General features: G+C 59.7%; 79 protein-coding genes. 51 read left to right on the plus strand and 28 right to left on the minus strand.

Annotation, left to right across the window (positions count from 1 at the left end; translation table 11 throughout):
* Positions 1 to 454 precede the first annotated feature (454 nt).
* Together PH562_RS25445 and PH562_RS25450 are read right to left on the minus strand one after the other, a co-directional pair.
* Positions 455 to 2,050 (minus strand): DHA2 family efflux MFS transporter permease subunit, encoded by a 1,596-nt coding sequence (locus PH562_RS25445; RefSeq protein WP_285176511.1) that lies wholly within the window; start codon positions 2,048 to 2,050, stop codon positions 455 to 457.
* 17 nt (positions 2,051 to 2,067) lie between these two features.
* Positions 2,068 to 3,219 carry an HlyD family secretion protein gene (locus tag PH562_RS25450; RefSeq protein WP_374818966.1) on the minus strand — a complete coding sequence of 384 codons (1,152 nt, stop codon included), beginning with the start codon at positions 3,217 to 3,219 and terminating at the stop codon, positions 2,068 to 2,070.
* 170 nt (positions 3,220 to 3,389) lie between these two features.
* On the opposite strand from PH562_RS25450, the gene PH562_RS25455 reads away from it, so the two are divergent.
* Entirely contained in the window at positions 3,390 to 4,046 is a 657-nt protein-coding gene (locus PH562_RS25455; RefSeq protein ID WP_285176513.1) for a TetR/AcrR family transcriptional regulator C-terminal domain-containing protein, read from the plus strand.
* Between the two features lie 55 nt (positions 4,047 to 4,101).
* Here PH562_RS25455 and copC read toward each other — a convergent pair whose 3' ends face one another.
* The 5 genes from copC to PH562_RS25480 form a co-directional block, all read right to left on the minus strand.
* Positions 4,102 to 4,470, minus strand: coding sequence for a copper homeostasis periplasmic binding protein CopC (copC, locus tag PH562_RS25460; RefSeq protein ID WP_285176514.1), 369 nt, complete (start codon positions 4,468 to 4,470; stop codon positions 4,102 to 4,104).
* A 135-nt stretch (positions 4,471 to 4,605) separates the two neighbouring features.
* The gene (locus PH562_RS25465; protein ID WP_113228505.1) at positions 4,606 to 5,202 is read right to left on the minus strand and encodes an SCO family protein; all 597 of its coding nucleotides are present in this window, start codon (positions 5,200 to 5,202) and stop codon (positions 4,606 to 4,608) included.
* Positions 5,192 to 5,671, minus strand: a complete 480-nt coding sequence (locus PH562_RS25470) for a copper chaperone PCu(A)C (RefSeq protein WP_285176515.1) — start codon at positions 5,669 to 5,671, stop codon at positions 5,192 to 5,194. The genes PH562_RS25465 and PH562_RS25470 overlap by 11 nt, the downstream gene beginning before the upstream one ends.
* Positions 5,672 to 5,735: 64 nt before the next feature.
* The gene (locus PH562_RS25475) at positions 5,736 to 7,109 is read right to left on the minus strand and encodes a PepSY-associated TM helix domain-containing protein (protein ID WP_285176516.1); all 1,374 of its coding nucleotides are present in this window, start codon (positions 7,107 to 7,109) and stop codon (positions 5,736 to 5,738) included.
* Positions 7,110 to 7,330: 221 nt separating this feature from the next.
* Positions 7,331 to 7,735, minus strand: a complete 405-nt coding sequence (locus tag PH562_RS25480) for a hypothetical protein (RefSeq protein ID WP_285176517.1) — start codon at positions 7,733 to 7,735, stop codon at positions 7,331 to 7,333.
* 587 nt (positions 7,736 to 8,322) lie between these two features.
* Between PH562_RS25480 and PH562_RS25485 the strand changes: the two genes are divergently transcribed.
* Positions 8,323 to 9,417: a GGDEF domain-containing protein gene (locus PH562_RS25485; protein ID WP_285176518.1), complete on the plus strand. Its 1,095-nt coding sequence runs from the start codon at positions 8,323 to 8,325 to the stop codon at positions 9,415 to 9,417.
* Between the two features lie 163 nt (positions 9,418 to 9,580).
* Here the strand turns inward: PH562_RS25485 and PH562_RS25490 are convergent, their stop codons facing one another.
* From PH562_RS25490 to PH562_RS25505, 4 genes are read right to left on the minus strand one after another with little or no spacing between them, the layout of a single operon-like run.
* Positions 9,581 to 10,702: an ABC transporter permease gene (locus PH562_RS25490; protein ID WP_285176519.1), complete on the minus strand. Its 1,122-nt coding sequence runs from the start codon at positions 10,700 to 10,702 to the stop codon at positions 9,581 to 9,583.
* Positions 10,703 to 10,704: 2 nt separating this feature from the next.
* Positions 10,705 to 11,856 carry an ABC transporter permease gene (locus tag PH562_RS25495; RefSeq protein ID WP_285176520.1) on the minus strand — a complete coding sequence of 384 codons (1,152 nt, stop codon included), beginning with the start codon at positions 11,854 to 11,856 and terminating at the stop codon, positions 10,705 to 10,707.
* Complete coding sequence (locus tag PH562_RS25500; RefSeq protein ID WP_285176521.1) at positions 11,853 to 13,610, minus strand: ATP-binding cassette domain-containing protein; 1,758 nt, start codon at positions 13,608 to 13,610, stop codon at positions 11,853 to 11,855. The genes PH562_RS25495 and PH562_RS25500 overlap by 4 nt, the downstream gene beginning before the upstream one ends.
* 11 nt (positions 13,611 to 13,621) lie before the next feature.
* On the minus strand, positions 13,622 to 14,629 hold the full coding sequence (locus PH562_RS25505) for an HlyD family secretion protein (RefSeq protein ID WP_285176522.1): 1,008 nt from the start codon (positions 14,627 to 14,629) through the stop codon (positions 13,622 to 13,624).
* 133 nt (positions 14,630 to 14,762) lie between these two features.
* On the opposite strand from PH562_RS25505, the gene PH562_RS25510 reads away from it, so the two are divergent.
* On the plus strand, positions 14,763 to 15,461 hold the full coding sequence (locus tag PH562_RS25510) for a TetR/AcrR family transcriptional regulator (protein WP_285176523.1): 699 nt from the start codon (positions 14,763 to 14,765) through the stop codon (positions 15,459 to 15,461).
* Positions 15,462 to 15,492: 31 nt separating this feature from the next.
* Here the strand turns inward: PH562_RS25510 and PH562_RS25515 are convergent, their stop codons facing one another.
* A complete protein-coding gene (locus PH562_RS25515; protein ID WP_483315379.1) occupies positions 15,493 to 16,791 on the minus strand; it encodes a peptidoglycan L,D-endopeptidase MepK in 1,299 nt (432 codons plus the stop codon).
* A 470-nt stretch (positions 16,792 to 17,261) separates the two neighbouring features.
* Between PH562_RS25515 and PH562_RS25520 the strand changes: the two genes are divergently transcribed.
* The 10 genes from PH562_RS25520 to PH562_RS25565 all read left to right on the plus strand — a co-directional run bounded on the left by PH562_RS25520 (position 17,262) and on the right by PH562_RS25565 (position 30,519).
* Positions 17,262 to 19,829 (plus strand): winged helix-turn-helix domain-containing protein, encoded by a 2,568-nt coding sequence (locus PH562_RS25520; protein WP_285176524.1) that lies wholly within the window; start codon positions 17,262 to 17,264, stop codon positions 19,827 to 19,829.
* Positions 19,830 to 19,927: 98 nt separating this feature from the next.
* On the plus strand, positions 19,928 to 21,622 hold the full coding sequence (locus PH562_RS25525) for a hydantoinase B/oxoprolinase family protein (protein WP_285176525.1): 1,695 nt from the start codon (positions 19,928 to 19,930) through the stop codon (positions 21,620 to 21,622).
* Positions 21,619 to 23,682, plus strand: a complete 2,064-nt coding sequence (locus tag PH562_RS25530; RefSeq protein WP_285176526.1) for a hydantoinase/oxoprolinase family protein — start codon at positions 21,619 to 21,621, stop codon at positions 23,680 to 23,682. Before PH562_RS25525 ends, PH562_RS25530 begins: the two co-directional genes overlap by 4 nt.
* Position 23,683: 1 nt before the next feature.
* Positions 23,684 to 24,781: an ABC transporter ATP-binding protein gene (locus PH562_RS25535; RefSeq protein ID WP_285176527.1), complete on the plus strand. Its 1,098-nt coding sequence runs from the start codon at positions 23,684 to 23,686 to the stop codon at positions 24,779 to 24,781.
* Between the two features lie 48 nt (positions 24,782 to 24,829).
* Positions 24,830 to 26,002 carry an ABC transporter substrate-binding protein gene (locus PH562_RS25540; RefSeq protein WP_285176528.1) on the plus strand — a complete coding sequence of 391 codons (1,173 nt, stop codon included), beginning with the start codon at positions 24,830 to 24,832 and terminating at the stop codon, positions 26,000 to 26,002.
* Positions 26,003 to 26,096: 94 nt separating this feature from the next.
* Entirely contained in the window at positions 26,097 to 26,951 is an 855-nt protein-coding gene (locus PH562_RS25545; RefSeq protein WP_285176529.1) for an ABC transporter permease, read from the plus strand.
* A complete protein-coding gene (locus PH562_RS25550) occupies positions 26,948 to 27,748 on the plus strand; it encodes an ABC transporter permease (protein ID WP_285176530.1) in 801 nt (266 codons plus the stop codon). Before PH562_RS25545 ends, PH562_RS25550 begins: the two co-directional genes overlap by 4 nt.
* Before the next feature lie 94 nt (positions 27,749 to 27,842).
* Positions 27,843 to 28,031 (plus strand): hypothetical protein, encoded by a 189-nt coding sequence (locus PH562_RS25555; RefSeq protein WP_285176531.1) that lies wholly within the window; start codon positions 27,843 to 27,845, stop codon positions 28,029 to 28,031.
* Positions 28,032 to 28,360: 329 nt separating this feature from the next.
* Complete coding sequence (locus PH562_RS25560; RefSeq protein WP_113228523.1) at positions 28,361 to 28,783, plus strand: TadE/TadG family type IV pilus assembly protein; 423 nt, start codon at positions 28,361 to 28,363, stop codon at positions 28,781 to 28,783.
* Positions 28,783 to 30,519: a pilus assembly protein TadG-related protein gene (locus tag PH562_RS25565; protein ID WP_285176532.1), complete on the plus strand. Its 1,737-nt coding sequence runs from the start codon at positions 28,783 to 28,785 to the stop codon at positions 30,517 to 30,519. Before PH562_RS25560 ends, PH562_RS25565 begins: the two co-directional genes overlap by 1 nt.
* Positions 30,520 to 30,603: 84 nt before the next feature.
* On the opposite strand, the gene PH562_RS25570 is transcribed toward PH562_RS25565, so the two are convergent.
* Positions 30,604 to 31,512, minus strand: a complete 909-nt coding sequence (locus PH562_RS25570; RefSeq protein WP_095437261.1) for a LysR family transcriptional regulator — start codon at positions 31,510 to 31,512, stop codon at positions 30,604 to 30,606.
* Positions 31,513 to 31,771: 259 nt separating this feature from the next.
* Between PH562_RS25570 and PH562_RS25575 the strand changes: the two genes are divergently transcribed.
* The 5 genes from PH562_RS25575 to PH562_RS25595 are packed head-to-tail and all read left to right on the plus strand — an operon-like array spanning position 31,772 to position 36,025.
* Positions 31,772 to 32,578 (plus strand): 5-oxoprolinase subunit PxpA, encoded by an 807-nt coding sequence (locus PH562_RS25575; RefSeq protein WP_285176533.1) that lies wholly within the window; start codon positions 31,772 to 31,774, stop codon positions 32,576 to 32,578.
* Positions 32,565 to 32,807 carry an acetyl-CoA carboxylase gene (locus PH562_RS25580; RefSeq protein ID WP_285176534.1) on the plus strand — a complete coding sequence of 81 codons (243 nt, stop codon included), beginning with the start codon at positions 32,565 to 32,567 and terminating at the stop codon, positions 32,805 to 32,807. Before PH562_RS25575 ends, PH562_RS25580 begins: the two co-directional genes overlap by 14 nt.
* A complete protein-coding gene (locus tag PH562_RS25585; RefSeq protein ID WP_285176535.1) occupies positions 32,804 to 34,189 on the plus strand; it encodes an acetyl-CoA carboxylase biotin carboxylase subunit in 1,386 nt (461 codons plus the stop codon). The genes PH562_RS25580 and PH562_RS25585 overlap by 4 nt, the downstream gene beginning before the upstream one ends.
* Positions 34,189 to 35,064 carry a 5-oxoprolinase subunit B family protein gene (locus PH562_RS25590; protein ID WP_285176536.1) on the plus strand — a complete coding sequence of 292 codons (876 nt, stop codon included), beginning with the start codon at positions 34,189 to 34,191 and terminating at the stop codon, positions 35,062 to 35,064. The genes PH562_RS25585 and PH562_RS25590 overlap by 1 nt, the downstream gene beginning before the upstream one ends.
* Positions 35,054 to 36,025, plus strand: coding sequence for a 5-oxoprolinase subunit C family protein (locus tag PH562_RS25595; protein ID WP_285176537.1), 972 nt, complete (start codon positions 35,054 to 35,056; stop codon positions 36,023 to 36,025). The genes PH562_RS25590 and PH562_RS25595 overlap by 11 nt, the downstream gene beginning before the upstream one ends.
* A gap of 75 nt (positions 36,026 to 36,100) precedes the next feature.
* Here the strand turns inward: PH562_RS25595 and PH562_RS25600 are convergent, their stop codons facing one another.
* Positions 36,101 to 37,111, minus strand: coding sequence for a GntR family transcriptional regulator (locus PH562_RS25600; RefSeq protein ID WP_095437685.1), 1,011 nt, complete (start codon positions 37,109 to 37,111; stop codon positions 36,101 to 36,103).
* Between the two features lie 553 nt (positions 37,112 to 37,664).
* Between PH562_RS25600 and PH562_RS25605 the strand changes: the two genes are divergently transcribed.
* From PH562_RS25605 to PH562_RS25660, 12 genes are all read left to right on the plus strand, one after another.
* Entirely contained in the window at positions 37,665 to 38,738 is a 1,074-nt protein-coding gene (locus PH562_RS25605) for an ABC transporter ATP-binding protein (RefSeq protein ID WP_285176538.1), read from the plus strand.
* A gap of 48 nt (positions 38,739 to 38,786) precedes the next feature.
* A complete protein-coding gene (locus tag PH562_RS25610; RefSeq protein WP_285176539.1) occupies positions 38,787 to 39,686 on the plus strand; it encodes an ABC transporter permease in 900 nt (299 codons plus the stop codon).
* A 2-nt stretch (positions 39,687 to 39,688) separates the two neighbouring features.
* Entirely contained in the window at positions 39,689 to 40,534 is an 846-nt protein-coding gene (locus PH562_RS25615; protein WP_113228532.1) for an ABC transporter permease, read from the plus strand.
* Entirely contained in the window at positions 40,534 to 41,286 is a 753-nt protein-coding gene (locus PH562_RS25620) for an SDR family NAD(P)-dependent oxidoreductase (RefSeq protein ID WP_113228533.1), read from the plus strand. Before PH562_RS25615 ends, PH562_RS25620 begins: the two co-directional genes overlap by 1 nt.
* A gap of 13 nt (positions 41,287 to 41,299) precedes the next feature.
* The gene (locus PH562_RS25625) at positions 41,300 to 42,067 is read left to right on the plus strand and encodes an SDR family NAD(P)-dependent oxidoreductase (protein WP_285176540.1); all 768 of its coding nucleotides are present in this window, start codon (positions 41,300 to 41,302) and stop codon (positions 42,065 to 42,067) included.
* A gap of 95 nt (positions 42,068 to 42,162) precedes the next feature.
* A complete protein-coding gene (locus tag PH562_RS25630; RefSeq protein WP_285176541.1) occupies positions 42,163 to 43,395 on the plus strand; it encodes an ABC transporter substrate-binding protein in 1,233 nt (410 codons plus the stop codon).
* Positions 43,396 to 43,473: 78 nt separating this feature from the next.
* Positions 43,474 to 44,577: an ABC transporter ATP-binding protein gene (locus PH562_RS25635; protein ID WP_285176542.1), complete on the plus strand. Its 1,104-nt coding sequence runs from the start codon at positions 43,474 to 43,476 to the stop codon at positions 44,575 to 44,577.
* Between the two features lie 33 nt (positions 44,578 to 44,610).
* Entirely contained in the window at positions 44,611 to 45,492 is an 882-nt protein-coding gene (locus PH562_RS25640; protein ID WP_285176543.1) for a polysaccharide deacetylase family protein, read from the plus strand.
* 45 nt (positions 45,493 to 45,537) lie between these two features.
* Positions 45,538 to 45,870: a glycosyltransferase family protein gene (locus PH562_RS25645; protein WP_285176544.1), complete on the plus strand. Its 333-nt coding sequence runs from the start codon at positions 45,538 to 45,540 to the stop codon at positions 45,868 to 45,870.
* Positions 45,860 to 46,912, plus strand: a complete 1,053-nt coding sequence (locus PH562_RS25650) for a CobW family GTP-binding protein (RefSeq protein ID WP_285176545.1) — start codon at positions 45,860 to 45,862, stop codon at positions 46,910 to 46,912. Before PH562_RS25645 ends, PH562_RS25650 begins: the two co-directional genes overlap by 11 nt.
* Before the next feature lie 16 nt (positions 46,913 to 46,928).
* A complete protein-coding gene (locus PH562_RS25655) occupies positions 46,929 to 48,146 on the plus strand; it encodes an ABC transporter substrate-binding protein (RefSeq protein ID WP_285176546.1) in 1,218 nt (405 codons plus the stop codon).
* A gap of 17 nt (positions 48,147 to 48,163) precedes the next feature.
* Positions 48,164 to 49,528 carry an amidase gene (locus PH562_RS25660; RefSeq protein WP_285176547.1) on the plus strand — a complete coding sequence of 455 codons (1,365 nt, stop codon included), beginning with the start codon at positions 48,164 to 48,166 and terminating at the stop codon, positions 49,526 to 49,528.
* Positions 49,529 to 49,604: 76 nt separating this feature from the next.
* Here the strand turns inward: PH562_RS25660 and PH562_RS25665 are convergent, their stop codons facing one another.
* From PH562_RS25665 to PH562_RS25680, 4 genes are all read right to left on the minus strand, one after another.
* Entirely contained in the window at positions 49,605 to 50,930 is a 1,326-nt protein-coding gene (locus PH562_RS25665; RefSeq protein WP_113228541.1) for an MFS transporter, read from the minus strand.
* Between the two features lie 334 nt (positions 50,931 to 51,264).
* Complete coding sequence (locus PH562_RS25670) at positions 51,265 to 52,455, minus strand: aromatic amino acid transaminase (RefSeq protein WP_285176548.1); 1,191 nt, start codon at positions 52,453 to 52,455, stop codon at positions 51,265 to 51,267.
* Between the two features lie 16 nt (positions 52,456 to 52,471).
* Positions 52,472 to 53,689: a dihydrolipoamide acetyltransferase family protein gene (locus PH562_RS25675; protein ID WP_285176549.1), complete on the minus strand. Its 1,218-nt coding sequence runs from the start codon at positions 53,687 to 53,689 to the stop codon at positions 52,472 to 52,474.
* Between the two features lie 2 nt (positions 53,690 to 53,691).
* The gene (locus PH562_RS25680; protein WP_285176550.1) at positions 53,692 to 55,770 is read right to left on the minus strand and encodes an alpha-ketoacid dehydrogenase subunit alpha/beta; all 2,079 of its coding nucleotides are present in this window, start codon (positions 55,768 to 55,770) and stop codon (positions 53,692 to 53,694) included.
* A gap of 118 nt (positions 55,771 to 55,888) precedes the next feature.
* Between PH562_RS25680 and PH562_RS25685 the strand changes: the two genes are divergently transcribed.
* The 11 genes from PH562_RS25685 to PH562_RS25735 all read left to right on the plus strand — a co-directional run bounded on the left by PH562_RS25685 (position 55,889) and on the right by PH562_RS25735 (position 65,436).
* Positions 55,889 to 56,368: an Lrp/AsnC family transcriptional regulator gene (locus PH562_RS25685; protein ID WP_285176551.1), complete on the plus strand. Its 480-nt coding sequence runs from the start codon at positions 55,889 to 55,891 to the stop codon at positions 56,366 to 56,368.
* A 95-nt stretch (positions 56,369 to 56,463) separates the two neighbouring features.
* On the plus strand, positions 56,464 to 57,354 hold the full coding sequence (paaX, locus tag PH562_RS25690; RefSeq protein WP_285176552.1) for a phenylacetic acid degradation operon negative regulatory protein PaaX: 891 nt from the start codon (positions 56,464 to 56,466) through the stop codon (positions 57,352 to 57,354).
* 298 nt (positions 57,355 to 57,652) lie between these two features.
* On the plus strand, positions 57,653 to 58,657 hold the full coding sequence (paaA, locus tag PH562_RS25695) for a 1,2-phenylacetyl-CoA epoxidase subunit PaaA (protein ID WP_285176553.1): 1,005 nt from the start codon (positions 57,653 to 57,655) through the stop codon (positions 58,655 to 58,657).
* A 29-nt stretch (positions 58,658 to 58,686) separates the two neighbouring features.
* Positions 58,687 to 58,971 (plus strand): 1,2-phenylacetyl-CoA epoxidase subunit PaaB, encoded by a 285-nt coding sequence (gene paaB, locus PH562_RS25700; protein ID WP_069061017.1) that lies wholly within the window; start codon positions 58,687 to 58,689, stop codon positions 58,969 to 58,971.
* Positions 58,971 to 59,753 (plus strand): 1,2-phenylacetyl-CoA epoxidase subunit PaaC, encoded by a 783-nt coding sequence (gene paaC / locus PH562_RS25705; protein ID WP_285176554.1) that lies wholly within the window; start codon positions 58,971 to 58,973, stop codon positions 59,751 to 59,753. The genes paaB and paaC overlap by 1 nt, the downstream gene beginning before the upstream one ends.
* A gap of 9 nt (positions 59,754 to 59,762) precedes the next feature.
* Positions 59,763 to 60,287 carry a 1,2-phenylacetyl-CoA epoxidase subunit PaaD gene (gene paaD, locus PH562_RS25710; RefSeq protein ID WP_285176555.1) on the plus strand — a complete coding sequence of 175 codons (525 nt, stop codon included), beginning with the start codon at positions 59,763 to 59,765 and terminating at the stop codon, positions 60,285 to 60,287.
* A 24-nt stretch (positions 60,288 to 60,311) separates the two neighbouring features.
* A complete protein-coding gene (paaE, locus tag PH562_RS25715) occupies positions 60,312 to 61,388 on the plus strand; it encodes a 1,2-phenylacetyl-CoA epoxidase subunit PaaE (RefSeq protein ID WP_285176556.1) in 1,077 nt (358 codons plus the stop codon).
* Between the two features lie 28 nt (positions 61,389 to 61,416).
* The gene (locus PH562_RS25720; RefSeq protein ID WP_285176557.1) at positions 61,417 to 62,172 is read left to right on the plus strand and encodes a Phenylacetic acid catabolic protein; all 756 of its coding nucleotides are present in this window, start codon (positions 61,417 to 61,419) and stop codon (positions 62,170 to 62,172) included.
* Between the two features lie 68 nt (positions 62,173 to 62,240).
* The gene (gene paaZ / locus PH562_RS25725; RefSeq protein ID WP_285176558.1) at positions 62,241 to 64,298 is read left to right on the plus strand and encodes a phenylacetic acid degradation bifunctional protein PaaZ; all 2,058 of its coding nucleotides are present in this window, start codon (positions 62,241 to 62,243) and stop codon (positions 64,296 to 64,298) included.
* Positions 64,299 to 64,302: 4 nt separating this feature from the next.
* Positions 64,303 to 64,821, plus strand: coding sequence for an acyl-CoA thioesterase (locus tag PH562_RS25730; protein ID WP_015342513.1), 519 nt, complete (start codon positions 64,303 to 64,305; stop codon positions 64,819 to 64,821).
* Positions 64,822 to 65,436, plus strand: coding sequence for a phenylacetic acid degradation protein PaaY (locus tag PH562_RS25735; protein ID WP_285176559.1), 615 nt, complete (start codon positions 64,822 to 64,824; stop codon positions 65,434 to 65,436).
* 9 nt (positions 65,437 to 65,445) lie between these two features.
* Here PH562_RS25735 and PH562_RS25740 read toward each other — a convergent pair whose 3' ends face one another.
* The 4 genes from PH562_RS25740 to paaG form a co-directional block, all read right to left on the minus strand.
* Positions 65,446 to 66,042 (minus strand): TetR/AcrR family transcriptional regulator, encoded by a 597-nt coding sequence (locus PH562_RS25740; protein WP_285176560.1) that lies wholly within the window; start codon positions 66,040 to 66,042, stop codon positions 65,446 to 65,448.
* Positions 66,043 to 66,145: 103 nt separating this feature from the next.
* A complete protein-coding gene (gene paaK, locus PH562_RS25745; protein ID WP_285176561.1) occupies positions 66,146 to 67,456 on the minus strand; it encodes a phenylacetate--CoA ligase PaaK in 1,311 nt (436 codons plus the stop codon).
* A 105-nt stretch (positions 67,457 to 67,561) separates the two neighbouring features.
* A complete protein-coding gene (paaI, locus tag PH562_RS25750) occupies positions 67,562 to 68,005 on the minus strand; it encodes a hydroxyphenylacetyl-CoA thioesterase PaaI (protein WP_285176562.1) in 444 nt (147 codons plus the stop codon).
* A complete protein-coding gene (gene paaG, locus PH562_RS25755) occupies positions 68,002 to 68,790 on the minus strand; it encodes a 2-(1,2-epoxy-1,2-dihydrophenyl)acetyl-CoA isomerase PaaG (protein ID WP_285176563.1) in 789 nt (262 codons plus the stop codon). Before paaG ends, paaI begins: the two co-directional genes overlap by 4 nt.
* Positions 68,791 to 69,233: 443 nt before the next feature.
* Between paaG and PH562_RS25760 the strand changes: the two genes are divergently transcribed.
* Entirely contained in the window at positions 69,234 to 69,893 is a 660-nt protein-coding gene (locus tag PH562_RS25760) for an acyl-homoserine-lactone synthase (protein ID WP_285176564.1), read from the plus strand.
* Here the strand turns inward: PH562_RS25760 and PH562_RS25765 are convergent.
* Entirely contained in the window at positions 69,883 to 70,614 is a 732-nt protein-coding gene (locus PH562_RS25765; protein WP_285176565.1) for a helix-turn-helix transcriptional regulator, read from the minus strand. The genes PH562_RS25760 and PH562_RS25765 overlap by 11 nt on opposite strands.
* A 619-nt stretch (positions 70,615 to 71,233) precedes the next feature.
* Between PH562_RS25765 and PH562_RS25770 the strand changes: the two genes are divergently transcribed.
* The 7 genes from PH562_RS25770 (at position 71,234) to PH562_RS25800 (ending at position 76,203) form a co-directional block, all read left to right on the plus strand.
* Positions 71,234 to 71,677, plus strand: a complete 444-nt coding sequence (locus PH562_RS25770) for a hypothetical protein (RefSeq protein ID WP_285176566.1) — start codon at positions 71,234 to 71,236, stop codon at positions 71,675 to 71,677.
* A gap of 8 nt (positions 71,678 to 71,685) precedes the next feature.
* Positions 71,686 to 72,102 (plus strand): hypothetical protein, encoded by a 417-nt coding sequence (locus PH562_RS25775; protein ID WP_285176567.1) that lies wholly within the window; start codon positions 71,686 to 71,688, stop codon positions 72,100 to 72,102.
* A 16-nt stretch (positions 72,103 to 72,118) separates the two neighbouring features.
* A complete protein-coding gene (locus PH562_RS25780) occupies positions 72,119 to 72,718 on the plus strand; it encodes a TetR/AcrR family transcriptional regulator (protein ID WP_285176568.1) in 600 nt (199 codons plus the stop codon).
* A 998-nt stretch (positions 72,719 to 73,716) separates the two neighbouring features.
* Positions 73,717 to 74,676 (plus strand): acyltransferase family protein, encoded by a 960-nt coding sequence (locus tag PH562_RS25785; protein ID WP_285176569.1) that lies wholly within the window; start codon positions 73,717 to 73,719, stop codon positions 74,674 to 74,676.
* Positions 74,677 to 74,766: 90 nt separating this feature from the next.
* The gene (locus tag PH562_RS25790; RefSeq protein ID WP_285176570.1) at positions 74,767 to 74,940 is read left to right on the plus strand and encodes a hypothetical protein; all 174 of its coding nucleotides are present in this window, start codon (positions 74,767 to 74,769) and stop codon (positions 74,938 to 74,940) included.
* Positions 74,941 to 75,371: 431 nt separating this feature from the next.
* Positions 75,372 to 75,842 (plus strand): MEKHLA domain-containing protein, encoded by a 471-nt coding sequence (locus PH562_RS25795; RefSeq protein ID WP_285176571.1) that lies wholly within the window; start codon positions 75,372 to 75,374, stop codon positions 75,840 to 75,842.
* 214 nt (positions 75,843 to 76,056) lie between these two features.
* The gene (locus PH562_RS25800; protein ID WP_083258017.1) at positions 76,057 to 76,203 is read left to right on the plus strand and encodes a DUF1127 domain-containing protein; all 147 of its coding nucleotides are present in this window, start codon (positions 76,057 to 76,059) and stop codon (positions 76,201 to 76,203) included.
* A gap of 217 nt (positions 76,204 to 76,420) precedes the next feature.
* Here the strand turns inward: PH562_RS25800 and PH562_RS25805 are convergent, their stop codons facing one another.
* Positions 76,421 to 76,813 carry a hypothetical protein gene (locus PH562_RS25805; protein ID WP_285176572.1) on the minus strand — a complete coding sequence of 131 codons (393 nt, stop codon included), beginning with the start codon at positions 76,811 to 76,813 and terminating at the stop codon, positions 76,421 to 76,423.
* Positions 76,814 to 77,159: 346 nt separating this feature from the next.
* On the opposite strand from PH562_RS25805, the gene PH562_RS25810 reads away from it, so the two are divergent.
* On the plus strand, positions 77,160 to 77,696 hold the full coding sequence (locus PH562_RS25810; protein ID WP_285176573.1) for a hypothetical protein: 537 nt from the start codon (positions 77,160 to 77,162) through the stop codon (positions 77,694 to 77,696).
* Here the strand turns inward: PH562_RS25810 and PH562_RS25815 are convergent.
* Positions 77,690 to 78,334 (minus strand): response regulator, encoded by a 645-nt coding sequence (locus tag PH562_RS25815; RefSeq protein WP_113228565.1) that lies wholly within the window; start codon positions 78,332 to 78,334, stop codon positions 77,690 to 77,692. The genes PH562_RS25810 and PH562_RS25815 overlap by 7 nt on opposite strands.
* Positions 78,331 to 79,764, minus strand: a complete 1,434-nt coding sequence (locus tag PH562_RS25820) for a sensor histidine kinase (protein WP_285176574.1) — start codon at positions 79,762 to 79,764, stop codon at positions 78,331 to 78,333. Before PH562_RS25820 ends, PH562_RS25815 begins: the two co-directional genes overlap by 4 nt.
* 281 nt (positions 79,765 to 80,045) lie before the next feature.
* On the opposite strand from PH562_RS25820, the gene PH562_RS25825 reads away from it, so the two are divergent.
* Positions 80,046 to 80,705 (plus strand): hypothetical protein, encoded by a 660-nt coding sequence (locus PH562_RS25825; RefSeq protein WP_285176575.1) that lies wholly within the window; start codon positions 80,046 to 80,048, stop codon positions 80,703 to 80,705.
* Between the two features lie 401 nt (positions 80,706 to 81,106).
* Here the strand turns inward: PH562_RS25825 and PH562_RS25830 are convergent, their stop codons facing one another.
* On the minus strand, positions 81,107 to 81,505 hold the full coding sequence (locus PH562_RS25830) for a DUF1236 domain-containing protein (RefSeq protein WP_113228568.1): 399 nt from the start codon (positions 81,503 to 81,505) through the stop codon (positions 81,107 to 81,109).
* Positions 81,506 to 82,134: 629 nt separating this feature from the next.
* Positions 82,135 to 82,494: hypothetical protein (locus PH562_RS25835; RefSeq protein ID WP_285176576.1), on the minus strand; the 360-nt coding region annotated here is incomplete at its 5' end.

An 82,494-nucleotide genomic window follows, 5' to 3' on the forward strand; every position in this document is an offset into this window, starting at 1 on the left:
GAAATAACAGAGAATAATTAATACATGTCTGGCTATTTTGTCTTGTCTGCATGATGCAGCAGTTAAATTAGAGAGCTATGATATGCTTGATTTGCCTAAATTGATGCAGCTATTACTATTTGCAGCCATTATATTGTTATTTTTCCGCTGGGTCGTCGAGGACATGAACAGGTAGCCGATTTGGCGCCTGAAGATCCAACGCCGCACGATTTGCTTCTTCAGTTCACCATTTCCCTATTGTCTCGCCAAGAGCACGTGTCGCTTCGGCTCGCGCACGGGAGTAAGCTGATCGTAAAGACGGGCTGTTGCCCTTGCGTCTCCGTGCGGCATGCCGACGGGAATTGAACAATGGCATCCGGGAATTTCCGGATGCCATCGAGGCGCGTAATGGTAAAAGCGGATCGCTTTCACAACTCAAGACACACGGCTTCGCGGGCATGAGCCCGCGTGGTGTTTAGTGGGCACCTGCGCCGCCGCCGGCCTGCGGGCGCTTCGTGAGCAGCATGGTGATCGCTGCGATGGCAAGCACCACGCCGATGACGGCGAAGGTGTCGCTGAAGCCCATGATCAGTGCTTGTCTCTTGATGATCTGGCCGAGGGCGACGATCGCTTTCTGCTGGGCTGCCTGATGGTCTGAAACTCCGTGCGACAGGAAGTAGCCGGTCATCTGGTCGATCCGCTCGCGAACTTCCTCACGGGCAAGAGTTACGGATTGACCGATGATGTTGGAGTGGAACTGCTCGCGTTTGGTCAGGATGGTCCCAAGCGAGGCCGTGCCCACGGCGCCGCCGAGATTGCGCAGCATGTTCGTCAGTCCCGAGGCCGCGGCAGCGTCCGCCGGAGCAATTCCTGCTGTCGTGATCGCGGTGACGGGCGTGATGACGAAGGCCTGGCCGATGGCGCGAACGATGTTCGGAATGAAGAACTGGTCTCCAGCATTGTCGGCCGAAAGCGTGACGTTCATGAAGCAGCTGAGCGCAAAGACAGCGATGCCGAAGAAGGCAAGCCAGCGCACATCGACGCGCTTCATCATCAGTGGAACCAGCGGGATCAGCAGCAGCTGTGGCAATCCCGTCCAGGCAAGGACGTTGCCGATCTGCTCGGCATTGTATTTCTGCACCTGGCCCAGATATTGCGGCAGGATATAGACCGTCCCGAACAGCGCGACGCCGACGAGAATGTTCGCAAGCACGCCCAGTCCGAAATTCCTTTGCTTCAGCAGCCGCAGCTTCACCAGCGGCTTCGAAACCTTCAGCTCGATGATGATGAAGAGCGTCAGGAACACGGCCGCGACGATGCTGAGCCGGACGATGAAGGGCGAGGAGAACCAGTCGTCCTTGTTGCCCTCTTCAAGTACGGTTTGCAGGGCGGAGAGGCCGATCGCCATCGTGACGATACCGGCCCAGTCGCCTTCGCGCAGCAGCTTCAGCTGCATGGGCTGTTTGTCCAGGGTCAGGGCAAGTGCCACGACCATGATGGCGCTCGGGACGGCGTTGATGAAGAAGATGGTCTGCCAGCCGTAATTCTCGGTCAGGTAGCCGCCGATGGTCGGGCCGATGGCCGGAGCGAAGGTGACGGACAGTGCGAAGATCGCCAGCCCCAAGGGCTGCTGCGGCTTCGGAAGCTTCGTCAGCACCATGGTGAAGGCCATCGGGATCAGCACGCCGCCGGCAAATCCCTGCAGGCCGCGAAGCACGATCATCGTTCCGAGATCGTGGGCAAAGGCGCAGGAGAGAGACAACAGCGGAAACAGCACCGAGTTCACCAGGATATAACGGCGAAACGAGAAGACGCTGCTGAGATAGGCGGTGAGCGGAATGACGACGATCTCGCCGATCAGATAGGAGGTCGAGATCCAGGCGCCATTATCAACGCCGGTGCCGATGCCCCCCTCGATATCGAGGAGGGAGGCATTGGTGATCTGGATGTTCAGGATCGCCATGAACGCGCCGATCATGCCGGCCAGAACTGCGATCCACTCTCTTGTCGATGCACGCGGCTCTGCCGCTGCGGCCGGCATCGCACGGCCATCTATTGTACTTGTAGACATTGTCGTGGCTCCCGCCGTCAGTTCCGCTGTGCGGCGTCTGCTTTGGTGTCGATGCTCGGCTCGACGGACATTCCCGGGCGTAGTTCACCGCTGTTCATGGTCTGCGGCTCAAGCGCAATCCTCACCGGAATGCGTTGGACGACCTTGGTGAAGTTGCCGGTCGCATTGTCCGGCGGCAGCAGCGCGAATTCCTGTCCGCTCGCCGGCGCAAGGCTGTCTACATGGCCGTGGAAAACCTTGCCGGGGAACATGTCGACTTCGATATCGACAGGCTGGCCGGCATGGACATTCGTCAGCTGCGTTTCCTTGTAGTTGGCGACGACATAGGCTTGGTCGGTCGGCACCAGCGACATCAGCTGCGTGCCGGCCTGGACATATTGGCCGATGCGCAGCGTCCGGTTGCCGATCGTGCCGTCGACGGGGGCCATGATGGTCGTATAGGAGAGGTTCAGCTCGGCCTGATGCTGGACCGCCTCGCTTTTCTGCAGGGCAGCCGTCGCCTGGGCGATCTGGGCCTTCAGAAGCTCGACCTGCTTGATCGCGCCTTCCAAGGTCGCGGTGTCTCTCACGATGGCAGCCTGGGCCGCGGCGATCTGCGATGCGGCCTGCTGTGCCGTCTGCACGGCGGCATAGCCGTTGGAGGCGAGGCTGGCGTAGCGCTTGTTGTTCTGTTCGGCGAAAGTTTCGTTCGCCTTGTCCACATCCAGCGTCGCCCGCGCAGCGGCAATGGTCGATTGCTGGATATCGAGCGAGGCCTGCTCGGCCTGTATGGTTGCCTGTGCGGCAGCGACATCGGCCTTGGCCTGGTCGAGGGCTGCGCGGAAATCACGGTCGTCGATGCGGGCGAGCGGTTGGCCGGCCTTTACCGTCTCGTTGTCTTTGACCAGGACTTCCGCCAGATAGCCCGAGATCTTCGGGGCGATCGAGCTGTTGTCGGCCTGGACGTAGGCGTCGTCGGTCGACACCTCGAAACGGCCGTTTTGCCAGTAGTCGTGCCCATAGTAGCCCGCCGCGGCGATGATGGCGATCAGACCCGCGCCATACATCAAGCGGCGCGGCGTCTTGCTGCGCGTTGGAGCGGCGTTGCCGCCGGCCGGTGCCTGCGGCGCCTCCGGACGGGGTTCGGTCGTCACCACTTCCTTGGCTTTCGCCTCGACGGTTCCCTGCATTTCGCTGGAAGCACCCTCGGACGTGACGATATGCAGATTATTAGCCATTTACTTGCTCCTGACAGGGGTCGCTGCCGGGCAGGGGTAGCGGCCAAGTTCAATTTGGAAACTTGATATTTTCCAAAATAAGCGCTATAAAATCGAAGTCAACAGTATTTTGGAAAATATCTATGGTCCTAAATCCAAAAGCCACGAAACGACCGCGAGGACGACCGCAGGTTCGCTGTGACGACGATACCCGGGCAATCGTTCTGTCGTCGGCCAGAAAGCGCTTCATGGAAGCGGGCTATGCCTCGGCATGCATCAACGACATTGCGCAGGACGCGGGTGTCTCGACCAAGACCGTCTATCGGCTGTTCGAGAGCAAGGGCGAGATCTTCAACGCCGTGATTACCGATCGCATCGCCCGTTTCAACGTCGAAGTGGACCAGGGGCTTCTCAGGCATCCGGACCTGCATCATCAACTTGAGCAAATCCTGATCGCCTATGGCCGTCTGGTGCTGGATCCGGAAACGATCGCGATCAATCGTCTTGCGGTGGCCGAGGCTGATCGCTTTCCCGAAATCGCGGCGTCCTTCTACGAGCGGGCGATCAAGGCCTCGACCGTGGTCTTCGAGGTCTGGCTGCGGAGCCAGCGCGACAAGGAGGCAATCAGGATCGCGGATATTTCGCGCGCCGCCGGCTTCCTGCGGGGAATGATGGCCATGGAGCCGCAGCGAGCCGTCATGCTGGGCCAACGATTGGCGCCGGATGACGAAGAGATCCAGGCCCGTGCGACGGAATGCGCGGCGATCTTTCTGCAGGGCTGCGTTACCAGCAGCGCCTGAGCCGGAAACAGGAAGGCGAAGCTGCCCGCGCAATCGTGGGCAGCTTCCGGACCGGTCAAGGCGCGATGGAGAAACTGTAGCTCCCGTTCGTCTTGTGGCCGTCCGTGGAGAGCGCATACCATTCGACAGTGTACTTGCCGGCTGGCAATTTGTCGGTCACCGGCACCATCAGCGTGGTGCCGCTGTTCATCAGCATGCCTTCTCCGGTCTTGACGCTCGCCTTGTCGGGGCCGGTGACCTTGACGCCGCTGAATTTCAGATTGAGGCCTTCCGAGAAGGTTAGGTCGAGTTCGGACGGTGCGGTCTTGACTATGCCGTCGGCGGCCGGAACGGCCGACTTCAGATGGGCATGCGCCATGGCCTGGCCGGCAAAAGCGACGCCGATTGCGATGGCAACGGGGAGCAATTTCTTGATCGGGGGCATTTGGTTTCCTCATCCTGTTGGCGACCTGCGGAAAGTCTGCGGATCGTGTGATGGCGATCGGTCGATCGCCGATATCCGTTGCCGGCGAAGCCGGACGGAATTCCCGTGTCCCAGTGGCGCTTACGCGCCACGGAATTAATCCTGCTGCAGCAGATTTCGGATCTTCTGCAGCGCGACATCGTTGTTTTCCTGATAGGCGATGGTGCCTCTGAGATTGCCGCCGGCATCGACGAGCAGCACGGAAGCGGTATGATCCATGGTGTATCCACCGTCCGGGCTTGGCACCTTCTTGGCATAGATGCGCCAGCCCTTGATGGCCTTCTGCATTTCGGTGGGATCACCCGTGATCCCGGTGATGCGGTCGGTAAAATTGCCCGTGTAGCTGTGCATGATCTCCGGCGTGTCGCGCTCCGGATCGACGGTGAAGAAATACGCCTTCAACCCGTCGGCCTGCGGCCCGAGTGTCTTGAACCAGCCCGCCATATCGTAAAGCGTTGTCGGGCAAACGTCGGGGCAATGCGTGTAGCCGAAATAGACGAGCGACGGATGGCCCGACAGGGCCTTTTCGGTGATGGGCGCACCGCGATCGTCCGTGAGCGTGAAGGCTGTGCCGAGGCCGCCCGTGGCCTGCACCTCAGGAACCATGAGGAACGTCGCGTAGCCGATCGCGCCCGCACCGGCGACAAGCGTAAGGGCGACGGCGGTTGCAACGAAACGTCGTCTATTTGACATGGGATGTCTCCTTGTTCGCCGCTATCGATCCCACAGGGAAATCGACGTCGATAGAGCCGGCCTTTTCGAATTTGAGCGTTGCCCTCACCGTCTGACCCTGAAGGAAGGGTTCTCCAACCTTCATGAACATGACGTGATAGCCGCCGGGTTTGAGTTCGACAGTCTGGCCCGCCGGTATCGGCAGGCCGCCGGCAAGCTCGCGCATGATCATCACGTCGTTGTCCATCTTCATCTCGTGGATCTGGACCGTTGCAGCGCGCCGTGAGCTCGCAGCCACCAGCCGGTCGTCGGTGTCGCCCGTATTCGTGATGGTCATATAACCGCCACCGACGGGAGCTCCCGGCACCATGGCGCGAACATAGGGTGCGGAAATGGTGAGGTTGCCGATTTTGACATCGTCGGCGAAAGCGAGGGAGGAAGACAGGAATGCCAGCCCGAAGGCGGCAAGGGCAGAAATCTGTTTCAGCATGATCGATATCCTTGATCCGGAAAAGGAGCGGGCAGGCGAAGCCTTTGGGCTCCGCCCGATCTCGTCAGGAAAAGAAACGCCGGAGCGGCGGCACGAAACGAACTACGAACTGATCGAGGAGCAGCATCGCGACGATGGCAGCTCCCGTCAGTGGGAAAGCCACGCCGAAGACGATGGCGATGAGCCAGAGGCCAACATAGACGGACTTCCGCGACGGCATCGGCGGCACACCAAGACGGCCCGATGGCCTTCGCTTCCACCACATGGTCGCAGCCGTCCCGCAGCAAAGAACGATGGCGAGACAAGTGGCCAGCATCAGAAGTTGGTTGAAAAGGCCCCATTCCTGTCCCTGATGGACATTGATACCCCATTCGATCGCTTTGCCGAGCGCCGGATACTGGTCAAAGGAAATGTCGATGAGCGGCTTGCCGGAATATTGGTCGATATGGACAGTGCGTTCCTTGCCGAGATCGCCGAAATAGTGGCTTGCCGTATAAACGCCGGTCTCATCCGAAGGGATCGCGAGATCGGAACCGGCGACCATGCCCAGCCCGTGCATGATGTCGACGGCCTTATCAAGACCGATCGGCTTGGCCGATTGCGCCGCCGCGATATCGGAAAGCGGAACGGGTGCGTTCTCGACCACCCAGCCGGCGCGGCTGACGATATCCTGTGTGACCTTCGCCGATTTCGGCACCTCATCCCAGACCGCTGCCGGTGTTCCGAGATTATTTGCCGTCAGCCAGGCATTGACGTTGGCGCCCCAGTAACCGGACCATGGCATGCCGCTGAAGGCCAGGAAGAAGATGAGGATGCCGGCAAGGGCCCCCGTCACGGCATGCAGGTCGCGCCAGAAGACGCGCCGCGATGGATTGCCGCGAACCGTGAGCACGCCGCCGCTCTGCTGCCGCGGCCACCACAGATAGATGCCGGTCACCACGAGGACGAGGGCAAAGCCCGCGACGATCTCGATGATGCGATTGGTCCATTTTCCGAAATATTCGAGGCTGTGGATGCGCTTGACGACCCAGCCGAATTCCTGCTGCGAGCCGACCGACCCCAGAATGCTGCCGTCATAGGGATTGACGTAGACGATGGTCGATTGGCCGCCCTTTGATACCGTTATCGAGGCCGAGCGGTTCGGCGCCGACGCTTCGTGATAGGAGGTTGCACGGGTGCCGGGGAAAGCTGCAAGTGCCGCATCGGCGATCTGCTGTGGCTGCAGCATCGGGCCGGTCTCGGCAACGAGGTAGCGATGCGAGTAGAAGGTATCGGCAATCTGATCCTTGAACAGATAGAGCGAACCGGTGATCGCCAGATTGAGCATGAAGGGAATGACGAGCAGACCGGCGAAGAAGTGCCAGCGCCAGATCGCGCGATAGAGCGAGACATTTTGGGTTGCTGCTGCTGCAGGCTCTGCAGCGGTAAAGGCAGACATGAAATCCTCCGAAGATCGGCAGGCTGCCACGATCGATCTGGGGAGGGGCGGCGATGGTTCGCCATTCGCGGTGAACTTGCTTCACATGGGCAGCCGGGTCAATCGGCCCCGCCTAGTTCGGCAAAGTACAGTCAGGAACACCAATCCTCAGATTTTACGACCTAAGGGTCGCGATGCGGCAGCGTTGACGGCGGGCGTCACGGCGAGGCCGCAACGCCGGTTCAGCCAACGATGTCGAGGAGGGGAGGCGCTCTCGGCCCTGTGTTCGGCGGATAAAGCTGGCGGTGGAAAGCTTCCGATCTTGCAACGACGATCTGCCGGTGCAGGGAGACAAGACGTTCGCAAATCTCGGTCGGAGGCGTGGGCAGCATCGCGGCGGACGCGATCCGGCATGCCTCGCATCCGGGTGCATAGGCTTTCCCATGCACCTTGCCGTCGGCATCCTTGTAGGTGATACAGAGGATGGGCAGGGAACCGTCCGGGAGCCTGTACTGGGCAAGCTCGATCGGGGATATCTCGTCCGCGGTTGCGATGATCGGCTGATGGGCGAAGCCGACAAACAACAATGCAACGGCGCAAAGAATGCGCGCGCTCCACTGAAATGTTCGCGAAATCGCCTTCCGCATGCTTGTCCCCACCACCGCATTTGCGGATAAGGTTTCAGTCATAGGGCAGGCCTGTCGCAAGCACAATGCGTCAATTCGTGCCGCGCCGAAGTTTGCGGAAGCCGGCATCAATCAAGGGCTCGCCAGCGACGCCTCTCGGGGAGCGCCAAATTGGCGGAGAGCTCTTGATCCTTCCGTGTGGGGCGCCAGATAGCGCTGATCATTCGGATCCGTAGGTGACGCTCTCTGGAAAGGTGGTCATGAGCAGCTTTGATAACTCGCCTTCTGCCGGGTGCCGTCGATGTCTCGATCCGTCGGCTTTCCCCGTTCGCTTCCCTCGCTGCTTCATGATTTCCAAGGGAGGCATGACCGCATCTGGCCTGGATTACAGATCCCAGACGCATCGATATTGAAACGTATTGCTTCAGAAGTTTGATTGCGACGATGACCTTCACTCCCGGTTCCCACCCGAACATTTTTGTCACACCGCCGATCCGCGAGAGGCTTGGTAAACCATTTTGCAGAGATCGTATGGTATCCCAAACAGACTTTGATTATGCCGATGCAAGGTCATTCGTCGCGGGTCGTTGCGAGGACTGGGAATAGCAATGGAAATTGAAACACATTTGGTTTCGCTGATACGCGTCCTCGGCCAGGTTGCGATCATCGTCTATGCCTATTCCTGGGTCATCCGGATCGTCGAACGCGGTGCTTTGAAATCCGTGGCCGTCGGGCTGTTGTTCGGGCTGGTCGGTATCCTGTCCATGGGTGATCCCATCCAATGGATGCCGGGCGTCATTCAGGATGGCCGCTCTATTCTCCTTGTCCTTACGCCGATTTATGGGGGGCTTCTGGGAACCATTGTGGCTGCGGCGATGATGGGCTTCTTTCGGTTTATGGTCGGCGGCATGGGTGCGGTGGGCGGCGTCGCCGGTATCGTGATCGTCGCGATCGCCGGCTATGCGCTGAACCTCCTGCCGCGGCAATGGACCGGCACCGGCTGGAGGCGATCGGCCCTGTTCGGTTTGGCGACCTGCTCATCCCTCGTGGTTCTCTTCTTTCTGCCGTGGGCGGTGGCGCATGCTCTTCTCCTCAAGGCGACACTTCCGGTGACGATCGTCAATATCCTCGGCGTCATGCTGCTGTCGGACCTGCTGCAGCGGGAGCAATATCGCATCGGCATACAGCGTGCGCTGGAGAATGAAGCGAGCCTCGATCCGCTCACAAGGCTTCCCAACCGCCGGGTGCTGCAGCGCGAAGGCGATCGATGCAGCAAGGAAGCGGGCACGCGACGTATCCCTTTCTCGATCATCATGCTCGATATCGATCACTTCAAGAAGATCAACGACAGCTGGGGCCATTCCTTCGGCGACACCGTTCTGGCGCGGTTGGCCGATGTCATCAGGCAAACCGTGCGCAAGACCGACATTGCAGCCCGTTATGGCGGCGAGGAGATCGTCGTGCTGCTGCCCAACACCGATACGCGGGCCGCGGCCGCCGTCGCGGAGAAAATTCGCAAGGATATCGAGGGCACAACCCTGATGTTCGAGCAGGAAGCTGTCCACGTCACCGTCAGCATCGGTATTGCCTGCTCCCTTGAGCCGACGACGGATTTCAAGCATGTGCTCGAGGCTGCCGATAAGGCGCTCTATCGGGCGAAGGCGAGCGGAAGAAATCGCGTGGAACTGGCGGAGGCCGCATAGGCCGGCCGTCATTTCTTCGGCGATGAGAGCACGACGTGCTTTCTCGCATTTCCCGACAACTCGCATGCACGAGGATCTGGGGCAGGAAGCATCCCGACAGACGATGCATGAGTTCGCCGCCCTCGATCCCATCGGAGCAATCGCGGGAAAAACGCGAAGCGCTTTAATTCAGGCGGTGGCGGAACATCCAGGCGGCAACCGGCATCGTCGCGGCGGCGATGGCGACGAGTGCGAGCATATCCGGAAACAGCGTATCGAGGCCCGCACCTTCGAGATAGACGCCGCGCGTGATGCTGATCGCGTATTTCAGCGGATTGATCATCGTCGCATATTGCAGGACTTCCGGCATGTTGTCGATCGGCGACATCAGGCCGGAGAGCAGCATGAATGGCATCAGGAAGACGAAACAGAGGATCATCGCCTGTTGCATGTTGGTGGCAATCGATGACAGGAACAGCCCAAAGCCGATGGCCGCGGCGAGGAAGAGGCTCAGCCCGAGATAGAGCGTCACGAACGAACCGGCAAACGGGATGCGGAACCAGAACAAGGCTACCAGCAGGATCGTCGATGCCTGGGTGATGCCGACGATCATCGAGGGAACCGCCTTGCCGATCATGATCTCGGTCGGCGTGAACGGTGCCACAAGCAATTGGTCGAAAGTGCCTTCCTCGCGTTCGCGCGCGACGGACATCGCGGTCAACATCATCGTCATCAGCATGGTGATTGTGCCGATGAGAGAGGGGACCATGCTCCAGCGCGTTTCGAGCTGCGGGTTATACCATGCCCGCGTCGTGACCTTCACGCTGCTGTTGGAGCCCCCCTTTTGCACCAGCCAGTCGGAGGTGAAGTCGCTGACGATCGTGTTGGCATAGCCTTGCGCGATGCCGCTGGTGTTGGAATTCCTGCCATCCGCGACGACCTGCACAGTGCCCGCGGTGCCGGCTTCCAATTGCCGCTCGAAATCGCGCTCGATGACGATGATGAGCACGGCCTGCTTGGTATCGAGCAAGCGGATGGCCTGGCCCGTCTGCGTCAGTGTCGCCACCCTTTCGAAAATGCCTGATCCCTCTAGCTTTGCGACGAGGTTTCTTGACGTCGTCGTCCTGTCCTGGTCGACGAGCGCATAGGGGACATTATTGAGATCATAGGTGGCGGCGTAGCCGAAGATCAGGCATTGCAGGATCGGCGGCACGACAAGGCTTGCCCTGCTTCTCGGGTCCTTCAGGATAACGAGAAGTTCTTTGCGGATGAGGGTGAGGATGCGCAGAAGCGATGCGATCAACATGGCTATGCGATCCTCTTGCGGGTCATGCGCACGGCAAGCGCCAAAAGGGCCGCGGCCATGCCGGCAAGCACTGCCGCATTGGGTAGGATGACGCTCCAGATATTGCCGGCGAGAAACAGGGTTTGCAGCAGCGTGACGAAATATCGGCCGGGGAAGATGTAGGTGATGATCTGCACGGCCAAGGGCATGCTCCTCGGATCGAACATGAAGCCGGAGAGCATCATGGCTGGCAGGAAGGTCACGAGAACGGTCACCTGGCTGGCGATGAACTGGCTCTTCGTGATCGAAGATATGGCAAGGCCGAGCCCCAGTGCGACCAGAAGATAGAGCATGGAGACGACTGTAAGGATCAGCAGCGATCCTCGCAGCGGCACGCCAAAGAGCAGCCGGCTGCCGACGACGCAGAGCGCGAGCCCGGCAAGCCCGAGAAGAAAATAAGGGACGGTCTTGCCGAGCAGGATCTCGGTCGAGCGGACGGGTGTGACGAACAGTGCCTCGAAAGTGCCCCGTTCCCATTCCCGCGCCATGACAAGGGCAGTCAGCAGTGCGCCGATCAGCGTCATGACCAGAACGACGAGACCTGGGACGAGGAAGTAGCTGCTGTCATTGGCCTCGTTGAACCACAGGCGCGACTCGATGGTGACGCCGCTGCCGCCTAGTGTCCCTTCGCGCGAGGCTTCCTTGGCGGCCCAGACGCCGACGGCCGCTTCGGCATAGCTCAGCGAGATGCGCGCCGTATTGGCATCGCTGCCGTTGACGACGGCCTGAACCTCGCCATTGCCTTGAGCGACCTTCCGCGAGAAGTCCGACGGAATGCGCAGGATCGCCCGAACTTCGGAGGACAGCAGCATCCTTTCTGCCTCCGCCATCGTCTTGACGGGCTTCGGGGAGAAGTAGCTGGAGAGCTCGAAAGTGGAAGCGAGGCCGCGTGCCTCGGCTGAATTTTCCTCCATGACGATCGCGACGGGAACGTTCTTGACGTCGAGATTGATGCCATATCCAAACAGGATCAGCAGGGCCACGGGCATGACGATGCCGATCGCGATGCTGCTCGGATCGCGCAGGAGCTGCCAAGTTTCTTTGCGGATGAGAGCACGGATGCGACGCAAGGCTGCGCGCAATCCTCGGCTGGAGCTGCCGACGGGCTGATTCATGCCGCCTTCTCCATTTTCCTGTGGCGCTCCTTCTCGACGATCGAAATGAAGGCCTCCTCCATCGTCGCAGCCGCCTCGCCATCTGCGCCGGCATGAGCCCGGATTTCGACCGGCGTGCCCTCGGCCAGGTTCCTTCCGGCATCGAGGATGATGATCCGGTCGCAATATTCGGCCTCTTCCATGAAATGCGTCGTCACGATGATGGTTACGTCTTGTTCGGACAGAGCCGTGATCCGCCCCCAGAATTGTCGTCTTGCCAATGGGTCGGCGCCGCTGGTCGCTTCGTCCAGGAAGAGGATGTCCGGCTCATGCAGCAGGGCGGCGGCCAGCGCCAGCCGCTGCTTGAATCCGCCCGGCAATTGTCCGCTCGGCAGCTTTGAGAACTGACCGAGTTCGAACTGGCTCTTCAAGGCGCCGATCCTGTCCTTTCTGCGCCGGCCGCGCAAGCCATAGGCGCTTGCGAAGAATTCCAGATTTTCGTCGACGCTGAGCTGGCCATAGAGCGAGAATTTTTGCGCCACATAACCAAGCTTTTCTCGTGCCTTTGCACCTGCCGTCAGGAGATTGGAGCCGGCGACCATCAAGGTGCCGTCGGTGGCCGGAAGCAGGCCGCAAAGCATCCGGAACGTCGTGCTTTTTCCCGCGCCATTCGGACCGAGCAGGCCATAGACTTCGCCCTTGCGGACGCTGAAGCTGACATGGTCGACTGCCGTGAAATCCCCGAATTTGCGGAGGAGGTCGTGAACCTGCACGACCGTTTCATCGCCGTTGCGATGGCCGGATGGCTGGCCGGTGTGCGTCTGGCGCTCGGCGTCGCCGACGACGGTGGAAAACAGCATCATGAAGGCGTCTTCGAACCGGGGCGCGACGCTTTCGGTATCGAGCTCAATCTCATCCAGCCGCAGCGGCTCGTGTTTCTGCTCCCGCTTGCGCACGATCCGGACGCGGCCGGCTTCCGGCACGGCATCGATAATGCCGGGCAGCGCAAAGAGACGCGCTTGCAGCGATCTTGCTGGCATCTCTTCCGGACCCTGTACCATGAAGCAGCAGCCATCAGCCTTTGCCGTAATCTCCGCCGGCGGCCCCTGATCGAGGATTTTGCCGGCATGCATGAGCACGGCATGTTCGCAGCGTTCGGCCTCATCGAGATAGGAGGTTGCCACGATCACTGAAAGCCCGTCCTCTTTGACGAGCTTGAAGACGATTTCCCAGAGCTCGCGCCGCGACAAGGGATCCACGCCAACTGTGGGTTCGTCGAGAAGCAGCAGTTCCGGCGCCCGCACTAGTGTGCAGGCAAGGCCGAGCTTCTGCTTCATGCCGCCTGACAATTTTCCCGCCGGCCGTTCCTTGAAGCGCCCGAGTTGCGTCATCTCGAAAAGGCGCGGATATGTCTCGTCACGTTGGGATTGCGTGACGCCATGTAGATCGGCGTAAAGATCGAGGTTCTCCTGAACGCTCAGATCCTCGTAGAGACCGAACTTCTGCGGCATATAGCCGATCCGGTCTTGAACGCGCTGCGGTTCCCTAGCAATATCGACGCCGATCACCTGCAGGCTGCCGTCATCCGGCGCGATGAGGCCGCATGCCAGGCGCAGCAATGTCGTCTTGCCGGCACCGTCCGGGCCGACGAGGGCCGTCAGCGCTCCCTTGCGGACGTCGAGCGAGACATTGGCAAGCGCCTCCACCATCTCGCCCGTATCCCGGCGAAACGTCTTGCGGATGTTGCTCGCCACCACAGAGAAATCGCCGCTCATATATCCTCGCTCTATTGCTGCGCGGTTGCGACATTCGCCTGCTCGCCCGAAAGTGGCTTGACGGTTGCCGGCATGCCCAGCCGCAGCGTGTTATCGGGATCGTCCACGAAGACCCTCACTTCATAGACGAGGCTTGTGCGCAATTCTTCCGTCTGCACCGATTTCGGCGTGAACTCGGCAACCGAGGAGATAAAGCCGATCCATCCGGGGATCGTCCGTCCAGGTAGCGAATCCACGCTGACGTTAGCCTTCATACCGGGACGAAGCATTCCAAGCTGGGTTTCCGAGACATAGGCGCGCACCCATTTCGGGCTGATCGTCGCAAGCGAGAAGGCCGCTCGCGTGGGTGACGCCATCTCGCCGGGCTCGATCAGTCTGGACTGCACAATCGCATCGACCGGCGCCTTCAGCTCAGCATCGGCAAGCTGCTGGTGCAGAAGCGCGACATTGGCTTCCGATGCATGCAGCTGCGCTTCTGCCTCTTGAATGTCCTCGACGCGGGAACCGACGACAAGCAGATCGAGCGCCTTCTGATTGGCGACGACCTTGGCGTCGGCAACGGCGGCGGCAGAGCGCGCCTCGTCCAAAGCCTGTTGGCTGACGGCAGCCTTGGGAGCAAGGGCGTTCTGGCGTTCGAACTGGGCACGGGCATTGACCGCTTCCGCCTTGGCGGATTCGAGATTGGCGCGGGATTGTGCAATCTCCTCGGGACGATTGCCGTTCTCGAGACGCTCGAGATTGGCGCGCTGGCTTGCTGCCTGCGCCTCGGCCTGGGCGACCTGAGGCTGAAGACGGCTCGTATCCAGCCTGGCGATGACCTGGCCTTTCTTGACTTGCGCGCCCTCTTCGACAAGGACTTCGGCGACACGTTCGCTGCCGTTGAAGGCGAGGGTAAGTTGCCGGAAGTCTATATTTCCATAGAGAGCAAGCTCGTTCGAGCCGTTATCCCGATGGAAATACCACCAGGCTCCACCCGCGACGGCGATCAACAGGAGCAAGATGACGATGACGCGCTGCATGCTGTATTTGAACTCCAAAGAGATGCCAGCTTTGATGAAACGAACGGTGACACATATCGATCCGCGGAGTGATTATAGCACTTGTCAAATTCAAATTTCAAATTAATATTTGAATTAATGGAAGGCGAAAGCAATGGCCAGAGGCATAAGGCGAACGGCGCGATCTCGAGATCGGCAGGACGGGGCTGCCACGCGGATAAGCCTGCTTGAAGCGGCCGGAGCCGTTTTCGCCGAATTCGGCTTCGACCGCGCGACTGCGAAGGAAATTGCCTTGCGTGCGGGGACGAATGCAGCGGCGGTCAACTATCATTTCGGCGGCATCGAGGCCTTGTACGAAGACGTTCTTGCCGAGGCGCATCATCGCCTGATGAGTTACGATGTGCTTGCCCGCACTGTTAGCGCGGACATCGAGCCGAAGGAGAAGCTGCGCCGATTTATCGGGTTGCTGGTCAAAGTCGTGCGAACCGGCAATGAGCACTCATGGCCCGCCAAGGTGATCGTCCGCGAACTGATCGCGCCGACGCCGCATATCGATAAACTGCGACGCGAGGAGATAGAGCCGAAGAAAGCCCTGCTGTTCGGCGTCATTGCCCAGATCATCGGCGTAGCACCAGACCATCCGCTCGTTGCTCAGGCGGCGCTTTCGACGATGGCGCCTTGTTTCATGCTTCTGGTGGCCGAAAAGCGCGTGTCCGAGATCATTCCGGCGCTTGCCAGGGAATCGACCACCGACGAGGAGCTGGCAGACCGGCTTGTTCGCTTCACGCTTGGCGGGCTTGCCCAACTCTCCCCACCGGTACAGGCCGCGCGATCACCGGACCAGCGGAGCTGACCCCTGGCAAACCATGCCTTGGGAGATTGCTTCAGCCTTCGAAACCGAACCGCTCGACATCGAAGTCGTCGCCATCGTAAGCTCCGGCTTGAGCCTCCGCCATGTCGTCGTGCATCGGAATGGGCGCGCTGACGAGGCTTGGGAGCGTCATGTCGACTGCCATGCCCGGCGGTTGCAGGGCCCAGGCGACGATGGCGCCGGTCGACATCGCCCCGACGCCGCCGGATACGTCCTGCGAGGCGGAACTCGGGAGCTGCGCCATTGGCTGCATCTTTGCCATGGCGCTATCGGTCGTATTCTTCGCATTGTCCGAAACTACGAGCTTTCCGGCGTCGTTGCGTCCCACGACCAGGCTGGCGAACACAGCAGGGGGGACGGGTCTTTCCGGTGCGGCCGTCGGGACGACGACGATGCTGCTGGTCGGCCGCCAAGCCGGCAGCGGAACGGCATAGGCCGCAAGATCGGCAAAGGGCTGACTCTTGCTTTCTTCGGTCACTCGCTTGCCGAGCTGAAGCTCCAGCCCGGTCAGGGCTCGGCTCCTGGGCGTCGGCAGCATGCTGGTGAGGAGGCTGCGGTCGGGCGCGTCACTGCGAGACGCTATCGATGACCTGGCGTCGTCATCGTCATCGGAAACAGCTGCGATCCTGCTACTCATTTGAGATGGCCGCTTTTTGGATTGTGCGACCGCCACATCATAGCCCGGCAGCGGTCTGCCGTCCGCCGGCACGTGGAGTGTCTGCCCATTCGGGAAAAGCCGCGCCAGCTCCTGGCGCGACATTCTCGGCCAGGCCCTGACCCTGCCGACATCCAGATGCACGAAGGGCGAGCCGGAATTGGGATAGAAGCCCACGCCGCCGATCTGCATCTGCATGGCGATCGCCCGCAGGCTCGCAAGCTTCACGCCGGGAATGTAAAAATCCATCGCCTTGCCGAGCGTATGCTGGCTGTGTTTGGCAACGCCGGAGCTGCGCGAGCGGTTGCGCAGCATGCTGTTGGTCGAGGGAGAGCGGTAGGCCGAGACGACGTGAATGGCTTCGTTGGCGCCGCTGCGGCGATAGACCTCCCAGACAAGATCGAGCAATTCCGGATCGATCCTGGTCGGCTCGTTCTTTCGCCAGTCGCGTAAGAAACGATTGATTTGAGCAAGGCCTCGCGGGTCGTATTTACCGCTGCGTTTGAAGACGATGGTCGCCCTTTCTCCCGTATGGGTGAAGAAGAGCTTGAGCGCCCGATCCTCGGCCGCCGCGGTGCCGGCAAAAGCAGCGAGCACCAGCATTGCGATCAACGCCACCCGGCAAGCGACGAATGAGAAAGTCGTGGCGAAAACCATCGCCGGAATGGAAAAGATCACGTGATGCACGGATACGACTTTCGCCTTGCTAAGAGAAACAGAAATCAGAGGCGCCGCGTCTGCGGCATCGCTATACCCTCCAATTATGGTCAACAAATCCCTAACGGACCGTTTATAGGCGGAAACGGCAAAATTTTGTCCGTTCGAGCGCATTCATGGGGCGGCTGTGGAGTCTCCTCCAAGCCCGGGCGAGCCTTATTTTGGAAAGCTTCAACTGCACCGTTGCAATTTTGCGGGGTGTCAACCAGGGCCTGTGAGGCGCCATCTTCCGAAATATGGGGAAAAACCGGCTTTGCAAACGTTTTCGCGTGGGTTGCAAACTGCCGGCCAAGACAGCATCATCCCGCCCCATGAGTGGACAGAATCGATTTGCTCCCCCCTCAAGCGGGCAGCAAACAATCAGACGTAGCGACCTGTTGCGGCAGCTCCGGCGGGCCGGCCTGCGCCGTTTGACGACCATTGTCGCACCTGCCGGGTATGGCAAGACCTCTCTTGCCGTCCAATGGTACGAGCTGTTGAAGGAGGATGGTGTCAAGCTCTGCTGGGTGTCGCTCGATGCCGAACATACCAACCAGGAAGCCTTTCTGCTTGCGCTGATCGATGCCTTGCAGACGCTGCTTCATGAGGATGGCGCGGACGCCGGCAACCTGCCTGCGGCGGCATTGCTTTCCGTGCTGGCGACGCGCCTGCGCAAGATCGAGGGGCCGCTCGTCGTCTTTCTCGACGACTATCATTTCGCCCAGACGGATGCGACCGAGGCGCTGATGGCGAAGATCCTCGCGGACCTCTCGCTCGAACACGTCAAGCTGGTGCTGGTCAGCCGCAGCCCGCCGCGCTTTCCGCTCTCCGCACTACGATTGCGGGGGGAGTTCAAGCAGTTCGGTGTTGCCGAGCTTGGCTTTACCGATGCCGAAGCGGGAGAGCTTTTCGCCGGTAAGGGCACTCATCTGACAGAGGAGCAGGTCGGTTCCTTCAATCGGCGGACCGAAGGCTGGGCGGTTGCGCTGCAGATGGTGAGCCTGCTCGTATCGGAATCGGAGGAGAGCGACAGCATTCTGGCCTCTTTCGACGGCGGCGGCGCTGACATGGGCTCCTACCTGTCGGAGCAGGTGTTCGAGCATCTGCCTGAAGACATACGCGAGTTCCTCATCGGGACGGCCGCGCTTCCGGCCTTCAATCATTCGTTGCTCGAAGCAGTGCTGAAAAGCAAGGAGCAGGCGGATCTCAGCGAGAGGCTGGCTGACTACGCGCTCCCGGTTACGTTGCTGGCAGGCCCCGGCAACTGGATGCGGTTTCATCCGGTTTTCAACGAGTTCCTGAAGAAGACCGCCAGCCGCAGGGGGATCGATGCCAATCTTGCACTCAATCGCGCCGCCCACTGGTTTGAAGCGCAGGGCGATATAGATCGGGCCGTGCATCATGCACTTTCGGCGGGCGACGCCAATCTTGCCGCGCGCATCGTCGAAACCGCCGGCGGCTGGCGGCGCGTCTATGCCACCACTCGCGGCGGCGCGACGCTCTTTCAGGCCTTGAGCGGACGCGCCTCGGAAATCGATCTCGTCCGCTTTCCGCTTGCGACGCTTGGACTCTCGATCTTCAACGCCAAGGCGGCGCAGCTTGCTGCCGCCAATCACTATCTTGTCATCGCCGAGCGGGCCGCTGCTGCAGACCCGAGCTTGGCAAAGGACCTGCGCGTCGTGCGCATCCTTCTGGCGCTTTATACGGATCACTGGGCGACGGCGGCCGATCTTTCCGCGCTCGAAGATGATTTGCGGCAGCCGGATGGAATGGAGCTCATTCATCGGGCGCTGGCGCTCAACATGCTTTCCTACAATTTCCTGATCCGCAGCGAGCTTGACCGGGCACTGCACTACGGGCATCTGGCCATTCGGGCCTTTCGCGACGGTGGCGCCGATTTCGGTGCCATGCACCTCTATACCCATATCGGCCAGGCCTTCTTTCTCTCCGGTGATTGTGTGAGCGCGCTGTCGGCCTATGAAGAGCTGATCTGCGAAGCGCAGACCAATATCGGTCCGGGCAGTGATCTCGATGCCGTCGGCCAGGTGTTGAAGGCTGAGGTTCTGTCGATGCGCGGCGAGGCGGAGCCAGCGGCGGAGATGCTCGGATGGGCGCTGCCTCACCTCGAGCTTCACGATACCTGGTTTGACCTTTTGGCTGCGGGCTTCATGGCCGAGCAACGGGTCCTGCGGATGCGCGAGGATTTGCTTGCAGCCCATGCAGCGATGGATCGCATTCGCGCCGTGGCGCGGCGGCGCGGCTTCGATCGGCTCACGCGACTGATTGACGGCGAGCGCGCCATGCTGCTCATGGCATCGGGCGATCTCGATCAGGCAATCCGCCATGCGGAGGCCAATGGCTTCGGCATGCAGGCAATCGTTTCAGATCGCGCCAATACGCTGGCCATCCATCTGCGCGGAGCCACGCCGGCGATCTTCTGGACACGCGTCTATCTGGCTCTTGGGGAGACGGCCAAGGCCCGCGAGGTCTTTGATCAGTTCAGGATGCGTCAGTCGCAGCGTCCGCATGTCCCGCGCGCGATCGAGCTTGCTCTCATCGAAATAGGGATCCTTCTGGCGGAAGGCCGCGCGGATCTCGCCGCCGCCAGCCTTTCCGATCTCGTGTTGACGACCCCCCTCGACGACTACCGGGCGCTGCTTCATCTCGATCACTCCGCGGGACTCGGCGAGCTTCGCGCACTCGCCAATCATCCAACCGTCGCAAACGTTCCTCGAAAGCGTCTCCAGTCTCTGCTCGCAAGTGGGGAGACGGTGCACGAGCCAGCCGTCGATGATGGCGGTTATGCCTTTACCGGCCGGGAGCGCATGGTGCTTGAACTGCTGAGTTCGGGGCTTTCCAACAAGGAAATCGGCCGGAATCTGGCCTTGTCCGACAATACGATCAAATTTCACCTACGCAATATCTTTGCGAAGCTCAACGTCTCCACGCGGACTGCGGCCGTGACCGCAGCACGCCAAAAGGGCATGCTCGATCGCTGACCTACCCGTTCGGGTGGGTTTTGGGGCGCCCGCCCACCCATCGGGAAGGCTATCGACGGACGAAAAAACACCTAATCTGCACTCGTGCGAATATAATAATGAGGGGTAGATTCGTGATCGTCGTCGATCCGGTGACGCAGGAGATTATCGAGGGCAAGCTGGCAGCCACCGTCGATGAGATGGGCGTGGTCATGGCAAGGACCTCGATGAGCCCGGTGATCTATGAGGTGCTTGATTTCGCCTGCGGTCTCCTCACCCGTGACGGCGAGCTCGTGGCGCAGATGAACGGCATCACCCTGTTCACCGGCACCTTCGGCACCCAGGTCAAGTCGCTGATCGCACTTTATGGCGATGATTTGGAAGATGGTGACATCCTGCTCACCAACGATCCCTATTCCGGGGGCACACATGCCTGCGATTTTGCCATCGTCAAGCCGATTTTCTTCGATGGCCGGATATTGGCCTATGCCATCAATGTTGCGCATTATCTCGATGTCGGCGGCTCTGTTCCGGGCTCGCTTGCGCCAAACGCCACCTCCGTCTTTCAGGAGGGATTGAGGCTGCCGGGCGTGAAAGTCGTGCGCAGCGATCGCTTCTCGGGGGAGATCCTGCGAATTATCCGCGAGAATGTCCGTCTGCCCGAAGTCGCGATCGGCGATCTTACGGCTCAGGTGGCGACCGTCCGTGTTGCGGCTCGTCGCATGGGCGAGCTTGCGCGCAAATATGGCACCGATGTTGTGGAAGCCGCATTCGATCACCTCCTGTCGGTCAGCGAGAAGCAGGCACGCGCCGCCATCGCCGCACTGCCAGACGGCACCTATGAGGCGGAAGATATTATCGACGGGGATGGCGTCACCACGGATCCCATTTCGGTCAAGGTTGCCGTCACGATTTCCGGAGATCGCCTGACGGCGGATTTCACCGGTTGCCCGCCCGCAGTCGCGGGCCCGATCAATTGCGCTGCAGGCGCGCTGCAGTCGGCGGTGCGCACCATCTTCAAGGCGCTGGTCGCGCCGCAGGCGCCGTCCAATGAGGGCTGGTTCCGGCCACTCTCCGTCGTTGCACCGAAAGGCTCGGTTTTCACCGCCGAGAAGCCGTCACCGACAGGCTGGTATTACGAGGGTTCGGTGCATGCTTCAGAACTCGTCTGGAAGGCCGTTGCCAAGCTGATGCCGGAGCGGTTCTCCGCCGGTTCCTATACGAGCCTCTGCGTCGTCTATGTTTCCGGCAAGGACGAGGCGGGGCAGCCATTTATCCATATCGAGCCGCAGCATGGCGGCTGGGGGGCGAGCAGGGATGGCGACGGCGCCAATGCAGTGATCGCGCTCACCGATGGCGATACCTATAATTACTCCGTCGAGGTCATCGAAGCCCGTTTTCCCTTGCTCGTGCGCCGCTATGAGCTGAACGTTGAAGGGGGATCGGGCGCGGGCCGCCGTCGCGGCGGTTTCGGTGTCATTCGCGAATATGAAATCCTCGGAGAAGGCGCTTCCGCCTATTGCAGCTTCGGGCGAACGGACACGCCCCCCTGGGGTATAGACGGCGGCAAGCCCGGCAGCATCAATCTTCTGCAGGTGGAAGAGAACGGCGGGAACGTCCGCAATTTCGGCCGCGAGCCGCATATCGAACTGAATCGCGGCGATCTCGTGCGGATCATCACTGGCGGCGGAGGCGGCTGGGGCAACCCGCGTGCTCGCGAACGGGAACAGGTCGGCCGCGATGTAGAAGACGGCTACCTCACTCGGGAGGTAGCACGCAACCTGTATGGATATGAAGAAGGTATGGCGTCATGATCAGGCTGGCGACGGATGTAGGCGGTACCTTTACCGACCTCGTCGGTTATGATGAGCGCACGGGCGAAATCTTCACCGCCAAGAGCCTGACGACCGTTCATGACCAATCCGAAGGTGTGCTTGCGGCAATCGAGCTCGCCGAGAAGAAGGATGGGCTTTCGGCGCGCGATGTGATCTTTTTCGCCCATGGCGGAACGACCGTCATCAATGCGATTACAGAGCGCAAGGGCGTCAAGACGGCGCTGGTCACCACTGCAGGATTTCGTGACGTGCTGGAAATCGGCCGCGGCAATCGCCCCGATCTCTACAATCTCCAGTTCAAGAGCCCGGAAGCCTTCGTTCCGCGCAGCCTGCGCTTCGAGGTGCGCGAACGCCTGGATGCCAAAGGTCGGGTGCTGACGCCTATCGAGCTTGGCGATATCGAGCCGATCATCCATGAATGCCGCGCTCGCAAAGTGGAGGCGGTCGCTGTCATCTTCCTTCACAGCTACGCCAATCCCGAGCACGAGATCGCCTGCGCCAAGGCGATCGCCGAGGCGCTGCCGGATATCACGGTTTGCGCCAGCCATGAGGTTTCCCGTCAATGGCGCGAATACGAGCGCTCCAACACGGCCGTGCTCAACGCCTATGTCCAGCCGATCATCAAGCGCTACTTTGCGCGGCTTGAAAGCGCCCTGACGGAGCGCGACCTCACCTGCCCCTATTATGCCATGCAGTCGAACGGCGGTATCTCCACCTTCGATCAGGCGCAGATGAGCCCGCTGACGCTGGTCGAATCCGGCCCGGCCGGCGGTGTGGCGGGCGCCGCGCGGATCGGCACCGTGCTTGGCGAATCCGAAGTCCTGTCGCTCGACGTCGGTGGCACGACGGCGAAATGCTCGCTGATCCACGATAGCCGCCCGACACTCGACAGCGAATACAAGCTTGAGCACACCCGCATCGCGCCCGGCTATCCGGTGCAGGTGCCGGTGGTCGATATCGTCGAAATCGGCGCCGGCGGCGGCTCGATTGCCCGTATCGATGAGCGCGGCGCGCTCCGCGTCGGCCCGGAAAGTGCTGGCTCGACACCGGGGCCGGCCTGCTATGGCCGTGGCGGTGAGAAGCCGACGCTATCCGATGCTTTGCTGACGCTCGGCATCTTCGATCCGGCAAGCTTTGCTGGCGGCCAGATGCAGCTCGACAAGTCCAAGGCGGCCGCGGCAATCGAGACGGTTGCCGCGCCGATGGGGTTATCGGTCGAGGATGCGGCGCTCGCAATCGTCGAGATCGCGCATGCGTCGATGATCAATGCGTTAAAGCTGGTAACCGTCCAGCGCGGACACGATCCGCGCGATGCCGCTTTCGTCATTTCCGGGGGCGCGGGACCTGCACTTGCTGCACGTCTCGGGCGCGATCTTGGTGTCAAGATGACTGTGGTGCCGCCGCATCCTGGCATCTTTTCGGCCTGGGGAATGCTGGCAGCCGAGCCGCGGGCCGATTTCCGCAGCACGTGGTTCGCTCCCCTTGGTCCGGAAGCCGTCAGCAATCTCAAGCGCCGGTTCGATGAGCTGAAGCGTGAGGCGGTCAAATATTTCTCCAAAGGCGATGCGGCGGAGATACGCTATGCCTGCCGCGTCGAAGCCCGCTATCGCGGTCAGGAGCACGGCGTCTTCGCTCTTTTCGACATGGAGGATGATGCCGAAAGCTTTGCTGAACGCTTCCATGCCGCCCATGAGCGCGCCTATACCTTCTGCCTGCCCGCTTCGCCCGTGGAGATTACCATGATCCATCTGGAGGCTGTGCTCCACGGCCCGGTCATCGCCATTCCGAAACTCGATCGCAGCGGGCGGTCGCTGGATGCAGCCCTCAAGGGTCGTCGCGAGGTCTATTTCGGCGGGACGACCGGTTGGGTGTCCTGCCCCGTCTACGAGCGCACGCGACTGCCGTCTTCCGAGAGAATTGCCGGCCCTCTCATCATCGAGGAGGCAACCGCGACATCGTTGGTTGTTGCCGGACAGGAACTGGAAGTGAGCGAGGAGGGTTTGCTGCTCATCCGCGAACACGATGGGGGAAGCGTCTAGTATGGCGATAGCGATCGGTCTCGACCATATCGTCAGAAATTACGGGCCGACGCGCGCCGTCGACGACGTGACGCTCGACATCAGGGCAGGGGAGTTCTTTACGCTGCTCGGCTCGTCCGGTTGTGGTAAGAGTTCTCTATTGAAGCTGATCGGTGGTTTTGACAAGCCCACCTCGGGTCGCGTGCTTTTCGATGGAAGGGACATGGCCGATGTTCCGGCCAACCGCCGGCCGGTGAATACCGTCTTCCAGTCGCTCGGGCTCTTTCCGCATATGAATGTCGCCCAGAATGTCGGCTATGGGCTGAAGTTGCGCGGGTTGTCTGGTGCCGCCTTGAAAAGCAAGGTCGATGGTGCATTGGACCTCGTCGAACTTTCGGGTTTTGCGGATCGTGACGTCAATCTTCTCTCAGGCGGCCAGCGCCAGCGCGTTGCGCTGGCTCGCGCGCTCGTCATGGAACCGGGCATTCTTCTGCTCGACGAACCCCTGACCGGGCTTGACGAACGTCTGCGTCAGCAGATGCGCGACGAATTCGGCCGCCTTCACAAGCGTACCGGAGCAACCTTCATTCTCGTCACCCACAATCAGGACGAGGCGCTCAGCCTTTCCGACCGGATGGCTGTCATGCACAAGGGGCGGATCGAGCAGACCGACGTGCCATCGCGTTTCTTCGAGGCGCCGGCCAATGCCTTCGTTGCCCGTTTTGTCGGCATCGATACGCTTCTGAGGCCCGAAAGCATCTCGATTGCCGACGGCAGAGCTCTCGTCATGATTGCTGGACAGCGCATCAGTGCGAGCGTGTCTGGAGCGGCGGCGCCGTCCGATGCGCTTGTCGCAATCCGCCCAGACCGAATTGAACTGCTCCCGGCTGCGGGAGAGGCCGCCGAAATAATTGAACTTAAGGTTGTCGAAAGCATCTATCGCGGACTCAGCCATGACGTTACGCTCGCTTTCGCCGACAGCCAGCGCGTGGTGTTAACGACTAGCGCGGACGCAGCTCCGCCCTTGCCGGGCGAAAGCGTGCGCGTGTGTCTGAAGCCGGGTGCTGCGCTCCTGATCGATCGTTCCGGAATACCGGCTCTGGCTGGAGGCGATGAGTAGAACCCGAATAGCTGACACAAGCGAAAAATGAGGGAAGGGAATGACACGATGATCAAGAGCAATAAACTCGTCTCCTCCGCCTTGAGGAGTAACATGCAGCGCCGTGACATGCTCAAGCTGATGGGTGCGGGTGCGGCCGCACTCACCGTCGGCGGGCTTTCTGCAACGAGTGCCATGGCTGATGATGCAACGGTTGCATTCTGGGGCACCGCTACGCTCGATATCGGCGACAAGTGGCAGGAGTTTACCCGCCAGAGTGGCATTTCGCCTGAATTTACCGATAACGGCAATGATGTCGGCCCGGTGGTCGCGCGCCTTGCCGCCGGCAATGCCAACGATCTCTTCGATGTCGGCGGTTTTCAGGGCGGCGCCGAGCGCGAGCTCGCCAAGCAGGGCCTGATTGCCCCATGGGACGTCTCCAAGATCTCGAATTTCGCCGGCATCTGGCAATGGGCCAAGGATATCCCGACCTTGACCTATGAGGGCAAGCAGTACGGCATTCCTACGGTCGTCAACGCTGACTCCATCATCTACCGCCCCGACAAGCTCGGCAAGGTCGACAGCTATGGCGTCATCTTCGATCCCAAGTTGAAGGGTCGGGTTGCGATGGAAGATGCGTGGATCAACAGCGCGATCTTCACCGCCATCTATCTGAAGGAAGCGGAAAACAAGCCGATCAAGGAGCCGGGCAATCTGACGGAATCCGAGCTCGGTCTCGTCATGGAGTTCCTGATCAAACACAAGAAGGATGGTCAGTTCCGTACCTTCTGGAACGGCTGGGAACAGGGCGTGCAACTGGTGGCGAACGAAGAAGTCGACGCCATGACCGGCTGGGAGCCGATCGTCTATGAAGGCCGCAAGCGCGGGCTTCAGGTGGAGTATGCAGCTCCCGTCGAAGGCTACGAAGGCTGGGGCAACAATACGGTGCTGCTCAAGGGGGCCACGGAGCGCGGCAAGGCCGACGTCGCCCACAAGTTCGTCGATGGCCTGCTTGCTGGCCTCTACGGTTGCGAGCTGGGCAAGGCGCGCGGCTATCTCGTGCCGACCGACAACAACCTCGCCTACGCCAAGGCCCATCCGGATGAATACAAGGCCGATGATGTCGCCAAACTTGCCGACCATGTGAAGGCCAAGTTCTCCGGAAAGGTCTACTGGCAGAATTGCCGCCCGGACAATTTCCAACTCTACGAGGAGTGGTGGCAGAAGCTGCGCAACGCCTGATTTGAAGTGATGGACCGGGGCTGGCGCATCTGTCGAGGGACAGGCCGGCCCCGAGCCGATGGGATCAACGCCGAGAGAGAAGGAGGATTAGACCATGAAGACACCAGTTCTGTTGCTGACCGCTCCGCTCGCGGCGATCATCGTGCTTGGCCTTGCGCCACTTGTTCTTGTCGTGGTCTGGAGTTTCTGCGCCTGGGATTCCGCCACCTACTGGATCAAGCCGGAATTCAGCCTCGCCGCTTACGGCGCGATTCTGGAGGCCGGGCGTTGGAGCGTGTTCCTGTCCACCCTTGGCAAGGCGTTCCTGACGTCAGCTATCTGCCTCGTCATTGCCTATCCCACCGCCTATGCAATGTACTTCCTGGCTGGGCGCACTTTGTCTGTCGTGCTTGCGGCCCTGCTTACGATTCCGTTTTTCACGTCCTATCTCATTCGCTCCTTCTCCTGGCGGCTGCTTCTCGGCCGCACAGGCGTCATCAACACGCTTCTGCAGCAGGCCGGCATCACGGAGACGCCGCTCGACTGGCTGCTGTTCAGCGATTTCGCCGTCATCATCGGACTGGTCGCCTCCTACCTGCCGTTCGCAACCTTCCCCATCCTGCTCTCCATGCGCCGCGTCGATCCGATCGCGCTGGCGGCATCGCGCGATCTCGGCGCCGGGTTCTGGACGATGGTCCGCACCGTGCTGCTGCCGCTGACCTATTCTGGCGTCTTCGCCGGCTTCCTGTTCGTCTTCGTCATGGTTGCCGGCTCCTCGACGGAGGTGCAGATGCTCGGCGGTGCCGGCGCTTCAATCGTCTCGGTGATGATCAACGACGTCATGCGCGTCGCCAATTTTCCGCTCGCCTTTGCGATTTCGACGCTGATGCTCGTCATCGTCTTTGGGCTGGTGCTGATCGGGGATGCCCTATTCGGCCTTTCCTCGCTATTCGAGGAGCGAGACCAATGATCGTCAGGGAAGGAGCAACCCCGCGCATCGTCATCTGGGCGCTGACCATCTTCGGCCTCATGGTGATCTATGCGCCGCCGCTTTATCTGCTTGGTGTCTCGTTCAATCCGGCGCTGCAGCCGGGGCTGCCGCACTTTTCCGACATCACCCTGAAATGGTACCTCGCACTCGGCTCGGAAAGCGCACTGGTCGCCGCGCTCAGCCAGTCGATCGTCATCGCGCTTGCGACGGCTGTCATTGCAACGCTGCTGTCGCTCGGCGCGGCGCTGGCGCATCGCGAGCTTCATCGTGGACGCAGCCTGTGGTTTTTGACTGTGCTGCTGCCAATGTTCGTACCGGGCGTTATCCAGGGGCTGGCGCTATCGACGGTCATCAGCCGTGCCGGCGTGAAGGCATCGGCCTTGACCGTCATTGCCGGCCATCTGCTATGGGCGATGCCCTTCGCCTTTGTCGTCATTCTGACGAGCTTTGCCGCGGTCAAGCGGACCTATTTGATGGCGGCGGACGATCTCGGTGCCGGACGCTTCCGGCAGTTCTGGGATATTACCCTGCCATTGATCCGGCCCGGCCTCGTCAGCGCCTTCATCTTTTCGTTCCTGCTATCCCTCAACGAATTCACGCGCGCCTTCTATCTGGCAGGCCGCCAGAACACCTTGCCGGTTGTGCTGTTCGGCAAGATGAATGCCGGCGCGTCGCCGACGATCTATGCGATGTCGGGCGCAATCTTCCTTGTTTCCAGCGTTTGCGTGGTGGCTGTGGCCCTGCGTTCGCTGCTCATGCAACGCCGTATGGGGTGATCGATATGCAAAATGGACTGACGAGTCGCAAGTTCTGCCCGCCCTTAGACCTCCATCAACGGGAGTATAGAGGATGAAACAGGAGTCGAAACTGATGGCGCTGATCCGCGCTGGAAAGAGGCAAGAGGCGCTTGACATGGTCGAGCGGCTGAAAGCGGCGACGCAATTACCGCCGACGTCTATCAAGGTGGATCGGACAGGTGCCGTCACCTATTACAAAGGAAACCGCCGTTTCGTGAGAAACATCCAGGGCGGCTGGGATCTGGTGCCGAAGAAAAAGTAGATGTCTGCTGCCGATCTGGGCAGCGATCAGGCCGGCGCTTTCGAATGCGTGGCGCGGGCTAGAGGCAGCGGTTGGAAAGGAAGGATTTCCATCGACTGCAAATAGAAGGGGATGGCGCCGATATTGGGTTTGGCAAGCTTCGCATGCCCGGGATTTCGCCAAGGAAGTTATTCCTCAGTGGAATGGTGGTTTTATCAAGTATTCGATATTTTTAAGATATAAATAATATTAGAAAGTATCTTATTTAGAAATATAAAATTAACGCCCGAAGCCTAAGGTCTCCTCGACTGTCATCGCGCAGATGAAGGTCGATTGAAGGAGACAGGACCATGTATCGTGTTTCTCATTTCAACAGGGAGAAGGAGGGCGCCGCAGCAGTCGAATTCGCTCTCATCGCGCCGCTTTTTTTCCTTCTGCTTCTCACGCTGGTTGCCTTTGCCATCTATCTTACCGCTGCTCATTCGCTGCAGCAATTGACGGCCGATGCTGCCCGCACGGCGATCGCCGGGTTGTCGGCGGACGAGCGAAGCCAGCTGGTTCGAAGCTTCGTCTCCAATTCGACGATCAATGACGCTTTCATTGACAAGAGCAAGTTGACGATAACCGTCGCCACCGATCCGACCAATGTCAATCAATTCACGGTCAGCGCCAGCTATGACGCGTCGGATCTTCCGATCTGGAACCTCTATACCTTTGCGATGCCGGACCAAACTATCCGCCGCTATTCGACCATTCGTCTCGGAGGTCTCTGATGCAGCGGCTTCTCGGTCGGCTCGCCTCTCTGCGGGACAGGCGAGGAAACGTCGCCGTCACGACTGCGCTGGTCTCGCCCCTCATCCTCTATTGCCTTGGCCTCGGCATCGATTATGGCATGATGACCCTGCAGCAACGGCGTCTGCAGCAGTTGAGCGACATTGGGGCGATATCGGCTGCTTCCGATATCGCAAATGCGCAGACTGCGCTTTTGAACAATCTCCGAAGCAATGGCACGACCGCAGCGGTTGCCTCCGGCAGCAACTATATGACGAGCAACGGGCTCGTCAACGCAGCTACGGCCAATTCCGGTCAATATGAGACCGTGGCCAATCTGGTCCTCGGCACCTACACGGCGGACACATCGATCCCGCTTGCAAACCGCTTCTCCTCTACGGGAACCTCGCCATATGATTCCGTCAAGGTGACACTGACCCAAAAGGCAGTGATGCCTTTCGCTTCCGCCTTTGCCACGCCGCCGACGCTCAGCGCGACCGGCACCGCATCCAGCGAGCGTCTGGCCGCCTTCTCGGTCGGATCGCGGCTTGCCAGCCTCAACGGCGGTATCCTGAACCAGCTCCTTGGCACGTTGCTGGGAACGCAGATCTCCTTAAAGGTCGCGGACTATCAGTCGCTCATAAGCGCGAATGTCAATCTTCTGAGTTTTCTCAATCTCCTGGCGACGGATCTCAAGCTTACCGGCGTGAGCTATAACCAGCTTCTGGCAACTGACGTCACCTACGACAAGATTCTTGGTGCACTCGGTAAATCGACCAATCTTTCGAGCGGTGTCGTCACCCTCATCAACAATCTCGGCAAGACGCTCGGTACGACGAAACTGACCGTCAAGCTGCAGGATATCGTGAACCTCGGTCCATTGGGGAGCAATATCGTCGGCACTTCCCCCAATCTGACGGCCAATATGAATGTGCTGGATCTAATCTCGATGACGGCAATGGCTGCCAACCAGCAAAGGCAGATCGCGCTCGATCTCGGGGCCGCCCTGCCAGGCGTCGCGACCGCGAAACTGACGCTGGCGATCGGAGAAATGTCCCAGCAGACGCCGGCCCTTGCCGTCGGCGCTCCGGGCACCATCGTTCGCACGCCGCAAGTCCGTGCCGCGCTTGAAGTTGCCGTCACCGGCCTGTCGCTGATCGCCGGGCTGAAGCTCAGAGTTCCGCTCTATATCGAGCTTGCTCCCGCGGAAGCCAAGCTTGCCTCGATCACCTGTGTCGGTGGCTCCATGCCGAACGCGGTCGTCGGGATAGACGCGGTTCCCGGTGTTGCCGAGGTAGATCTTGGCGACGTCAATACGTCTGCTTTCGTAAACTTCGGCTCCGAGCCGCGAGTAACGCCGGCTGCGATCATCGATTCCCTTCTTCTCAAGGTGATTGCGAGTGCGCAGGTCGATATCGCCAATATGAGCCCGACACGATTGAATTTTCAGCCTTCGGAGATCTCGGCAGGTACGATCAAGACGGTCTCAACCAGTACCGTCCTGACGTCTACGGTCTCGTCGCTTCTGAAAAACGCGACCATCACCATTCAATTGCTCATCTTGACCATTGGTACGCCGTCGGGGGTGCTTTCGGCCGTTGCCGATACGCTATCGGTCGTGACCGCGCCGCTCGATCAGGTTCTGTACGGCCTGCTTGGCCTCCTCGGTCTTGGTATCGGGCAAGCCGACGTGAGTGTTACCGACGCAAGATGCACGCAGCCTGTGCTGGTACAGTAACGGCTTCGCGGCGCCTATGGTCGAGCCGCGCGCACCAAATCCAGTTTTGCCTCGAACGAGAAGCTGGATTGCCAACCGATCGGATCATGAATTCGTACCCGGCAGGCTGTAGGCCTGCTGGAAATAACGCCTGAAAGCAAGCATTGGCTGGCTGAATTCGACATTGGCTCGCCAGGCGAGTCCCACATCCATGGGCGGAACCGGGTCCTGTATGTTGACGGTCTCGATGCGCCTTCCCTCCAGCGACCAGGGGCGGTGCACCATGTCCGACAAAATGGCGACGCCGAGGCCATTTGCCACCATCGATCTGACGGCTTCGATCGAACTGGTCCTCAGGAGCACCTTTGGTTGATAAGGGCTCCGGCTCCAGTAGCGCAGCGAAGAATGTGCCGCCTCATCGACCGTCAGCATGATGTAGGGCTCTTCGGCGATTTCACGCAGGCCGATGCCGTCGCGCCGTTGCAGGTCGTGGCCGGCTGGCAGCCAGAGTCGCCTGACCGAACTTAGAAGCGTTTCGGTCATCAGCATCGGATTGAGGATGTTGGAAGTCAGCAAGACCGAGATGTCGTAGCGATTGCTCAGCAAGCCTTCCTCGATCGACTCGCGATTGACTTCGTAGAGCTGGATTTTCAGCTTCGGATAGAGGCGGCGGATACGCTCGATATGCATCGGCAGGAAATAGCCGATGACGGTATAGGTCGCTGCGACGACGAGTTCGCCTTCGATGTCGCTGCTGACGAGGTTGAGATGGGTCGCCTCGTCGACCTTCGCCAGGATCTCATAGGCATGGGACAGGAATTGCCGGCCCGCTGTCGTCAGGTCCATGCCCTGTGGCGTACGATTGAACAGAGAGACGCCGACCGTGAGTTCGAGATCCTTGATTGCCGCAGTCACGGCCGATTGTGAGATCGACAGGCTGACGGCCGCATGCGAGATCTGTCCATATTCCGCCGTTGCGACGAAGTAGCGAAGCTGGCGCAGACTCAAACTCATGAGGTTTTTCCCATCTATTTATCTGAAAACATCTGCTGCGATTCAGATTTCATGGATCTAAAACGAGCTGATTTTCGATAAAACCGTACGCAAATTTAATATACAGTTGATATTGCAGGATATTTTCCGACGCTATTTTAAGCATAGATATCAGTTTATCAGATATCATGGCTTTGAAAATTGTATTTTTCAAAAGCAGCCTTTGCCTCTAGCGTTCACATGTCGGTCCCGATCGGGGCGCAGGTGCGAGGGAAGGCATTTGAAGGAAGCTGTCGATATCAACTGCGACATGGGGGAGGCCTTCGGCCGGTGGCGGATCGGCGATACGCATGACGAGGAGCTTATCGCGCTCATCAGTTCGGCCAATATTGCCACCGGTTTTCACGCCGGCGATCCCAATCTGATGGATGAGACCGTGCGGTTGGCAGCTGCCCACGGCGTCGGCGTCGGGGCTCATCCCGGCTATAACGATCTCCAGGGCTTCGGACGACGCAAGATCAGCGGAACCAGCCGCGAGATCGTCAACGATCTGATCTATCAGGTCGGTGCGTTACGGGAGTTCGCCAGGCGCCATGGCGTGCCTGTCCAGCACGTGAAGCCGCATGGTGCTCTCTATATGGAATTGGCGGCGAATGTAGATCTCTCGCAGATCTTCATCCAATATATGCGCACCGTCGCACCGAACATGCTCGTCTTCTGCATGGACGGCTCTGCGACCTGCCTCGCTGCTGAGGAGGCGGGCCAGCCTGTCGTGCGCGAGTTCTATGCCGATCGCGATTATGGCGATACGGGCTGGATCGTCTTTACCCGAGATGCCGGTCGTCCCGATCCCAAGGCAATTGCCCGCAAGGTCGTGAGAGCCTGCACCGAAGGCGTCGTGCGTACCGTGAATGGCGCAGATATTCCGATCGCCTTCGATTCCATCTGTTTTCATTCCGATACTTTGGGTGCGCTCGATATCGCGCGCCACATGCGCGAAGCCCTCGTTTCCGAGGGTATCAGGATTGCACCCGTTTCACAGATTTTGAACAACGACGCAGCGCGGAGGTCCCATGAGCAAGCTTGAGATCAGATCACCCCTTCCGGGAACCTTCTACCGGGCTTCCTCTCCGGACACGCCTCCCTTCAAGGCCGATGGTGATGCCGTTGCCGCCGGTGATACGATCGGCCTTATCGAAGTCATGAAAACCTTCCAGCAGGTCCCGGCCGGGCTCGACGGCAAGAACATAACCTTCCTCGTCGACAATGAAGAGCCCGTCATGGCCGGACAAATCATCGCGGAGGTGGACCCATGACGATCCGCTCGGTTCTGATCGCCAATCGCGGCGAAATCGCCGTCAGGATCATAAAGGCCGCCAAAGCGCTCGGCATTCGCACCGTGCAGGTCCATAGCGCTGCGGATGCCGATATGCTGGCGGTTAAACTGGCGGACGCGGCGATCAATATCGGCTCGCCGGCCCCAAAGAAATCCTACCTGAATATCGAAGCCATCATCGCGGCTGCGCAGGCTGCTGGTGTCGATGCCGTCCATCCGGGATATGGGTTTCTGTCGGAGAATGGAGATTTCGCCGATGCCGTCGTGGCGGCGGGCATGATCTTCATCGGACCGAGCGGCGAGGCCATCCGGCTGCTCGGTGACAAGGTGGCGGCTCGCGAAATTGCGAAACGGGCGGGTGTTCCGACAGTTCCCGGAAGTGACGGCCGTGTGGCTGATATTGCTGCCGCCGAGGCGATTGCCGAGCGCACGGGTTTTCCCGTCATGATCAAGGCGGCCGCCGGCGGAGGTGGACGTGGTATCCGCATCGTGCAGTCGCTCGCCGAACTTCGAGAGCAGTTTCCGCTCGCCTCGGCGGAGGCGGCCGCCGCTTTCGGCGATGGCGGTCTTTACATGGAGAAGGTCATCTCCCGCGCCCGGCATATCGAGGTGCAGATTTTCGGCGACGGGCGGAATTTCGTCCATTGCTTCGAGCGCGAATGCTCGCTGCAGCGGCGGCGCCAGAAGGTGTGGGAGGAAGCGCAAGCTTTTCTTCTTCCTGATGACATCAGGCAGCGCCTCTGCGCCAGCGCCGTCGCGCTTGCCGCGGAAGTCGGTTATCGCGGGGCGGGCACGGTCGAATATCTTTACGATGAGGACAACAGGCAGTTCTATTTCATCGAAGTGAATACCCGCATCCAGGTCGAACACCCAGTGACCGAAATGATTACCGGCATCGATCTGGTGCAGGAGATGTTCAAGGTGGCCGGCGGCGCTCCCCTGTCGCTGTCGCAATCCGATATTCGGACGCGCGGCCATGCCATCGAGTGCCGGATCAATGCCGAAGATCCGGCCAGGGGCTTCATGCCGGCACCGGGCACCGTGACGCGGCTCTCGATTCCGGAAGGCGAAGGCATCCGCTTCGATACGCTGCTTTATGCCGGTTATACCGTGCCGCCCTTCTATGACTCCCTGCTCGGCAAGCTGATCGCCTGGGCCGAGGATCGCAATACCTGCCTCGACAGGCTGGCAAGCGCCCTTTCCAGTCTGACGATCGAGGGCTTGCCGACGACGATCCCTCTGCATCTCGCGCTCGCCCGCGATCCATCCGTACGCAAGGGAGCATTCCATACGCGTTTTCTCGAATCCTGGCTGGAGACCGATTTTGCCGCGGTTGACGGCGTATCGGCGGAGGTTGCCTGATGCCAACTCGCTTTACATTCGGAGGTGACGAGCATCTCTTCGTCGAATGCAGCGACGAGATGTCTCTCGAAGCCTTCTTCAAAAGCCTGTCGATGGCCAAGGGTGTCCGCGAGAGCGCCATCAACGGCGTCACCGAAATCTGCCCCGCCAATGCCTCCTTCCAGATCAAGTTCGATCCCGACATAATCAAGCCGGACGATCTCCTGCGCGAGGTCAAGGCAATCGAGGGTGCGGCTGAAAAGGCGGAGCCGGTCATTACCACCCGCATCGTCGAAATCCCGGTTTTCTACAATGATCCCTGGACGCATGAGACGCTGATGCGTTTCCGCGAGCGGCATCAGGAGCCCACCGGTACCGATCTTGACTACGCTGCCAGGATCAATGGTTACGATGCGGTGAAGGATTTCATCTCGGCCCATGCCGGCTCGCCCTGGTTCGTCTCCATGGTCGGCTTCGTCGCCGGCCTGCCCTTCATGTATCAGATGGTGGAGCGGCGGCGGCAGATCGAGGTGCCGAAATATCTGCGCCCTCGCACCGATACGCCGCGGCTGACCGTGGGACATGGCGGCTGCTTCGGCTGCATCTATTCGGTGCGCGGGGCGGGCGGCTATCAGATGTTCGGCATCACGCCGATGCCGATCTTCGACCCCACGCAATCAACGAGCTATCTCCGCGATTTCATGGTGTTCTTCCGCCCCGGCGACATCGTGAAATTCCGGCCTATCGATCGCGACGGTTACGACCAGGCGGTCGAGGATGTCGACAAGGGCCGCTTTGCGCCGCCGATCCGCGAGGTCAGCTTCGACCTCCGGCAATACCAGGCCGATATCGACGGCTACAACGCCAAGCTGGAGGGCGCGCTGCATGGCCATTAAGGTTCTTCATCACGGCCTTTCCACTACGATTCAGGATCTCGGACGGCCCGGCTATTTCCATCTCGGCATTCCCGTTGGTGGCGCCATGGATCGCTATGCGATGCGGGCGGCAAATCTTCTCGTCGGCAATGATGAGGGTGCGGCCGGGCTAGAGGCCGTCTTCATGGGCCCCAAGCTCGAATTTCTCGATGATGCCCTGATTGCCGTTACCGGCGCCGACATGCCCGTCAGGATCGACGGCGAGCTGCAGCCGGGATGGACTGCGCTCAAGGTCAAGGCAGGGCAGACCGTAAGCTTCGACTTTCTGAAATCCGGGGCGCGGATCTGCATTGCGGTGTCTGGCGGCATCGACGTTCCCGAAGCGCTGGGTAGCCGATCGACCTATGTGATCGGCGCGCTTGGTGGCCTTGACGGTAAGGCTATCGCTACCGGAGATGAGCTTCCCGTTGGCTCCGGCTCCCTGGATAGCGCGGGCAGATCCGTTGCAGAGGAGCTACGACGCAAGCCGGGTACACCGGCGGAGCTCCGGGTTTTACCAGGGCTCTATTGGGATCGGTTGACTGAACAGACGAAGAGCAACTTTTTTGCCGACCAATGGAAGGTGGCGCCGGAAGCCGATCGCATGGGGTATCGCTTCCGCGGCGGCCGCAAGCTTGAATTCGTCGAGCGTAAGCAGCCCTTCGGCGCCGGTTCGGATCCCTCGAATATCGTGGACAGCTGCTATCCCTATGGCTCGATCCAGGTGCCGGGCGGAACCGAGCCGATCATTCTGCATCGCGATGCCGTCTCCGGCGGCGGCTATTTCATGCTGGGAACGGTGATCTCGGCCGACATGGATCTGATCGCCCAACTGCAGCCGCATATGCCGACGCAATTCGTGGAGGTCACCATGGATCAGGCACTGGCGGCGCGGGCGGACCGGCAGGCATTGCTTGCGCGCCTTCGCGCTGCTCTGGCGTAAGGGATCAAGTGGATGGTTGGCCCTTCGATCCCCCATTTCCGGCACAGATGGAATTGGTCAGGGATCGCCCGCGTCTCATTCGAGAACGCGGGTGAGATAAGCGGCCGTCACGCCGGGGCCGGGGATGATCGCGACGATTTTCATTTGCGCGATCGTGCGGTCGACCGAGGCTTCGAGATGGTTCTCCATCATCGCCGCCGCCGCTTTCACCGCGCCGCGCAGCAGCAGTTCTGCGATCAGGCGCAGTTCCGTGATGATGGCGGGATCGCCGGGCAAGCCGAGGCGCCGCAGCAATCGCTCAGTCGCCGTGACAGGCAGCAGGTTGTTGCGGATGGATTCCTTCAGCCGCTCGTTCGGCGTCGCAAGGATGCAGATGTCGATGAAGTCGGCATGTATAGCCTCCAGCGCCCCAAGGTGATCGGCCGGTTCGTGGCGCTCGAGATCGGAGAGGCGCTGGAACAGATCACCCAGGCGCTCCCGATCGACGCGGTTGGCCCCGGCGACCAGCGCCTGCGGCTCCAGCATGCCGCGCAGGCCGTAGTGATCCTTGATCATCTGCGCCGTCAGCGGGCCGGCGATCCAGTGGGACGATTGGTTCTTGCGCACGAGACCGCGCTCGCGCAGCCGCGTCAGCACATCGCGCACGACGGTACGGCTGACGTTGAAATGGTCGGCGAGCTCGATCTCGATAATGCGATACTGGCCGAAGACGACGCAGCCGGCGACATCGGCCTCGACGGTATTGTAGATGCGCTCCCACGACGCGCGGCTCTGCAAGGCCTCGTCGGCGTGGCGCGGAATGGTCAGGCCGAGGGTCTTGATATCGGTGCGCTTCGGCTCGATGCCCTGGCCGGCGGGACCGACGAGATAGCCGCGTCCGTTGAAGCGATGCACCAGCCCTTCGCTCTCCAGCGTCTGCAGCGCCCTCTGCACGGGGGCGCGCGAGATCTGCAGGATATCGGCGATCGGCCCTTCGAGCAGGACCACGCCGCGCGGCAGCGTGTTGTCCTCGATATTGCCACGCAGAACATCCTCGGCGATCTCGTAACGCTTTTGCGCATTCGGGCGCGCATGGTTTTCGGTCATCTGATGCAATGGACTCATGTCGTTCTGATGCCTCACTCTTACGCGTTTTGGAATTCTAACATAGCGCAAAAATAAATGACTATTGAATACAAAATATATTTTCTGTCGCAGATGCAGTGAATCTCTTTTCGCTGATTGTTGACGCGTAGCGCAGCGATTGGCGCTATTTGCTGAATGATACCGGTGCGGCACGCCACGTTGTGGCGGCTGCAGCAACCATTTTGCCGCCAATTCTATGGGTAGGGCAGGGGTTGCCCGTCGATATCGCCGCCTTTCGCCAGTTGTCCCTCAATCGATCGTTACTTCGCGGTTCGACATTTTCTAGAAAAGTCTATTGAATACAAAAATCATTTATGTAATGCTCCCAATATCAAGGCGCTCGTCAGAAGCGTCGCAGGTGGAACTCTTTGAAACGCCAAGGAACATCTCTTTGACGCGCATGTGATCATGCGCGAGTGCAGGCTGACGTCTGACCGTTCGGATCAATGTGATCCAGGCGAAGGCGGAGCTTTGCCCGAAGGATGGTCCTTGCCTTGAAACTGGTGGGAATTCGGTGTCGACCGTTCTTCAGCTCAGCCAAGTCACCAAGTCCTATGGCGCGTCAGCCGCATTGGACAGGATAGATTTCTCTTTGCCCGACAACGCCTACATCTCGCTGCTTGGCCCCAGCGGTGCGGGCAAGACGACGCTGCTGCGCGTCATTGCCGGTTTCGAGGAGCCGGATGCCGGCTCGATCCTCTTCCATGGCAGGCGCCTTGATGGCGTCGAGCCGCATGATCGCGGCATCGGTTTCGTTTTTCAGAATTTCGCTCTGTTTCCGCATCTTTCCGTTGCCGAGAACGTTGCCTTCGGCCTGCGCAATCGCAAGGTCGATCCGGTGACGGATGCGCGCGTCCTGGCAAAGAGGGTTCAAGATATACTGTCGCTGGTCGGTCTCAAGGGATTTGACGATCGCGCGGTGACGCAAATTTCCGGTGGCCAGCGCCAGCGCGTCGCCTTGGCACGCACACTGGTGACGGAGCCGAAGATGGTGCTGCTGGACGAGCCGCTCGGCGCGCTCGATGCCAATCTGCGGGGCCGCATGCGAAGCGAGCTCAAGATCATCCGCGAACGCTGCGGCGTAACCTTCCTGCATGTCACCGGCAGCGAAAGCGAAGCCTTGGCGATGGGAGATCTCGTACTTGTGCTCGATCGTGGCCGCATCGCGCAGGCCGCCGCTTCGGATGTCCTCTACAATAGCCCGGCAACGGCCTCGGTCGCCCGCTTTCTCAATTGCTATAACCTCTTTGCCGGCGATGTGGTCGCGGATGCTTTCGTCGGACCGGCCGGTCGCTTCCCTTTGAATGGCTCGCGCCGAAAGGCGCCGCAGCCGGCTTATGCGATCCGCTACGACCGCGTTTCGATCCGCTCTCGCGATGCGGTGCTATCGGATGACGAAGTGCGCATCGAGGCGGATTTCATCGCCAGCGAATATTCCGGCGCAGCGGTCAATTCCTTCTTTGCGCTCGATGGCGGCCAGGTCTTCGAGGTCGAATCCCATCTGAGCCACGCCCGTCCGCCGGCCTTTGTCGAAAAGGACCGCTATGCGCTCGTCTGGAAGAAGGAGGATGCCCTTGTTTTCGGCTGATGTGAACCCTTCGAACCCTTCCACCGGACCCTCCAAGGAGAGCGAGAGATGACCATGGTCGCGACATCAGAGGAAGCCGTGCAGGAAAGCGCAACCGTGCGCCGGAAATCGAACAAGACGCTCTGGCTTCTGGCGCCGGGCATGATCTGGATGGTCGCCTTCCTCGTCCTGCCGATGCTGATGATGGTCTATGTTTCCTTTTGGACGCAGACGACCTTCAAGATCGAACCGACACTGACCCTGCAGAGCTGGGTCACCTTTCTGACAAGCTCTACCTATCTCGGGGCGCTCTGGACGACGATCCGCATCTGGCTGCTTGTGCTTCTGTCGACGCTTATCGTCGGCTATCCGGCAGCGCTCTTCGTCGGCCTTCTCATCAAAAACAAGACGCTGCAGACCGTGTTGCTCGTACTCTGCGTCATCCCGTTTTGGACGTCCTTCCTGATCCGAGTTCTCGCCTGGCGGCCGATGCTCGGCACCGAAGGTGCCATCAACATGATCCTGATGAATCTGGGCGTTATTCGGCAGCCAATCGAGATACTGCTGTTTTCAGAACTGTCCGTCATCATCGGCATGACCCAGATCTACTGCGTCTTCATGGTCGGGCCGATCGCCTTCATGATGGGTCGCATCGACGCCTCGGTCATCGAGGCTGCTCAGGATCTTGGTGCCGGCTTCTGGCGCATCTTCCGCACGATCATCCTGCCGCTTTCCATGCCGGGCGTGGTGGTCGGCGCGATTTTTGTCTCCGTTATGGTTCTCGGCGAATTCGCAACGTCCGCCGCCCTATCCGGCCGCAAGGTCAATCTGCTCGGCAATATCATCGTCACCCAGGTCGGCTCGCTGAAATGGGCCTTTGCCGCAGTCGCCGGCGTTGTGCTCACGATCATCATGGGTGCTGTTGTCGCAGCCCTGCTCAAGGTCGTCGACCTCAGAAAGGAGCTCTGATCATGAATGCTGGTGGCATCAAGCTCGGCCTGGGCGTCTACACGACCCTCTTCTTGATCTTCCTCTATGGACCGCTCGTCGTCCTGGCGATCCTGTCGTTCCAGACCGGTCCGGAGGGTGGTCCGCAATTCCCGATCATCGAATGGTCGATCTATTGGTATCGGCATCTCTTCGGTCTTACGCCGCCGTCGCGCATCGCACCGTTGCCTATCGATCAGGCGCTGATCCGCTCGCTCTCGCTGGCGCTGATGACCATGATCGTCTCGACGGTGCTCGGCGTCATGTCCGCCCAGGCCTTTCGCCGCAAGTTCCGCGGCTCGGGCGTCGCCTTCTATCTGATCGTTCTCGGCATGATGGTGCCGGGCGTGCTGGTCGGCCTCGGCATGGCGCTCGTCGCCAACGCCTTCGGCATCGACCGTCACTGGTGGAGCACGGCCTTCGTCCTGCATGTCGTCTACACCTTCCCCTTCGCCTTCCTGGTCATGCTCGCCATCTTCAACAGGTTCGATCCGAGCATGGAGGAAGCCTCCTGGTCGCTCGGCGTTACCCCCGCGCGTACTTTCCGCAAGGTCACGTTTCCGCTCATCTTTCCGGGCGTGCTCTCGGCGATGCTTTTTGCCTTCACGCTCTCCTATGACGAGTTCTCACGCACCCTGTTTGCTTCCGGCCGCGAGCTGACCTTGCCGCTTGCTATCTACGGCACCTTCTCCGTCGAGGTGCATCCGAACGTCTTTGCCTTCGGGGTGCTGACGACGCTGTTTTCCTTCGCACTTCTCGGCACCTACGCGATCCTGATGGGCCTGTCGGTGCGGCGGGCTAAGCGCGTCCGCATTCAGGAGGACGCATGATGGCTGAGAAGGCTTTCGCCCCGATCTCCGCCATTGTCACCGGCGCCGGCTCCGGTATCGGCCGCGCCATTGCACTGCGCCTCGGTGCTGATGGTTATGCTGTGCTAGTCAATGACCTCTCAGTTGAGCGAGCCGAGGCAGTCGCCTCGGAGATCAACAAGGCGGGCGGTGCGGCGACCGCGATCGCCGGCGACGTTGCTAGTCCCGAGGATGTGGCGGCGATCCATGCCGCTGCCAAGGCCTCGCATGGCGATGTCGCCCTTCTTGTCAACAATGCCGGTATCGCGCATCAGGCAGCCTTCGAGAACCTCGAGCTGGAGGATTTCGACCGGATGTTTGCGGTGCATGTGCGCGGCACCTTCCTGGTGACCAAGGCCGTCTTGCCGTCGATGCTGGCGCGCGGCGAGGGTGTCATCGTCAACGTCGCTTCCCAGCTCGGACAGATCGGCGGCATCGAGCTTGTTCATTATTCTGGCGCCAAGGCCGCGATCATCGGCATGACGAAGGCACTCGCTCGCGAGGTCTCGAGCCGGGGCGTGCGGGTCAATGCCGTAGCGCCGGGACCGATCAACACGCCGCTGGTGCGCGGTCTTTCCGAAGAATGGCGCGAACGCAAGAAGCGCGAATTGCCGCTCGGCCGCTTCGGCGAGCCGGAAGAAGTGGCCGCGACCGTGGCGTTCCTGGCCTCGCCGGCAGCAAGCCTCTTTGTCGGCCAGACGCTCGGTCCGAATTCCGGCGATGTGATGCTCTGAAGGAGAAAGGCAGATGGACTGTGCAGAGAAGCGGATTGTCATCGTCACGGGTGCGGGCATCGGTATCGGCCAGGCGACAGCAAAGGCGTTTGCGGCGCTCGGCGACCATGTCGTCGTCACCGATATCCTCGAGAAGGAAGGTGAGCAGACGGTTCATGACATTCTCACCGCCGGCGGCTCGGCAGAGTTTCATCTTTACGACGTGCGCTCGACGGAAGCCGCAAACCGGCTGGTCGCGCATGTAGAGGCACGCTTCGGCAGGATCGACATCATCGTCGCCAATGCCGGAATCGCCCATCGCACGCCGCTGGGCGAGCTCACCGACGACAAGTGGGACCTGACCATGGATGTCGACCTGAAGGGCATCTTCAAGCTGGTGCGCGCCGCCATGCCTGGCATGCGCGCGCGCCGATCGGGAAGCATCGTCGCGCTCTCCTCGATCATGGGCGTCGCCTATGGATGGGACGAGCATGTCCATTATTCGGCGGCAAAATCCGGGGTCGTCGGGCTGGTGCGGGGGCTCGCCGTCGAGCTGGCGAAGGACGGCATCAGGGTCAACGGCATTGCCCCGGGCTATATCCGCACGGCTCAGCTCCTTTCGGAAGAGAATTCGCTCGGCCCTGCGGGCGCGGAAAAGGCGGCTGAGTTCATCCCGATGGGCCGGCTCGGTGAGCCGGAAGACATCGCCGACGTGATCGCATTTCTCGCGTCAAACGGCGCGAGATACATGACCGGCCAAGTTTTGGTCGTGGATGGTGGCCTCCTCGTCGGGCGGTACTGATCGCCCCCGGTCCGGCAACGGCCGGGCAGGGCGATACGGCAATAAGCAGGCCCACCAAGGGCTCAGGGAACAGCAATCAGCACTGGAGAACAAAAATGTCCAAAATGGAAATGAACAGACGCTCTCTGTTGAAGCATTCCGCCGGCGTCATGGCGCTTGCGATCGGCGGCGGCACGCCGTTCCTGTCATCGCGAGCGGCCTACGCACAGGCTGCCAATCTCGCCAAGGAGCAGTTGCGCACCATCGGTCTTTCGGTCACGGTCCAGGAGCGTATCCTCGATGAATTCCGCAAGGTGAGCGGTGTCGGGCAGACTTCCGGCACGGCAGCGACCTTTCCGGACGCGCAGACCAAGATCCTGTCCGGTTCCAAGGATTACGATTGCTGGGAAATCATCGGCGAGCGCCTGCCGTCGATCGTCATGACCAACAATGTCGAGCCGGTTCCGGCCGCCTCCCTGAAGAACTGGGCCAATATCCGCGAGACTTTCACCACACCCTCCGACAAGTGGGAGCCGAAGCAGCAGATCGTCGGCCAGATCTGGGCCGATGACGCCAAGACCACGCTGAACATGGTGCCCGCGGTCTATAATTATGATTCCATCGGCTACAATCCGGACGTTCTCTCCGCCGAGGAAGCCAACACCTGGTCGGCGATCTTCGATCCGAAGTTCAAGGGCAAGTCCGGTCTCAACACCGATCCGCTGATCGCTTTCGGTCAGGCGATCATGGCCATGAACACGCTTGGCCTTCTGAACGTGAAGAATCCCGGCAACCCGAGCACGGCCGAAATCGACGAAGCGGCGAAGTTCCTCGTTTCGAAGAAGAAGGACGGGCAGTTCCGCGCGCTGTGGGGCGATTTCGGCGAGCTGGTCAACCTGATGGCATCGGGCGAGATGGTCGTCTGCGACGCCTGGCAGCCGGCCGTCATGGCGGTCAAGGCCCAGGGCAAGGCGTGCAAATATGCCGTGCCGAAGGAAGGTTATCGCGGCTGGGCGATCGGCCCGTCGATGATCGCGGGCACGCCGAACAAGGATGCCGTGATCGCCTACGCCGATTACTGGCTTTCGGGCGAACCCGGCATCACCGTTTCCGAGCAGGGCTATTACTCACCGTCGACCAATATCCAGAAGGTCATGGCGCCGGACAAATATGCCTTCTGGTACGAGGGCAAGCCGTGGGTCGGCGCTGCCGAGCGCGGCATTAAGGAAGGCGACCTGCGCGATGGCGGCTCGCTGGCGGAACGCGCCAAGAATGTCGCCTACTGGCATCAGTGGCCGGATGAATACGACCACCTTGTCCAGAAGTGGGATGAATTCCTCAATGCCTGATCCGATGGCTGCTGCCGGCCATCCTATGCCGCGCGGGGAGGCGATGTCCGCCTCCTCCTCCACGCCCGGAGATCTCTCATGATATATGATTTGGAACTCATCAATGTCGGCAAAGTCTATGACAATGGCACGCCCGCCGTCATCGACTTCAATCTTTCGATCAGGAAAGGTGAATTCATCGCCTTTCTCGGTCCGTCGGGGTGCGGCAAGACGACGACGCTCCGCATGATCGCTGGCTTCGAAAGCATTTCCTCGGGCGACATGATGATCAAGGGCGAGCGCATGAACGATGTCCGGCCGCAGAAGCGGCCGACATCGATGATCTTCCAGAACTATGCTTTGTTCCCGCATATGACCGTCCGGCGGAATGTCGGATATGGTCTCGAGGTCAAGGGCATGGCGAAGGCCGAGCGTGAGGCGCGGGTCGATCGCATCCTCGCCACCCTTGGGCTGGAGGATATTGCCGAGCGCAAGCCGGACAAGCTCTCGGGCGGTCAGCGTCAACGTATTGCGCTTGCCCGCGGCCTCGTGGTCGAGCCGGATGTACTGCTTCTTGACGAGCCGCTGGGCGCGCTCGATGCCAATCTGCGCAAGGCGATCCAGAATGAGCTGAAGCTACTGCAGAAGAAGCTTGGCGTGACTTTCGTCTTCGTTACCCATGCCCAGTCCGAGGCGCTGGCGCTGTCCGACCGCATTGTCGTCATGAACCAGGGCAGGGTGGAGCAGATCAGTCCGCCCGCTCAGCTCTACACGCGTCCAAACACGCCATTCGTGGCGCAGTTCATCGGCCGCAATACCATCTTCGAAGGCGAGGTTGCCGGCACCGGCGCCGACAACACTTTTGTCTCCACCGCGTTTGGCACGCTGTCGGGCTTAGCCAATGGCGGCCTCTCCAGCAAGGTCAACATCGTCATTCCTTCGGAGGCGATCGAGGTTCACGCGGCGGGCGGCTCTGCACGCGAGAATCTCGCGCGGGCTTTCGGCGGCAATGTGGTTGGCGCACGCGTCGAGCGCTTCGACGTGGTCGGCCATATCTCGCAAATCGGCATCAGCCTGCCCGATGGCCGAGGCCTGGCGCTGGAAGCGCATATCGACAAATACCGGCCCGGCGCCTTTCCCCCAGGCGCCGAGGTCATGCTTACCTGGGATCCGGCCGACGCGACCGTCATCCCGGCTCATTGATTACAGAAAACTCAAATTGAAGGAGGTCATCCCATGGCAAAGGAAATCTTGTGCAGTTTTGGCGTCGACGTCGACGCCGTGGCCGGCTGGCTCGGCTCTTACGGTGGTGAGGATTCGCCCGATGATATCTCGAGAGGCCTTTTTGCCGGCGAAGTCGGCAGCCCGCGACTGGTGAAGCTCTTCGAACGCTTCGGCATCAAGACGACATGGTTCATTCCTGGCCACTCGATCGAGACCTTTCCGGAGCAGATGCAGGCTGTGGCCGACGCCGGCCATGAAATCGGCATCCATGGCTACAGCCACGAAAATCCGATCGCTATGACGCGCGAGCAGGAGACGGAAATCCTCGACAAATGCATCGAGCTGGTCACCAAGCTTTCCGGCAAGCGTCCGACCGGCTATGTCGCGCCGTGGTGGGAATTCTCCAATGTGACGAACGAGCTGCTTCTGGAGCGCGGTATCAAGTACGATCACTCGCTGATGCACAACGACTTCACGCCCTATTATGTACGTGTCGGCGATAGCTGGACGAAGATCGACTATTCGCGCAAGCCGTCGGACTGGATGGTGCCGCTGAAACGCGGCCAGGAGACCGATCTGATCGAAATCCCGGCATCCTGGTATCTCGACGATCTGCCGCCGATGATGTTCATCAAGAAATCTCCGAACAGCCACGGCTTCGTCAATCCGCATCACATCGAGCAGATGTGGCGCGATCAGTTCGATTGGGTCTATCGCGAGATGGACTACGCCGTCTTCCCGATTACCATCCATCCCGACGTCGCCGGCCGGCCGCAGGTGTTGGTGATGCTGGAGCGGCTCTATGCGCATATGATCAAGCATCCGGGCGTCAAGTTCGTCACGATGAATGAGATCGCCGACGATTTCGCAGCCCGCTTTCCGCGCAAGAAATAGCCGGCGAGGCTGAATAACCGAGTGCATCTCAAGGAGGCGATTGTTATGTGTTCACTGTGCGGCGTGCTCGGTGGCAACGAGCACTGGACGGATGCCGTGGCACGGCCGGGCGTCTTCACCCGCAATCACGCAAGCTTCGACCGACGGCGCGAGCGCGCTGAGCGCGTGCGTGTCGCCAACGAGATGCTCTCGGGTTTCGGCCTTGTCCTTTCCGACTGGCAGGGCGCGTCCTTCGTGCTGTCGACCAGAACGGGCAGGAGCGAAATCATCGAGGATCTCGGCCATCTCTGGCCGGCGGCCGAAAGGCTCGTCGGCCGGCCCTGCGATCCGCTCGACGATGCCTTCATCGCCAGGATGGAGGCACGGCATGGTGATTGAAACCAGCGGCTTCCTGCCGATCAATCTTTTGACGGGCTTTCTCGGTTCCGGCAAGACGACGCTGCTCAAGCGCATCCTGGCTAATCCGGCCTTTGCCGATACCGCCGTGCTCATCAACGAATTCGGCGAGATCGGGCTTGACCACGATCTTGTTGAAAGGGTTGACGGAGAAATGGTGCTGCTGCGCTCCGGCTGCGTCTGCTGCACGGTGCGCGGTGACCTTGCCGCTGCATTGAAAGAGCTTTATTCTCGCCGCGAACGAGGGCTGCTGCCGCCATTCCGGCGCGTCATCATCGAAAGCACGGGTCTTGCCGATCCTTTCCCTGTACTCTCGACTATCAAGGCTGATCCGGTGCTCAGGCACCATTTTTGCGCCGGCAACGTCATTACGACAGTCGATGCGGTGAATGGGCTGCGTCAGCTCGACACCTATATCGAATCCAACAGGCAGGCGGCTATTGCGGATCGTTTGATCGTGACCAAGACCGATCTTCAGGCGGATCGTGGTGAAGACGACCTTCAGGCTCGGCTTCGAGCGCTCAATCCCGATGCCCCGATCCTGATCGCGGCCGATCCGGATCTCGATCTCTCCTCGCTTGTTGCCGTCCAAAGCGACGTCTCGCCAAGCGGCAGCCTGTCGCAGAGCGGCTTTTACTGCGAGGAGCCGGTACGGCTCGTCTCATCGGATGGTGCGCCGCATCAGGCCGCCATTTCCTCGATTTCGCTCATCATCGACAGGCCCGTCGATTGGACTGCTTTCGGGCTCTGGCTGACCATGCTGCTCAATCGGCAGGGGGAGCGCGTGCTGAGGGTAAAGGGCATCCTCAATCTCAGTGGCGAGGAGCGCCCCGTCGCCGTTCATGGGGTTCAGCATCTGGTTCATACGCCGGTGCACATGGATGGATGGCCCTCGGAAGACCGCAGCTCGCGACTGGTCTTCATTTTGGATGGGCTCGATGGCGCTCTATTGAAACGCTCCTTCGAAGCCTTCACACTGGCGCACGCGCCTGCCGCGCCTTACCCGATCGCTGCGGCGCGATGAGACAACCGGTATCTTTATGAACAAGCATGAATCCGTCGCCAAAAGCGTGTCTGCTCCCGCCCTGCATCTGAAGGGCCGGCCGCGTCTGCGCGTGCTCGGCACCGCGATTTCGCTGCTGGAGGAACTGCGCCTGCGCGCGCAGGACGATCTCGACATCGATGTCATCTTCGACAACAACGATTTCCTGACGACGCAATACAAGGCGGCCCGCGAGCCGGAAACCTACGATATCTACGACCAATGCTTCCACAATCTCGATATCGTCTGGCACTGGCGAGCGATCCAGCCTGTGGACACCCAGCGCATCGTGCTCTGGGATGAGGTCAACGATCTGACGAAAACAGGCCATATTGGTCCCAATCCGCGAATGGGGCTTGGCGATGTGCCGGCGAAAAAGCTCTTCGTGCAGCCGAACCTCGCCTTAGGCGATACGCCTTCACGCTTCATCTCGATGCTGCCGACGACGCATAATTTCGATAGTTTCGCCTATCGGACGGATCTGGCGCCCAACGGCGTCGGGATGCATTCCTGGGGGGCGCTCTTCGACGAGCGCTGGGCGGGGCGGGTGGCGCTGGTGGATGAGCCCGCGATCGGCATATTCGATGCGGCGCTCGCGGCTCAGGCGGCCGGGCTCATGTCGTTCGACGATATCGGCAACATGTCCATTCAGGAGATCGACCAGCTGATCGATCTCCTGGAGGAGCGCAAGAAGGCCGGCTTCTTCCGGGATTTCTGGAGAACGGCTGAGGATGCGGCGCGGCTGATGATCGCCGGCGAGACCAGCGTCCAGAGCATGTGGTCGCCCGGCATCGGCATCCTGAATTCCAAGGGTTCCCCCGTCGAACAGGCCGTACCGGCGGAGGGTTACCGCGCCTGGCACGGTGGCCTCTGTCTTTCGAAACATTTGAGCGGCCGCCTGCTCGATGTCGCCTATGACTATCTGAACTGGTGGATCTCCGGATGGCCGGGCGCCGTGGTTGCGCGGCAGGGCTATTACATTTCGACGCCGCAGCGCTCGCGGCAGTTCATGACCCAGGCCGAATGGGACTATTGGTATGAAGGGGCGGCCGCCATCGAAGACTTGCCCGGCCCGGATGGTCAGATGCGGATCAGGAAAGGATCGGTGCGCAGCGGCGGATCCTATTGGCAGCGCGCCAATTGCATTGCCGTCTGGAATACGACAATGGATGAGCACAATTATCTCGTGCGCCGCTGGATGCAGCTGGTTGGCTGAGAAGGAGAGCAAGAACTATGACACAGACACATCTCGGCAAGTCGATCGCGCAGCTCTCGGTCCTGATCCAGTCCGGCAGTCTCGACCCGGTCGCGCTGGCCGAGGAGACCCTCGACGCGATCCGGACCTACAAGGATCAGGCGATCTTTACGCGGCTGTTGGGAATGCGCGCGAAAGAAGAGGCGGCCGCTTCGTCCAAGCGGCTGCGCGAAGGGCGTTCGCGCGGGCTGCTGGATGGTATTCCCATCGCATGGAAGGATCTCTTCGCCATCGCTGGCCTGCCGACGACGGCCGGCTCGATTGTGCTTGCGGATGCGGCGCCCGCGCAGGAGGATGCTGATGTCGTCAAGGCGTTGAAGGCTGCGGGCATGATCGCAGTCGGCAGGGTCAATATGAGCGAATTCGCCTTTTCCGGCCTTGGCCTCAATCCGCATTACGGCACGCCGCTCAATCCCCTGGCAACGCATGTCAGGCGCATTCCGGGCGGTTCGTCCTCGGGGTCTGCCGTCGCGGTCGCGGCAGGTCTCGTGCCGGTATCGATCGGCACGGATACGGGCGGCTCCGTGCGCATACCGTCTGCTTTCAACGGCCTTGTCGGCTATAAGGCGAGCCATGGCCGCTACGGCATGGGCGGTGTCTTTCCGCTGTCGACGAGCCTCGATTCGCTCGGGCCTTTGTGCCGCAGCGTCCAGGATGCGATCTGGGTAGATGCCGCGATGCGTGGGCGCTTTCTCCCCGAGATAGAGCGCGCCGAAGCTGCCGGGCTTTCCATCGTGGTGCCGACAAATATCGTCATGGATGATGCGCAGGATGGTGTTCTTGCAGCTTTCGAGGCGACGCTGGCAAGATTGAGTGCCGCTGGCGTTAGAATCCGGCGAGCTGCCGTTCCGGCTTTCGAAAGGCTCTTTGAGCTGATGGCGGAATATGGGCCGTTGGTTACTGCCGAGGCCTTCGTGCTGCATCACCGGCGTCTGGCAGGACCGGAAGCCGATTCCATGGACCGGCGTGTCGTAGCGCGGACGCGCCTCGGAGAGAAGACGACGCTGGTCGGTTACCTGGAAACGCTCAAAGTGCGCGAGCAACTGATCAGGGAAGTTGCCGGCACGCTTGGGCCGAACGAGTTCATCGCCTATCCGACGGTTGCCCATGTTGCGCCGGCGCTTGGCCCCCTGGAAGCGGATGACGAGCTGTTCGTAAAGATCAACGGCAGAACGCTGCGCAATACGGCAATCGGCAATTTCCTCGATTGGTGCGGCGTCTCCCTGCCTTGCGGCACTGGTGAAGCAGGCATGCCGGTCGGCTTCCTGCTGTCGGCGCCGAAGAACCAGGACGAGCGGCTGCTGGGTGCGGCGCTGGCGCTTGAAGAGATCGTCAGTGGCTAACGTTGCGCGGTGGATTTGCCGCATCGTATCGATCCTCGCTCCGCGATAGTGGGCGAGGATCGAAAGTTCTCTTCCTTCAATGCGAACGGCTGCCACTGGCGGCCGGCTCGGCGTCGGCGATCCAGCGGCGGTGCGGGCCGAGTGCGATCAGCAGCACGACAGACAGGAAGCAGCAGCCGGCGAGGATATAGAAGCCGATATCGCCATTGCCTGTGGCTGCGTCGACATAGGCCTTGATCTGCGGCGAGGCGAAGCTGCCGAGATTGCCGAGCGAGACAATGAAGGCTATGCCGCTGGCGGCGCCGACGCCCCCGAGATAGCGGGTCGGCAGGCTCCAGAAGACCGGCTGCGAAGAGGCAAGGCCCGGAACCGCGATGCAGGCGGCAATCACCATTACCCACGGATTCATCGTCAGGCCGATCGTTCCTAGCGCGATGGTGCCGGCCGTCAGCATGGCGATGCAGACGATGCGATGGTTGTCATGCTTGTCGGCATAGACGGTGAAGAAGCGGGTTGCGAAAAGCGCGCAAAGCCAGGGTAGGCCGAGCAGCACACCGACCCAGGTATTGACGCCGCCGCCGAGCGCCTGTGCCAGCCGCGCCGGCAGGTAAAAGGTGATCGGGCCGACACCGATCTGGATGAACAGATAGATGCCGACGAAGGCGAGGACGCGCCAATCTTTCAGCACGCTGAAGACGGAGTGCTTCACTTCGGAAAGCTTGCTGCGCTCTTCCGCTTCAATGACGGCATTCAGCGCATTTTTCTCCTCCAACGTCAGCCATTTCGCTTCTGTTGGGCGGCTCGTCAGGAAGAAGAGGGCCAGGATGCCGACGACGGTTGCCGCAAGGCCTTCGACCGCGAACATCCATTGCCAGTTGGTAAGGCCAAGGACGTCGTGATGAGTGAGCAACCAGCCGGAGAGCGGTGCACCGATCACCAGCGATAGGGGGACACCGAGATAGAAGAGGCCGGTAGCGCGCGCCCTATGCTTGGCCGGGAACCAGTAAGTCAGGTAAAGCAAGACGCCCGGATAGAAGCCGGCTTCGCAGACGCCGAGCAGGAAACGAACGATGTAGTAGCTCATCGGTGTATGGGCAAAGACCATGCAGGCCGAGACGATGCCCCAGGTGATCATGATGCGGCTGAGCCACAGGCGGGCGCCGACGCGCTGCATGATGAGGTTGCTCGGCACTTCGAAGGTGGCATAGCCCAGATAGAGAATGCCGGCGCCGAAGGCATAGGCAGCATCTGAAATACCGGTATCGGCCTGATAAGCCACCTTGGCGAAGCCGACATTGGAGCGATCGAGAAAATTCAGGATCAGCATCAAGCCCAGGAAGGGCAGAAGACGAATCGTCGCCTTGCGCACGGCGCTTTGCAGCGCCGGATTGTCGTTTGTCATAGTCACTCCTCCCAAAGGCAGATGCCTCGCGGCGAGACCATCGCGGCCAAGACTGCCTTCATGCTCGAACCGGATCTCGATCTGGCTATTGACGTGACAGCCCAAGCTGGCCATCAGTTTGCATATACGCAGATTATATTTATGTATGAAAAGGTCAATAGGTGCGAAGCCGCACGCGCTTGATCCACTTGTGGGACCGCGCATGGCGTTCAGGCAGTAGTGGATCAGAGTGCTTTTGCCGCGTTGGATGCGCAGCAAAACCTACGGCCAGCGAGCCGATTAGCGCGTCCTGATGAGGCCCTTGCGTGAAACGCCGGACTAGTTGGGCGCATATTCAGGCAAGATATGGACCGATGCGCTCCGCGACGGATGCGACATCCGTGAGCCGCATCCCGGCCACGTTGATCCTGCCGGAATCCGGCATGTAGATGCCGTGTTCGGCCCGAAGCTGCCGGACATTTTCCGGAGAGATCGGCAGAAGGGAGAACATACCTTCCTGCGAAGCGATATTGGCGAGATCAGGACGGAATTTTGCAAAGGCTTTGGCGGCGGCCTGGCGGATTTCGACTATGCGGTTGCGCATTTTGCTGAGTTCATCGATCCAGGCCCGGCGCCGCGATGGGTCCTGCAGGATCGCGGTAACAATAGCAGCCCCATGCGCTGGCGGCATGGAATAGCTGGTGCGGGCATAGCTCGCCAGATTGCCGATGCCCTTGTTTAACGGCGCCTGCTGATCGCCGAAGAGATAGACCGCGCCGGTGCGCTCCCGATAGAGCGAGAAGGATTTGGAGCAGGAGACGGCAACCATAGCCTCGCCGACCGCTTCGATCACATTAATCATGCCGGTTGCATCTTCGACCCGGCCGTGACCGAGGCCTTGATAGGCATTGTCGAAGAGCGGCAGTAATCCCTTGTCGGCGACGATCTCAGCGATGTCTCGCCAATTCTGCGATGACAATCCCGCGCCTGTCGGATTATGACAGCTCGTTTGCAGCAGCACGGCATCGCCGGGTGCCGCGCTCCGTAGGGTCGTCAGCATCTCATCGATGAGAACGGTCTGCTTGCCGATATCGAAGAAACGATAGGTTGCGATCTGAAGGCCGACGCTGGCAAAGATTGCCTGGTGATTGACCCAAGTGGGCGTGCCGATCCAGATTTTCCGTCTCTTGTCGAGAGCAAGCAGTTCCGCGGCCAGGCGCAGAGCGCCGGTGCCGCCCGGTGTCTGAATTCCCGCCAGATACTTGCCACTATGGCGCTCGCCGAAGACTTCGGACGCTAATGCTCTAAGGAAAACAGGATCGCCTTCCGGACCGATATAGGATTTGGATTGCTGCGTTTCCCAGAGATGATGCTCGGCTGCCTTGACAGCTTTCATGACCGGCGTTCGGCCGGTTTCATCGCGATAGACGCCAACGCCGAGGTCGATCTTTCCAGGCCTCGGATCGGCCGCGAACTTGGCGATCAGTTCAAGCAGAGGATCGGGCTTCTGTTCCGTAAGGCTATCGAAAAACGCAGTCGTGTTCATTGCTCCTCCCTCGCTCTCATTGAGGCCAGTTCTGCAGAACCCGCACGAATTCCGTCAGCCAGGCATTCGTTTGATGCCCATCCAGGGAGCGATGGTCAATCGTCAGGGACACGTAGGCCATCGGGCGGATCTGGATCGTATCGACGCCGTCGATCTCCCGCACCACGACGCGCTTCTCGAGCTTGCCGATGCCGAGGATGGCGGATTGTGGCTGGTTGATGATGATGGGGGATGCGACCAGCGAGCCGGAAACGCCGTGATTGGAGATGGTGAAGGTTCCGCCCTTCAAGTCCTCGGCCTTGAGAGCACTGGAGCGCGCCCTGTTCGTCAGATCCTGGAGCCTCGCGGCAATCGCCTCCAACTGGAGATCCTGCGCCTGCCGAATGATCGGCGCGATCAGGCCCTTGTCGCCCAATGCGATGCCGACGCCGATATCGATGTCTTCGAATATCTCCAGGCCGTCATCGTGCCACTGGCTGTTGACTTCAGGTACGAGTTTCATGGCCGCAACGGATGCCGCCACGAAATAAGCGGTGTAGGAGAGGTTTATACCCTCGGCCTTCAGTCGATCCTTGTGGCTTTCGCGATGACGCATGATCGCCGTGAAATCGGCCTCGAAGATAGCGGTCACCTGCGGTGCCGTCGCCAGGGATTGGGTCATGTGCCTCGCGATCGAAAGCCGCATGGCGGAATGGGGAACGATGCGAGATTTGCCGTCAGCTGAAGCTGCCGGCGGGGTCTGTCCAGTCTCAGCCCGCTGCGACACCGGCGCAGATGGATGCGGCTTGGCGGTTTCCAGCGCATGATCCATATCAGCACGCGTGACCCGTCCGTCCCTGCCGCTGCCTTTGAGACCGGCCGGGTCGATCCCGTATTCCTCGGCCGCCTTGCGAACAGCGGGTGAATAATAAGCGGCGGCGGGACCTGTCGCAGATGAGGCCGGCTGTATCTGCAACGGGGCCTCGGTCGCTTGCGCTGCAACACCGTTCGCGTTTTCGATGCTCATACGTCCGAGGATCGCGCCGGGCGTGGCGTCATCGCCATCCTCCATCGCAATTTCGCTCAGAATGCCGTCGCATGGCGCCGGTATCTCCTGAGTCACCTTGTCGGTTTCCAGTTCGACAAGCGCGTCGCCTTCCCGCACATGATCGCCGATCCGCTTCAGCCAGTTTCGGACAACCGCCTTCGTGCCTTCCTGTTCGATCGGAGCCGTGATCTCGATGATACCAGTCATCCCTAAAACTCCAGGATTTCGGCAATGCGCTTGGCGATCCGCTCGCTCGAGGGCACGGCCCATTCGAGAAGAGCGGGATTATGCGGGCTCGGAATATCGGGCATGGTCAGACGCGAGATCGGCGCATCGAGATCCGTGAATGCCTTGTCTGCAATGACGGCGGCGATCTCAGCGCCGAAGCCCGCGGCTTCTAAGTCTTCGTGAACGATAAGGCAGCGATGCGTCTTGGCGACCGAAGCAAGGACGGCTTCCTGATCCCAGGGCATCAATGTGCGGAGATCGATAGTATCGGCAGAGATGTCTTCGGCCGCCTCCTGGCAACGCTGCACCATGGCGCCCCAGGTGACGATGGTGATGTCGCTGCCGGTCCGCGTCAGCTTCGCCTTGCCGAAGGGCAGCGCGAAGTTGTCGCCGGGATAGGGGCGCCGCGCCCAGGCATCATCGAGCATGGCCCGATGCTCGAAGAAGATGACCGGGTCGTTGCCGCGGATCGAGGTTCGCAGCAGGCCGACGGCATCCTCTGCATTCGATGGAACCGCGACCTTCCAGCCCGGCTGGTGGACGAAGGCAACTTCGTTGGTCTGGCTGTGCCAGGGGTCGCCGCATTTGAAAAAACCGCCGGGCATGCGCACCACGACGGGGGCGGCAAAACGGTTGTTGGTGCGCCAGCGAATAGTGCCGCAGTCGTTGAGCTGTTCGGTGGCCGGCTCGGCATATTTTCGGAACTGGATTTCGGGGATGGGGACGAGCCCGGCGAGTGCCATGCCCACGGCGCGGCCGATAATGCCCTCTTCGGACAGCGACGTGTCGAAAACGCGCTCGCTGCCGAATTTTTCCTGCATGCCGAGGGTGACGGCATGGACTCCGCCTTTCGGACCAACGTCTTCGCCGAACATGACAACGCGCTCGTTGATCGACATCTCGTGTTCGAGCGTTCTGCGGATGGCCGTGACCATGTTGATGCGTGGGCCGGATGTCTCCGGTTCGCTCGTCGTCGCCGGTGCCGCATAACCTATGGGATGCTGCCCGCCCATCGTCTGCATGTTGCCGTCGAAGAATACATGGCGGGTCACGGTGGAGGGATCTGCGACCGGTCGGTCCTCAGCAGTGGCGCGCGCGCTTTCGGCCATTTTGCGCGCTTCGCTTTCGCAGGCATCCCATTCCTGCATCGTCATCACGGCGGGAACGAGGAAATCTTTGAGGCGCGGCAGGGGATCGCGCTCCCATTCGCGCTTCACGGTTTCCTCGCTCTTGTAGGTCTGTGTGTCCTGGAAGCTGTGACCCTCAAGGCGCGGCACCGTCAGCCGCAGGAGAGCGGGCTTGCGCTCCTCGCGAACGAAGGAGACGGCTTCCTGCACGAGCCGGGCTGCTTCCGCCGGGCCGCAGCCGTCGCCATCGAAGATTGCGAGATTTTTCCAGCTTGCGAGATTGGCTGCGATATTCCCTCCCGGCGTCTGCGCAGTCGAAGGCACCGAAATGCCAAAGCCGTTGTCCTCGATATAGAACAGCATTGGCAATTGTTGCGTCGTGGCAGCGGTCAAGGCAGACCAGAAGCCATTCGAGGCAACGGAGCCATCGCCTCCGAGCGCGACGCCGATGTCCCGCGCATACTCCGGCCGACCCAACGTCGTCGTATAATATTTCATCGCCTGCGCCCAGCCGGCCGTCGGGGTATATTGCGCACCAACGCCGCCACACATGGGCAGGGCCGAGGCGCCGGAATGGTTCGGATAGTTGAAGACGACACCAATGTCGCGCCCGTCGGAATAGCCTCCGGCGCGACCCATGGCCGAGCCGAGCGCATCTGCCGGATCGACGCCAAGCGAAAGCAGAAGTGGCCGCGAGCGATAATAGCCACACGTCGCGTCGTGGAGGCCTGTCAGCTGCATTCCAAGGAGGATCTGCGCCATGTCGTGGCCGCGTGCGGAAAACTGATAGAGAACCTTCTTTTCCGGAACGAGACGCTTTTCCTCCATCTCGTCGAGTGCCCGGGAGAGGTGAACGAGATAGGCAACCCGGCGCCAATCGATGTGATCGTCGGGCGAGTTCCGCTCGTGGTTTTTGAAGGCTAGCTGGGCCATATGATCCTCCTACAGATGGCTCAACCATTTTAATTCAAGCGTCAGCACTATTCCTTTCAATTTTGCAGCTTTTGACGTAGAACCTGAAAGAAATATTTCATGAATGACGGATTCCTGAATGGAAGATTTCGATTTTGATCACGTCGACAGGGCGATTCTGCGCGTTCTGCAGGAAGAGGGCGATATCAGTCAGGCGGCGCTGTCAGAAAAAGTGGGCGCATCGCCTGCGTCCTGCTGGCGAAGGATCAAGGCGCTGGAGAGCGCCGGCGTGCTGGGCAGGACGGTTCGCCTTGTCGATCCGGACAAGATCGGCAAGGGGCTGAACGTCTTCTGCCAGGTCAAGATGAAGACCCATGATCCTGCGACGCGCCGCGATTTCGAGCAGTTCATCGCCAGCTATCGTGAGGTGCTCGAATGCTACTCCATGTCCGGGGAATGGGATTATTTGATCCGTGCCGTCGTCGCCGATGTCAGGGAATATGAAGGGCTTTTGATGCGAGGTATCCTGACCCATGAAGCTGTGCTGAGCTCATCGTCGCACTTCTCACTGAAATGCGTCAAATACACCACGGCGTTGCCGACGAACGTGTCGCGATAGGCGGCGAGCGCATCCGTGGCTCTGCCTGCGCTTGAATGCCGATAGTATCTCACGCTAATAGACCCTAACGATTGCAGATGCGGAGCAGGGTTGGAGTGTCGGCTGATAACGTCAAACTCGGCCACGATTTGAGCGAAGCGGTCGCGACGCTCCTTATTGACCTGCCGATAAAAGCGGCGAGTTTTATCGTGACGATCTACGGCGATGTCATCGAGCCGCGGGGCGGCGTCGTCTGGATCGGCAACCTCATCGAGACGTGCAAAAGCGTCGGGATCACCGAGACGCTGGTACGGACCGCGGTGTCGCGACTGGTGGCAGCCGGTCAGCTTATGGGCGAGCGCGAAGGGCGCCGCAGCTTCTATCGGCTGACCGATGCCGCACAAGCCGAATTCGTCGAGGCCGCCAGCCTGTTCTACGGACCGCAACCCGCGGTCCGCTGGCAATTTGTCCTCATCAACGGACCTGCGCCGGAAGAGATCATGCAGGGCCTTGAGCGGGAGGGTTTTGCCAGGCTGAACCCGCGTCTCGCAGTGGGAACGCATCCCGCACCGCCACTGCCGGGCCGCGTCGTCGTCTTCGACGCGCAGTTGGCGACTGAAAACGGCGCGTTGCGGGAGTTTGCCGAAGAGGCTTGGAACCTGCCACGCTTCGCGGAGGCCTATCGCGAATTCATTGCCCGGTTCGGTTCATTTTTCGAACGCGTCGGAAATTGTGCCGCGCTATCGCCGTTCGATTGCCTGATTGCGCGGCTTCTGCTCGTGCATCAATATCGCCTGATCATGCTGCGTGAGCCGCATCTTCCCAAGTCTGCGCTCCCGGATAATTGGCCGGGCGAGGAGGCACGGCGGTTGTTCGCCGATCTCTATCTGCTTTTGTCGAAAAAAGCCGATGCTTACGTTGGCCGCCATTTCATCAATGAGGCAGGCCAGCTTCCAGAGACGACGCCGGCAAGCCAGGCTCGGCTCGATCACCTCAAGGCCCGCTGAAGGATCAATCCGCTCAGGTACATAGTATGGAGGTTCGGCTCGCCACGTGCTTTTACGGCATTGAATGTCACAGAAAATTCTAAAAATTCATTTGTATTGTGACATATCGCATGCTAATAAATGACCGATCGGTCGGTTAATGTGTTTGCCGGTGGATCGCTGTTTCGTGGAGGAGAGCGAGAAAGAGGCTTATACTAGCGGTGCCGTGAAGCTTCAGCTTGGCTGAAGTCTTCAGGGCGACTGCAGGCTTGCGATCATTCTCGATCGCGCGGGAGGCGCGAAGACGGAGGAAAGATCAATGTATGCACAGATAGTGAAAACCGACGGCGCCCGCATCCGCTCCCTCGACGAGATGGATCCTCAGGAGCGCGCCTTTCAAGAGCGCGTCGATGCTGGCCAGAAGATCGAGCCGAAGGAGTGGATGCCGGAAGGCTATCGCAAGACGTTGATCCGCCAGATCAGCCAGCATGCCCATTCGGAAATCGTCGGTCAGCTTCCGGAGGGCAACTGGATCACCCGCGCCCCGACCTTGGAGCGCAAGGCGATCCTGCTTGCCAAGGTACAGGACGAAGCCGGCCACGGCCTCTATCTCTACTGTGCCGCCGAGACGCTCGGCATCAGCCGCGACGAGATGTATGAGCAGCTGCATTCCGGCAAGGCCAAATATTCGTCGATCTTCAACTATCCGACGCTGACCTGGGCCGATATCGGCGCGATCGGCTGGCTCGTCGATGGCGCCGCCATCATGAACCAGGTTCCCCTGCAGCGCTGTTCCTACGGCCCCTACGCGCGGGCGATGGTGCGCATCTGCAAGGAAGAGAGCTTCCATCAGCGCCAGGGCTTCGACATCCTGATGAAAATGGTGAAGGGCACACCGGCACAGAAGGCCATGGTGCAGGATGCGCTGAACCGCTGGTGGTGGCCGTCGCTGATGATGTTCGGCCCTTCGGACGATGCCTCCGTGCACTCCGCCCAGTCCATGGCCTGGAAGATCAAGCAGAATTCCAATGACGAGCTGCGGCAGAAATTCGTCGATCAGACCGTGCCGCAGGCCGAATATCTCGGCCTGACCGTTCCCGATCCCGATCTGAAGTGGAACGAGGAGAAGGGCGGTTATGATTTCGGCGAGCCGGACTGGAAGGAATTTTTCAACGTCATCGCCGGCAACGGCCCCTGCAATGCGGAGCGGCTGAATGCCCGCAAGCAGGCGTGGGACGATGGCGCGTGGTTCCGCGACGGCCTGACGGTGCATGCCGAGAAAGCGGCTGAGCGCCGCGCCGCCGCAAGGGTTGCCGCCGAATAGGCGTGCAGGATGATCAGGGAGTGAGAAACATGTCCAGTGAATGGCCGCTTTGGGAGGTTTTCATCCGTGGTCAGCATGGCCTCAACCACCGCCATGTCGGCAGCCTGCATGCGCCTGATGCCGAGATGGCGATCAACAATGCACGCGATGTCTATACGCGACGCAACGAAGGGGTCAGCATCTGGGTGGTACGGTCTTCCGAGATCACCGCCAGCGCGCCCTCGGAAAAGGGTCCGCTCTTCGATCCCTCTAATTCGAAGGTGTATCGTCACCCGACCTTCTTCGATATTCCCGATGAAGTGGGGCACATGTGATGACGACCCCTACTCTTGAGCCGGCGGTCGATCAGGCCGCTCTTGTCGAATTCCTCCTGCGCATCGGCGACAACACGCTGATCCTCGGCCACCGCGTTTCCGAATGGTGCGGCCGCGGGCCGGCGCTGGAGGAGGATATCGCGCTTGCCAACACCGCGCTTGATCTCATCGGCCAGACGCAGCTCTGGCTCGCTCTGGCGGGCGAGGTGGAAGGCAAGGGCCATTCCGCCGATGATCTCGCCTATCTGCGCGATGGCTACGAGTTCCGCAATATCCTGCTGGTCGAGCGTCCGAACGGCGATTTCGGCAAGACGCTGATGCGGCAATTTCTCTTCGACGCCTGGCATTATCTGCTGCTGAAAGCGCTGAAAGGTTCGACCGACCGGCGCATCGCCGAAATCGCGGAAAAGGCTTTCAAGGAAGTCTCCTATCACCTCGATCGCAGCCGCGATCTGATCATCCGCCTTGGCGACGGCACGGCTGAAAGCCACCGCCGCATGCAGGAGGCCCTCGACGATCTCTGGGCCTTTACCGGTGAAATGTTTGTCGACGATGCAGTTGATGCGACGTTGACGCAAGCCGGAGTGACCCCGTCGCTGCAGAGCCTCAAGGTTGGCTGGGACGAGATCGTCTCCGATACACTTACCGAAGCGACGCTGAAACGTCCGGCTGATGGCTACATGCACAAGGGCGGTCGGCGCGGCGTTCACACCGAGCATCTCGGCTATCTTCTGGCCGAGATGCAGTTCCTGCAGCGCGCCTATCCGGGCGCGGCCTGGTAGGAGGCGCAAATGGCGACCGCACTGCATCTTTCGGTCGATGAAATCTGGCACTGGCTGTCGCAGGTGCCGGACCCCGAGATACCGGTGATCTCGCTGACCGATCTTGGCATCATCCGCGATGTCCGCTGGCGAGACGATACGCTTGTCGTCACGGTGACGCCGACCTATTCGGGCTGTCCCGCCACCACGGTGATCAATCTCGATATCGAGCGGGCATTGATCGAAAAGGGCATCGATCGAGTGCGCCTCGAGCGGCAGCTGTCACCCGCCTGGACGACGGATTGGATCAGCGCCGAGGGACGCGAGAAGCTGCGCGCCTACGGCATCGCCCCACCGATCGATGGCACCGCTGCCGATGGCGTGCTGATGAAGCGCGTCGATCGGCTTGCGGGCCGTTCCAATCTCACGATTGCCTGCCCACGCTGCGGATCGACGAACACGGAAAAGATCAGCCAGTTCGGCTCGACGCCGTGCAAGGCGAGCTATCGCTGCACCGAGTGTCTTGAACCTTTCGATTACTTCAAGTGCATTTGACCCCAAAGGACGAGATCCGCATCCATGGCACGTTTTCATCCGCTGACTGTCACCGATGTTCGCCACGAGACGCGCGATGCAGTCGTCGTCACGCTGGCGCCTGCGGAGGATGATCGGGGCATCTTCGATTTCACGCAGGGCCAGTATCTCACCTTTCGCCACAAGTTCGATGATGAGGAGCTGCGCCGCTCCTATTCGATCTGCGCCGGCAAGGACGAAGGCGTGCTGAAGGTCGGCGTCAAGCGCGTGGATGGCGGCTGCTTCTCGACCTGGATCAATGAAAATCTGAAAGCCGGCGATACGCTGGAAGCCATGCCGCCGATGGGTGCTTTCTTCACCGCCATCGAGCCGGATATCGCCAAGCATTATCTCGGCTTTGCCGGTGGCAGCGGCATCACGCCGATCCTCTCCATCATCAAGACCGTGCTGGCGCGTGAGCCCCGCTCGGTCTTCACGCTCGTCTATGCCAACAGGCAGATCAGCTCGATCATGTTCCGCGAAGAGCTCGATGATCTGAAGAACCTCTATCTCGGTCGCCTGTCGATATTGCATATTCTTGAAAGCGAGGCGCAGGAGATCGATCTTTTCACGGGGCGGATCGATGCGGAGAAGTGCAAAGCGCTCTTCAAGAGCTGGATCGACATCAAGTCGGTTGCGACAGCCTTCATCTGCGGTCCGGAGCCGATGATGCTGGCGATCGCCGCAGCGCTGCGCGAGCACGGCATGCGCGACGACCAAATCAAATTCGAACTTTTCGCCTCCGCGCAGCCCGGTCGAGCTCGCCTGAAGGTGGAGAGTGCTGCCGCCGCCGATCAGGGAGCGAGCTGCCAGGCGACCGTCACACTCGACGGCGCGACGCGTGTTTTCAAATTCCCCAAGCATGGCCAGTGCCTGCTCAATGCCGCGCTCGAAAATGCAATGGATGTGCCTTACGCCTGCAAGGCCGGCGTTTGCTCCACCTGCCGGGCCAAGGTTCTCGAAGGCGAGGTCGAGATGGAGGCCAATCACGCGCTCGAGGATTACGAGGTGCGCCAGGGCTATGTGCTGACCTGTCAGTGCTACCCGCTCACCGACCGTATCGTTGTCAGCTACGACCAGTAGGTGCGTCCGCATCGAAGGGAGGAACGAGATGTCCGAGACGATGCCGATCGAGCAATATCTGCAGGAGGGTGGGATGCTCTCCTCGCCGGACAACGCGCCTCCGCGCTATCGCGGCGAACTCTTGCGTCTGATGGCGAGCTTCGTCGATAGCGAATTGGCCGGTTCCGCCGGCTTTGCCGATATCATCAACGATGCTCCAGGCATTCAGGAGCGCATCTCCGCCGCGCGCATCGTGCTGGAGAAGACCGATCACGCCGGCCAGGTCCTGAAGATCATGGAGACCTTCGGCGTCGATGGCGGCCGCTATGCCGTCCACCATCCCTGGGCGGCGCGACTTTCCCGCGATGCCGATATCGGCGCTGTTAGGCAGGGCGGCGATATGCGTCTTTCCGTCTTTCACTATCCGCTTCAGGGCTGGGTGGATGCCGTCGTCATGAACATGCTGATGGGTGCTGCCAGCGTCGTGCAGCTGAAGGAGCTGGCGCACGTTTCCTATCAGCCGCTTGCCGAAGTTTTCCGTGCCATCCTGCCGCGCGAGACGCGGCATGCCGAACTCGGCGCCGCCGGTCTTGCGCGCATCGTCGCCGATGACGAGGGACGGGCCAAGGCGCGGGCTTCGGTTGTCTACTGGTATCCCCGCGTCGCCGCGAGCTTCGGTCATGCCGACTCGGCACGCTTCGACACATTGTCGCGCTTCGGCCTGCGCCATCAGCCCAACGAAACTTTGCTGGCCGAATGGCGGGCTGATGTCGATGGGCAGCTCTCTGCGCTTGGATTGAATTGATCAGTTCCGGGAAGATGCATGACGGTTTTCCGCTCGGATCGCCGGAAAGATGAAGGAAGGAAATTCGGATGAACATCATGGCAAACCAGCCACGTCGGCTTGAAAGCTATGTCGGAGGCACCTGGGTCGCCGGCGCCAAGGAAGGCGTGCCGCTGCTCGATGCATCGACCGGCGTGCCGGTCGCTTTCATCGATTCCTCCGGTATCGATTTCAAGCAGATCCTGGCCTATGGCCGCGACAAGGGCGGCCCGGCGCTGCGGGGCATGTCCTTCCATGAGCGTGCCGCAATGCTGAAGGCGCTTGGGCAGGCGCTGCTCGAGAGGAAGGAAGAATTCTACGCGCGCTCGACGGCGACAGGTGCCACGCGTGCGGATAGCTGGGTCGATATCGAGGGTGGCATCGGCACCCTGTTGTCCTATGCCTCTAAAGGCCGGCGCGAGTTGCCGAACGCGCGCGTGCTGCTCGATGGCGATGTGGAGCAGCTCTCCAAGGACCAGAGCTTTTCCGCACAGCATATCCTAAGCCCGCTGCAGGGCGTCGCCATTCACATCAATGCTTTCAACTTCCCCTGCTGGGGCATGCTGGAAAAAGTCGCCCCGACCTTGCTTGCCGGCGTTCCCGCCATCGTCAAGCCGGCAAGCCAGACGGCCTACCTCACCGAACTCATGGTTCGCCGCATCATCGAAACCGGCCTGCTGCCGGAAGGTGCGCTGCAGCTCGTCTGCGGCTCGGTCGGCGATCTCCTTGATCATGTTGAAGGTCAGGATGTGGTGACCTTCACCGGCTCCGCCGCAACCGGCCAGCGTCTCAAGACGCACAAGGCGATCATCGAAAATTCCGTGCGCTTCACCATGGAGGCCGATAGCCTCAATGCAGCGGTCCTCGGGCTCGATGCGGCTCCCGGCACGGAAGAGTTCGACCTCTTCGTGAAGGAGGTCGCGCGCGAGATGACGGTCAAGGCCGGGCAGAAGTGCACAGCCATCCGCCGCGTTATTGCGCCCCGTGCCTATAGCGAGGCGCTGATTGCTACCTTGAACGATCGTCTCGGCAAGATGGCGATCGGTAATCCGGCCGATGAGACGGTTCGCATGGGGCCGCTTGCAAGCCTCGGCCAGCGTGAGGAAGTCCGCGCTCGCATTCGGAATCTCGCCACCGAGGCCGAGATCGTCGTCGGCGATCCCGACAATCCGCATGTCATGTCCGGCGATGCCAGCGCCGGCGCCTTCCTCAATCCGGTCCTGCTCTATTGCGATAAGCCGGGCTCTGCGCGTGCCATTCACGATGTCGAGGCTTTCGGCCCCGTCAGCACAGTCATGCCCTATGATACGGCGGAAGAGGCGGTCGATCTGGCACGGCGCGGCAAGGGCAGCCTCGTTGCCTCCGTCTTCACCAACGATCCTCATTTCGCCGAGGATGTCGTTCTCGGTCTCGCACCATTCCACGGTCGTGTGATGATCGGCAACCGCTTGAGTGCCAAGAGCTCCACGGGGCACGGCTCACCGCTGCCGGGCCTCGTTCACGGCGGTCCCGGCCGCGCAGGCGGCGGCGAGGAGCTCGGCGGTATCCGCGGCGTCAAGCATTACATGCAGCGCACTGCCGTGCAGGGCACTCCACGTCTGCTTTCGGCCGTGACGGGACGCTGGATGGATGGGGCGGACGCCCACGCCGACAGCGAGCATCCGTTCCGCAAATCGCTGGCCGAGCTCAAGATCGGTGATCAGCTCGTCACCGGCAAGCGCACGGTCACGCTTGACGATATCGAGCACTTCGCCCATTTCACCGGCGATACCTTCTATGCCCATATGGATCAGGAGGCGGCCAAGGCCAATCCGTTCTTCGAGGGACGTGTGGCGCACGGCTATCTTATCGTCTCTTTCGCCGCCGGCCTCTTCGTCGATCCGGCTCCCGGCCCGGTTCTTGCAAATTATGGGGTCGACAATCTCCGCTTCCTGACACCGGTCAATCCGGGTGATACGCTCCAGGTGCAGTTGACCTGCAAGGAGATCAATCCCCGCATCAATGCCGAGCACGGCGAGGTGCGCTGGGATTGCAAGGTAACGAACCAGCTGGATGCCGTCGTCGCGCAATATGACGTTCTGACGATGGTGGCGAAAAGGAGAGAGTGAGCGCATGACGACGACCGAGCAAGATCCGCATCGCCTGGAAATGACTGTGCTGATGACGCCTGACATGGCGAATTTCAGCGGCAAGGTGCATGGCGGCGCCCTTTTGAACCTGCTCGATCGCGTCGCCTTCTCCTGTGCCTCGCGCTATTCCAAGCAATATGCCGTGACGCTGTCGGTCGATCAGGTGCTGTTCAAGGAGCCGATCAATGTCGGCGAACTCGTCACCTTTCGCGCCTCGATCAATGATACGGGCCGTACCTCCATGGAAGTCGGCATCCGGGTGGAGGCGGAGAATATCCGCTCCGGCGATCGCCGCCACACCAATTCCTGTTATTTCACCATGGTCGCTGTCGATGAAGCCGGCCGACCGGTCCGCGTGCCCGAGCTTGTTCCGGTCACGCCGGTTGATATCCGCCGGCACAAGGCCGCCCAGCTTCGCCGCACCTTGCGTCGCGAGTTCGCGCAACGGATGGAGGCGGTGGCCGAAACCGGTCGCGATGTGGAAGGTTTGGGAGCCGATTGAATGGCGCAGATCTATTCCTATGACGGCGTGATCCCGGTCATCGATGCCCTAGCCTTCGTGCATCCGGCCGCGACCGTCATCGGAGACGTTATCATTGGCCCCGCTTGCTATGTCGGGCCAGGAGCCGTGCTGCGCGGCGATTTTGGGCGTATCGTGCTCGAGCGTGGCTCGAACGTGCAGGAGACCTGCGTCGTGCACAGCTTCCCGAACCTGGAAGTCGTGATCGGCGAGGCTGGGCATATCGGCCATGGCGCGGTGCTGCATGGCTGCCGCATCGGCGCCAATGCCATGGTCGGCATGAATGCCGTCATCATGGATGAAGCCGTTATCGGCGAGAATGCGATCGTCGCCGCCATGGCTTTCGTCAAGGCCGGTGCCGAAATCCCAGCAAACAGTCTTGCCGTGGGCGCGCCGGCTCGCGTGGTTCGCGAGTTGACGCCGGAAGAGATCGCCTGGAAGCGCCAGGGGACCGCCATCTATCAGCGCCTGGCACTGGAGGCGAAAGAGAAGCTGGTGGCCGTCGAGCCGCTGACGGCACCTGAGCCGGATCGCCGCCGCATCCGCGCGCCGGAATATGATCCGCTTATTCTCGAACGGATGAGGCGCGACGACTGACGCGTGACATCAACGGACGGCCTTGACCCCTTCCAGGATGAGGGTGGTGGCGATATCGGCATATTCGTCGCGGGTGATCGGGCCGTTGGGACGGAACCACATATAGACCCAGTTCATCATGCCGAAGAGCGACATGGTGACCGGCATCAGCAATGGCTTGTCCTTGTTGAGATCCGGGTTGAGATCCTGGATTACACTGGAGAAGCGCTTGACGATGCGTCGCTCGATCGTCCGCAGTTCCGAAAGCTGTTCCGGCGAGAGCGCATGCGTGCCGTTAAGTTGAACCTGATGTTCGTTATCGGCGCCTTCATAGTTCTTTAGCACGGCTTTCACGAGCAAGCGCAGCCGTTCCTGTGGCGTTATATCGGTGCGATCGGCTGCTTCGATCGCGTCTTCCAGCTCCGTCAGATGCGTTTGCACGATGTCGAATATCAGCGCATCTTTGCCGGGATAGTAATGATAGAGCAGGGCCTTCGAGACATTGCTGTGCGAGGCGATCATCGACATGGAGGCTTTCTCCATGCCGACCTCGGCAAAGACCGCCGCAGCGCTTGCCAGGATGCCACGCTGCTTTTCCTCGAAATCAACTGCGCGCGTGCGTGCCATGTGATCCTGCTCTGCTCATTGCCGATTGACGTTACCCATGCCCGATGGTCGAAGCTTCCTATACACGATCAAATCCTTGTCAGGCTATCCGGTACGACAGCAATCACTCTCTCGGGCGATTGTCGACCACACGCTTTGCCTTGCCCTCCGAGCGGACAACGCCGCCCGGCGGATGCACGGTGATCTTCGTCGAGACACCGACCACGCTCTTGATGTGATGGGTGAGTTCCTTTGCCGAAAGACCGCGCGCGGCTTCGTCTGCCGCCTCCAGCGTGCATTCGACATGAACAGTCATGTCGTCCATGCGACCGGAGCGCGTGAGCTCGATCTGGAAGTGCGGCGTAAGCCCGCGGCATTTGAGGATCTGCTCCTCGATCTGTGTCGGAAAGACATTGACCCCACGCAGGATCATCATGTCGTCACAGCGTCCCGTTACCTTTTCCATGCGGCGCATTGAGCGTGCCGTGCCGGGCAGCAGCCGTGTCAGGTCGCGCGTGCGGTAGCGGATGATCGGCAGCCCTTCCTTGGTCAGCGTCGTGAATACCAGCTCGCCGAGTTCGCCATCCGGCAAGATCGTGCCGGTGACGGGATCGATGATCTCCGGATAGAAATGGTCTTCCCAAATATGCAGCCCGTCCTTGCTCTCGATGCATTCGCTGGCAACGCCAGGACCTATGACCTCAGAGAGGCCATAGATGTCTACGGCGTGCATGTCGAAGGCGTGCTCGATTTCGTCGCGCATGGCATTTGTCCATGGTTCGGCGCCGAAGATGCCGACGGCAAGCGAGCTTTCTCTGGGGTCGAGGCCCTGGCGGCGGAATTCGTCGAGGATCGACAGCATATAGGAGGGGGTGACCATAATGATGCGCGGCTTGAAATCCTGGATCAGGGTGACCTGCCGTTCCGTCATGCCGCCGGAGACGGGAACTACCGTACAGCCGAGCCTTTCCGCGCCGTAATGTGCGCCAAGGCCACCGGTGAAGAGACCATAGCCATAGGCAATATGCACCAGATCGCCGGCGCGGCCGCCGGCTGCGCGGATCGAACGGGCGACGACGCTCGCCCAGGTATCGACGTCCTTGGCGGTATAGCCGACGACGGTCGGCTTGCCCGTCGTGCCGGAGGAAGCGTGGATACGGGCAAGCTTTTCGCGCGGCACCGAGAACATGCCGAAAGGATAGGTGTCGCGAAGATCCTTTTTCGTGGTGAAGGGGAATTTGGCGAGATCGGACAGGGTCTTCAGATCGGAGGGATGCACGCCGGCTTCATCGAAGCGTTTGTTATAGAAGGGCGAATTCTCATAGGCATGAGTGAGCGACCACTTCATGCGCTTGAGCTGCAGCGCGGAAATCTCGTCGCGCGAGGCAATCTCGATCGCCTCCAGCTCGCCGGCTCGCGGGGAAAGGTTTTCCATGAATGTCTCCTCCAGAAATGCTTATCCTCTTGTTTCTTTTCGCATTCCGGCCGGGAAGCCGCTGCGCACCTTTGCTGGAAATGCTAGACGTTGCCGGCATGCATCCTATTCCGGCAGAAGCGTGCCCTTGACCGTTCGCGAGTGGCCGCGGAATTCCGCGATCTGCTCGCCCTCCTGATTGGTGATCGCAATGTCGTAAATGCCGCCGCGACCGCGGCGCGACACCTCCCGCGCCGTCGCCGTCAGCAGGTCGCCCTTGAAGGCTGGCGCGATGTAGGTCACCGAACAGTGCTGGGCGACGGTGCGCTGGTCGTAGCTATTGCAAGCGAAGGCGAATGCCGAGTCGGCAAGCGTGAAGATGTAGCCGCCATGACAGGTGCCGTGACCATTCGTCATCGCCTCGGTGATCGCCATCGAGAGCGTAGCCTCACCCGGTGCCACTGCGAGCAGCTCCATGCCGAGACGGCGGCTGGCATTGTCCTCATCCCACATGGCGCTTGCGCAGGCTTCGGCGAGTGCCTGTGGGGAAAGGGGGGTGGTCGTGCTCATCTGCCCTTGAACTCCGGCTTGCGCTTTTCGAGGAAAGCCGTGACGCCTTCGGCATAGTCGGCGCTGCGACCGGCTTCGCGCTGAAGGTCGCGCTCAAGATCGAGCTGATCGTCGAGCGAATTTGTCGCTGCCGCCTGGATGGCGCGCTTCGTCAGGCCGAGGCCTTTTGTTGGGCCGGAAGCGAGCCTGATGGCAAGCGCCTTAGCCTCATCCATCAGCTTGTCATCGTCTACCACACGCCAGATCAGGCCCCAACTGGCTGCCGTTTCTGCATCCAGAGGCTCGGCCGTCAGCGCGAGTGCCTTGGCGCGGGCTTCGCCGATCAGCCGCGGCAGGTTCCAGGTGCCGCCGGAATCCGGCACGAGGCCGATTTTTGCGAAGGCCTGGATGAAGCGGGCGGAACGGGCGGCGAGCGTGATATCGCAGGCGAATGCGATATTGGCGCCGGCGCCGGCAGCAACGCCATTGACCGCGCAGATCACTGGCTTTTCCAGGCTGCGAATGAGGCGCAGCAGGGGATTGTAGAAAGTCTCGATGGTATGACCGAGATCCGGAGCGCCTTTGCGCGGATCGCGGTCGCCGAGATCCTGGCCGGCCGAGAAGCCACGGCCGGCTCCTGTCAGGAGAACCGCGCGAACATCCCCATCCTGATGTGCACGCTCGAAGCCGGCACGCAGCGCAAGATGCATTTCCTCGTTGAAGGAATTGAGTTTGTCGGGTCGATTGAGCGTGAGGCTCAAGACACCATCGGCAAGCGCCGACAGAATGGTGTCGGATTCGGACATGTTTCCTCCCCGCCGCCCTTCCGATGGCGACCGCAAAACCCTTGCATAAACCGACCGGTCAGTCAATTATAAATGCAATGATTGGGAGGAAGAACATGGCCGTTACCGTCACGCATGAAGGCGCAATCGCCGTCGTCGTCCTATCTTGATCCGGAAGAGATCAGCGAAGGATTTGTGTGGCCGAACCGCCATGCGAGGCCTGCGTAGGCGGCGGAAGATGGCAGCTTCCGATTGCTTGAAAGGCGTTAGCGCGCCGAATGTCCGCAAGCCCCTACATGCCGACCCTGCATGCCGACAAGAGAGGCCGCGGGAGCGGTTGACTCTCTGCCTTACTCCGGTGCCCTTCGATTTTAAAGGGTGCCCGCGGCCGCGCAATCTGGCGGAATCGATATATTGAAGCCTGGCTCCAAGGTGTTTTGTTAAGGCAAAATTTGGAGAGACTGATGCTACAGATACTGACACGACGAGACCGCAATACGGCGTCCTCGTATTTCACCCAGATGTTCCACGCCCGCGCGCTCGTCTTCCGTGATCGAATGGGTTGGGATGTCAACGTTGAAGGTGGTTTGGAGATCGACCGCTTCGACGACGAGCACGACCCCATCTACCTGGCCGTGAAGGAAGAGGACGATGAGCTTACCGGCTCGCTGCGGCTGTTGCCGACAACGAGCGAGACGATGCTTTCGAGCGAGTTCCAGCATTTTTTCAACGAGGATCTCGATATCTGCAGCCCTTCGATCTGGGAGTGCACCCGGTTTTGCGTGCATCCTCCGCTCCAGGCCGGACATCCGTCGTCGCAGACCGCCGCCGTCGAGCTGCTTTCCGGTCTTTGCCGCCTGAGCTTGAAATCGGGCATAGAGCACATCATGGGCGTCTATGATGCATCGATGATCGGGGTTTACCGAAAGATCGGATGGTCGCCGACGCCGCTTGCCCGCTCGCGGCCGGAGATCGGCAACCTCTATGTCGGCCTCTGGGAGGTGAACGAGGAGTCCGATCAGCGGCTTGAGCAGCGGCTGAGGACCATGCGAGGCAAGGATGACAGGACCCCTACCTTGCAATTTGCATCTTCGTCGCCGGGCAATATTCAGTTCAGCTTTTGATGAGCTCGAGCGAGATTGCTTTCGCAATGGCCTGATTTGTGGTGCTGACATGAAGTTTGCGGCGGCCGGAGCTGAGATACAGGCGCACGGCGCTTTCGGAAATTCCAAGGATGGATGTGATCTGCTTCGGAAGCAGGCCGTGCGCCAGCAGTTCGAGGCACTCGGTCTCCCGCTTCGAAAGCCTGCGTCCGATGCTTTGCTCTCGCAGGCCGGACACGATCAATGACTGCTCATGCAGATAATAGGCGATGACCTGGAGATCGCCTATTATGCTGTTTCGCAAATGCTCCCAGTCGCCGCTCTTCAGATTCGAGGTCACTGTAAAAAGCGATCGCTCGCCGTGAGGCCCTCGAACGACCAGCGTCAAGCCGTAGCGCCCGACATCAAAGGCTTCGGCTTCGCGGAAAAAGGAGATGCTTTGCGGCGACTTCAGATCGAGGGTCGACCAGTCGAAGGGCAGAAATCCGTTGCGTCCAGCTTGAACAACGGGGTCGATGGAGAAATAATCGTGCGCTATATATGTGTCTACCCATTCCGGCGGGTAGGTCAGCAGGAGGAGCGGGTTTTGCTGCGGCAGTGCGGCGATTTGCGTCACATGAAAGGCGGCGTTTGCCAGGCCATATAAAGAACAGAACTTGAATAAGAACTGGCGCAATTCATCGATATCATTTGCCTGAGCTATCTCGGACAAGCAATGAGATTGGCGTGATCCTGTCAACATAGTCTCACCATTGAAGCCGAAGTGAAAGCGGTGCTTGGGCCATGCGCAGCGCGTATGAGATGTCTTTCAAAGTTTGAAGGTCATCCTGGCGCTCCGGCCGCACCCTCAGCTATTCAGAAGCCAACTTTTCGAGGGCGTGATTGGACTCTTAAAATTGTCGAAAACATAGCCGCTGCCAATCATATGAGGGTTGTGTTGACGTATCTTTGGATACACGCGGAAGATACAGGTCCAACCTCTTCGCCATGTGTCCATACGCGCCATATAGCGTTCCGCTATGCGCCCGCTGCTTCCTTCGAGACCATGCCGATGCTGGCATGTCGGGCGAAATCCGCATCCAAATAGATGACCGATCTGGCGGGCAATCGAAACCTCCGCTACGTCTGGCGAATTCACATGTGGCGCGATCATGCCGGCTTTAAGGCCGGGCAGAGTGCAAGCTCCATATCAGGCTCCAAGAATATTCTTCCTTTACAAATGACCGACGGTCAGTCATATGTATGGGCTGTAACTTTCGAGTTTTAGAGGGCATGCGAATGGCCGTCCGCATTGAGAATTTGGGAGGCTCCATGCTGAGCGACGTCTGCTTCCGACGTGTCACATTGAGAGGTGTCCAGTCATGATCCGTCACGATCTCAGCCAGTGGCCGCTCGTGCTTTCAGCCGCTCGCGACGCGATGTCGCTCGATGAGCAGCTCGTCTTCTTTTCGGACTGGAACGCCTGGCTAGATCGCGGCGAATCCTTTTCGGCATTGCGTTTCTTCACCGATGCCGAGGCGCTCAGGCGGCCCGAGGGCGGTGCAAAGGATGCAAAGGTTTGGGTTCAGGCCAATGGCGAGCGGATCAGGCAGTTCGTCATTGGTATGGCAACCGTTGTACCGTCCGACGCTCTCGACGAGATGAGCCGCATAAATGCCGAAAAGCTGTTCGGAATTCCCGTGCAGATGTTCGATGATGTCAATGAGGCGGCGATGTGGCTTGCCTCCCTTTCGGCAACGCAAGGAAGACCACTGGACGTCGGAGCGGCGCTGCGAGGTCTGGCAGCTTTGCGCGGGCTGTCATGAGCGAGCATATGTCGATATTGCCTGAGGGTGATGAGACGCATTGGCCGCTCGCGATACTGGTCGCGGAAACGCCGCTTGATGTCGACGGCGTGCGCGCAGGCCTCGATATGATCGAGTGCTGGCTGAGACGCGAACAGCCTTTTGCTCTCCTCCTGGTCGCAGCTTGCGGATTCGCGTTTCAAAGAGATGTGGCTGTGCTGCCCATGCTGGCGCAGCGGCTGGATCTTGTTCGCGAGACGCTTCGCCGGCTCCTTCTCGGGGTTGCGGTCGTCGCGCCCGCATCGACGGTCGATGACGCTCGGCGAAGTCTTGCTCGTCTTCCGCTCGATATGCCGTTAGAAGTCTTTGAAAAGGGCTCGCTTGCGGTGAGATGGTTGTGCGCATCCACTCTCTCGCCAGCGGGTATCATCATCGACAGCCTATGAACAACGAGGAGAACCCGTGACCGTTACAGATCGTCCGCGTCCGCGCACCAAGCCGCCGGAAATTCGCCGTGAGGAATTGATGGATGCGGCGCAGCGACTGTTTCTGGAGAAGGGGTTTGCCGCGACCAGTGTTGCGGAGATCGTCGATGCCGCAGACGTCGCCAAGGGTACTTTCTACCTTTATTTTCAGACCAAGGACGATGTCCTTAAAGCCCTGCAAACGCGGTTCGTCGAGCTCTTTTGCGAAAGGATCGATGCCGTCGCGAGAGCGTCCGCTTCTGACAGTTGGGTGCGGCGGCTCGATGCTGTGATGGAGGCCTGCGTTCTCGGCTATCTCGACGAGGTCGCGCTTCACGATCTAGTATTTCATCAGTTTCAGCCGACGAAGCGGGACATGAAACGTGCCAATCCTCTTGTCAGTCGCCTCACATCCTTCCTTGTCCAAGGTCACGCCGCTGGCGCGTTCGCCTTCGTCGATGCCAGGCTCACGGCTGTCATGCTGTTCAATTCCATGCACAGCGCCGTCGATGACTGTCTGACCGATGGATCGGAGGTCGATCGGCGGAGGCTGGTGGCAGCCGTTACCGATTTCTGTCGACGCGCCGTCAGCCCCTAAGCCAAAAGAAATGGTGAAGAGGGGACATCGGACGAATGGAAGCATAGCCCTTTGCGGAGGAAACACAGCGCGTATGATGTCCGCCTCGGTCAGTATCTGGAGAGAATAGGCGACGATGTATGCCGCTAATTAAGATCCGCGCTAAATTTCTCTATCTAAAGTCTGATCGCCTGATGCGAGACAATGATCACTGAGGCGGTCAACCTGTCCCCCGGTATCCACAGGCTAAGAGGGAAACGGAGACGGAACCACACGGTTTGAGCGATGATTTCAGTAGAGCATTGGTGACCTCGGGGCAGCGGATGACGATCGCGGCGGTCAGCAAGCGCTGCCTGAATCCTGCAGTTCAGCAGGCCGGAGACGAAGAGTATGGCAGCCATCCCGCCTGCTGCTTTGTCAAGTTCAAACAACTCCCTGCCTCCGCAGCTCGCCGGATGAGAAAAAGCGGCTCCCCTGATTATTCGTGTACCAACATGAGATGGGCTTTCGTGAATTTAAGTAGAAGTCATTTATACAGGTAAGGAATCTCCAAATTGCGTAGCCATCTATGGCTTCTCGTAAGGAGAGAAATAAATGTGCGACCTAACTAATAATTGAATAAATCGATTTTTTTGATCTATATTTAAATTTATCGGCGAATAAACCTAGTGCTGTGTACGAAAAGAAGCATTTAGATTAAAATCGTACTTATTATATTGGCAAAACATCGACGTTATATTATTCTCCCGCTCACTCGAAGGAGGCGGAGCGAGCGAGCGGAGGGCGCTTTAAACGATCTATTGCTCCTCTCGAGATCATTTTATGGTCGTGGCATCGTCAACAACGATGCGCCATTAAACGCAATTTCATCCTCAATGAAGTCTGACTGTCTTGTACCGGAGTAGACGCGCGCGGGTTGGCTCGATTGAGCCAAACGCGGACTTTCTGGTTGCGTCTTATCGAAAGACGCTTGCCTCGTAAGAAAAATAGCTGCGGAAAATTTGGAGAGGTTTTCCAAAATGCGCTACTATTCGCTGGACGCGATACGCGGTCTTGCTGCGATCGCTGTTGTGCATTTTCATATGGGATTGATCTGGCACGTCGCACCGTTTGGTTATCTGGCGGTGGATTTCTTTTTCGCTTTGTCCGGCTTTGTCACCGAAACTGTCTATGGTCCAAGGTTCATAGCCGGCATGACAACGCCGGGTTTCTTTGCCGCTCGACTGAGGCGGCTCTATCCGGTTTTCCTCGTCGGCATTCTCCTCGGTGCGTTCGTGATAGCGGCCAAGGTGTTTGCGGGTATCGACAGCCCGCCAGCCTGGGTCGTTCCGCTCAATCTGGCGGTTCTGCCGGCACCCGTCGCCGGGGACTATTTCCCTGTAAATGTTCCGTGCTGGACGCTCTTTCTCGAATTCACCGCTTACTTTCTTTATGCTGCGTTTCGACGTTATCTGACGGCGCCGATATTGCTGATAGTGACGGTGGTTTCGGGCATCACGTTGCTGTCGTGGGGCGACGATTTGAACGTAGGCAGCACCTGGGACACCATCCATATCGGCATCGCACGGCTTGGCTTTGCCTTTCCCTTCGGGGTGTTGCTGGCGCGACTTGGTGTCAGGCCCTGTTGGCGGACGTGGCTCGCTTTATTGCCGCCTCTCTGGCTTATGGTGATTTTCTATCACTCGCGAGTTGACACGGACGTTGCGCTGCTGACCCTGCCGATGTTGCTTGTCTGGTCCATCGCGCTCGAAGTGCCAGAGAAATTGCGCGCGTTATCGCGTTGGCTCGGTGACATCTCTTATCCACTCTACATCGTACACTATCCGTTGCTTTCTGTTTTTCAGTTCCTGTGTCGAGAGATCGGCGCCGCAGGGCCAGTTGCGCAGATGGTTGGTACGGTGGGTCTTCTCGCCGCCGCCCACATGGTGGCGTTTTGGAATGACCGCTACCGCACTTTCGCAGAGAGAAGTATGGGCTGATGAAGGCGAGCTGAAGCCGGGATCGCTTGATAACCTGTGTTGCACAGCCAATCACGACGCGCGGATGCGCCAAAATAAATGGGGAGGGCAATGATTTGGAATTTCGAAGTCATTGTGGCCATTATCGGCAGCCTCGGAGCTGCCGGTATTGTCCTATGGCAATTGGCGGATGCAAGCCGCCGTAGAAAGGAGAGAGGGGAGCGCAACGATAGCACCGACCCGATCGTGGAAGAAGTGCGGCAAACCCGGAACAAAGACGACTAGTACATCGCCTCAAGCTTCCATCACAGCCTTCCAACCAAGCGAATGCGCGAAATTACCTCGCCGCATGCGGATATGATCCCAATTAAAAATTGATGCGCTCCGGGTCTTTTGGCGACGATGATCCTCGGGGCGCATTATATCATTGATACGGTTGCCGATCTGATTTCTGTCATCGACGAGATCGAACGTCGGTTGTCAATCGGTGAGCGGTCGTAATTTGGTCGGTGTTTGGAGCTGCCGGGGCTCCGTCGAGGTAATCTCGTCCTTGAACACGCCGTCAGTAACTTGCTCGCGCTTACCCCGGAGACCTTGGCTTCGCGGTATGGTTGATGATGGATACTCGCGTCTTCCCGCTTGCCCTGCTTTTGATCTCCTGCGCAATTTGATAGGTATCGCTCGCGCCGATGCCCAGAACGGTAGGAAGGGAAGAGATGACTGATAGGCCTGAAAGCAATGCCGTCGATTTATCGGTTGACCAAGCCTTTTTCGAACTTCTGACCGGCAGTTTTCAACGCATTGTCGGCTCGTCCTTGATCGTTGAGGGCGCGGGACCGGATTGGCTCTATCGCGATGCGCCTTTCGTGGTCCTTGCCCATAATACGGATGCCGATCCGCGTTTCGTCTACGCCAACAAGGCTGCGCAGAATTGTTTCGAATATCCGTGGGACGAGTTCATAACGCTGCCCTCGCGGCTTTCGGCCGAGCTTCCCAATCGGGCAGAGCGTCAGCGGCTGCTGGACGCGGTGACGCGCAACGGTTTCATCTCCGACTATCGCGGCCTGAGGATTGCGAAATCCGGTCGGCGTTTCTGGATCGAGGCCGGCATCGTCTGGCAGCTCGTGGACCCAGACGGCAATTTGCGCGGACAGGCTGCAACGTTTTCCAAATGGCAGGATGCATAGACCGTACGATAGAGACGATGGTTCAGCAGCTAGGCGCACTTCATCGGGGCCGTAACGGTCGCGGAAGGGCGATGGTAAGAACCAGTATGTGTTCATCCCGCCAATCTAACGGCATGAGCCGTGCAAAAGCGGCATGGCTATCGTGCAGGCATGTGCGTTTTATTTAGGCGGATAAATGCCTATCTCCTGTGCGTCAGCAAAGGAGACCGTAAAAATGAGAGTATTTGAGAAGATTAAGCGCTTTAGCGAACAGCGCAGAGCGATACGCGAACTTTCCGCCCTCGACGATCATGTTCTTCGTGATCTCGGCATCGCCCGCTCGCATATCCCTTACGCCGTCAGTGGCGCCCGCGGCAACTAAGCTTTCTTTTCGAGCGCATACCCCTGAGGCATGCGCCGCCGCAAGAGGCAGTGGCGAGCAGCCGATTTCCCGACCGGCTGGCACTTCCTCTTGACATGTCAATGGTAGATCATACCAGCCGGCAAGTTCGCGTAAGCGCTCGTCACAGGCGGCCCGGAACGCAACTGATGGCCAAGGTTTTTCGTTTTTATCATTCGCGAATGCTATGGCGAAGATTTCAGGCGGCTCGTTCGCAGCTGCCTTTCATGTTCTGTTTTGCGCAATATTCGAGTTCGATCTCGAGCAGCCTTGTTGCCTTGGCAAGAGCATCTTCGGCCTCTGCGAATAGCTGTGGGTTGTGCCCCATTCTGGCCTCGCCGTAGTTTCTGGCACGCAGTAAAACAAGGTCAGCCAAATCGATGCATTCCGGCGTTGGTCGGACGAGGGTCAGGCAATATCGCAAATTGACCGCGACCTCGAGAGCGAACTCGGCTGCTGAGAAATCCAATATCGCCCCCGGCGGCGCGGAACGGGCTAGAAATATCCTCCAGTGTTGGGTCATCGCAGTGCCCCCTTTTCGGATCGATTGCGCGGGCATCGATATATTGAGTGCCAATTTTTTCAGAGACACTATTGGGTTCCCAATCATGGCATTTTGCATGGCCAAGGCGCCAGCGTGTCCGCAGTCATATCGACCAGACGAAGTCGTTTTCAATAACGCAATCATGCAATTGGGCTTCGGTCCAGCTCCTTCTTGGACGTTGGTCTGACGATATCTCGGCGGAAGGTCTTGGCTTCGATTGCTGAAGTCCAACCACAGGTCTCTTCGTTCGATAAGACTTGACCCTTCGCGGTGTTGCAGCGATTTGATACGGGATCAGAGATATTTGCCAGTCGGCGATAAATGGCGGCGCTTTCGGGCCAGGGAGCGACGACCATTCGTCGCCGAAGCCAACCGGAGCCTCAGGAGGCCGTAGGTGTCATTGCGTCGAAAGCTCATTGCTGCTTTGCCATGCCTGTTGTTGACCATGGTCAGCACAGCACTCCCCTACACCATCAAAATTCACGGCGCTTCCGCGATATTTGCGCAGCAAATAGTGGAGGCCAAAGGGGGTAATGGCAACGGCGGCGGAAACGGCAATGGGGGCGGAAACGGTAACGGGGGAGGTAATGGCAATGGAAACGGCGGTGGCAACAATGGCAATGGAGGCGGGAACGGCAACGGTAACAACGGAAACGGGAACGGGAACGGGAATAGTAATGGTAATGGTAGCAACGGAAACGGCAATGCCAATGGCCGATCATCCGCAACCAAGAGCGCTACTCAAAGCCAGGTCGATTCCGACCAATCCTCCGATGATGGCGACGGATCGATTACCGTTCAACACAAGGATGGCATGAGCGAAAATATACAGAGCGGACGTTATGTGATGAAGGATTCAAAGGGCCGCACCATCGTCAATCGCAATGCGACGCTTGCCGACGAGCAGCGGCTCAAATCATTGCTTCACTGACGCCGCCTTTCGAGTTCATCCCGGAACGCCATAGCAGCTTCCGTTCTGTTGCTCACTTCCAGCTTGGCGAAGATCTGGGTCATGTGATGCTTGATGGTCTTTTCATGCAGATCAAGCTTCAGCCCGATATGTTTGTTGCTCAATCCGGCAGAAGCCAGCTCGAGGACCTCTCGCTCGCGATCCGTCAATGCACTGAAGGGATTGATCTGGGCAGGAGATCCGTTGTCCGAGATCAGACGCGCCGATAATGTCGGCGCGACGTAGCTGTCACCCGCAGCAATGCTGCGAAGGATATCGGCGAGCGTCCGTGATCCAACGCCTTTGAGAACATAGCCTTTCGCACCGCTCTTGAGCGCCGCCATAACATCGTCGCTTGCCTCGGAGACGGTCAGCATCACGATCTTCTGATCGGGTATCTGCTCGAGGATGAGAGAAATGGCATCCAGCCCTCCTCCCGGCATGGAAATGTCGAGAAGCAGGATGTCCGGTCGGTGTTCCGCTGCTATGCGCAGGGCATCCTCCTTGCTGCTGCCCTCACCGACGATGCTGAACCCATCCATTTCGGTCAGGCTGCGGATAACGCCCTCCCTGAAGAGAGGGTGGTCGTCTACGACCGCCAAACTGATTGCAGCTGTCATGCCTGCTCCATTTCCTCGATGTTCAGGGACATGCGAACGATGGTTCCCTGGTTCGACGACAAAAGTTGAAAAATACCGCCGAGACTTTCGACCCTATCCCTGAGACCGGCAAGGCCAAGCTTTTGCGGGCTGACCTCTTTCGGATCAAATCCCGGTCCCTCATCGGCAACCTCGATCACGACCTGGCCGTCTTTGAAGGTCTGCGCAACCTTTTGCCCGATTCCGCCGGCGTGGCGATAGCCGTTGTTCAAGGCTTCCTGCACAAAGCGATAGACACATATTTTTGCGGAGGTCGAAAGGTCTGTCGGCGTTGTCCCGACCCTCAGCGCGACGGTGACGCCGGTGCGCTGCTCGTGGGCTCGAATTGCCCGTTTCAAAAGATCGGTCAAATTGTCCGTCTCAATATGAGGGAGCATCAGGCCGCTGCAGACGCTCCTGATTTCGGTCATGGCGTCGTCAAGGCTGGATTTGATTGTCTGCAGCGACGCCTCGCGCTCCTCTGGCGAGGCGGTGGGGCTGATGAGGGTCTGGCTGTCCAGCCGCAAGGAAGCATAGGCGACCAATTGGGCGGGGCCGTCATGCAGATCGGCGCCGATACGGCGCAAATAGCTCTCGTTTAGCGCGGCCGCACGCTGGGTCGCGCGTTGAACGCGGGCTCGCAACGCCTCATTCTGTTGAAGAAGCGTCGACAGTTCGCCGATGCGGCCGTTGAGTGCCTTGCGTTGATTGTCGATGGTTCGGCTGCCACGCAGGACGATGATCGACAGAAGAGCGAAGAATGTCAGAGTGAACAAGGCAACGACAAGCCAGCTCAGCAGGCGGGCCTGAGTAAGGCTCCATTCGAAATCGTTGGCAATCTCGTAGAATTCGGAGACGGCGACGACTTTGCCCGACCAGGGCTGCAGTACGGGATTGTAGATTTCCAGCAGCGGTTTGCCGCTATTGCGTTCGGCGACGCTTTCCACATCGTCGATCTGGTTGAATTTGGCGACCATTCGGCCTGAAAAAGCCGTCTTCAAACTATCTGACAGCGGAAACCGCTTTCCTGAAAGATCCTTGTTGTTGGAATAGAGGATCGTCCCGTCGTTACGCCACAATCGGAACGAAAACAGCCGTGTGCCAAGCGCGCCTTGCCCGAGTGTTTCGTCAAGAGCGCGGGTGACTGTATCATCGAGAACCTGGGTGGTTTGCATATCCGGCAGAAGCGGGGCGATGACGCTATCCACATAGAGGGCCGTCGTTGCCGCGGAATTGCGCGTCACTGCATTTTCGATGAGGCCGGCAACGAAAGAGCCGACAACAAGCATCGCACAGAGCGCGACGAGGCCGCCGGCAAGCAGGAACTGTCTGGCCAAAGATTGGGAATTCCAGCGTTCGATAAGACTTGCTGGAGAGAGTTTGTATTTATGGTTCGCTCGCGGCACTGGCATAATCGGCACGGATCTCCCAACCCTCTATAGCTATCCCAGCAGGATGGAGTGTCAACCGTTGGGGCGTCGACACCTGCCGCGTTGTCCCGAGCGGGGTATTGCCGTCTGGCGTGTGCAATTTAAGCGACCATAGAATTGGATCAATCAGACCATGGTCCTAACCCTCAAGGCATAGGTCGGACCGGGATAGAAAGCTGGGATTTCGGCAATATTCTAGTGCGCATGATTTGCTGGATATGGCCGCTGCCACAGGTGCCGGGCATGTTACGAAGGAAGTGCGCATGAAAGTCCGTTCCATTATCGGTGCAACAAGCCTCGGCCTGGTGCTTGCCCTCGCTCCTATGGGAGGGGCAGCTATTGGCTTCACGCAGGCGGCATTCGCCAAGGGCGGAAACGGCGGCGGCAATGGCAATGGGAATGGCGGCGGTCATGGTGAAGGAAACTCCGGTCATGAAAAGTCCGGAAGCGACGATGCAAACAGCACTTCAACGAATGCGGCGACAGCACAGGGGACTTCATCTTCATTGCTGGGGCATCATGCGGACAAACACTCCAGAGCCCATAGTGCAAGCTCGAAGACGCACGTCTCGAAGCCCGGCGAGGGCAGGCTTAGTTCGCTCAGGAGAGACTATCATGCCTACTTGAACTCGAAAGATCCCAAGATGGCGGCGCTCTCCGCCTATGTGAAGGCATATGCGGAATTCGAAATGCAATATGGAACGACGGCCGTGCCGACGGATCCGGCCCTTAGCGACAACGCCCTGCGTTCGGCGCTGGCGCAGCTGTCGAACAAGCCGGTGACGGACCAGACGCTTACCGAAGCAAAGAGCATTCTTGGTGTTGGAACAAATACGGGAAAAATCGCCGAAGTCCGCGATGCTTTGGAAAAGAGATCCGAAATCGCAGCGCCATCCGAGACCGATGCGGCGACTGTCAATTGAATTCACTGAACTAGCATTGCCTTGAGGTGAATAAGCCGATCCCCCCGGGCGCTTATGCGATACGAGGTTTCTGCGATCATCGTTCACAGGTTTTGGGTTCACGAGTTTGGCGTCGATGCACGCCTTTCCCCAGCCGGTCCGCCCACCGGCTCTATCGCCGGGTCGGGCCTTCCGCCCCAGACGCTGCTCGATCCGGCGATAGGCAATTTGCTGCGTAGGCGACCAAGCATAGAATATGATGCGCAATAGGGTACGACAACTGCCTGCGGAAGCCATTGCAAAAATCTCGAAGCTTTGGGGAGTGTTGCCGACCGACCGCCTTCTCGTTTCGAATGGAATGGATACGGCCATGGCGTACAGGGGAGGGGTGGAGAGCGGCTTGCCGCTCCCCACGATGGTTGCTACTTCAGAATCTGGATAACCTTGCGTGAGGAAGGCTCAACGATCACGCGTTCGTGGTTAACGACCGCATAGGCATATCGCGGATTCTGCGGAACTGTGCGAACAACGACCGTATCCGGCAGCGGCTTGCCGACGATCACTCTCTCCTGCACAACCGTGCCCTCTTCAGGCAAGGGCTGTTCGCGGACATAGGTGACCACCTTCTGAGGCGGCGGATCGATGGCGGTACCGACAATGGCGCCAGCCACGCCGCCCACGGCGGCCCCGACCGGACCACCGACAACGGCTCCGGTAACCGCACCACCTGCAGCGCCGGTGACGGTCGACGATTGGGCAAAGGCACATCCGGCGGTCAGGCCAAGCGCGAGTGCCGCAACACTAAGTACTTTCGTTTTCATCAGAATCTCCTTTCACCTTCTCTTCGTCCGTCATTGACGGAGCTGTCGGTAAAACAGAGCTTCGGTGCAGTCGGTTCCTTTCCTTGGGCTTCAGTCGAGTGACATTTGGGCGAGGGTCGCACGATGCGTTGGACCAAAGCCTTACGCAAAACGGCCCAGATCGAAAATATGGAGAAGTCACCGCGCTCAGGGCTGATTCCGGTGATGAAACAAGGGGTTGGTTTGCCTTAATGCAGCTCTCGCGTTCGCAGTCGTCAAAACCGGCCACCGGATGCAGACGGATACAGGAAGCTAATCCAACGAAAGCTTCCCATCGCCTCGCCTCAACGGCGAAACGATCTCAAACCGTCAATGTTCGGCGCGGCTCGAAGAAGCCACCGATACGTTTCGCTCCGTGGTCCACGTGCTCGGCAGGTTTGCACATATGATCCCGACCAGCAGGATTACGGAGACCAGACCAACCAATGTCTCCCATGACTGCCGGCGAAACGGCAGCGGCCAGCGCGATCGGGACATGTTTGGATCATACAGCATTCATCAGCTCCATATCCAAGGGAGAGCCGTCTGCATCGACGTGGCAGTTCCGGTTGAGATCAAGGCTATGATCGCTTTGTTTTTCTGTCGCGCGTTCATCTATCAAGTTTATGTCCGTCGAATCCCGAAAGTCTAGTACCTTGATCGACAATATCTGGTAACGGCGCTCCCGGCGATTGCAGGTTTGCCAAACTAAGTGAAGTATGGAGAAAATATTTCCCGAGATTGGCTGTTATAGATGTTGCATGAGGGCGTGCATGCTTCGGTCGTGCGCCGTGCTGAAAATCCGTTCCGAAATTCGGGCGCAGCCGGTCATAACGTACAGAAAGCGAGGCAGGTAGCTGCTGCGAAGAGTGAGAGACCTGTGCGCGGATATTTGTAGACGTATGGAAACATTGATGATTCAATGCCTTTATCGAGAGATAGAGGTTTGTAATGAGCCGTCGCCGGATAGG

Origin of the sequence: Rhizobium centroccidentale (assembly GCF_030182565.1) — a bacterium.
In the GTDB taxonomy this organism is placed as follows: domain Bacteria; phylum Pseudomonadota; class Alphaproteobacteria; order Rhizobiales; family Rhizobiaceae; genus Rhizobium.

Bases quoted from the DNA above. Each gene is read 5' to 3' on its own strand.
- PH562_RS25445 (WP_285176511.1), bottom strand. From the start codon at position 2,050: ATGTCTACAAGTACAATAGATGGCCGTGCGATGCCGGCCGCAGCGGCA.
- PH562_RS25450 (WP_374818966.1), bottom strand. From the start codon at position 3,219: ATGCAGGGAACCGTCGAGGCGAAAGCCAAGGAAGTGGTGACGACCGAA.
- PH562_RS25455 (WP_285176513.1), top strand. From the start codon at position 3,390: ATGGTCCTAAATCCAAAAGCCACGAAACGACCGCGAGGACGACCGCAG.
- copC (WP_285176514.1), bottom strand. From the start codon at position 4,470: ATGCCCCCGATCAAGAAATTGCTCCCCGTTGCCATCGCAATCGGCGTC.
- PH562_RS25465 (WP_113228505.1), bottom strand. From the start codon at position 5,202: ATGTCAAATAGACGACGTTTCGTTGCAACCGCCGTCGCCCTTACGCTT.
- PH562_RS25470 (WP_285176515.1), bottom strand. From the start codon at position 5,671: ATGCTGAAACAGATTTCTGCCCTTGCCGCCTTCGGGCTGGCATTCCTG.
- PH562_RS25475 (WP_285176516.1), bottom strand. From the start codon at position 7,109: ATGTCTGCCTTTACCGCTGCAGAGCCTGCAGCAGCAGCAACCCAAAAT.
- PH562_RS25480 (WP_285176517.1), bottom strand. From the start codon at position 7,735: ATGCGGAAGGCGATTTCGCGAACATTTCAGTGGAGCGCGCGCATTCTT.
- PH562_RS25485 (WP_285176518.1), top strand. From the start codon at position 8,323: ATGGAAATTGAAACACATTTGGTTTCGCTGATACGCGTCCTCGGCCAG.
- PH562_RS25490 (WP_285176519.1), bottom strand. From the start codon at position 10,702: ATGTTGATCGCATCGCTTCTGCGCATCCTCACCCTCATCCGCAAAGAA.
- PH562_RS25495 (WP_285176520.1), bottom strand. From the start codon at position 11,856: ATGAATCAGCCCGTCGGCAGCTCCAGCCGAGGATTGCGCGCAGCCTTG.
- PH562_RS25500 (WP_285176521.1), bottom strand. From the start codon at position 13,610: ATGAGCGGCGATTTCTCTGTGGTGGCGAGCAACATCCGCAAGACGTTT.
- PH562_RS25505 (WP_285176522.1), bottom strand. From the start codon at position 14,629: ATGCAGCGCGTCATCGTCATCTTGCTCCTGTTGATCGCCGTCGCGGGT.
- PH562_RS25510 (WP_285176523.1), top strand. From the start codon at position 14,763: ATGGCCAGAGGCATAAGGCGAACGGCGCGATCTCGAGATCGGCAGGAC.
- PH562_RS25515 (WP_483315379.1), bottom strand. From the start codon at position 16,791: ATGGTTTTCGCCACGACTTTCTCATTCGTCGCTTGCCGGGTGGCGTTG.
- PH562_RS25525 (WP_285176525.1), top strand. From the start codon at position 19,928: ATGAGGGGTAGATTCGTGATCGTCGTCGATCCGGTGACGCAGGAGATT.
- PH562_RS25530 (WP_285176526.1), top strand. From the start codon at position 21,619: ATGATCAGGCTGGCGACGGATGTAGGCGGTACCTTTACCGACCTCGTC.
- PH562_RS25535 (WP_285176527.1), top strand. From the start codon at position 23,684: ATGGCGATAGCGATCGGTCTCGACCATATCGTCAGAAATTACGGGCCG.
- PH562_RS25540 (WP_285176528.1), top strand. From the start codon at position 24,830: ATGATCAAGAGCAATAAACTCGTCTCCTCCGCCTTGAGGAGTAACATG.
- PH562_RS25545 (WP_285176529.1), top strand. From the start codon at position 26,097: ATGAAGACACCAGTTCTGTTGCTGACCGCTCCGCTCGCGGCGATCATC.
- PH562_RS25550 (WP_285176530.1), top strand. From the start codon at position 26,948: ATGATCGTCAGGGAAGGAGCAACCCCGCGCATCGTCATCTGGGCGCTG.
- PH562_RS25555 (WP_285176531.1), top strand. From the start codon at position 27,843: ATGGCGCTGATCCGCGCTGGAAAGAGGCAAGAGGCGCTTGACATGGTC.
- PH562_RS25560 (WP_113228523.1), top strand. From the start codon at position 28,361: ATGTATCGTGTTTCTCATTTCAACAGGGAGAAGGAGGGCGCCGCAGCA.
- PH562_RS25565 (WP_285176532.1), top strand. From the start codon at position 28,783: ATGCAGCGGCTTCTCGGTCGGCTCGCCTCTCTGCGGGACAGGCGAGGA.
- PH562_RS25570 (WP_095437261.1), bottom strand. From the start codon at position 31,512: ATGAGTTTGAGTCTGCGCCAGCTTCGCTACTTCGTCGCAACGGCGGAA.
- PH562_RS25580 (WP_285176534.1), top strand. From the start codon at position 32,565: ATGAGCAAGCTTGAGATCAGATCACCCCTTCCGGGAACCTTCTACCGG.
- PH562_RS25585 (WP_285176535.1), top strand. From the start codon at position 32,804: ATGACGATCCGCTCGGTTCTGATCGCCAATCGCGGCGAAATCGCCGTC.
- PH562_RS25590 (WP_285176536.1), top strand. From the start codon at position 34,189: ATGCCAACTCGCTTTACATTCGGAGGTGACGAGCATCTCTTCGTCGAA.
- PH562_RS25595 (WP_285176537.1), top strand. From the start codon at position 35,054: ATGGCCATTAAGGTTCTTCATCACGGCCTTTCCACTACGATTCAGGAT.
- PH562_RS25600 (WP_095437685.1), bottom strand. From the start codon at position 37,111: ATGACCGAAAACCATGCGCGCCCGAATGCGCAAAAGCGTTACGAGATC.
- PH562_RS25610 (WP_285176539.1), top strand. From the start codon at position 38,787: ATGACCATGGTCGCGACATCAGAGGAAGCCGTGCAGGAAAGCGCAACC.
- PH562_RS25615 (WP_113228532.1), top strand. From the start codon at position 39,689: ATGAATGCTGGTGGCATCAAGCTCGGCCTGGGCGTCTACACGACCCTC.
- PH562_RS25620 (WP_113228533.1), top strand. From the start codon at position 40,534: ATGGCTGAGAAGGCTTTCGCCCCGATCTCCGCCATTGTCACCGGCGCC.
- PH562_RS25625 (WP_285176540.1), top strand. From the start codon at position 41,300: ATGGACTGTGCAGAGAAGCGGATTGTCATCGTCACGGGTGCGGGCATC.
- PH562_RS25630 (WP_285176541.1), top strand. From the start codon at position 42,163: ATGTCCAAAATGGAAATGAACAGACGCTCTCTGTTGAAGCATTCCGCC.
- PH562_RS25635 (WP_285176542.1), top strand. From the start codon at position 43,474: ATGATATATGATTTGGAACTCATCAATGTCGGCAAAGTCTATGACAAT.
- PH562_RS25640 (WP_285176543.1), top strand. From the start codon at position 44,611: ATGGCAAAGGAAATCTTGTGCAGTTTTGGCGTCGACGTCGACGCCGTG.
- PH562_RS25645 (WP_285176544.1), top strand. From the start codon at position 45,538: ATGTGTTCACTGTGCGGCGTGCTCGGTGGCAACGAGCACTGGACGGAT.
- PH562_RS25650 (WP_285176545.1), top strand. From the start codon at position 45,860: ATGGTGATTGAAACCAGCGGCTTCCTGCCGATCAATCTTTTGACGGGC.
- PH562_RS25655 (WP_285176546.1), top strand. From the start codon at position 46,929: ATGAACAAGCATGAATCCGTCGCCAAAAGCGTGTCTGCTCCCGCCCTG.
- PH562_RS25660 (WP_285176547.1), top strand. From the start codon at position 48,164: ATGACACAGACACATCTCGGCAAGTCGATCGCGCAGCTCTCGGTCCTG.
- PH562_RS25665 (WP_113228541.1), bottom strand. From the start codon at position 50,930: ATGACAAACGACAATCCGGCGCTGCAAAGCGCCGTGCGCAAGGCGACG.
- PH562_RS25670 (WP_285176548.1), bottom strand. From the start codon at position 52,455: ATGAACACGACTGCGTTTTTCGATAGCCTTACGGAACAGAAGCCCGAT.
- PH562_RS25675 (WP_285176549.1), bottom strand. From the start codon at position 53,689: ATGACTGGTATCATCGAGATCACGGCTCCGATCGAACAGGAAGGCACG.
- PH562_RS25680 (WP_285176550.1), bottom strand. From the start codon at position 55,770: ATGGCCCAGCTAGCCTTCAAAAACCACGAGCGGAACTCGCCCGACGAT.
- PH562_RS25685 (WP_285176551.1), top strand. From the start codon at position 55,889: ATGGAAGATTTCGATTTTGATCACGTCGACAGGGCGATTCTGCGCGTT.
- paaA (WP_285176553.1), top strand. From the start codon at position 57,653: ATGTATGCACAGATAGTGAAAACCGACGGCGCCCGCATCCGCTCCCTC.
- paaB (WP_069061017.1), top strand. From the start codon at position 58,687: ATGTCCAGTGAATGGCCGCTTTGGGAGGTTTTCATCCGTGGTCAGCAT.
- paaC (WP_285176554.1), top strand. From the start codon at position 58,971: ATGACGACCCCTACTCTTGAGCCGGCGGTCGATCAGGCCGCTCTTGTC.
- paaD (WP_285176555.1), top strand. From the start codon at position 59,763: ATGGCGACCGCACTGCATCTTTCGGTCGATGAAATCTGGCACTGGCTG.
- paaE (WP_285176556.1), top strand. From the start codon at position 60,312: ATGGCACGTTTTCATCCGCTGACTGTCACCGATGTTCGCCACGAGACG.
- PH562_RS25720 (WP_285176557.1), top strand. From the start codon at position 61,417: ATGTCCGAGACGATGCCGATCGAGCAATATCTGCAGGAGGGTGGGATG.
- paaZ (WP_285176558.1), top strand. From the start codon at position 62,241: ATGAACATCATGGCAAACCAGCCACGTCGGCTTGAAAGCTATGTCGGA.
- PH562_RS25730 (WP_015342513.1), top strand. From the start codon at position 64,303: ATGACGACGACCGAGCAAGATCCGCATCGCCTGGAAATGACTGTGCTG.
- PH562_RS25735 (WP_285176559.1), top strand. From the start codon at position 64,822: ATGGCGCAGATCTATTCCTATGACGGCGTGATCCCGGTCATCGATGCC.
- PH562_RS25740 (WP_285176560.1), bottom strand. From the start codon at position 66,042: ATGGCACGCACGCGCGCAGTTGATTTCGAGGAAAAGCAGCGTGGCATC.
- paaK (WP_285176561.1), bottom strand. From the start codon at position 67,456: ATGGAAAACCTTTCCCCGCGAGCCGGCGAGCTGGAGGCGATCGAGATT.
- paaI (WP_285176562.1), bottom strand. From the start codon at position 68,005: ATGAGCACGACCACCCCCCTTTCCCCACAGGCACTCGCCGAAGCCTGC.
- paaG (WP_285176563.1), bottom strand. From the start codon at position 68,790: ATGTCCGAATCCGACACCATTCTGTCGGCGCTTGCCGATGGTGTCTTG.
- PH562_RS25760 (WP_285176564.1), top strand. From the start codon at position 69,234: ATGCTACAGATACTGACACGACGAGACCGCAATACGGCGTCCTCGTAT.
- PH562_RS25765 (WP_285176565.1), bottom strand. From the start codon at position 70,614: ATGTTGACAGGATCACGCCAATCTCATTGCTTGTCCGAGATAGCTCAG.
- PH562_RS25770 (WP_285176566.1), top strand. From the start codon at position 71,234: ATGATCCGTCACGATCTCAGCCAGTGGCCGCTCGTGCTTTCAGCCGCT.
- PH562_RS25775 (WP_285176567.1), top strand. From the start codon at position 71,686: ATGTCGATATTGCCTGAGGGTGATGAGACGCATTGGCCGCTCGCGATA.
- PH562_RS25785 (WP_285176569.1), top strand. From the start codon at position 73,717: ATGCGCTACTATTCGCTGGACGCGATACGCGGTCTTGCTGCGATCGCT.
- PH562_RS25790 (WP_285176570.1), top strand. From the start codon at position 74,767: ATGATTTGGAATTTCGAAGTCATTGTGGCCATTATCGGCAGCCTCGGA.
- PH562_RS25795 (WP_285176571.1), top strand. From the start codon at position 75,372: ATGACTGATAGGCCTGAAAGCAATGCCGTCGATTTATCGGTTGACCAA.
- PH562_RS25800 (WP_083258017.1), top strand. From the start codon at position 76,057: ATGAGAGTATTTGAGAAGATTAAGCGCTTTAGCGAACAGCGCAGAGCG.
- PH562_RS25815 (WP_113228565.1), bottom strand. From the start codon at position 78,334: ATGACAGCTGCAATCAGTTTGGCGGTCGTAGACGACCACCCTCTCTTC.
- PH562_RS25820 (WP_285176574.1), bottom strand. From the start codon at position 79,764: ATGCCAGTGCCGCGAGCGAACCATAAATACAAACTCTCTCCAGCAAGT.
- PH562_RS25825 (WP_285176575.1), top strand. From the start codon at position 80,046: ATGAAAGTCCGTTCCATTATCGGTGCAACAAGCCTCGGCCTGGTGCTT.
- PH562_RS25830 (WP_113228568.1), bottom strand. From the start codon at position 81,505: ATGAAAACGAAAGTACTTAGTGTTGCGGCACTCGCGCTTGGCCTGACC.